Origin of the sequence: Castellaniella denitrificans, from assembly GCF_027214045.1 — a bacterium.
In the GTDB taxonomy this organism is placed as follows: domain Bacteria; phylum Pseudomonadota; class Gammaproteobacteria; order Burkholderiales; family Burkholderiaceae_B; genus Castellaniella; species Castellaniella denitrificans_A.
On the sequence record NZ_JAPWHE010000004.1, the window covers coordinates 1 to 115343 of the forward strand.

Consider the following 115343-nt stretch of genomic DNA (forward strand, 5'->3'; position numbering starts at 1 on the left):
CGTCACCCAGATGGACGACGTCACCCGCCAGAACGCCAGCCTGGTCGAGGAATCGGCCGCCGCGGCCGCCAGCCTGCAGGAACAGGCGGCCACCCTGGCGCAACTGGTCGCCACCTTCACCCTGGACCAGAACGGCGCCGGATCCGGCGCGCACGCTCCTGCGAGCGCGCCAGCGCGGCTTTTGCGCCTGGAACGGGCCGCGATGACCTGAATGCGCCCGCGTTTCGCATGCGCAAGAGCCGGGGTGCGCAGCTTGCCGGCATGGACGGACCTTGGTCGGGCCGATCGGCGCAGCGAACGCAAACACGCTACAATTCAGGGTTACTCTTTGCTGGGGCGGGTCCGTTTTTCCGAAGGAAGAGCGGGGGCGCCGCCATCATCCCGGTTTGACTGGAACGACGACACGAATGAGCCATACTCGCAAGCGCCTCGTCATGGGCAATTGGAAGATGCACGGCAGCCTCGCGGCCAATGCCGCGCTGCTCGCCGGCCTTGCGGCCGGCGCAGCGCGCGCCGGCGATACCCAACTGGCCGTGTGCGTGCCGTTTCCCTACCTGGCGCAGGCGCAGGCCGCGCTGGCGGGTACGCCGGTGTCCTGGGGTGCCCAGGACGTCAGCGTCCATGCGCAGGGCGCCTATACCGGCGAAGTCGCCGCGGCCATGCTGGCCGATTTCGGCTGCGCCTGGGCGCTGTGCGGGCATTCCGAGCGCCGCGCGATGCACGGCGAATCCAGCGCGCTGGTCGCGGCCAAGGCCGCGTCCGCGCTGGCGGCGGGTCTGACCCCGGTCGTCTGCGTCGGCGAGACCCTGGCCGACCGGGACGCGGGGCAGGTCGAGTGCGTCATCGGCGATCAGCTCGATCCTGTCCTGGCGCTGGGTGCCGAGGCCCTGGCGCGCATGGTCATCGCCTATGAGCCCGTCTGGGCCATCGGCACCGGCCGCACCGCCACGCCGGAACAGGCCCAGGCCGTGCATGCCTTCATCCGCGCGGCCCTGACACGGCACGGCGCCGGACAGACCCGTATCCTCTATGGCGGCAGCGTCAAGGCCGCGAACGCGGCATCCCTGTTCGCCCAACCCGACATCGACGGCGCCCTGGTGGGCGGCGCGTCGCTCGTCGCCGACGAATTCCTCGACAGCGCGGCCGCGGCCGCCTGATCCGAGCACACCCATAAGGTCCGGAGTCCTATCATCATGCAATGGCTTTCCTCGATCCTGCTGACCCTGCAGGTCATTTCCTCGCTTCTGGTCATCGTGCTGGTCCTGCTGCAACAGGGCAAGGGCGCCGATATGGGCGCCGCGTTCGGCAGCGGTTCGGCCGGCAGCGTGTTCGGCTCGGCCGGGGCGGCCAATTTCCTGTCGCGCGCCACCAAGTGGGCGGCCATTGTCTTCTTCGCCACCACGGTTGGACTGGCCTGGGTGGCCCACCACCCCGCCGGCTCGCCCATCGAGTCCGGCATCATGCAAGGCTTCACGGCCCCGGCCAAGGAAGCCGCTCCTGCGGGTTCCGCCGTCCCCGATGTGGGGGGGGGCAGCGCCGTTCCGGCCGTACCCGCCGCTCCTCAGGCCAAGGGCGCCGAATCGTCGGCGCCGGCGGCGGCCGTGCCCGCGGCGCCTTCGGCGGGCGACGCCTCGGTGCCGTCCGCGCCGGCCCCGGCCGAGAAGAAATAAGACAGTCTTTGCCGGTCTTGGAGGGGCCTTCGCCCGCCAGGGCCGGTGCGGTTTTTCATGCTAGAATGCCCGTCTTTGCCGCAAGGCAAAACGCCGTCGTGGTGGAATTGGTAGACACGCTATCTTGAGGGGGTAGTGGCGAAAGCTGTGCGAGTTCGAGTCTCGCCGACGGCACCACCGAATATCCGGACTGAGCCAGATCAGTCCGGGAAATCAAAGAAAACCCGCATGAACGTTGGTTCAGCGGGTTTTTTCTTGTCCGGATGCTCCGGGTCGGGTCGACGTCGGCGTCTTCGCACAGACGCGCATCATGAGACTGGGCCGTACGTTGCACCCCACAGTGGAGGTCAGCCAGTAGAATGTCTGATCTCGGCCATCAAGAAATGCGCTGAACGGAAAGCCCTGACGCTGTCAGCCAGGCGCGAGGTCGTCGAGCGGTTGGTGCCGTTGAAGCCGACTAAGGCACCCGCCATAGAACGATAACGAAAGCGCATGACGATATTCGATTACATTCTGATCGCCGCCTCACTGCTGCTCGGCCTGATCTTTTTACATCCCAAACTGCTGCGCTCCCGCGTCTGGCGCGCCACCGTCACACCGCTGGCATCTATTATCGGCTCCGGCTTTCTGGTGGCGGGCCCGATTCTCGGGGCAACGGCAGGGCGCATGGCGTGGCTGGCAATGCTGGCGCTATGTATGCTCGCCTACCTGTTCGGTTCAGCGATTCGACATAATATCCAGCAGATCGAGCCGCTGCTGGAGCAACATCCGCCGCGCCTCGTTGCGCGGTTGGAGCGGGCATCCGAGCTGATGTTGTCCACGGCGTATTTCGTATCGGTTGCCTATTATCTGAATCTGTTCGCGGCATTCGCGCTGCGTCTTGGCAACATCACCGATCCATTCTGGATTCGCGTGCTCGCCAGTGTCGTGATTGCCTATGTCGGCGTATTGGGACTGCGAGGGGGGCTGGCCGCACTGGAGAGACTGGAGGAAAAGGCGGTCGGGCTCAAGCTGTCGCTGATCGGCGGTCTTCTCATCGTGCTCGTCATCGCAAGTGCCATCGCTGTCGGCAATGGCAGTTTCACTTGGTCGACGCTGCCGCACACGGAAGGCACGCGGGAACTGCAAACGCTGCTCGGCCTGGTGGTCCTGGTGCAGGGGTTCGAGACCTCGCGCTACCTGGGCTCCGCCTACGATGCCACCACCAGAATCCACACCATGCGTTACGCGCAGTGGATATCGACGGCAATTTACCTGGCGTTTATTTTGCTGATCACTCGTTATTTCACCGATGGCCTGCCATCGCAGGGGGGTGAGACCGCCATTATCGACATGTTGAAACCGATCGGCAGCGCATTGGCGCCGATGATTATCGTCGCCGCGCTGGCGTCGCAGCTGTCGGCCGCGGTGGCCGACACCAATGGCGCCGGCGGGCTGCTATCGGAAACCTTTTCAAGAAAACTCAGCATCAATTTCGCCAGCGCCGCCACCGCGCTGGTCGCCATCACGATGACGTGGCTGGCCAATATCTATCAGATCATTACTTTCGCATCGCAGATTTTTGTCGGATATTACGCGCTGCAATCGCTGCAGGCCGCACTGTCGGCCTGGCGCCTGCGCCGTTTCGCATGGGTTGCCGTGTATGGCACGGGCACGCTCATCGCGCTGCTGGTGGTCGTGTTCGCGATACCGGTGGCGGCATGAAGCAGTCTTCATCCCCGCATGGCCCCAAGCCATGCGGGGTTTCGTGTGTGCCGCGCGAGGCACTGTCCGGCGGTTACACCCCCCCGTCGCGCAGTTTTTTCAGTTCGGCTTCGGCGATGTCGATGCGCACGGTGCCCAGTTCGACCAGGCGGCGGGCCACCCGGGCGATTTCATCGCCCTGGGCGCCGGCCATCAGGGCGATGTTCTGGGAATGCAGCGACATGTGGCCTTTCTGGATGCCTTCGGTGGCCAGCGCCTTGAGCGCCGAAAAATTCTGCGCCAGGCCGACGGCGGCGATGACCCGGGACAGTTGCTCGGCCGACTGGATGTCCATGATCTGCAGGCAGGCCCGCGCCATGGGGTGCAGCTTGGTCGCTCCGCCGATCAGGCCCACCGCCATGGGCATTTCCAGCGAGCCGGCCAGGTCGCCGTCGCGGGTCACTTCCCATTGCGTGAGGCTGCTGTACCATCCTTTGCGTGCCGCGTAGGCGTGCGCGCCGGCTTCGATGGCGCGCGTGTCGTTGCCTGTGGCCATCACCACGGCGGTCACGCCGTTCATGATGCCCTTGTTGTGCGTGGCGGCGCGGTAGGGGTCCATCAACGCGAATTCGTATGCCTTGATCATGCCGTCGCGGACGGCGGCGCCGCCGATGGCGTCCAGCTTCCAGACGCATCGCGCCCGCGCCAGGCGCCGATCGGCCAGGTTGGACAGAATGCGCAGGTAGACGCGCCCGCCGGTCCAGGACTCGATGTGGGGCGCCAGTTTCTCGGCCATGGTGTTGACGGCGTTGGCGCCCATGGCATCGCGGGTGTCCACGATCAGGTGCGTGACCACCATCGGGCCGCTGGGGGCGTCGACGATCCGGACCTCGAGGTCGCGGAAACCGCCGCCCAGTCGCACCAGCACGGGGTCGCAATCATCGCAGATGGCGCGGATCTCCTCGGCGCGTTCCAGGATGGAAAGACGGGCGTTGCCCGGGTCCGGGACGTCCACCAACTGCACCTGGGCGATCATGCGGGTGCCCGACATCGAGGTCACGAATCCGCCCGAGTCGTAGCACTGGCGCGCCGCGTTGCAGACGGCGGCGACGACCGAGGATTCCTCGGTGGCCATCGGGACGAGATAGTCCTTTCCGTCGATCAGCAGGTTGGTGGCCACGCCGACCGGGATGTTCATGGTGCCGACGGCGTTTTCAATCAGCTGGTCGACCCGTTCGGCCGGCAGGTTGCCCGTATCCAGGAAGAGCGCTTTCAGGTCGCTGTCCGCCAGGCCGGCGAAAGCCAGCGCCTGGTCGATGCGTTCGGAGACGGAAAGTTTGTGGAATCCGGAAATGCGTGAAGTTTTTTGGGTCACGGCGGTTACCTCTCAGGAAAATATTCAGCCGACGTAGCGGGGCAGCCACATCACCAGGGCGGGGAAGGCCGCGCAGATCAGCAGGGCCAGGATCTGCAGGCCCATGAAGGGCACGACCCCGCGGTAGACTTCGGCCATGCCCACGCCCTTGGGCAGGGTGGCTTTCAGATAGAACAGGGAATAGCCGAATGGCGGGCTGATGTATCCGACCTGGATCGAAATGGCATAGAGCACGCCGAACCAGATCTCGTCGAAGCCGAATGCCTTCACGATGGGCAGGAAAACGGGCACGGTGAGCAGGATGATGCCGATCTCGTCCAGGCAGGTCCCCAGAAAGATCAGGATCAGCATCATGAACGCCAGCACGAGGTAGGGCGACACATTCATGTCGCGGATGAGCCCGATCAATGTGTCGGCGCCGCCCAGGCCGGTGAAAATCGCCACGTAGGCCTTGGCGCCGATGGTGATCCAGAGGATCATCGACGTGACCTTCAGGGTATGGATGCCGGCCTCGGCGAGCCCCCGGAAGGTGAATTTCCGGCGCACCAGGCTGGCCAGGATGGCGCCGACGACGCCGACCGCGGCGGCCTCGGTGGGGGTGGCGATGCCCAGGAAAATCGAACCGAGCACCATGGCGATGAGCAGGGCGGGGATGACGATGGCCCGCAGGCTGAGCAGCTTGAGGCGCATCGGCACGGCCCTGGCATCGTCCGAAGGCACCTTGCCGGACTGGAAGTAGGACACATACAGGATGTACAGGATGTAGACCGTGGCCAGCAGGATGCCCGGCACGATGCCCGCGATGAGCATCTTGCCGATGGAAACCTGTGCCGTGACGGCGTACACGATCGTCAGGACCGAGGGCGGGATCAGCACGCCCAGCGTCCCGGCGGCGCAGATGGTGCCGGCCACCAGCGAGGGATCGTACTTGCGGCGCAGCATTTCGGGCATGGCCAGCACACCCATCGACGTGACGGCCGCGCCGACCACGCCCGTCATGGCCGCCATGATGACGCAGATGATGACGGTCCCGATCGCCAGTCCGCCGCGCAGGCGGCCGAACCACAGCCCCATGACACGGTACAGGTCCTCGATGACGCCGGAGCGCTGCAGGATGCCGGCCATGAGGATGTAGAGCGGTACCGCCAGCAGGGGTTCGGAGCGCATGGTGTCGAACACCTGCAGCACCAGGATGATCACGGATTCCGGGTTCCAGAGGGTGACCGTCAGCAGCAGCGACAGGCCGCCCAGCACGAAGGCGATCGGCAGGCCGGTGACCATCAGCAGCGTCAGGCCGCCGAACATCAGGATGAGGATCAGGTTCGGGCTCATGCGGTTTCTTTCCTCGCGTCACCCAGGCAGGTCCGGGCCAGTTCGGCCAGGCTCTGCAGTGCCAGCAGCAGCATGGCCAGCGGCACCGCGATCTTGTAGGGCCACAGTGGCGGATTCCAGGCGGAGAATGTGGTTTCGCGGTATTCGATCGATTGCAATACCAGGGGCGTGGCGTAGTACAGCATGACGGCGCAGAAGAACAGGATGACGATCTGGCTGAAAGCGTCCGCCACGGCGCGGGCCCGCGGGGGCATGCGGTTGCGGAACAGATCCATGTTCACATGACCGCCCAGATGCAGCAGATAGGGGCCGCCCAGCAGAAAATACGGGCCGAACAGCAGCACGGCCAGTTCCATGCCCCAGACTGTGGGGGCATGGAACACGTAGCGGCTGACGACTTCGACCATCATGGCGGGCACGATGATCGCCATCAGGGCGGCGGAGAGCATGAACAAGGCCTTGTTCAGGGCCGTCACGGCGTGAACATAGAGTCGGATGACGCTGGGCATGGTCGGTATCCGGAGAAAGACGGATCGGACCGGCATGGCGCCGCGGGCGCCATGCCGGCGAGGCGGCGGCTGTCGGTGCTCAGGCGATCAGGCCCAGCTTCTCCATGAAGGCGACCTGGCTGTCCAGGATCTGTGTGGCCAGGGCGTCGCCCTTGGTGGCCTTGCGCCAGACTTCGACGACTTTTTTCCGCGCCTGGGCCACATCGGCGGGGTCCAGCGAGCTGACTTCGACGCCCTGCGCCTTGAATGCGTCGATGGCTTTGCCGTCGGCCACCAGGATGTGCTGGCGCAAGCTGCTGGACACTTCGCGCGCGGCCACCGCCAGCGCGGCCTTGTGGGTATCGGGCAATGCCTTGTAGGCCGCCTGGTTGGCCACGTAGCTGGTGGCCGTCGTGGGTTGATGAGGACCGGGCTGGATGATGTATTTCGCCACTTCGCCCAGGCCGGCTTCCAGATTGGCCGTCAGGTCGCCCCGGTCGGCGATGTCGATCACCCCCTTGTCCAGGGCCGAGTAGACGTCCGCCGTGGCCAGCGGCGTGACCGCCACGCCCAGCGCGCCCATCACGGCCGAGGCCAGGCCCACGAACCGTCCCTTTTTGCCATTGAAATCGGCCACGGTCTTGAGGGGCACTTTGGAGTGGATGGGCTCGGCGCCGTACACGGTGGGCGCGATGTAGAACAGACCCGCCGGAGCATAGGCCTTGCGGGCCAGATCGAGTCCGCCCAGTTCATAGAACCAGGCTTCGTACTGGTCGGATTCGGTGAAACCGAACGGGATGGTGCTGGTGAAGGCGAAGCTGGGGATTTTCCCCGCTTCGTAGCCGTCGAAGGTTTTCATCAACTGGAACGCGCCGCCGCGCACGGCGTCGAAGGCCTGATTGGCCGGCACCAGTTGGCCCGCCGAGAACAGTTCGATTTCAAATTGGCCGCCCGTCAGTTCGGCGACGCGCTTGACGAACGCGGCTTCGAATTTTTGCGGCGTGGTCCCGCCGTCCCACAGCGCCTGCATGCGCCATTTGACCTTGCCCTGGGCGGCGGCCGTGCGACCCAGGCCCAGGCCCAGGCCCGCCAGAGAGCCGGCGCCCAGGGTCTTCAGAGCGGAACGTCGATTGAATGCGGTCATTGTCATCTCCATCAAAGCCTCGTCCATCGGGATCGGGGGCTGGAAAGCGGGTTGTCGGCCCGACTGTTCATCGTTATATGCCCGCCGATCATGCGGCGGGATGATCCATCATAGGTGAGTGAAGGGTACAATAAAAGGTACAGTTTGTCGTTTTCCCATTGACTGTCCCCTTTTCTGACCCAATACAATCCGGCCGCCCATGACTCGAATCGAACGCGTGATTCAGCGGATCCATCGCGGGATGGCCGATGGCATCTGGCCGCCCGGGGCGCGGATCTGGTCGATCCGCACGGCTGCGGTGGAATTGGGCCTGTCCAAGAACACGGTGGCCGAAGCCTATGACCGCATGGTGGCCCTGGGGCAACTGGAAGCCCGCGTGGGGTCGGGCTATTACGTGCCCGTGTCGACCCGCCGGGAACGTCTGCCCAAGGCGCTGTCCGTCGCCCAGGCCGTGGATGCGGTGTCGCTGCTCAGGGAACAGTTGGTGCGGCAGTACGAGGTCCGGGTCGGCGAGGGCCGGCCGCCGCATGACTGGGCCGGCACGCCGGAATTCCGTCCGCCATCGGGTTCCCGCCGGCCACGCGAGGACAACGAAGTCCATGGTTACGGCAATCCCTGGGGATTCGCGCCGTTGCGTGAATACCTGGCCCGGCATCTGGCCGATTTGCGCATCCAGGCGGAACCCGAGCAGATACTGACCACCATGGGAGCCAACCATGCGCTGGATCTCATCGCCCGGCAACTGCTCGAGCCCGGGGATACCGTGCTGGTGGACAGTCCCGGCTACTATCCGCTGTTCGCCAAATTGCATCTGATCGGCGTGCAGATCATCGGTGTGCGGCGCCTGATCGATGGTCCCGACATCGAGGATCTGAACGCCAAGGCCGCCCGCTACCGGCCCAAGCTGTTCTTTACGCAGTCGCAGGCCCACAATCCGACCGGTGGCTCGATGTCCTTGCCGACGGGCCATCGCATATTGCTTGCGGCCGCCCAGCATCGCTTCCAGGTGGTCGAAGAGGATCCCTTCGCGGACATCCTGCCCGCCGACGCCCCCCGGCTGGCCAGTCTCGATCAGCTCGAGCGCGTCATTTACGTGGGGACTTTTTCCAAGACGCTGTCGGCCGGACTGCGGGTGGGCTATCTGGCCTGCCATTCGACTCTGGCGCGTTCACTGTGCGACCTGAAAATGCTCACGATCGCCAGTTCGGGCGATATCGCCGAACGGATGCTCTACGATTTCATCGCCTGCGGCCATTATTTGAAGCATCTGCGCAAACTGCGCGCCCAGGTGGCCCAGGCCACCGAACAGTCGCTCCAGATTCTGCGGGATCTGGAGCTGGATGTCTTTTGCGAGCCATCGGGCTGCTTTTATCTCTGGGTGTATCTGCATCCCGGAGACCATGAGGAAAGGCTGGTGCGGGAGGCGTCCGAGCGCAGCATCTTCATTGCGCCAGGCCGGCTTTTCATGCCGGACCGGACCAGCATGCGTCCCGCCATGCGACTGAACATCGCCTATGCCGCGCACCCGAAATTCATCGAGTTCATGCGCCATCGCGGGCGTTGATGAGGATCGATCCCCATCCGGCCCACTGGGCGAGCCACGCCCGCGGCCGCTCAGGCGCGCAGGGTCTTCAGCGCCGTGGCCCAGCGCAGCAGTTCGTCCAGCAGCGTCGTGGCCGAGGCGTCGATCAGTTCGTTGGAGGCGAATTCGCCGTTTTCCCGGATGTGCTTGGCCACCATGGGGATGGCGACGCCTTCGACCATGGGCATCATCTTCAGGGTGGTGACTTGCGGCTTGACCGACTGGACCGCGCGCAGGCCGCCCGATACCCCGCCGTAACCGACGAAGCCGCAGGGCTTTTCGTTCCATTCCTTGTAGACGAAGTCCAGCGCGTTCACCAGGGAGGGCGGCGCGCTGTAGTTGTATTCGGGCGTCACGAAGACATAGGCGTCGGCGCGGGACACGCTGGCGCTCCAGCGCTTGGTGTGGTCGTGCGCGTATTGCTGCATGCGGGGATGCACCGGCTCGTCGTAGAGGGGCAGCTTGAAGTCGGCCAGGTCCACCAGTTCGACGTCGAACTGGCCGTGGGCGCGCGCGAATTCGTGGAACCAGCGGGCGACCGAGGGACCGACCCGACCGGGACGGGTGCTGCAGATGATGACTTGGAGCTTGAGCGGCATCGTGTGTTTCCTTGCTTGTGAGGGGGTGATGGTCAGCCCGCGCCTTCGGGGAGCGGGATGAATTCCCGGTCGTCGCCGACCGGCAGGGCCATGCGTTGGGCGCGCCAGTCCTCGCGGGCCTGTTCGAGCCGGTCCTTGGACGAGGACACGAAATTCCAGTGGATGAATCGTTCGCCGACGGGTTCGCCGCCCAGCAGCATGACGGTGGCGGGCCCGCGGGCCCGGATGTGCGCGGCGCGGCCAGGGTCCAGGACCCGCATTTGCCCTTCGGACAGCGGGTGGCCGTCCAGCTCGACGGCGCCCCGGGCCACGTAGACGGCGCGTTCGGAATAGTCGGTGCCCAGGGTGCGGCGCGCGCCGTCGGCCATTTCCCAGTGCAGGTAGAACAGGGGCGAATGCGTCCGGACGCGGGCGGCGGCGCCGTCGATGGCGCCCGCGATCAGGCGGCCGGCGACGCCGCCCTCGTCGAATTCGGGCAGCTCTTCGGCACCCTGGTGGTGATGGAAGGCCGGCGCCGTTTCCTCGTGTTCGCGCGGCAGGGCGACCCAGGCCTGGATGCCGTGCATGGTGGCGCCGTGGGCGCGGGCATATTCCAGTCTTTCGCTGTGGGTGATGCCGCTGCCGGCGGTCATCCAGTTGACCTCGCCGGGACGGATTTCCTGATTCGATCCCAGGCTGTCGCGGTGGGTGATGGCGCCGCTGTACAGGTAGGTGACGGTGGACAGGCCGATGTGGGGGTGCGGCCTGACGTCCAGTTCGAGCGGGGCGCCGCGCGCCACATCCAGCGGTCCCAGGTGATCGAAGAAGATGAAGGGCCCCACCATGCGGCGCTTGCGGAAAGGCAGCACGCGGCCGACGATGAAGCCTCCGCCCAGGTCGTGCGTGCGGCGGTCGATCAGCAGGGTGGCGGTCGTCATGGCTTGCCTCGCGCGGGCCGGGAGGGAGCGGCCCCGCGATTACGATAATCGGGAATGCGCCCGGAAAACAAGCGAGCCCCCGGACGGGGGGCTCGCGAGTCGCCGAGGGTGACTGATCCGCGGCTACATGTGGCTCGGCAGCCAGGTGGCCAGTGCCGGAAAGTACCAGAGGAGAAAGAGCGTGAGGGCCATCAGGCCGAAATAGGGGGCGCAGATCCGGGCCAGGTAGGTGATTTCCTTGCCGGTCATGCTTTGCAGCACGAACAGGTTGAAGCCCACCGGCGGCGTGATCTGGGCGGTTTCCACGGTGATGACCAGGAAGATCCCGAACCAGATCGGGTCGATGCCGGCCGCCTGGATGATGGGCAGCACCACGCCCATGGTGAGGACGATGGTGGAGATGCCGTCCAGGAAGCAGCCCAGCACGATGTAGAACAGGCTGAGGACGATGATCAGCATGCCGGGCGACAGGTTCAGGCCGCCGACGAATTCCGCCAGTTGGCGGGGCAGTCCGATATAGCCCATGGACAGGGTCATGAAGGCGGCGCCCGACAGGATCAGGGCGATCATGCAGTACAGGCGCGTGGCCCCCAGCAGTGCGTCGCGGAACGATTGCCAGGTCAGGGATTTTTGCCAGGCCGACAGCAGGAAGGCGCCCAGGACGCCAATGGCGGCCGATTCGGTGGCGGTGGCCACGCCGCTGTAGATGCTGGCGATCACCCCCAGGATGAGCAGGACCACGGGGATCAGCTGGCGCGATTCGCGCAGTTTCTCCCGCAGTGGCAGGCGGCCTTCCGCCGATTCCGGGACGCGATCGGGGTGCAGCAGCGCCCAGCCCGCGAGCCAGCCGCTGAACAGCAGCGCCAGCAGCACCCCGGGCACCACCCCGGCGATGAAGAGCTTGGCGATCGAGGTTTCCGCCGCCACGCCATAGACGATCAGGATGATCGATGGCGGAATCAGCAGGCCCAGGGTGGCGGGGCCGCCCAGCGAGCCGATGATCTGCGCGTCGGGGTAGCCGCGCCGCCGCAGTTCGGGCAGATTCATGCGGCCCACGGTGACGCAGGTGGCGGCCGAGGATCCGCAGACCGAGGCGAAGATCGTGCAGCCCAGCACATTGGTGTGCAACAGGCGGCCGGGCAGGCGGTTGACCCAGGGCGCCAGGCCGCGGAACAGGTTTTCGGACAGATTGGTGCGATAGAGGATTTCGCCCATCCAGATGAACAAGGGCAGAGCGGTCAGTGTCCAGCTGCTGGAACTGCCCCAGATGGTCATGGCCATGGCGTCGCCCGCAGGACGGCTGGAAAACAGTTCCATGCCGAACCAGGCCACGCCTGCGAGGGTCAGACCGACCCAGACGCCGCCGCCCAGCAGGGTCAGGAGGACGACGATCAGAATGATGCCGACGGTGATTTCACTCATGATGGGATTCCTCCGCAGACTGGGCCGGAACGCGTTTGCCGAGGAGTTCCAGCCAGAGCTCGTCAAGGAAGGCGATGAAGAAGATCAGGGTGCCGAGCGCCATGGAAATCTGCGGGATCCACAGGGGGGTGGCGTCGATGCCGGTGGAAATATCCTGGTATGCCCAGGATTGCCAGACCAGGCGGGCCGAATACAGGGCCAGAAAGCCGGACAGCGCTGTGGCGATGGACAGGGCGACGAGCTCCAGACCCCGCCGCTTTGCGCCCTTGAGCATGCCCAGGACCAGCGTGACACGGATGTGTTCGCCCTTTTTCAGGGTGCTGGCCAAGGCCAGGAAGCCTGCGCCGGCCATCAGGTAGCCGGCGTAGGCGTCGATGCCGCCCACAGGGAAGCCCGCCAGGCGGCCTACGATGGAATAACTGACCATCAGCAGTACGCCGATCATGCCCAGGCCGGCGAGCCAGCTGCTGCCGGTATACAGGCCATCGAGGAATTTGCGCATGGCGGGCTCCGGGGGATCAGTTGGAGGTCGTGGCTTGCTGGATCATGCGGGCGTTGGCCCCTTGGCCGAGGGCGCGCATCCGGCCCGAGGCATCCAGGACTTCCTTGCCTTCGGCGCCGGCGGTCTTCAGCCATTCGCGGATGACCGTCTGGCCGATTTCCACCAGATCGGACTTGAGCTGGGGCGTGGGCTCGTTGACCTGCATGCCGTTGGCCTTGAGCTTGGCGATGGAGGCTTCGTCGACCTTGCGGGATTCTTCCCAGCCGCGTTTCTCAGCGGCGGCGGCGGCCTTGCGGACGGCTTCCTGGGTGGCCGGGCTCAGCGATTCGAAGGCGCGCTTGTTGGCGACCACGGCGTTCTTGGGAATCCAGGCCTGGACGTTGGTGTAGTACTTCAGGTTTTCATACAGCTTGTTGTCCGCGCCGGTGGCGCTGGAGGTGATCAGGCCGTCGACCACGCCCGTGGCCAGCGCCTGGGACAGTTCGGCTTCCTGGACCGTGACCGGCTGCGCGCCGATCAGTTCGCCGATGCGCGCCGTGGTCGGGCTGTACACGCGCCATTTCAGGCCCTTGAGATCGGCGGCCGACTGGATCGGCTTGTTGGTGTAGATGCCCTGCGGCGGCCAGGCCACGGCATAGAGCAGCACCATGCCTTGCTGATCCAGTTTCTTTTCCAGCAGCGGACGCTGGGCCTGATACAGCTTCCAGGCTTCGTCGTAGTTGCTGACCAGGAAGGGCAGGCCGTCCAGGCCGAACAGCGGCCATTCGTTCTGGAAGCTGACCATGAAGAATTCGCCCGCCTGGGCCTGGTTGCCCTGCACGGCCCGCTTGATTTCGGGCATCTTGAACAGGGATGCGCCCGAGTGGACGGTGATCTTCAGATCGCCCTGGGTCGCCTGATCGACGTCCTTGGAAAACTGGGCGAGGTTTTTCGAATGGAAATTGAAGGCGGGGTAGGCAGAGGCGAGATCCCACTGCGTGGCGGCCTGCGCCTGGAAGGAGAGGCCGAGACCGGCGATCAGGGCGGTGGCAAAGAGAGTGCGACGTTTCATCGAGGACTCCTGGAAAACGATCGTGGAACATTGCCCGGCAGGCCGGCGGCGGTGCGGCCTCGGACCGGCCATTGGCAATGGCGTGCGACAAAGATAGAGCATCCGTGACCGTTCGTCGATCAGGGTTTTCAACAATAATGTTGTTTTTGTAGTTGATGTAGTCTTCAATCGTTCATTTTATATTTTAAATCGTTGAACAATGATAAGGTCGAATCGACAGACATGCCGAGTCACCGGCCTGCAAGGGCGGCGACGGGCGGCGCGGCGCGACGGGCCGTCAGTCGACATGGGCGGAATACACGGACAGCACCATGCGCTCGGACTGGATCAGGTAGCTCTCCAGGTTGCGCGCCGCCGTCGCCGTGTCGCCCTGGTCGAACAATTCCAGCAGACGGCCGTTGAGGTCGACGAAAGGCGCATGCAGATACTCGGGATCGTCCAGCAGGCCGAAGGCCAGCCGCAATTCGGCGGAGATGTCGGCGAACATCGCCGACAGGCGCACGCTGTCGGCCAGCGCCACGATGGCGGCATGGAACATCATGTTGGCCGACCCGACCTCGAGCCAGTCGCCGGCGTCGCGCATGCGGCGGGCCTGTTCCATGGCCTGTTCCATGCGTTTGTGGGCGGGGTGGCGCGGCCAGGCCTGGGCCAGCGCCTGGCATTCGATCAGGCGGCGGACCCGGTAGATGTCGATGATGTCGGCAATCGATGGCACCACCACCGAGACGCCGCGATTGGGCTCGTGGCGCAGCAGCCCTTCTTTGGACAGGATCCGGAAGGCCTCGCGCAAGGTGTTGCGCGAGACTTCCAGTTGTTCGCTCAGTCCCGCCTCGGACAGGCGCTGCCCCGCCCGAAGCTGGCCGTGGATGAGCTGCTGGCGGATGGTTTCAGCCACCGTGTCGGTCAGACTCAGCGCGGCGCTGGGGTTGGGATAATGGCGAGCATGCATGAGGGGTCCCGAAAATTCAGCCAGGATCGTTCAACGATCCGCAGCATATTTTGTCATGATAAGGAACGCACATGGACTTGAACAGCGATCTGGGTGAAAGCTTTGGCGCCTGGCGCATGGGCGATGACGCCGCCATGCTGGACATCGTCACCAGCGCCAATGTGGCGTGCGGCTTTCATGCCGGGGACCCGGCCGGCATGCTGGACACCCTGCGAGCGGCCGCCGAGCGCGGCGTGGCGATCGGTGCGCACGTGGCCTATCCCGACCTGGCGGGCTTCGGCCGGCGCAACATGGACCCGTCCAGCCGCGAACTGGTGGCCGACGTCATCTATCAGATCGGCGCCCTGCAGGGACTGGCCGCGGCGGCGGGCACCCGCGTGACGTACGTGAAGCCTCACGGCGCCTTGTACAACACCATTGCCCGCGACGAGCGCCAGGCGGCGGATGTCATCGCCGCCTTGCTGGCGCTCGACCCCGGCCTGGTCCTGATGGGGCTCGCCGGTTCGCCCTTGCTGGACTGGGCGCGGGCCCGCGGTCTGCGCGTGGTGGCCGAAGCGTTCGCGGATCGAGCCTATGCGCCGGATGGCGCGCTGGTGTCGCGCCGCGAGGCCGGCGCCGTGCTGCACGATCCCGATCAGGTTGCCGAGCGCATGCTCGACCTGGTCCGCACGGGCGAAATCACCGCCATCGATGGCAGCCGCGTGCGCCTGCGGGCCGATTCCATCTGCGTGCATGGCGACAGCCCGGGGGCCGTGGCCATGGCGCGCGCGGTGCGGCAGCGGCTGGAGGCGGCTGGCGTGGCACTGGCGCCGTTCGCCGGGGTGCGGGTTTCATGATCATGCCGCGCTGCCTGCCCGCCGGCGATGGCGCCGTGCTGGCGGAACTCCGTTCCCTTGACGAGACCCTGGCCTTGTTCCAGGCACTCGGCCAGCGGCCGGCCGGTGTGGAGGATGTCGTGCCCGCCGCGCGCACGCTGCTGGTGCTGTTCCGCCCGTCCGCGCTGTCGGCGCGGGATGTGGCCGGCTGGCTGCGGCGGACCGCGGCCGCCTTGGCGGCTGCTCCCGCAGGCGCGGCGGGCGCTTCGCCCGCGGCCTCCGATGCGCGGCTGGTGGAGATTCCCGTGCGCTATGAGGGCGAGGATCTGGACGAGGTCGCCGAACGGCTCGGGCTGACGCGCGCCGAGTTGATCGAGCGCCACACCGGTAGCGACTACCTGGCGGCTTTCGCGGGCTTTGCGCCGGGATTCGTCTACCTGGCGGGCGGCGATCCCTGTTTCCACGGCATTCCCCGTCGGGCCGCGCCGCGTGTTCGCGTTCCTGCGGGATCCGTGGCCGTGGCAGGGGACTTCAGCGCCGTGTATCCCTCCGACAGCCCCGGTGGCTGGCAATTGCTGGGCGTGACGCCCTGGCGGATGTGGGACATGGAGCGGGCCGAACCGGCCTTGGTGCGGCCCGGTTTTCGCGTGCGCTTCCGCGACCTGGAGGCCGCCGGTGTCGCCTATAGCCTGCCCGGCGACAACGGCCGCCCGCCGGCCGCCACGGTCCCATCCATGGGCCTTGCGGCCGTTGCCGCGCCGTCGGCCTGTTTCGACGTGCTGTCCGCCGGACCGCAAACCCTGGTGCAGGATCTGGGCCGCCCCGGCCTGACCGGCATGGGCGTGTCGCTGTCCGGGGCGCTGGACCGGGGCGCACTGCGCGCCGCCAACCGGATCGTCGGCAATCCGGCTGACGCCCCCGTGCTGGAGAATGCTCTGGGCGGACTGCGTCTGGTGTGTCGGGGCCGGGCCGTTGTCGCCATCACCGGCGCTCAGGCGGAGATCCGCCTGACGACGGCGGTGGGCGTCCGTCTTCCTGCCGCTGCGGGCCGGCCGCTGGCGCTCGACGAGGGCGATGAACTGCGGATCGGCACGCCGGGCGCCGGTGTGCGCTGCTACGTGGCCGTGAGGGGGGGCTGGGATGTGGCGCCCGTGCTGGGCAGCTGCGCCACCGACACCCTGGCGGGCATCGGACCGGCGCCGCTGCGTGCGGGTGACCGGCTGCGGGTGGGGACGGCCCCGGGCGGCGCGCGCCCCGGCGCCGTCCTGACCGGTGCCGCTTCGCCGCCGCCTTTGCCCCGCAGAGGAGAACTCGTCGTCCTCGATATCGTTCTGGGGCCGCGCTCCGACTGGTTTTCCCCGGCGGCGCTCGACCTGCTCATCCACCAGGAGTGGACGGTCACGCCCCAATCGGATCGGGTCGGCATGCGCCTGGCCGGGACAGAGCCGCTGACGCGCAGCCGCCAGGGTGAACTGCCCAGCGAGGGCACCGTGGCCGGCGCCATCCAGGTGCCGGCCGGCGGTCAGCCAGTCCTGTTCCTGGCCGACCATCCGCTGACCGGCGGCTATCCGGTGATTGGCGCGGTCGTCGCCCGCGACCTGGACCGCGCCGCCCAGATTCCCGTGGGCGCCCGCCTACGCTTCCGGCCCATCGGGCCTTTCAAGGAAATCCTGCCATGATCCGTAAAGTCCTGATCGCCAACCGGGGCGAGATCGCCGTGCGCATCGCGCGCGCCTGCGCCGATTATGGCGTGCGCTCGATTGCCGTATACGCCGACGACGACGCCGACGCACTGCATGTGCGCCGGGCCGACGAGGCCTGGGCGCTGGAGGGACGCCGGCCCGCTGAAACCTACCTGGACATCGACAAGCTCCTGGGCGTCGCCAAGCGCTCCGGGGCCGACGCCGTTCATCCGGGCTACGGGTTTCTCTCCGAGCGCGCGGAATTTGCGCGCGCCGTGATCGAAGCCGGCCTGGCCTGGATCGGCCCCCCGCCCGAAGCCATCGAGGCGCTCGGCGACAAAGTGGCCGCGCGGCGGATCGCCCAGGCCGTGGGCGCGCCGCTGGTGGCGGGCACGGAGGGTCCGGTTGCCAGCGGTGCCGAAGCCCTGGCCTTCGCCGAGGCGCACGGCCTGCCCATCGCCATCAAGGCGGCTTTCGGCGGCGGCGGACGCGGCCTGAAAGTGGCCTGGCGGCTGGACGAGGTGGCCGAACTGTATGAATCCGCCGTGCGCGAAGCCACGGCCGCCTTCGGCCGGGGAGAGTGCTTCATCGAGCAGTTTCTCGATCGACCGCGCCATATCGAGGCGCAGGTGATCGCCGATACCCATGGGCGGGTGGTGGTGCTGGGCGACCGCGATTGTTCGCTGCAGCGGCGCAACCAGAAGCTCGTCGAAGAAGCCCCCGCCCCCTTTCTTTCCGACGAGCAGCGCGTCCGCATCCACCAGGCGGCGCGCGATATCTGCGCCCGGGCCGGCTACGTCGGCGCGGGGACGGTGGAATTCCTGCTGGCGCGCGACGGCCGCATTTCCTTCCTGGAGGTCAATACCCGCCTGCAGGTCGAGCATCCCGTGACCGAAGAAACCTCCGGCCTGGATCTGGTGGTGGAGCAATTGCGCGTCGCCGACGGCCTGCCGCTGTCGATCGAGTCCACGCCCGCGCCGCGCGGGCACAGCCTGGAGTTCCGCATCAATGCCGAGGATCCGGGGCGCGGTTATCTGCCGACGCCGGGACTCGTCGCGCTTTTCGCGCCGCCTTCGGGGCCGGGCGTCCGGATCGACAGCGGCGTGGAGTCCGGCTCGCGGGTGCCGGGCGTATTCGATTCCCTGTTGGCCAAGCTGATCGTGAGCGGCGCGACCCGGGAACAGGCCCTGGCCCGCGCGCGCCGCGCGCTGCGGGAATTCGAGATCGACGGTGTCGCGTCTGTCCTGCCTTTCCACCGCGCCGTGGTCGATCAGGCCGACTTCATTGGCCAGCAAGGCTTCGGCGTGCATACGCGCTGGATCGAAACGGAATTTTCCGTCGACCTGGCCGACGCGCCCAGGCCCCTGGCGCAGGATGGGGTGCCGATGCGGCGCACCTTCATCGAGATCGACGGTCGCCGCGTATCCCTGGGGCTGCCGGCGGACATGCCGGGCGTGGGTGCGGCACTGGCCGCCGGCCTCGCGACGGGCGGCGAGGTGTCCGATGCCGGAGAGCGCTCCCAGGATGGCACGTCCCAGGCCGATCGCGGCGCGGTGACGGCGCCGATCACCGGCACGCTGCTGTCCTGGCAGGTTCAGGCGGGGGCCACGGTCGAGGAGGGCCAGGTGCTGGCCGTGATGGAAGCGATGAAGATGGAAGCCCAGGTGCTGGCGCCCATCGCGGGCGTGCTGCGCCAGGAAGTGACGGCGGGCGCTTTTGTCGAGGCCGACGTGCCGCTTGGGCGCATCGAAGGGATGCGGCGCCCTTAGGGCGGCTCCGGGCAAGCCGCCGCGCCGCTGCGCATCAGCGGCTGCGGACGGGGGGCTTTGCGCCGGGGCGGGGTAAAGACTTGTGCCGTCCGGCCGTAGATGCCGGTACGGGGCCGTCGGTGCCGCTTTGCCCGACGGGTTCCGTTGCCTGGATGACGCGATGAGCCCTCTCGATGCCTTGACCTTTTCCGTGCCGTCGGCGGCCGGCCTCGCGCATGTCGGCGGCCAGGGAGCCGTGGGGACGCCTTTCCCGGATGCGCCGGCCTCGTCCAGGGCCTCGATTTCCGACCTGGGGCGGGCGATGTCCATGGCCGCCTCGGGTTCGACGGCGACCCGGAGCCGGTATCGGGACATCGACGACAGCGATCTGCCCGAGGCCGTCAAGCACCTGTTGCGGATGATCCGCGATCTGCGCGAACGGCTCGCGGAATTGGCACGGGAACTGGGGGCGGTTCAGGCTGACGAAAGCCTGGATCAGGAAACCAGGCGCGCCCGCTTGTTGCAGCTCAGGGCGCGGATGAGCGCGCTGAATAGCGCGCTGATGTCGGCGACACAGAAGCTGGCCAGCCTGATGCGGGACATGCGACTGGATCAGGCGCGGCAGATGTCCGCCGCTCAACTGGCGCTGTAGCCGCCCGCCCCCCCACGGGGGGCGGGCGCTCTGGATCCGCGGTTCGTTCAGTCCGGGTGCGATGCCGTCGATGCGGCGAGCACCGAGCATATCGTGCCGGTCAACCGCCGCAGGTCTTCCGGCGGCATCACGAAAGCGGGCGTCAAGTAGATGATGTGGCCAAAGGGCCGGATCCACGCGCCCGCTTCCAGGAATGTCCGGCGCAGCGCGGCGTGATCCGGCCTGCGCTCCAGTTCGACCGCGCCGATGGCCCCCATGACGCGGACGTCGCGGACACCAGGGAGGGTCTTGCAGGGCGCCAGGCCTTCGCGCAGCAGGACCTCGATGGCCCGGACCTGCGCCAGCCGGGGTTCCGTCTCGAACAGATCCAGCGAGGCCAGCGCGGCGGCGCAGGCCAGCGCATTGCCCATGTAGGTCGGCCCGTGCATCAGCGCGTGCGCGGGGTCGTCGGACCAGAAGCCTTCGAAGACGCGCCGGCTGGCCACGGTCGCGGCCAAGGGCAGGGTGCCGCCCGTGAGCGCCTTGGACAGGGTGATGATGTCCGGCCGCACGCCCGCCTGCTCGAAGGCGAACATCGATCCGGTGCGCCCGAAGCCGGTGAAGATTTCGTCGAAGATCAGCAGGGTGCCGTGGCGGTCGGCCATTTCGCGCAGGCGCGCGAGCACGGCGGGCGCGTGCATCCGCATGCCGCCCGCGCCCTGCACCAGCGGCTCGACCAGGATGGCGGCGATCCGGTCCGCTTGAGCATGCAGCCGGGCCTCCAGTGCATCGGCACGCGCCTCGTCCGTGGGGAGTTCGCACAGTTCATGGCGCGCGCCGGCGCCGTCGAAGGCGGCGTGCATGCCGATGTCGGGATCGCAGACCGCCATGGTTCCGAAGGTGTCGCCATGATAGCCGCCTCGGAACGCGAGGATGCGACGCCGCTGCGGTTCACCTTGGTTGGACCAATATTGCATGGCCATCTTCATCGCCACCTCGACCGAGACGGATCCGGATTCTGTGAAGAACACGCGATCCAGGCCGGGTCCGAGCAGGGTGCACAGGCGCCGGGCCAGGGTCAGCGCCGGTTCGTGCGCGAGCCCGCCGAACATGATGTGGGGCATGCGCGCCAGCTGGGCCTGGACGGCCTGGGCGATGTGCGGATGGTTGTAGCCGTGGCAGGCCGTCCACCATGAGGCGATGCCGTCGATCAGAACCCGGCCGTCGGCCAGTTCGATCCGGCTGCCTTGCGTGCGGGTCGCGGGCGCCGGCAGGTCGGCGGTTTTCATCTGGGTATAGGGTAGCCAGATGTGGGCGTGGCCGTTCGTCAGCCAGTCGGGAAGAGAAGTATTCATCATTTGTTTCAATTAGAGGGTCGTCACCGGCGGCAGAGAGAATGGCCACTCGATGCCGCATGCTTGGCGGCAGTTGCAGGGAAAATCTCTCAACTCCGTTTTGCTGTCATCTTCTTTCTAAATGTATTTAAAATCTCTTTATTGAGATCATTTTGATATTATCGCCTCGCCATTCATTTTCAACCAGGAGATTTCCGGCGTGGCGGCGGGTTCATTCGATGCCCTTTTCGAGCAGGGCTTGCGCGAAGCGGAGCGGCTTCATCTGCGCCGTTCGGTCCGGGTGTTCGAACGGATCGCGCCGGGCCGCAGCCTGCACGACGGGCGCGAGCTTCTGAATTTCTGCAGCAACGACTATCTCGGGCTGTCCCGGCATCCGGCGCTCGCCGCGATGGCCTGCGAGCGCGTCCGGCGTGACGGGACGGGCGCAACCGCCTCTCGGCTGGTCTGCGGCGCCGATCCCTTCTGTGCCGGTATCGAGACACGTCTCGCCCGCGCCAAGGGCACGCAGGCCGCATTGCTGTTTTCCTCCGGATGGCAAGCCAATGCGGCGGTGCTGCCGGCGCTGTTGCGGGCCTTCGGCCCATCGGTCCAGGTGTACGTCGATCGCCTCGTCCATGCCAGCCTGCACCAGGGTTGCCGCGCGGCGGGCATCCGCGAGATCCGTTTCCGACACAACGATCTGGATCATCTCGAAGCCTTGCTGCGCGCCCGGGCCGGAAGGCCCGGGCGCCGCATCATCGTGACGGAAAGCGTATTCAGCATGGACGGCGACCGGTGCGATGTGGCGGCGCTCGCCGGCCTGGCGCAGCGCCATGAGGCCTTCTTGTATCTGGACGAGGCCCATGCCACGGGCGTGCTGGGTCCGGACGGGATGGGCCTGTCCGGCCTGGGCGGCGGGCGGGTCGATCTGGCGATGGGCACATTCAGCAAGGCGTTGGGCGGCTTTGGCGCCTACGTCGCCGGCTCGCGTGCGCTGTGCGATTACTTGGTCAATGCCTGCTCGGGTTTCATCCATACGACCGCGTTGCCGCCGGCCGTGCTGGGCGCCATCGATGCGGCACTGGATCTGATTCCCGGGATGCGGGCCGAGCGCGAAGCGCTGGCGGCCGGCGCCCACGCCCTGCGCGGCGCGCTGCATTCGCTGGGCCTGGACACGGGCGCGTCGAGCACGCAGATCGTGCCTGTCCTGGTTGGCGACGAGCGTCGGGCGCTGGCCCTGAGCCAGGCGCTGGAGGCGCACGGCGTGCTGGTGACCGCCATCCGTCCGCCCACCGTGCCGCGTGGGACCAGCCGTTTGCGCATCGCGCTCAGCGCCGCGCACACGCGTGCGGATGTCGATCGCTTGCTCGGCGCCCTGTCGCGGGCGCTGGAGACCGGCGCATGAGCGCCGCCCGGCCATGCGCCGCGGCCGCGCCGGCCCGCGAGACGCCCACGCTCGTGTTCGCGCACGGCTGGGGGTTCGATGCCGGGTTCTGGGATGCCGTGCGGGTTCGCCTGCGGGCCTGGCCGCAGCGGGTGCTGGAGCGGGGCTATTTTGCCTCGCGTCCCATGCCCGAAGAGGCCCTGCCTGAGGGGCCGTTGGTGGCGATCGGACATTCCTTCGGCTATTTGCACCTGCTGGAGCGGCTGGCGCGGCGGCGAACCCAGCCCTGCGCCTGGGTATCCATCAACGGTTTCGCCCGTTTCGGCGCCGGCGATGATTTTCCGCACGGCGTGGATCCGCGCCTGATACGGCGCATGTTGTCCCGGTTGTCGGCCTCTCCCGCGGCGGTGGTCGACGAGTTCCGGCGCCGCTGCGGCTCGTCCCCCGCAGCTGGCGCGCCTTGCCTGGCGACATTGGCGCATGATCTGCGGGCGATGCAGGCCCTGGATCTGCGCGATCATGTCCGTGGTCGCGTCGTGCCCATGCTGGCGCTGGGGGGAACGGCGGACCCCGTGGTGCCGGCCCGCATGGCGGCGCAGGCCCTGCCTGCCTGCGGCATCGACTGGTTGCGGGATGGCGGACATTTGCTCCCTCTGGAAGCGCCGGACTGGTGTGCCACGCGTATCGCCGGGTTCCTTGCGCGCCACGGCATGGCGCCCGCCGCGGAGGCGGAGGGCCAGGCATTCCTCGCGTCCCCCGCTACCGAAGCGCCCGCCCGCCGTTCGTGGCGGTCGCGTTCCTGCGATATCGGCACGCGCTTTGGCGCGGCGGCGGGCGGGTATGATCGCCACGCCGGCATACAGCGCCAGGTTGCCTCGCGGCTGGCAGCGCGGATCGCCCGGCTCGACTTGCCGGAACGGCCCCGCATTCTTGAAATCGGCTGCGGCACGGGCCTGCTCACCCGCATGCTGGGTGAGCATTTCCCCGAGGCGGACTGGACGATCACGGATGTGTCTTCCGCCATGCTGGCGCAGGCGCGCCGCCGCCTGCGCCTGGGGGGTGTCACCCGCTACCGGGTGATGGATGGAGAAAACCCCGGCCTGGAAGGCGGCCCGGTGTGCTTCGACTTGATTTGTTCCAGCATGGCCCTGCAGTGGTTCCAGGATCCCGCGCAGGGACTGGCGCGGCTGGCGGCGCTGCTGGCGCCCGCCGGACATCTGGCCGTCGCCCTGCCGGTGGACGGCACATTCTCCGAATGGCGACTGGCGCACGAGACTGCTGGATTGCGCCCGCGCATGATTCCCTTTCCTCGTCCAGAAGACTTGCGCATGGCGTGCGGGCGCATGGCGGCGCGGTTCGATGTGGAGCGCATTGTCGATGAGTGCGGCGGCGCGCTGGCCTTTCTGCGCGGGCTCAAAGGGGTGGGCGCGACAGCGTCCCGGGCGGAGACCCGGCCCCTGTCCCCGGCGGCCCTGCGCCGTGTCTGCGCCGAATTCGATCGTGCCGGCGGACGCTGTTCTTATCTGATCGCCTATGGCCTGTGGCGCCGGCGGGGTGGTCGCACACACAAGGAAACCGCTTCATGACCGCATCGGCCTTCGCCGGGAAAACCTGTTCCGGCGTGTTCGTCACGGGGACCGACACGGACGTGGGCAAGACGCTGGTCTCGGCGATCCTGGCCAAGGCCTGGGGCGCCGACTATTGGAAGCCGTACCAGACCGGCGTCGAGTCCGCGCCCGGTGACACCGAAACCGTGGCGGCGCTGCTTGGCCCGGGTGGCGGCCATGTGCTGCATCCGCCCGCCTGTGTGCTGCGGGCGCCGCTGGCGCCCTGGGCGGCGGCCAGGGCGGAGGGGGTGACGATCGAGATGGCCGGATTGCGGCCGCCCCGGACGGTCGCGCCGCTGGTGGTGGAGGGGGCGGGCGGTCTGTATGTGCCGGTGGACGAGCACGGCATGATGATCGACCTCGTCGTCCGGCTGGCCCTGCCGGTGGTTCTCGTGGCGCGCAGCACGCTCGGGACGATCAATCACACCTTGCTGAGCCTGCGGGCCTTGCGGGCGCGGGAGCTGCCCGTGCTGGGCGTGGTGATGAACGGCCCGCCGTCGGCCGGCAACCGCGAGGCGCTGGAGCGTTTCGGGCAGGTGCCGGTGATTGCGGAGATCCCGCCGCTGGAACGGGTCGATGCGGCCGCTGTGGCCGCGCTGGCCGCCCGCATGCCGGATCTGGCGTCGCTGTCGCGGGCCGCGCGGCCCGGGCGTTGAAGGCGGGTGCGATGTGCCGTGTCAGACGGCCCGGCGCGCCCGGTTGCGTCGCCATTCGATCAAGCCGATGGTGATGCCGCTGGCGCAGACGACGGCGATGCCCAGCCAGGATACCGGATCGGGAAATTGCCCCCAGATCAGCCAGCCCAGCGCCGCGGCGCTGACGATCTGGAAATAGACGAACGGCGCCAGCAGCGAAGCGGGCGCCCGCCGATAGGCCTGGATCTGCAGGAAATGGCCCAGGCAGCCCCAGAACCCTGTGCCCAGCAGGACCAGCCATTGCGTGGCGGAGAGCCGCATGGCCAGCGCCGCGAGATCCCTCCAGTAGAACGGCAAGGCCAGCACCATGACCATGCTGCCCACGGCGCCGCTCCAGATCAGGGTGGTATAGGGGTCATCGACCGCCACCCGGCGCGACGAGAGATATTGCGAGGCCAGTGCGCAGGCCGTCATCAGGCCGAACAGCGTGCCGGTCGGATCCAGCCCGGAACCCGGGCGCACCACCACCAGCACGCCCAGCAGCCCGATTCCCGCAGCGATCCAGCGTGACAGGAAAGGCGGTTCCTTGAGTGCCCAGGGCGCGATCGCCAGCACGATCAGGGGCGCCAGGAAATTGATCGCGGTGGCCTGGCCCAGCGGCAGATAATGCAGCGTGGTGAAGAACAGCATGGTGGCCGCCAGCATGGACAGGCCGCGTGTCACCTGGGCGCGCGGCTGGCTGCAGCGCAGGGCTTTCCAGCCTCGGGCCGGGATGATCGTGAACAGCGTCAGCGCCGTATGCACCCCGTAGCGCAGCAGGCACACCACGAAAAGGGGCGCGCCGATGTCGGCGCCCATCAGGTACTTGCCGCTGGCGTCCAGCCCCGACAGCGCCCACATGGAGACGATCAGCAGCAGGACGCCCGTCAGGGTCTGGCGGGCGGCGGGTCCGGGCGGCGGCGATGTGTTCACGGCTGCGTCCATCAAAGCCACAAAAGGACAGGGGCTTACAGAGTATTCTCTGTAAGCCCCTGATTTGTATGGCGCGGCTGGCAGGATTCGAACCCACGACCCCTTGGTTCGTAGCCAAGTACTCTATCCAACTGAGCTACAGCCGCTAAAGAAGCGAAATTATAACGTGCTTTTCATGGCTTGTCATGTCGCTTCTGGTGGCGCTTTTCAAGGCGCCTTCCCAGTCATCCCAGGCGGATCAACGGGCCGTCATCCGGCGCCATCAGCCATGCCTGAACTGGAAAGCGCGAAATCATACCACGGATCGTATCGGCCGGCATCTGGGCGAAAGCCGTCGACAGCGCGTCCGCGGTCGTCGCATCGGACGCGCGCACGGTGACACTGCGCCAGCGCGGCGTCGCCTGGCCCGTATGCGGGTCGAACAGGTGCGTGAAGCGTCCGGCGGGATCCAGCGGCGTACCGTAGCCGCCCGAGGTGGCAAGCGCCTGGTCGCACAGGTCGATGCTGTCCAGGATCCGGCCGGGATCCCGGGGATCGGCGATGCCGGCGCGCCAGGGGCGGTCGGGCGCGGGCGAGCCCAGGCCGCGGGCCTCGCCCATGTCGACCATGGCGTGCGTCAGACCGTTGGCCCGCAGCAGTTCGGTCACCCGGTCGGTGATGTAGCCCTGGGCGATGCCGTTCAGGGTCAGCGTCATGCCAGGGCGCTCCAGCACGATCGCGTCTTCCTCGACGCGGATGGCGCGGTAGTCCACCTTGGTCAGCGCGGCTTGCAATTCGGCGGGCGTGGGCGGCAGCGGCCGGCCGGCGCGCGACCGGGCGGCGTACAGGTCCCAGAGCGCTTGAACGCTGGGGTCGAACAGGCCCCCGGTCCGTTCTCCGAAGGCGACCGCCTGTGTCAGCAGGCGGCTCAGGTCCGCAGGGGGATCGTCCAGGCGGCCCTGGCGGTTCAGGCGCATCAGCGCGCTGTCCTCGCGGTACAGGCTGAAGACCCGTTCAAGGCGGTGGACTTCGGCGATGGCCATGCGCACCAGCCGTTCGGCGTGGGCGCGGTCGGGGTGCAGCAGCCGCAACTGTGCGTCGGCGCCCAGCGCGATGCCATTCCAGGTGACGGGTTCGGGCCAGGGACCGGCGTCGCGCAAGGCGGCGCGCAAGGGGCCGGGGCCGACCAGGGCGGCGCTGGCGGCCAGGATGCCGAGAAACCGTCGGCGTGGGGCGCGGGATGTGTTCATGAATGGGCTCCGACGGGCTCGCGGTCCGCGCTGGTGGTGAGTTCGGGGGTGCGCAGGACGTAGTCTTCCGGCATGTCCTTGAAACCGACGACGCGCCCGCCGTGGCGCGTGGCGTAGGCCTGGGCGTCCGCCAGCCGGGAGAAGGGCAGGGCGTCGGGGGCGCCCATGCCGCCGACCGCGCCGCTTTCGATCAGATAATGGGCGGTCCTGGCGTCGATCCAGGCGTCGGCCGGCGGGTTGCCGTCCGGGCCCGCGCGGCCCATGTCCTGCACGTAGATGGCGAGGATGGTCTTGGGCTCCTCGGGCAGGATCGTGTAGGCGAAGACTTCGCGGATCGTGGAGAACCAGACCGGGACGTCCCGGTCGCGCAGGAGGATCTGGCCCTTGGGGCCGATGTGTTCGTAGAGATTCATGCCGCAATAGTGGCCGACGGCCTGGTCGGTCATGGCCACGGGAGAGGGTGGGGAAGAGGATGCGCCGCCGCCGTTGCCGCAGCCGGCCAGCAGGGAGGACAGCAGGACCGCGCCGATCAGGCGCGCCGCGCGCGACGTGTTCATAAGGCCCTCCGGTTGAAGACCAGGGCCGCCAGGCCGAGCGGCACGACGATCCACAGAACCTGGGCCAGCACCAGGACGCCGGTGGACAGCGTCGACTGGTCGCTCAGGCCGGCCATGCCGGCGAACATGGCGATGTGCTCGTGGCCGGTCAGGTTCAGCAGGCGGTAGACGTCGGTCGGGTTGAACAGCAGGATGCCGTTGAGCAGCGGGGCGGTGATGAGCCGGCCCTGGTCGGCCACCAGCACGCCCAGCAGCACCATGTCGTAGATCACCACCAGGAACAGCCAGACGCCGATGGCGATGCCGGCGGCGGTGGCGCGTTCCTGGACCAGGGCGCTGATCAGGTAGCCCAGCGAAAGAAAACTGGCGCCCAGCAGGATACTGGCGGCGATGAGCAGGGCGAAGGGTGTCCAGGCCGACAGGTCCAGCCCGCCGTGCGCGAGCTGCAGCGCCAGCCCGGCGATGCCGTAGCCCGCCACCGTGGCCAGCGCCAGGATGGCCAGATGGCCGAGGAATTTGCCCGCCATGACCTGGCGTCGCGCGATGGGGTAGCTGAGCAGCAGGGCCATGGTGCCCCGGTCGATCTCGCCCACGATGGCGTCGTAGGACAGCAGCATGGCGATCAGCGGGATCAGGAAGATCGACAGGCTGGACAGGCTGACGACTGTGACGGTCAGGGGATCGACCTTGACGGTGCCGGTCGGCGCGCTGCCCAGGAAGCCCAGCGACAGGGCCAGCATGGCCAGCAGCGCGGTGATCGCAAGCACCCAGCGGTTGCGCAGGCCGTCGCGGATTTCCTTGCGGATCAGGATCAGGGTCGGATTCATGTGTCCTCCCGGCGCAGGAATTGCGCGTACATTTCGTCGAGTCCGGGGTGTTCCAGTTCGATGTCGTGGATGCCGGGGATGGCCTGGGCGTCGCGCAGCCGGCTCAGTTTGTCGGCCTCGGCGCAGACCAGTTCGATGCGGCCGGCGCCGATGCGCCGCCAGCCTTCCGGGATCCGGATGGGGTCGGCGTCCAGCGTCAGGCGGATGCGCACCGGCAGGTCGGCCTCGCGGCGCAGCTCGCCCAGGCTGCCGTCCGCGATCTTCTGGCCTTTGCACATGACGATGACGCGATCGGCCAGGCCTTCGAGTTCGGCCAGGGCGTGCGTGGACAGCAGGATGGCGGCCCCGGCGTCGCGCAGTTCGCGCACGATGTCGTAGAACAGCAGCCGGGAAGCGGGATCCAGGCCGGTGGTGGGCTCGTCCAGCAGCAGCACCCGGGGCGAGCCGAGCAGTGCCTGGGCGAGGGCCAGGCGCTGGCGCATGCCTTTGGAATAGCCGCCCACCCGGCGCCGGGCTGCCTCGGCGATGCCCACGCGCGAGAGCAGGGCGGCGTTGCCGTCCGTGGACAGGCCTTTCAGATGGGCATAGAAGGCCAGGGTTTCGGTGCCCGTCAGAGACGGGTGCAGGGCCACGGTTTCCGGCAGGTAGCCGATGTGGCGGCGGGCGCGGGCGGCGGCCGGCGTGCCGGCGATCTCGCCCAGCACGCGCACCGAGCCGGTCTCGGGGCGGATCAGGCCCAGGATCAGCTTGATCAGGGTGCTTTTGCCGGCGCCGTTGTGGCCGGCCAGGATCACGCATTCGCCGGGTTCCATGAACAGGCTGACGTTGTCCACGGCACGCATCGCGCCGTAGCGCTTGGTGACGGATCTCAGTTCGATCGGTGGCGCTGTGACGGTCATGGCAGGGCCTCGAATTTTTTCAGGGTCGGCGTGTCCGGAGCCCTCATCAGAGGGGCGCTGTCGATCACGCCGCCGGGCAGGATCGCGGGGAATTGGGACTGGGCCCAGCGGACGATGGAGACGGCCGGGCTGTTGAGCAGAAGCCGCGCGTTGGGCGCGCGCCAGACGACCTGGTCGATGAGGCCGTTGGGACGGTAAGCGGTATCGGCGATGCCATCGCCGTTGAGGTCGAAGGCGGACAGGTCGGACCAGTAGTTGCCGCGTCCGGCCTGCGACCATTCCAGGTAGCGGGTGCCGACGTATTTCACCTGATTCTGGTTGCCGACGAAGGCGTTGCCGTGGATGCGGTTGCCCTCTGAGCCCGTGTAGTGGACGCCGATGCCGCAGTCCTGGAAATGGTTGTCGGCCAGTTCGTTCATGTTGGCGTTGTAGACGAACACGCACTTCTCGGCCCGCACGATCACGTTGCCGTCGATGACGGAGTCGTCCGTGGCGTTGAGCATCAGGCCCTGGTGCGCGCTGTCGACGGCGATGTTGTCGCGCACGGTCAGACGGCGCGAGAACATGATCGCGTAGCCGATCTCGTTGCCGCGCGACACGTTGTGACTGACCTCGCTGTCGTTGGTGTACATATAGTGCACCGCGTAGCGCAGGTCGTGGAAGAGGTTGCCGCTGAAGACGTTTTCACGGCTGTTGTTGGAGAAGATCCCGTCGCGGCCTTCGGAGATGTCATTGTCCAGCACCTTCGAGCCGGGAGCGTTCCAGACGGTCACACCGTTGCCGCGCTCGTTCACGCGCAGTCCGGTGTTGCCGACGATGCGGTTGCGGGCCACCAGGGCGTCGCGCGCGCCCCACAGATAGACGCCGACGGAATTGTCGATGATGTCGTTGTCCTCGACGCGGGCGCGGGCGGCGGCCTTGTCCAGGAAGACGCCCGCGTCCATGTCGGGCAGGCTCAGGCCCGAGTGGCGGACGGTCAGGTGGCGCAGGGCGACGTCCTCGGCCTTGACCCAGATGGTGCGGCCCGTGCGTTCGCCCAGGATGCGGGCGCTGCGGTCGGCCGGCCCCCGCAATGTCAGGGGCTTGTCGATGACGAGGTTGCCGGGATAGTCGCCTGGCGCCAGGTTCAGGACATCGCCCGGCGCCGCCGCCGCGATCGCGGCCCGCAGGTCGGAACCCGCGGGCACGTCGATCGTGGCGGCCGTCGCACTGATGGACGAGGCCATCAGTGCGACCAGGACAATGCCTCCACGCCGCGCCTTCGGCTTGCCGCTCCACAAAGGGGGGCGTTTTGCCTTGGGGCGGCCCGGCGGCACTACCGTCCTGTCGGGGGAGCGAAGCATCACCATCAACCCTTCAATGCACATCAGGCCTTCTTCGGCTTGACGTACATCTGGCCTGACATTTCCATGTGCAGGGCGTGGCAGAACCACTGGCAGTAATACCAATGTACGCCGGGACGCGAGGCCGTGAAGGTGACCGAGGAGGTCGCCTGCGGTCCGATTTCCATGGCGAGGCCATAGCCGGTCAGCGTGAAGCCGTGGGTCAGATCCTCGATGCGCTCCATGTTGGTGACCACGACGGTGACTTCGTCGCCCTCGTTGACCTCGAATTTGGGCAGGCTGAACACTGGCGCCACGGCGACCATGTAGACGCGCACCTTGTTGCCGTCGCGGATGACATTCGAGGCGGATTCCAGGGTGACGCCGTCTTTGGCGGCCATCTGGCGGACATTTTCCCACATGGGGTCGTTGCGGTCCCAGATGTGCTTGGGGCGGACTTTGGAGCGGTGCACCAGCAGCATATCGTGCGGTTCGGCGAAGCTGGGGCCGTCGTGCACCAGCTTCATCTCGTCGCCGGAGATGTCGATCAGCTGGTCGTTCTCCGGTTTCAGCGGGCCGACGTTCAGGAAGCGGTCCTTGGAGAATTTGTTCAACGACACCAGCCACTTGCCGTCGGCTTCCTTGGTCTCGCCCATCGTGGTGTGGTTGTGGCCAGGCTGGTAGTGCACGTCCAGCTTCTGGATGATGGGATCGACCTTTTCACCTTTGTAGGCCCGCTTGGCCTTTTCGATGTCCCACTTGCAGATCTGGCTGTCGATGAACAGCGTGGTGTAGGCGTTGCCGCGGCCGTCGAAGGCCGTGTGCAGGGGTCCCAGGCCCAGTTGCGGCTCGGCCACGACTACGTCGCGCTCCTTGATCTTGCCGGCGAACAGGTCGTCGAGTTTGCGCACGTCGATCACCGTGACGGTGGGCGAGAGCTTGCCGTTGAACACCACATGGATGCCGTCGGGAGCGGCATTGCAGCCGTGCGGGGAGTTTGGCACCGGGATGTAGCGGGTGTACTTTGAGCCGTGGCGGCCGTCGATGACGGGCACGCCGTTCATTTCCTTGTAGTCGCCGTTCTTGACCGCCTCTTCGATGAGCTTGAGGTTGAACACCACCGCCCAGTCCTGCTCATTGGCGGACATTTCGGTGACGGTCAGGCCCTTTTCGGAGTTGTAGCAGGTGGCGAAGGAGTACTTGCCCTGGTAGTCGGCGTCGCCGTTGTCCAGGTTGCCGTCGACCAGCACTTGCCAGGCCACCTTCATGGTCTCGCCGTCCACGGCGGTGTAGATGGCCCAGAAGTTCTTTTTCGGGTCGTCCATCACGGAGCCGTCGTTGGGCAGCGGCACGATGTGCTCGCCATTGCAGAAGACGTAGCCGGTCTTGGGATAGCGTTGCGGGCGCAGGCCGTGGATGCCGTCGGCATTCGGGATTTCGATGATCTTGTCGGTCTTCATCACGTCGCAGCGGATGCGGGCCACGCGGGTGTTGGCCTTGTCGTTGATGAAGATGTAGCGACCGTCGTAGGTGCCGTCCGTGAAGGACATGTGGGGGTGGTGCGCGTCGCCGTTGGGCAGCACCGGCATGTGGTTTTCTTCAAGGAACTTGCGCGTCTCGGGCGTCAGGCTCTCGTTGAGGATCCCGCGGCTTTCGTTGGTGCGGCCCCAGCCCGTGGCGCTGCACATGTTGAAGACCGGGATGCGCATCAGTTCGCGCATGGACGGCAGCCCCAGGATGCGGACCTCGCCCGACTGGCCGCCGGAATTGAAGGCGTAGTATTCGTCCAGCTCACCGGGGGCGACTTCGACGCTCTGATGGCCTTTCTTTTTGTCCTCGTCATCCTTGGCGTTGGCCGTCAGATGGGTGGCGCCGACGGCGGCGGCGCCCGTCAGGGCGGCAGTGCCGAGGAATCCTCGCCGGCTCAGGCCGGATTTGTCGCGGGTGTGGTCGGACATGGTGTTCTCCCTAGGGTTGTGGGCATAGCGTCCAGGCACGATGGCCGGGGTATGGCGCTATGGGTTCGACGAAACGGGTTGCGGGTCGGACGATGGGTCGCGCGGGCGCACGGTCGGCTTGCGGCTTGCGACGACCTCGCCCGGGATGCCGGCGTCCGGCGGCGGCGCCTTGTGGCGCTTGAGTTTGGCGTTCTTCTGGATCAGGTGCGGACAGCGCTTTTCGTTGTGGTAGAGCTGCTGGCAGTTCAGGCACTGGATGCATTCGTTCGGATTGATGTCGCCTTCCGGATTGATGGCCTGCACGGGGCAGTCCACGGCGCACAGTTGACAGGGGTTGCCGCAGGTCTTGTAGCGGCGCAGCCAGTCGAAAATGCGCAGCCGCGCGGGGATCGCCAGGGCGGCGCCCAGCGGGCACAGGTAGCGGCAGTAGAAGCGTTCGATGAACAGCCCCGCCAGCAGCAGCACGGCGGCGAAGATCACGAAGGGCCAGTCGCGCACGAACTTCAGGATGATCGCGGTCTTGAAGGGTTCGACCTCGGCGAATTTTTCCGCCGTGCCCAGTTCATACAGCGAGATGCCGAACAGGATCAGGAAGATGATGTATTTCAGGCCGGCCAGGCGGGTATTCAGGCCGTGCGGCACCTTGATCTGGGGCACGCGCAGCTTTCTGGCGACCTGGTTGGTCAGTTCCTGCAGGGCGCCAAAGGGGCACAGCCAGCCGCAGAATGCGCCCCGGTTCCAGAAGAGCAGGGACATCGCCGTGGCGATCCACAGGATGAACACGATCGGGTCCATCAGGAAGTATTCCCAGCTGAAGTCCGTGCGCAACGATGTGGTGAACGTGAGCACGTTCACGACCGAGAGCTGCGCCTGGGCGTACCAGCCGATCCAGAACAGGGTGAAGATCAGGAACACGGTGCGGAAGCGCTTGTAGAAGACCTCGTGCTTGACGATCTGGTTCTGGAAGAAGAACACCATGATCAGGGTCAGCAGCGCGATGGAGATGATGACGATCTGCACGGTCTTGGCGACCCAGATCTGCTTCCAAAGCGCGGGGGCGGCTTCTTCCGTGTCCGCGATCGGTTGCTGCTCCGTGGCCATTGGCGTTCCGGCCGCGCCGTCCGCCGCCGGCGCGGCCTGTCCGGCCCGGGCCTCGGCCTTGGTGAACGACTTGGGCAGTGCGTAGTTCAGCACGAAGGCGGTGAAGGCTTTTTCCTTGACGCTGATCACGCGCTGCACGGTCAGTTGCAGGCGCCACGGCTCGACCGGATCGAAGACGGCGTCCGCCGGAACAGTGAACAGCGCGATCTCGCGGAAGCTCGGCGATCCGGCGGCCAGCAGGTCCGCCAGCCGCTGGTGGTCCAGATCGGTGAAACGGAAGCTGTTCTCTTCCTGGATGATCTCGATGCGGTCGAACACCCCGCCGCGCACGTAGCCCGATCCCTTGAAGGAGTAGCCGTTGCCGGCGATCAGGATGGCCTGCTGGCCGGGGGCGAGACGGTCGCGCAGGTAGTTGTACTCGGCTTCGCCCAGCAGGCTGCGGCCGATCGTGGGCACGCTGACCAGGGCGGCGTAAAGATCGATGAAGGTGTCTTGCGGCTCGCCGGGTTCGGGGTGCGAGATGGCACCCTGGCGACCGGTGTCCTCGAACGCCTTGTTGACGTCGGCCACGGTCAGGCGCAAATGTCCGATCGCGCCGGACTGCAGGAGCGCGTCCCAGGATTCCGTGCCGGTTCGCGCCATATCGATGGCGCGGTGTTCGACGGGCGCGGCCTGGGGCTGGCCTCCCTGGCCGATGCCGTAGTGGCGGGCCACGGCCAGCACGGACCGCGTCAGGCTGTCGCCGATGACCATCAGGGTGACGGTGGCGCCGCTGATGATGTCCACGGGGGGCGGTGCACCGGGGCGCGGCGGCTCCTTGACGTAGTTCTTGCCGACATAGCCGTCGATGAAGGCCTGCACTTTGGCTTCCGGGATGCCGATCAGCACGATGGGTTCGTGGTGCTCGACCAGCCGGGCGCCGACGATTCCGCCGTCCAGGGACAGTCCCACGACGATGTCGATCGGCTTGCTGGAATAGCCACGGGTGTTGACGATGTCGGTGGTCAGGTAGACGTAGCCGAGCATCTTGTCGCCCGCATAGGCGCGGGCGACCGCGGGTTTGCCTTCCGGCGGGCCGATGCGGTCGGCGCCGGGGAAAATGTCGGCGGGCTGGAGGTTCTTCAGGAACGCGCCCAGCCGGGGGCCGGCGCCGAGCGGGGTGCCGCCCTGGCCGAACTTGAACGCCTGCCGTGCGCCGTCCGTCCGGGACGCCGATGCCGCCCCGGCCGGCGGGGCGATCAGACAGAACCACAACAGGAGCAGGGGGATGATCCAGATCAGGCCAAAGGACCGTGACCGTCGGGATGTGGCGAAGCGGCGCATGAAGGGAGGGGGAGGGGTGACTGGAAGATGCCACCATCCTAGCCGCGGGGGTTAACCCCGGCCTTGCGCCGGATCAAGAAAGTCTTAAACGTGGCTGAACAGGCGGGCCGCGCGGGTGAGGGTCGCCGCTTATCCCTTGGCTTTCGGCTTCGGCGCCCGGCTGACTGCGGGGTGGCCCGGTACGAAGAAGCGCAAGGGTTTCGCGGCCCATTCGCCCGCGTAGTCCACGCCGATGCGCGGGCTCGCGGCGATCTCGGCGGGCGCGGGCGCGTCGTCCCGGGCGAGCCACAGCGTGTCGCCGCACAGATCGATGCCGTAGTGGTCCCGGGTCACGCCCATGGCGCGGCACAACCGGCCCGGACCGCTGGTGGACGCGTCCAGGCCCCGCACGGGCGCCAGCGCCCGCAGCAGCACGGCCGTGCCGCTGCCCTTGGGGCCGGTGACGACGTTCATGCAGTGGTGCATGCCGTAGATCAGATAGACATAGGCATGGCCCGGCGGGCCGAACATGGCCTTGGTGCGCGCCGTGCGCCCGCGCGAGGTGTGGGCCGCCAGATCGCCGGGGCCCAGGTAGGCCTCGACTTCGACGATGCGGCCGATGCGCGTTCCGTCCGGCGCGTCGTGCACCAGCAGGCGGCCCAGCAGGTCGCGGGCCACGGTTTCAGCGGGCCGGTCGTAGAAGGCGCGGTCGAGCCGCCGGCAGTCGCCCTGGATCGGGTCGGCGGGCGTGACGAGCCGGGCGATGCCGGTCATGTCAGCCTTGGCCCGCCGCAGTTGACAGCCGGTCCATCAGCCGGGCCTGCTCGGTCGAGGGCAGGAACGAAGCCTTCAGGCTGTTGGCGGCCAGCGTGACCAGTTCGTCGCGGGACAGGTCCAGGGCTTCGGCGCTGGCGACGTAGTTGTCCAGCATGTAGCCGCCGAAATAGGCCGGATCGTCTGAATTGAGGGTCACGACCGCACCCGCCCGAAGCAACCGGGCCAGGTTGTGGTCGCGCAGGTCGCGGACCACGCCCAGTTTCAGGTTCGACAGGGGACAGACCGTCAGCGGCACGCGGCGCCGGATCAGGTCCCGCAGCAAATCGGGATCCTCGCTGCTGCGGACACCGTGGTCGATGCGGGCGACCTTGAGGGTGTCCAGGGCGCCGCGCACATAGTCGGCCGGGCCTTCCTCGCCCGCGTGGGCCACCAGCCGAAAGCCCAGTTCGGCGCAGCGGGCGTAGACCCGGGCGAATTTCTCCGGCGGATTGCCGCGCTCGGACGAATCCAGGCCGATGCCGATCCACAGGTCGGCATAGGTCTCGCGCAGCGGCAGCGCGGCTTCAAGCGTGGCGAAGGCCTCGTCCTCGGACAGGTGGCGCAGGAAGCTGAGCAGCAGATAGCCGCTGATGCCCAGGGTGTCGCGGGCCTCGCGCAGGGCGCGCGCCAGCCCGGCGAAGACCGTGTCCAGCGCGATGCCGCGCTGTGTGTGCGTCTGCGGATCGAACATGATTTCCGCGTGCACGACGCCGTCGGCGTGGGCGCGGCGCAGGTAGGCCATGGCCAGATCGTGGAAATCCTGTTCTGTGACCAGAACGCCGGCGCCGGCGTAGTACAGGTCCAGGAAGGACTGCAGGTCGGTGAAGCGGTAGGCGTCGCGGACGGCCTGGACGTCCGCGTAAGGCAGGGCGACGCCGTTGCGTTCGGCCAGTTCGAACATCATTTCCGGTTCGAGCGTGCCTTCGATGTGCAGGTGCAGTTCGGCTTTGGGCAGCGTGCGCAGCCAGTCGCGCCATTCGTGATCTTGGGAGGCGGCCATGGGGATTCCAGTCGTGCTAGGCGAGGCTCCCATTATAGGCAGGGGTCCGCGTCGCGCCTTGCAAGGCGCTCGGATTCGTCTGGCATATGACAGTCCTCAACGGACTGTCATATGTCCCGACTCATCCAGGTTGCCCAGGCGAGGGTCAGCCAGGACAGGATCATCAGCAGGCCGCCGACCGGCGTGATGGCGCCCAGGGCGCGCACGCCCGTGAGCACCAGCGCGTACAGGCTGCCGCTGAAAACGAGCAGTCCGGCCAGCATCAGGCCGCCCGCCCAGGCGGCCGGCGCCGGCGCCAGGCGCGGCCACAGGGCGGCCATCAGCAGCAGCCCGGCGCCGTGGATCATCTGGTAGTGAGCGGCCGTGCGCCAGACCTCCAGCAGATCGGGTGCGACCAGCCGCCGCAGACCGTGCGCCCCGAAGGCGCCGGCGGCCACGCCCAGCGCCAGGACCAGGGCGCCGCACAGAATCAGGAAACGGGGAGTCACATCGGGCCTCCGGAATGAGTCATGGGTCGATTGTATCCGTGCGGACCGGGGGCGCCGGTCACGCGTGGCGAGCCCCGGCGCCTTGGGGACACATGGCCTGTCTTCCGCCCGGGATCGCGGGTAGACTGGGGCGGTTGGTCATGGTGGTGGGAGGACATTGGATGCATCTCGAAGACATGGCGCGGGCGTCGCCGGGGACCGACAACCAGGTGCCGGATCTGCCCGACTGCAACCTTTACCTGACGGACCATGCCCTGGTCGAGGGCGTGCGCCGCGAAGGCGCCGGGGGGCGAGAGGCCGAACTGGAGGCATGGGGCGCCCGACTGGGACGCGCGGGTCTGTTCCGGCTGGCATCCGAGGTCAACCGCCATGGACCGGAACTGCGGGCGTTCGACCGCCGGGGCGTGCGCATCGACGTGGTGGAATTCCATCCCGGGTGGTCCGAATTCCTGTCGCTGGCCTTCGCCCAGGGCATGCATGGCGGCGCCTGGACCGAACCGGGACCCGGCGCACAGGTGGCCAGGGCCGCGCATTATCTGATGCACGGCCAGGTCGAGGCCGGTTCCCTGTGTCCGGTGACCATGACCAGCGCCGCCATTCCGCTGCTGGCGCGCGAGCCCTGGTTTGCCGATATCCGGCCGCTGCTGGCCGGCCGCGAGTATGACGGGCGCGACGTCCCCCTGGCGGGCAAGCGCGCCATGATGATCGGCATGGGCATGACCGAGCGGCAGGGCGGCTCCGACCTGCGCGCCAACCTGAGCCGGGCCGAGCCGCAGGGGGGGGACTGGTTCCGCCTGACGGGCCACAAATGGTTCTTCTCTTCGCCCATGTCGGACGCGCATCTGGTGCTGGCGCGGGACGGCGACGGACATTCCTGCTTCTACATGCCTCGTTGGCTGGACGATGGTCGCCGCAACCCGGTGCGCATCCTGCGGCTCAAGGACAAGCTGGGCAACCGTTCCAACGCCAGCGCCGAGGTCGAGTTCGAGGGCGCGATGGCGCGCCGGATCGGCGAGCCGGGCCGCGGCATCGCCACGCTGATCGAAATGGCGTCCTGCACACGCCTGGACTGTGTGCTCGGCAGCGCGGCCCTGATGCGCCAGGCGCTGGTCCAGAGCCTCCACCATGCCCGTCGCCGGCGGGCCTTCGGCCGCCTGTTGATCGATCAGCCCCTGATGCGGCAGGTGCTGGCCGACCTGGCCCTGGAAAGCGAGGCCGCCACCGCCCTGGCGCTGCGTCTGGCGCGTGCCTTCGACCATCCCGAAGAACCCGCCGAACAGGCGCTGCGCCGTCTGCTGACGCCGGCGGCGAAATTCTGGGTCTGCAAGCGGGCCATCGACGTGACGGCCGAATGCATGGAGGTCTGGGGCGGCAACGGCTACGTCGAGGACGGCCCCATGGCCCGCCTGTATCGCGAGGCGCCGGTGAATTCCATCTGGGAAGGCTCGGGCAACGTCATGTGCCTGGACGTGTTGCGGGCGGTCCGTCAGGAACCCCGGTCCGTCTCCCCGATGGTCGATGAGCTGGGCCGGGCCCATCCGGGCGAGCCGGCCTTGCGGGCCGCGGCCGACCGCTTGCTGGCGGCCCTGGCGCTCGATGCGGACGGGCAGCAGGCGATGGCCCGGATGATCGCCCGGGATCTGGTGCTGCTGGTTCAGGCGGACCTGTTGCTGCGCCATGCGCCGGATGCGGTGTCGCGCGCTTTCGTGGACAGCCGCCTGGGCGCCGTCGGCGGGGATGCGTTCGGCGCCCGGCCGACGGCGCTGGCCTCGGACGCGCTGTTGCGGCGGGCCTGGCCGGACTAAGGCCTGTCCGGACGAATCGTGCGATTGCCTTGATTCGTGCAACAGGCCTTCATCGCCGAAGCGCCACTACAATGGGCGCATGAGTTCTGTTTCATCCCCATGCGCCCGACGCACCGCTTCCGTCCTGATCCCGCCGGCAGGGCTCCTCCTGGCGTTCTTCGTGGCCTTCGCCGGTCTGATCCGGCCGGCCCTGGCGGAGGCCGCCTATGCACTGCAGGGCCGGGTCGTGGCGGTGTCCGACGGCGATACCCTGACGCTGCTGGCCGGGCGTGACCGTCACCGGGTCCGGCTGGCCAGCATCGACGCCCCGGAAACCGGACATGGCCGCCAGCGGCCTGGCCAGCCGTTCGCCCAGGCGGCCCGCAAGGCCCTGGCCGACCTGGTGGCCGGCAAGACGCTGACCCTGCGCTGCTTCGAGCGGGACCGCTATGCGCGCGACGTCTGCGACGTGCCGCTGCCCGATGGCCGGACCGCCAACCGCGTCATGGTCGAGAACGGCCTGGCCTGGGCCAACCGGCAGGGCGGCGGCAAATATCTGCGCGACGCGGCCATGGCCGGCCTGGAGCGCCAGGCGCGCGACCGGCGCCTGGGCCTGTGGCGCCAGCCCGGCGCCATTGCGCCCTGGGATTGGCGCTGGCAATGCTGGGATGCGCTTGAAAATGGCCGGCCGACCTCCATCTGTTGATCATGACACTTAAAGTATTCGACCTTTCGTGCGAGCACGACCATGTCTTCGAAGGCTGGTTCTCGTCCCAGGACAGCTATCAGGACCAGTTGTCCCAGGGGCTGGTGCATTGCCCCGTCTGCCACAGCGACCGGATCACGCGCCGGGTCTCGGCCCCGCGCCTGAACGTCAGTCACCTGCGTGCCGAACCGGCCGCTCCGCGTGCCGGGTCCGCGCCTCGGGACCGGGCGGCGGTCGCGGCGCCGTCCGGCGACCAGATGGCCCGCCTGCAGGCCGAAGTCCTGCGCCAGATCCGCCGCATCGTGCGCCAGACCGACGATGTCGGCGCCCGGTTCGCCGACGAGGCCCGCCGCATGCACAGCGGCGAGATCGAGGAACGGCCCATCCGTGGCACGGCCTCGGCCGAGGAATGCCGCGAGCTGGTCGACGAAGGCATTTCCATCATGCCGATTCCCGACATTCTGGACGACGACCGGCTGCAATAGGCGCCTGCCGCGTCCGGACAGGAATCGCCGGCAACGGAAAAGAAAAAACCGGGCCAGGGCCCGGTTTTTCGCATCCGCGGCGCGGCAATCACATCACCCGGCTGCGGTATTCGTTGGTGCGGGTGTCGATCTCGATCTTGTCGCCGATGTTGCAGAACAGCGGCACGGACAACTCGTAGCCGGTGTTGATCTTGGCGGGCTTGAGGACTTTGCCGGACGTGTCGCCCTTGACGGCGGGCTCGGTGTAGGTGATCTCGCGCACGATGATCGTGGGCAGTTCCACGGAGATCGCGCGGCCGTCGTAGAAGACGACTTCGACCTTCATGCCTTCTTCGAGGTAGTTCAGCGCATCGCCCATGCTGTCGGCTTCGACTTCGTGCTGGTTGTATTCCTCGTCCATGAAGACGTACATCGGATCGGCGAAGTAGGAATAGGTGCATTCCTTGTGCTCGAGCATGACCTGCTCGAATTTCTCGTCGGCCTTGTAGACGGATTCGCTGGCGCTGCCGGTCAGCAGGTTCTTGAACTTGAGCTTGACGACGGCGGCGTTGCGACCGGACTTGTTGTACTCGGCCTTCTGGACGACGAGGGGGTCGCTGCCGACCATGACGACGTTGCCAACGCGCAGTTCCTGTGCGATTTTCATGGGGAAAACTCCGGGGATGTGTGCCCCGTGCCAAAACGCATTCCGAGGCAAAGCTGAAAAAAATTAACTGTGCATTCTAGCGCGTTTGATGCATTCGCAGGCAGAAATCCAGCAAATCTTGACCCAGATCGGCCAGGTGCGCCAGTTCGTCGCGCCAGGCCAGGCTGCGTGCGCGCCAGTCGGACCAGACGGGCTCCCGCAAGGCGGCGGCCAGTGATCGGGACACGGCATCGTCGTCCGACCGGTTCCAGTCGCGGGTCAGCTCGGTGGCCGGTGCGGGCCAGCGGGCACGGTCCAGCCAGGCCTCCAGTTTGTCCAGGTGGATGTCCTCGGCCTGGCGGTAGATCTGCCAGACCAGAGGCGCGCCGGCCCAGAGCGCCCGCACCAGGGAATCCTCGCCGCGGATGAAGTTCAGGTCGCAGCACCCCAGCAGTTCGTCGAAACGGGATTGGGGCACGAAGGGGATGGGCCGGATGCGCAGGCTGTCCCGGTCGCGCGGCGCGGCTGCGGGGCGGTCGCCGGGCACGAGCATCCAGACGGGCCTTTCCAGGTCGGCAAGGGCCGCGCACAGCCCGGCCAGCGGGGCATCCGGGTAGCAGAACAGCAGCACGCACAGGGCGTCGGATGGCGGCGCGGCCGGCAGGCCGGTCAGTGCCTGGAGGCGTGCGCCGCGATCCTGTGCCCGTGCGTCGGCGTGCCGCGCCAGCAGGTCCGGCTCGCGCAGCAGCCCGCCGGTGGACGGGGTGAAGCCGGGGAAGAAAAAGAATTTCGACACGCCGTTGGCCTGCGGCGAGGGCAGACCGTGACAGCCTTCCACCCAGGACTCGGCGCTGAGGTATTCCAGGTTGATCCACAGGCAGTCGCGTCCGGCCATGGCGGCCTCGTAGGCTGGAGGCAGGTCGCAGGCAAAGGCTTCGACCACCACGCCGCCGCGAGGCGGCATGGCCTGTTCCGCCCGGTGCCATGGGGCGATCCGCACGCCGTCCAGGACCTGCTCGCCGGCCTGGACGTCCAGCGCCGGCAGCAGCCGCGCCAGCACTTCGGGCCTGTCGATCCACAGGCGCACCGGCTGGCCCAGCGCGGCCAACCGCCGGGCCAGCCGCCAGCACACGCCCGCGTCGCCGAAATTGTCGACGACGCGGCAGAACAGGTCGAAAGGCAGGATGTTCATGACGTCAGGCGCGGCGCGCCGGGGCGATGGCGTCTGTCGGGCAGATGCGCGGCGCCGGCGGCGGACCGGCGGGCCGGGTGGAGTCCTAGTGGAACTGGACGGGTTCCGGATCGATTTCCTCAGGCAATTCAGGATGCTGCATCTCGCCCAGCATGTTGGGGAAATACGGTGTGCCGCAGTCCTCGCAGAATTCCATGGGTTGCAGGCCGGGCAGGCGGCGGATGTCCTGGATGCCGCATTCGCGCAGCAGCGCGGCGATCGCGTCCCAGGTGTCGACCTGGCCTTCGGCGTCCGGATCGGGCTGGGATTCCTCGCGGCTGAGCGCGGGCCAGACGCAGCCGTAGATCACGTCGTTGCTCTGGCGGGTGCAGAAACCGATGCGGTATTCCTCGATGGCCTGGTCGCCGCAGGCGACCAGCGCCGCCCGCAGGTCCGTGCCCGGGATGCGGGCGGCGGTCTGCAGCCAGGTGGCGGCCGCTTTCAGGGTCAGCGGGCGGATGCCCTGGTCGGCCTGGCGGGTGCTGGTGTAATAGGCTTCCGGGCGCAGGTATTCCAGTTGGCAACCGGTGAAGGCGGGTTCCAGGATACGCGCGCAGCCCTCGGCCCATCGACTCGCGATGACGTCCTGGGTCGGGGATTCGGCGGGCAGGGGGGATTGCCATTGGAACACGGCGCCGCCGCGCGGGACCACCACCGCGCCGACCAGAAAGAATACGTCGGCCAGAAGGTCTTCCGGTGCTTCGGCGTCGCGCAGCGTGGGGCCGTCCCGGCGCAGGCCCAGGGCACGCTGCGCCAGCGCCTGGGTCCAGGCACGGGTTTCCTGGAATGATTGGGGCAGGCGGTCGAAGCGGATCAGCGAGGGCAACAGGCAGACCCGGGCGCCGGTTCCCAGGACGGTATCCGCCAGCAGCGTTTCGAGGGCCTGCAGCTGGGGCGCGCTGAGATGGCCGGCCGGCAGCCGATAGCGGGTCCAGGCCAGGACGGGCGCCGAGATCAGCAGTGTGTCGCAGTCCTGGCCGTCCGGTCCCGGCATCAGGGATTCGGAGCGGGTTTCGGCCAGTTCCACCAGCATTTCGTAGGCGGCCGAGCGCTGTTCCAGCAGGACGTCCAGAGCGGATTCCACGGCGCGCCCGTGGCGGGCGCCCAGGGCCTTGTCCAGGGCTTCGCCGAGGCGGTCTTCCCAATAGGCGTCTTCCAGGTGACTGCCCGAGCGCGACAGGGCCTCGGCCAGTGAAATCAGGGTCTGCGACGTGCGCGACAGGGAGGATGAGCGGGAACGGGGGGGCATGGCGGACCGGGAAACGAGATAAGCATTAGTGTACCGCGAGCGGCCCGGGTCCCAGCCGATGGACGGCGCATTGAAAACGCCCCGTGGGCCGGACGGGGTGTCCGGCCCACGGGGCGTGGCCTGTCCGGGTTTCCGGGCCGCCGGGGCGGATCAGGCGTCGACCGTGTTGGCGACCGAGGTGAAGTCCTCGATCTGGTCGAAGTTCATGTAGCGGTAGATGTCCTGGCTGTCCTTGGTCAGCAGGCCCATGGCTTCGAGGTATTCCTCGCGCGTGGGAATGCGGCCCAGGCCCGAGCAGATCGCTGCCATTTCGGCCGAGCCCAGGAACACGTTGGAGTTCTTGCCCAGGCGGTTGGGGAAGTTGCGCGTGCTGGTCGAGAACACCGTGGCGCCTTCGCGCACCTGGGCCTGGTTGCCCATGCACAGCGAGCAGCCCGGCATTTCCATGCGGGCGCCGGCCGTGCCGAACGTGCCGTAGTGGCCTTCCTTGGTCAGCTCGCTGGCGTCCATCTTGGTGGGCGGGGCGACCCAGAGCTTGGAGGGCAGGTCGCGCTTGCCCTTGAGCAGCGTGGCGGCGGCGCGGAAGTGGCCGATGTTGGTCATGCAACTGCCGATGAAGACTTCGTCGATGGCGGTGCCGGCCACGTCCGACAGCGTCTTGACGTCGTCCGGATCGTTCGGGCAGGCGACGATGGGCTCATGGATGTCCGCCAGGTCGATGTCGATCACCGCCGCGTATTCGGCGTCGGCGTCGGGCTCGACCAGTTGCGGGTCCGCCAGCCAGGCTTCCATGTTCTTGATGCGGCGGGCCAGGGTGCGGGCATCCTGGTAGCCGTTGGCGATCATCCATTTCAGCAGCGTGATGTTGCTGTTCAGGTATTCGATGATCGGTTCCTTGTTCAGTCGTACCGTGCAGGCCGCGGCGGAGCGTTCGGCCGAAGCGTCGGACAGCTCGAACGCCTGTTCGATCTTCAGGTTCGGCAGCCCCTCGATTTCCAGGATGCGGCCGGAGAAGATGTTTTTCTTGCCTTTCTTTTCGACCGTCAGCAGTCCCTGCTTGATCGCGTACAGCGGGATCGCGTTGACCAGGTCGCGCAGCGTGACGCCGGGCTGCATTTCGCCCTTGAAGCGCACCAGCACGGATTCGGGCATGTCCAGCGGCATGACGCCGGTGGCGGCGGCGAAGGCGACCAGGCCGGAACCGGCCGGGAAGCTGATGCCGATCGGGAAGCGGGTGTGCGAGTCGCCGCCGGTGCCGACCGTGTCGGGCAGCAGCATGCGGTTCAGCCACGAGTGAATGATGCCGTCGCCCGGACGCAGCGCTACGCCGCCGCGCGTGCTGATGAAGGCGGGCAGTTCATGGTGGGTCTTGACGTCCACGGGTTTGGGATAGGCGGCGGTGTGGCAGAAGGACTGCATCACCAGATCGGCCGAGAAGCCCACGCAGGCCAGGTCTTTCAGTTCGTCGCGGGTCATGGGGCCGGTGGTGTCCTGGCTGCCGACCGAGGTCATGCGCGGTTCGCAGTAGGTGCCGGGGCGTACGCCCTGGCCTTCAGGCAGGCCGCAGGCGCGGCCGACCAGTTTCTGCGCCAGGGAATAGCCCTTGCCCGAGTCGGCGGGGGATTCCGGCAGGCGGAACAGCGTCGTGGGCGGCAAGCCCAGGGACGCGCGGGCCTTGGCGGTCAGGCCGCGGCCGATGATCAGCGGGATGCGGCCGCCGGCGCGGACTTCGTCCAGCAGCACATCGGACTTGAGCTGGAATTCGGAGATCACCTGGCCGTTTTTCAGGGCCTTGCCTTCGTAGGGACGCAGCTCGATGACGTCGCCCATGTTCATGGCGGACACGTCCAGTTCGATGGGCAGGGCGCCGGAATCTTCCATGGTGTTGTAGAAGATCGGGGCGATCTTGCTCCCCAGACAGACGCCGCCGAAGCGCTTGTTGGGCACGAAGGGGATGTCTTCGCCGGTGTGCCAGATGACGGAGTTGGTGGCCGACTTGCGCGAGGAGCCGGTGCCGACCACGTCGCCCACGTAGGCGACCAGGTGGCCCTTGGCCTTGAGTTCGTCGAGCAGCTTGATCGGGCCGACCTGGCCGGGGGCGTCGGGCGTGATGCCGTCGCGCGGATTCTTCAGCATCGCCAGGGCGTGCAGCGGGATGTCCGGGCGGCTCCAGGCGTCGGGGGCGGGAGACAGATCGTCGGTGTTGGTTTCACCGGTGACCTTGAATACGGTCAAAGTCAGGCTTTGCGGGACTTCGGGGCGGCTGGTGAACCATTCCGCGTCCGCCCAGCTTTGCAGCACGGCCTGGGCGTGGGCGTTGCCCGCCTTGGCTTTTTCTTCGATGTCGTGGAAGGCGTCGAAGACCAGCAGGGTCTTCTTCAGGCCTTCGGCGGCGACCGGCGCCAGGTCGGCGTGGTCCAGCAGTTCGATCAGGGCGCTGATGTTGAAACCGCCCAGCATGGTGCCCAGCAGTTCGGTGGCGCGGCGGGCGTCGATCAGGGGGCAGGATTCCTTGCCCAGCGCGACGGCGGCCAGGTAGGAGGCCTTGACCTGGGCGGCGTCGTCCACGCCGGCGGGGACGCGGTGCGTGAACAGGTCCAGCAGGAATTCGGCTTCGCCGGCGGGCGGGTTTTTCAGCAGTTCGATCAGGTCGGCCGTCTGCTTGGCCGTCAGGGGAAGCGGCGGGATGCCGATCGCCTCGCGGGCGGCGGCTTCGGTGCGGTAGGATTCCAGCATGGAGTGATGCCCCAGGAAAGAGGGTTGGTGAACGCGCCTATTTTACCGGCAAGCCCGGCGATCAGGCAATGGTCTTATATAAGATATAAGACCAAAGGCCCTGCCGGTCGTTCTCCGGGCGTTGTTCCCCGCTTGCCTGGGAGCGGAAATCCGGGCGGACCGGGCATTGCCCGGCCCAGGGGGCGGGGATCGTTCAGAAGCGGTAGCCGACCCCGATGGTGGCGACCCAGGGATTGATCTTGGTCTTGCCGATGTCCGCGCCATTCAGGCGGACGTTGGACGAAATGTCAATGTAGCGCAGGTCCGCGTTCAGGAACCAACGGTCGTTGAGCTGGTAGTCCACGCCGATCTGGGCGGCGACGCCCCAGGAGTCATCCAGGCTGAGCGTGCCCAGCTTGCTGTGCGTATCGAAGAAGGTCGTGTAGTTCAGGCCCACGCCCACGTAGGGCTGAAACGTGGCGTCCGGCAGGAAGTGCCATTGCAGGCTGAGGGTGGGCGGCAGGTGCTGGGTCGAGCCGATGTCGCCCAGGCCCTTGGCGTTGATCGTGTGCTTGAAGGGGTAGGCCCCCAGCAGTTCGATGCCGATGTGGCGCGTGGCCATGTAGGTCAGGGTGAAGCTGGGGCGGGTGCTGCCGTCGATGTCCAGCTTGACGGCGCCGTTGGCCACGGTGCCGTTGTCTGACTTGGGTTCGACATGCGTGACACCGACCTTCAGCAGGATGTCGCCTGCTTCGTGGGCCAGCGCCGGCGCGGCGGCGAAGGCGCCTGCGGCCAGCGCGCACGCGAGGAGGGTGTGTCGAAGGCGGAATGCCATGAGGAAATCTCCCTGTTGATGATGTGGTTATAGGAGTCCTCATTTTCGGGAAAACCCTGATCTGGGGATTTAATCTCGATCAATCAAAACGTCATTCATCGTCCCGAATGATGAAAAAACATCCACGCCGCCACGTGGGCGGGCAGCCCCCTGGGAAGGTGTCTTGCCTTGGGCCGGTCGCGGATAAAAAAACGGCGCGAGAAGACTCGCGCCGGGTCGCAGACGATCGGGGGACGTCAATCCACCAGATCCTGATATTCCGGATGGCGTTTCACATAGGCCGCCACGTAGGAGCAGAGCGGCCGGACCCGCCAGCCGCGCGTGCGGGCCGTGTCCAGCCCGGTGCGTACCAGGTCTGCGGCGATGCCGCGCCCGCCCACGGCGGCCGGCACCCCCGTGTGCGTGAACGACGCGACCGCGCCGTCCAGGACATAGTCCAGCACGCACAACTGGCCGTCCTCCGTCCATTCGAAACGGTGGGTGGCCTCGTCGTGGCGGATGGCCCGGGCCGGGGCGGGGGCTTCAGATGACATACAGGTCCACGTATTCGTGCACCGGCATGGCTTCCAGTTTCGCCTGGTCCAGTGACACGTCCAGGATGCGCTGCTGCTGGCGGGTCGGGAACTGGCGGGCCAGGTTCGTGCGGAACTTGGCTTCCAGCAGCGGAATGCCGTCCTTGCGGCGGCGTTTGTGGCCGATCGGGTATTCGCAGACGATTTCATCGAGTTTCGTGCCGTCCGTGAATTCGACCGTCAGCGCATTGGCGATGGAGCGTTTGTCCGGATCGTGGTAATCGGCGGTGAAGGCGGGGTCCTCCACGCAGACCATCTTGTCACGCAGCGCGTCGATGCGCGGGTCGGCGGCCACGCCGTCCTCGTAGTCCGAAGCCGTGAGGCGGCCGAAGAGGATGGGCACGGCCACCATGTACTGGATGCAGTGGTCACGGTCCGCGGGGTTGTTCAGCGGGCCTTTCTTGTCGATGATGCGGATGCAGGCCTCGTGCGTGCGGATCGTGATTTTCTTGATGTCGGCATCCGTCTTGCCCAGGGACTTCAGCTTTTCATGGATCTGCATGGCGCATTCCACTGCGGTTTGCGAGTGGAATTCGGCCGGGAACGAGATCTTGAACAGCACGTTTTCCATCACGTACGTGCCGTAGGGGCGCTGGAACTTGAAGGGCTGACCCTTGAACAGCACATCGTAGAAGCCCCAGACCGGCGCGGTCAGTACGGACGGATAGCCCATTTCGCCGGTGCGGGCCATCAGGGCCAGGCGCACGGCGCGGCTGGTGGCGTCGCCCGCCGCCCAGGACTTGCGGCTGCCGGTGTTGGGCGCGTGGCGGTAGGTGCGCAGGCTCTGGCCGTCCACCCAGGCCAGGGACACGGCGTTGATGGCTTCCTCGCGCGACAGGCCCAGCATCTGGGACACCACGGCGGTGGAGGCGACCTTCACGAGCACCACGTGGTCCAGGCCGACCTTGTTGAAGGAGTTTTCCAGCGCGATGCAGCCCTGGATTTCGTGCGCCTTGATCATGCCTTCCAGCACCGCGCGCATGGTGAGCGGCGCTTTGCCGGCTGCCACGGCGTTGCGCGACAACCAGTCGGCCACGGCCAGGACGCCGCCCAGATTGTCGGACGGATGGCCCCATTCGGCCGCCAGCCAGGTGTCGTTGAAGTCCAGCCAGCGGATCATGCAGCCGATGTTGAACGCGGCCTGCACCGGATCCAGCTGGAACTGCGTGCCGGGAACCTTGGCGCCGTTGGGGACGATGGTGCCGGGCACGATGGGGCCCATGAGCTTGCGGCAGGCCGGGTATTCCAGGCCTTCCAGGCCGCAGCCCAGGGTGTCGATCAGGCAGTTGCGGGCGGTTTCGAGCGCCAGCGCGCTGTCGATCTTGTAGTCGAAGACGTAATCGACGATGTCCACCAGGACCTGGTCGGGCTGGGGACGGACGTTGGAAATGGGTGCGGACATGGGGGTTCCTGAAAGAAGTCGGCTTATTTGCGCTTGGCCAGGGGGACGAACTTGCGGTCTTCCGGACCGACGTAGTTGGCCGTCGGGCGGATGATCTTGTTGTCGATGCGCTGTTCGATGATGTGCGCCGACCAGCCGGCCGTGCGGGCGATGACGAACAGGGGGGTGAACATGGCGGTGGGCACGCCCATCATGTGATAGGACACGGCCGAGAACCAGTCCAGATTGGGGAACATTTTCTTGGCGTCCCACATCACGGACTCCAGGCGCTCGGCGATGTCGAACATCTTCATCGAGCCGGCGGACTTGGACAGGCGGCGGGCGACGGCCTTGATGACCTTGTTGCGCGGATCCGAGACCGTGTAGACGGGATGGCCGAAGCCGATCACGACCTCCTTGGCCTCGACGCGGCGGCGGATGTCGGCCTCGGCCTCGTCGGGCGTGTCGTAGCGTTTCTGGATCTCGAAGGCGACCTCGTTGGCGCCGCCGTGCTTCGGGCCGCGCAGTGCGCCGATGGCGCCGGTGATGGCCGAATACATGTCCGACCCCGTGCCGGCGATCACGCGGCCGGTGAAGGTCGAGGCGTTGAATTCGTGCTCCGCGTACAGGATCAGCGAAGTGTGCATCGCGCGGACCCACTCGTCGGACGGGGTTGCGCCGTGCAGCAGGTGCAGGAAATGGCCGCCGATGCTGTCGTCCTCGGTCTCGACGCTGATGACGCGACCGTTGTGGCTGTAGTGGTACCAGTACAGCAGGGCCGAGCCCAGGCTGGCCATCAGGCGGTCGGCGATGTCGCGCGCGTCCGGCAGGTTGTGGTCGTCTTTTTCCGGCAGCACGCAGCCCAGCACCGAAGCGGCCGTGCGCATCACGTCCATGGGGTGGCTGGCGGCGGGCAGGGCTTCCAGGGCCACCTGGACCTGGGCGGGCAGGCCGCGCAGGCGGCGCAGTTTTTCCTTGTAGGCCTTGAGCTCGGACGGCGTCGGCAGCTTGCCGTGGATCAGCAGGTGGGCGACTTCCTCGAACTCGCAGGTGTCGGCGATGTCCAGGATGTCGTAGCCGCGGTAGTGCAGATCGTTGCCGCTGCGGCCCACCGTGCAGAGCGCGGTGTTGCCGGCGACGATGCCCGACAGGGCCACGGATTTCTTGGGCTTTGGACCCGGGGGCGCGGCGGCGGGGGCCTCGGCCTGGACGGCGGGCGCCTTGGGCGCGGCAGCCTTGCGGACGGGGGTCTTCCGGGCGGAGGAGGTGTTCTTGGTCGCCATCAGCGGTCTCCTTGGATGAGCGGGTTCGGTTCGAAGGCGGGTCCGGTCAGGACGTCTTGTGCTTGCCCTGCTGGAACAGGGCGTCGAGCTGTTCTTCGTAATGGTGGTAGCCGATCCGGTCGTAGAGCTCCTCGCGGGTCTGCATCAGGTCGAGGACCTGGTGCTGGTGGCCGTCGCGGCGGATGGCTTCGTAGACGGCCTCGGCCGCCTTGTTCATGGCGCGGAAGGCCGACAGGGGATAGAGCACGATGCCCACGCCCGCGCCCTTGAGTTCTTCGACCGTGAACAGCGGTGTCTTGCCGAATTCGGTGATGTTCGCCAGCACGGGGACGTTCAGGCTGCTGGAAAATTTCCGGTAAGTGTCCAGGTCGTAGGACGCTTCCGCGAAGATTGCGTCGGCACCCGCCTCGACGCAGGCGTGTGCGCGTTCCAGGGCCGCGTCCACGCCGCTGACGGCAATTGCGTCGGTGCGCGCGATGACGTAGAAATCGCTGTCGGTGCGCGCGTCCACGGCGGCCTTCACGCGGTCGGCCATTTCTTCCGTGCCGACGATTTCCTTGCCGGGCCGGTGGCCGCAGCGCTTGGCGCCGACCTGGTCCTCGATGTGGCAGCCGGCGGCGCCGAACTTGACCAGGGACTTGACGGTGCGGGCGATGTTGAAGGCCGAAGGCCCGAAGCCGGTGTCGATGTCCACCAGCAGCGGCAGGTCGCAGACGTCGGTGATGCGGCGCACGTCGGTCAGGACGTCATCGAGCGTGTTGATGCCCAGGTCGGGCAGGCCGAGCGAGCCTGCGGCCACGCCGCCGCCCGAGAGGTAGATGGCCCGGTAGCCGGCGCGGCGGGCCAGCAGGGCGTGATTGGCGTTGATGGCCCCGATGATCTGCAGGGGGGATTCTTCGTTCAGCGCCTGGCGAAGCAGGGCGCCGGGGGAGGCGGGACGGGTCATGATGGACGCTCCGGTGGGCCGCCGGCGCCCGGCGTGCCCGGATTCGCGGCAGCAATCGCCCCGGATGGGGGCGTGGTTCCAGTCGACGGCAGGGGCATTCTGGCCGCGCGGGGCCGGCGTGTCTGTCATCGGCCGGACATTCGGCGGCGGGCGGCCTCGCGGGCACGCGTCCGCCGCCGTCGGGCTTACTTCAGCAGGTCGGCGACGCCGTCGCGTTCCTCGAGCAGTTCATTCAGGGTGAAGTCCATGCGCTCGCGCGAGAAGGCGTCGATTTCCAGACCGGTGACGCGGGTGTATTCGCCGTTGGCCGTGGTGACCGGCACGCCGTAGACGATGCCCTCGGGGATGCCGTAGGAGCCGTCGGACGGGACGCCCATGGTGACCCACTTGCCGTTGGTGCCCAGCACCCAGTCGTGGATGTGGTCGATGGCGGCGTTGGCGGCCGAGGCGGCCGAGGACAGGCCGCGTGCGGCGATGATGGCCGCGCCGCGCTTGCCCACGGTGGGGATGAAGGTATCGACGATCCAGGCGGGATCATTGATCAGGGCCTGGGCGGGCTGGCCGCCGATGGTGGCGAAGCGCGTGTCCGGGTACATGGTGGGCGAGTGGTTGCCCCACACGACCAGCTTTTCGATGTCGGCCACGGCCTTGCCGGTCTTGGCGGCGAGTTGCGAGAGCGCGCGGTTGTGGTCCAGGCGCAGCATGGCGGTGAAGTTCTTGGCCGGCAGGTCCGGGGCGGACTTCATGGCGATGTAGGCGTTCGTGTTGGCCGGGTTGCCGACCACCAGCACCTTGACGTCGCGGCTGGCGACTTCGTTCAGGGCCTTGCCCTGGGCGGTGAAGATCTGGGCATTGACCTGCAGCAGGTCCTTGCGTTCCATGCCGGGGCCGCGCGGACGGGCGCCGACCAGCAGGGCGATGTCGGCGTCCTTGAAGGCGGTGCGCGGGTCGCTGTGGGCGCTCATGCCGGCCAGCAGCGGGAAGGCGCAGTCGTCCAGTTCCATCATCACGCCCTGCAGGGCTTTCTGGGCCTTCTCGTCGGGGATTTCGAGCAATTGCAGGATGACGGGCTGGTCCTTGCCGAGCATTTCGCCCGAAGCGATGCGGAACAGCAGGGCATAGCCGATCTGGCCGGCGGCGCCGGTGACCGCGACGCGCATGGCGGGTTTGGACATGGTGATTCTCCGATAGTGTGAGAGGATATCCGGGGGTATGCGAAATGCCGAAAAGAGTAGTGTATTTCATCGTCCAGCGTCAAGGGTCTTATATCTTATATAAGACAGAAGAGTATTAGACATCCGGCCCGGGAAGTGCGAAAATGCGGCGTCTCATCCTGTAGCATGGCCGCACGGCAGCATCTCCTGACCGACATGTCCGACTCCCCCCCCATCGATCGACCGCAGACGCCGAGCCGCGCGCCGCACAGCGCCGCGTTCAGCCCCCTGTATCAGCAGATCAAGGGCCTGATCCTGCAGGGCCTGGATCGGGGCGAATGGAAACCGGGCGAATCGATTCCCAGCGAACTCGAACTGGCGGCCCGGTTCCAGGTCAGCCAGGGCACCGTGCGCAAGGCCATCGACGAACTGGCTGCGGAGAACCTGCTGATCCGCCGCCAGGGCAAGGGCACCTTCGTGGCCACGCACAACGAGGCCAGGGTGCGCTACCGGTTCCTGCGCCTGACGCCCGATGACGGCCGCACCGGCGTGTCCAGCAGCCAGATTCTGGACTGCCGCCGCACCAAGGCCTCGGCGGAGATCGCCGCCGCCCTGGATCTGCGCGCCGGAGACGCGGTCGTGAACATGCGGCGCGCGTTGTCCTTCGATGACGTGCCCACCATTCTGGACGACATCTGGTTGCCGGGCAGCGTCTTCAAGGGCCTGACCCTGGAATCGCTGCTGCGCTACCGGGGGCCGGTCTACGCCCTGTTCGAGACCGAGTTCGGCGTCAGCATGGTGCGCGCCGAGGAAAAGATCCGCGCCGTGGCGGCGACCGACGTCCAGGCCGAACTGCTGCGGGTTCAGCCCGGCAGTCCGCTGCTCCAGGTCGAGCGCATCGCCTACACCTATGGCGACCGTCCCATGGAGTTGCGCCGGGGCCATTATGTCACGGAGCGTTACCATTACCGCAACAGTTTGAATTGACTCCCGGATGGGCGAAAATGCCGAGTGAGTCCCGAATTCCTTCCATCTTCCAACTACGAGGCCATCATGTCTGAATCAGCCACAAAGCCGCGCCCGCAGTTCCGTAACCTGGGGTTGAGCGACCTCATGAGTTACCGCCTGCCCCCGGCGGCCAAAGCATCCATCCTGCATCGGGTCAGCGGCGCGCTGCTGTTCCTGGCGCTGCCGCTGGTGATCGTGCCGTTGTTCGCGCAAAGCGTCCAGTCGCCCGATACCTTCGCCGCCATGAAGGAATGGGTCGCCAACCCGGCCTGTAAGATCGTGCTGCTGGTCCTGATGTGGGGCTATTTCCACCATTTCTGCGCGGGCATCCGCTATCTGACGCTGGATATGCATGTGGGCAATGCGCGCGAACCCTCGCAGCGCTCCGGCGCCCTGGTGATCGGCGTGTCCCTGGCCCTGACCGTGGTCTTCGGCCTGAAACTTTTTGGAGCATGGTAATGGCTCAAGAACGCATCGGCCGCAAGCGCCTGGTCGTGGGCGCGCACTACGGCACCCGCGACTTCATCGTCCAGCGCGCCACCGCCGTCATCATGGCGGTCTACACCCTGGTCCTGGTCCTGTACGCGGTCCTGGTCCCCAGCCTGGATTTCGATTCCTGGCGCGCCTTTTTCGCCTTCACCCTCGGCGCGCTGCCGGTCGGGCAACTGCTGGCCACGCTGGCCTTCCTGTCGCTCGCCTGGCACGCCTGGGTCGGGGTGCGCGACATCTGGATGGACTACGCCCATTCCGACGGCCTGCGCCTGTTCCTGCAGGTCCTGACCATCCTGTGGCTGGTGGCCGCGGTGGTCTTCTTCGGTCAAATTCTCTGGAGTCTCTAACGTGGCCGCTGTCAACAAATCCCTTCCGCGCCGCCAGTTCGATGTGGTGGTCGTCGGCGCCGGCGGAGCCGGCCTGCGTTGTTCCCTGCAACTGGCCCAGGCCGGCCTGTCCGTGGCCGTGCTGTCCAAGGTCTTCCCCACGCGCTCGCATACCGTGGCCGCCCAGGGCGGCGTCAGCGCCTCGCTGGGCAACATGAGCGAGGATCACTGGCAATGGCACATGTACGACACCGTCAAGGGCTCCGACTGGCTCGGCGACCAGGACGCGATCGAATTCATGGTCCGCGAAGCGCCCAACGCCGTGTACGAGCTCGAGCACTTCGGCATGCCCTTCGACCGCAACCCGGACGGCACCATCTACCAGCGCCCGTTCGGCGGCCACACGTCCCATTTCGGTGAAAAGCCGGTCCAGCGCGCCTGTGCCGCGGCCGACCGCACCGGCCACGCGATGCTGCACACGCTCTACCAGCGCAATGTCGCCGCCCGCACCCAGTTCTTCGTCGAATGGATGGCGCTCGACCTGCTGCGCAACAACGACGGCGACGTGCTGGGCGTGACCGCGATGGAAATGGAAACCGGCGAAATCTACGTCCTGGAAGCCAAGCACACGGTGCTGGCCACCGGCGGCGCCGGCCGGATCTGGGCTGCGACCACCAATGCCTTCATCAATACCGGCGACGGCCTGGGCATGGCCGCCCGCGCAGGCATCCCCTTGCAGGACATGGAATTCTGGCAGTTCCACCCCACCGGCGTGGCGGGCGCGGGCGTGCTGATCACCGAAGGCGTGCGCGGCGAAGGCGGTTTCCTGCTGAACAAGGACGGCGAGCGCTTCATGGAACGCTACGCGCCCCAACTGAAGGATCTGGCGCCGCGCGATTTCGTGTCGCGTTCGATGGACCAGGAAATCAAGGAAGGCCGCGGCTGCGGCGACGGCAGCTACGTGCTGCTCAAGCTCGATCACCTGGGCGCGGAAACCATCACCAAGCGTCTGCCGTCGATCCGCGAGATCGCCATCAAGTTCGCCAACATCGACCCGATCAAGGACCCGATCCCCGTCGTGCCGACGATCCATTACCAGATGGGCGGCATTCCGGCCAATTACCACGGCCAGGTCGTCACCCGCGTCAACGGCCAGGAAAAGATCGTCAACGGTCTGTACGCGATCGGCGAATGCGCGGCGACCTCGGTGCACGGCGCCAACCGCCTGGGCACCAATTCCCTGCTGGACCTGATCGTGTTCGGGCGCTCGGCGGGCAACTTCATCGTGTCGCAGCATCCGGAACGCGAACACAGCCACAAGCCGCTGCCGGATACCGACATCGACGCCTCGCTGGACCGTGTCAACCGGCTGGAATCCCGCACCTCGGGCGAAAAGGCCCAGGACGTGGCCAACAAGATGCGCGTGGCCATGCAGGCCCACTGCGGTGTGTTCCGCAAGCTGGATCTCCTCAAAGAAGGCGCGCAGGTCGTCGCCGACCTGGTGCCCGAAGTCCAGGACATCTATTTCGCCGACAAGTCCAAGGTCTTCAACACCGCCCGCATCGAGGCCCTCGAAGTCGCCAACATGATCGAGGTCGCCCGCGCCACCACGAAATCGGCGGCCAACCGCCTGGAATCGCGCGGCGCCCATGCCCTGGAAGAATACCCTGAGCGCGACGATGTGAACTGGCTCAAGCACACCCTGTGGTTCTCGGAGGACGACCGCCTCGAATACACCCCGGTGCGCATGCAGCCCCTGACTGTGGACAGCATCCCGCCCAAGCCGCGCACCTTCTAATCTGGATATCGTCATGAGTGAAAAACGCATCGTGAAATTCGAGATCTACCGCTACGATCCGGACAAGGACGAGCGGCCGTACATGCAGAAATTCGAGGTCGAGCTGCAGCCCACCGACAAGATGCTGCTGGACGCGATCCTGCGCATCAAGAACGAGCTCGACGACAGCCTGGCCCTGCGCCGGTCCTGCCGCGAGGGCGTGTGCGGGTCCGACGCCATGAACATCAACGGCAAGAACGGCCTGGCGTGCACGACCAACTTGCGCGAACTGAAGGAACCCATCGTCCTCAAGCCGCTGCCCGGCCTGCCCGTGGTGCGCGACCTGATCGTGGACATGACCTTCTTCTTCGATCAATACCATTCGATCAAGCCCTACCTGATCAACGACACGCCGCCGCCCGAAAAGGAACGCCTCCAGACCCCCGAGGAACGCGAGGAACTGAACGGCCTGTACGAGTGCATCCTGTGCGGCTCCTGCTCGACCGCCTGTCCGTCCTTCTGGTGGAATCCTGACAAATTCGTCGGCCCGGCCGGCCTGCTCCAGGCCTACCGCTTCATCGCCGATTCGCGCGACGAGGCCACCGGCGAACGGCTGGACAACCTGGAAGACCCCTATCGCCTGTTCCGCTGCCACACGATCATGAACTGCACGGACGTCTGCCCCAAGGGGCTGAATCCGTCGGCCGCGATCGGCAAGATCAAGGAAATGCTCGTGCGGCGCACGGTCTAGGGTCAGGGCATGTCTGGCGATCTGTCCGATCTGGACCGCGCCCGCCTGCGCTGGCGGGCGCGGCGCGGTCTGCTCGAGAACGACCTCATCATCACGCGCTTCCTGGACGCCCGCGAAGCGCAGTTGACCGAGACCGACGTCCGGGCATTGACGCAGCTTTTCGAAATGGGCGACAACGAATTGCTCGATGTTCTGCTGGGACGCGCGGACCTGTCGGGGGCGTACGACGACCCCGTCATCCGCCGGCTCGTCGAGCAGATGAAAGCGCTGTAACTTAAAGGAAGATTCACATGCAGCTATCCGATAAAAAAGCCACGCTGTCGTTCTCCGACGGCAGCCCCTCGGTCGAGTTTCCGGTCTACCAGGGCACGGTGGGCCCGGACGTGATCGACATCCGCAAGCTCTACGGCCAGACCGGGATGTTCACCTACGATCCCGGCTTCATGGCGACGGCCTCCTGCGAATCCGCCATCACCTACATCGATGGCGACAAGGGCCAGTTGATGTATCGCGGCTACCCGATCGACCAACTGGCGACGAACTGCGATTTCCTGTCCGTGGCCTACCTGATCATGAACGGCGAACTGCCCGACGACCGGCAGAAACAGGAATTCGACAGCCTGGTCACGCACCACACCCTGGTGCATGAGCAGATGCACACTTTCCTGCAGGGCTTCCGCCGCGACGCGCACCCGATGGCGGTGCTGACGGGGCTGGTGGGGGCGCTGTCGGCCTTCTACCACGACTCCACGGACATCACCAATCCGCACCATCGCGAAGTCTCCGCGATCCGCCTGATCGCCAAGCTGCCGACCCTGGTCGCCATGGCGTACAAGCATTCCCTGGGCCAGCCTTTCATCTATCCGCAGAACGATCTGTCCTACACGGGCAATTTCCTGCGCATGATGTTCGCCACGCCCTGCGACGACTACAAGGTCAACGACGTCGTGGAACGTGCGCTGGACCGCATCTTCATCCTGCACGCCGACCACGAGCAGAACGCCTCCACTTCCACGGTGCGCCTGTGCGGTTCCTCGGGTACCAACCCGTTCGCCGCGATCGCGGCCGGCGTGGCCTGCCTGTGGGGCCCGGCGCACGGCGGCGCCAACGAGGCCTGCCTGAACATGCTGGAAAGCATCCAGGCCCAGGGCGGCGTGGCCAAGGTCGGCGAGTTCATGGAAAAGGTCAAGGACAAGAATTCCGGCGTGCGCCTGATGGGCTTCGGTCACCGGGTCTACAAGAACTACGACCCGCGCGCCAAGCTGATGCAGGAAACCTGCCGCGAAGTCCTGGATTCCCTGGGCCTGCACAATGATCCGCTGTTCAAGCTGGCCATGGAACTTGAGCGCATCGCCCTGGAAGATCCGTACTTCGTGGAACGCAAGCTCTACCCGAACGTGGACTTCTACTCGGGCATCGTCCAGCGCGCCATCGGCATCCCGACCTCGCTGTTTACGGCGATCTTCGCCCTGGCCCGCACGGTGGGCTGGATCGCCCAGTGGAACGAGATGCTGTCCGATCCCAACTACAAGATCGGCCGGCCGCGCCAGTTGTACACCGGCGCCACGGCGCGCGACGTGAAATAACGCCGCTCAGCGGCCGTCAGGGTTTCCTGGCGGCTGTGACGGCGCCTCGAAATGCAAGAGCGGGCCCATGGGCCCGCTCTTGCATTTCGAGATCAGGGGATCATCGCAGCAGTGCGCCCGGGTCCAATTGTGCCAGGGCCAGGCGGGCCTGTTCGATCAGCGCCTGCCCGGCGGCGGCCAGGTGCGCGTCTTCCGCAGGGTCCGGCCGGGGTTGCATCCGGTTCAGGGCACGCAGAATGGTTTGCCAGCTGCGGCGAGCCAGGTCCGGTTCCCAGGCGCCCAGATCGTGCTTCAGGCACTCATCGGCCAGATGCCGGGCCAGCGCCTGAGGCGAGGCCTGGGGCGCTATTTGCGGCAAAGCTTCCAGCATGGCCAGGCGGGCCAGGAACCGGTCACGTCCGGCCCAGGTGGTTTCGATCAGCGTCTGATAGATCTGCAGGGCCTGATCGGTTTGGCCATCCGCCAGCGCGGTGCGTGCCTGTGTCAGGGCCTGGCTGGCCCGGTCGGCGGGCCCGTCGCCCGAGGACTGCCGGGCGGCCCGGCAACTGGCCAGCCATTGCCGGGTGGCCTCGCTGGCAAAGGGAGTGCCGTCCGAAAACGCCAGGTGTTCGATGTCCGGCACCCGTTGGGTGAAGCACAGGACATGATCGATGACGGCTTGCCGCAGGGGGGCGCCGGCGCTGCCCATCAGGCTGAAACCGCGGGCCGATTCGCGGTCCAGATCCAGCCAGTAGGGAAAGGTGGCCAGGCGGGACTCGCAGAACTCGATCAGTCCTTCGGCATTGCCGTTCTGCATGATGGTGGCGAAGGCGTCCTGGATGGCTACCGGCGGTGGCATCAGGGCCGTGATGCCTTGCTGGGACGGGGGGGCGGCCAGGATGACGGCGCGGGCCGTCAGGCGGCACAGATCGATGCTGGCGGGATTGAGCGGGCTCAGGCTCCTGAGCGCGCTGCCAAGCTGGCCAAGGTGATCCAGCGCCGGCTGCATGGCATGCAGCACGGCGTCCTCGCTGTCCAGGGCCATGTGCTGATCTCCGCCTGGGCGGAAGGCGGCCGGCGCGGGAGACGGCGCTGACGAGGCGGCAGCCGGTGCGGCCGCACCCTGCGGTTGGGATGCGGCCGCACCGGTGGGCATTTCGGCCGTGCCGGAAGAAGACGGCGCACGCTCCTCGGATGTGGCGGGCTGAGGCTCGGGTTCGATGCGTGACAGGCGGCGGATACGTTGGATCAGGGGTTGCAGCGGCGGGCATTCTGGATCCAGCTCGCCCAGGCGCGTATCGAGCGACTGGGCGTCATCGAGCATGGCCTGATGAAACGGGGGCTGAAGAGGGGCGATCTCTTCCTGGCCGTCCAGCCAGTCCGAGGCGCGTTCAACCCACCACTGCAGCGCATTGCGGCGTCCGCGCAGGCGCTTGAGCGGCGGCTGGGCGCTGTCCCAGAAACGGGCGATCAATTGTTCATGCAGTCGCAAGCCGGCCGCCAGGCCCTCGATGCCCCGGGATTGCATCCAGGCGGCCGACAGCCAGGCGGCCAGCATGAAATCCTTGCTCTGCTGGGCCAGCAGACGGCTGGCCGTGGTTTCGACTTTCAGCCAATCGATCTGTCCTGTGCTGGACGGACTGGACATCTTGTCGATTTCGGCGGTCAGGCCGTCGTATTCTTCGCCGGACCGGATGTCGGTGCCGCCGGGGTTTGGCCCGGAAATGGGGAGCAGCAGGGATTCTGTATCGAGGGTCATGCGGGTCTTGGTGATGCCGGAGGATCAACCCAGGCGGATCAGGGTGACGTCCTGGAGTTCGCCATCCGGCAGGGTGCCGAGCGCGATGAGATCGGGGTCGCCTTCCAGGCGGACGTAGTAGCGTTCGTCCGGCGCGATCGGGTTGCGCAAGCCCCAGGCCTCGAAGGCGGTACCGGCGGCCGTGAATTGCAGGCCTTTGATTTCGTATTGATTGTCGGTGGTGGAGGGCAGTCCGCCCTTGGGGCCCACCGCATGGAAGTCGATCTTGGCGTCGTGACCCGAAACACCGACCAGCGCGCCGTCCGTGGCCCCCCCCGCGTGCGGATGGGTTTCCAGCCAGACGCCAAGGCGTTCGTGGGCATGCAGGCCCAGGTGAACCGGCCAGGCGGGGGCGATCGGTGCGTGGGCGCGCGCCACGAGCTTGGCGGGCCAGTTGCCGGACAGTGGTTCCCAATCGTCCAGCACGGACAGTTCCGTCTTGCGCCCGGCGGCGGAGGGCGGTTCGCCGCTCAGGAGAGTGAACCCGTTGAGCGGACGGCCTGCCCGGCTGTGCAGCATCAGACGAAACAGCGCCAGGTCGCGCCGCAGTCCGGGATCGGCAAACCGCTGGGCGTCGCCGATGAGCACGATGACGGCCGCGTCAGCGGCGGCAGCCTCTTGCGCGGCGGCCAGCCAGGACAGGCCCTGCGGCCAGCGCTGGCCCTTGACGGGCAGGCCATAGGGCTGCAGTTGCCGGGCGGCGGCCTGGGCCGTCCCCTCGTCGTCGGACAGATTGATGAACCATGCGCATGTGTTGGCCATGTCGGGTCCGCTCAGTGGAAGCTTGCTGTGAACTGGCCTTGATCGTCGACTTCCAGGCGAGCCTGGCTGATGTCGCGCGCCTCGGCCATGTGCGTCAGCAAGGTATTGGACAGCATGGGCAGCAGCGTGCCGCGCAGAATGAAGTCGATGTTGCGCGCCCCCGTGTCGACCTCGGTGCACCGCTGTGTGATGGCGTCGATGACGGCCTCGTCGATTTCCAGGCGGATCTTGTTGTTCTGCTGCATGCGGCGCGCCAGCTTGCCCAGTTTGAGGCGGACGATGCCCTTGAGTGCATCGGCCTTCAGGGTGAGGAAGGGGACGACGGTCATGCGGGCCAGCAAGGCGGGCTTGAAGTGCTGCGACAGGATGGGCCGGATGGCCGCCTGGATGGCTTCCAGCGGCGGCATGGTATCGCCCGCACACAGTTCCGTGATGACGTCGAGCGCCAGATTGGAGGTCAGGAACACCACGGTATTGCGGAAATTGATCTCGCGGCCTTCTCCATCGGAGAGCACGCCCTTGTCGAACACCTGATAGAACAGGTTGACGACGTCCAGGTGGGCTTTTTCGACCTCGTCGAGCAGTACCACGGAATAGGGCCGCTGGCGCACGGCCTCGGTCAGTACGCCGCCTTCGCCATACCCCACATAGCCCGGGGGCGAGCCCACCAGCCGGCTGACGGTGTGCTTTTCCTGGAATTCGCTCATGTTGATGGTGACGATGGACTGCTCGCCGCCGAACATGGCGTCCGCGATGGAGAGTGCGGTTTCGGTCTTGCCGGTGCCCGAGGGGCCGACCAGCAGGAATACGCCCATGGGCTGGTCCGGATCGCGCAGGCCGGAACGGGCGGACTTGAGCACTTCGGCCAGGGTGTGCAAGGCATGGTCCTGGCCCTGGATGCGGGCCTTGAGCGTGGCCTCGAGGGTCAGGGCGGCGGAGGCCTGATCCCGCATCATCTTGCCCAGCGGGATGCCGGTGCGGTCGGAGACGACCTTGGCGATCGTGTCGCCGGAGACATCGATGTGGATGAGCTTTTCTTGGGCCTGCAGGGCTTCCAGCGCCTGTTCCGCACGGATCAGCTCGATCTCGATGGCGGCCTTGTCGCGGGGCGGGGCGGTTTCGGCGTCGGATGGCGGCGCATCGGCGTCCGCCTCGTCTGCGCGGGCCGGGGCGTCTTGAGGTGCGGCCGCCTGGCTGCGTTCGGCGCGCAGAGAGAGCACGCGGTGCGCCGCTTCGAACTGCGCCTGGTAGCGTTGGCGGGCTGCGTCGAGCGCGGCCTGCGTTTGCGTCAATGACTGCTCGATTTCTTCCAGGCGGGCCGGCTCGGCGGGCGCGTGGTTTTCGATGTCGCGCAGCAGACCGCGTTTTTCTCGTTCCAGCATCTGCAGCTGACGTTCGAGATCTTCAATGAAGTCGGGCTTGGATGAAAGATTGATCTTGATGCGTGCGCAGGCCGTGTCCAGCAGGTCGATGGCCTTGTCCGGCAACTGGCGGCCGGTGATATAGCGGTTGGACAGGCTGGCTGCCGATGCCAGGGCTTCTTCGCGAATGATGACCTGGTGGACCTGCTCGTAGCGTTCCTTGAGGCCGCGCAGGATCTGCACTGCCATCTCGACGCTGGGCTCATCGAGCTTGACGAGTTCGAAGCGGCGCGCCAGGGCCGCATCCTTTTCGAAGTATTTCTTGTATTCGCTCCAGGTGGTGGCCGCGATGGTGCGCAGTTCGCCCCGCGCCAAAGCGGGCTTCAGAAGATTTGCGGCATCGCTGGAGCCGGTTGCACCGCCGGCGCCGATCAGGGTGTGGGCTTCGTCGATGAACAGGATGATGGGGGTGGGCGAGGCCTTGATTTCAGTGATGACGCCACGCAGGCGGTTTTCAAATTCGCCCTTGACGCCCGCGCCCGCCTCGAGAGCGCCCATGTCCAGCCCCAGGATCGTGACGTTTTGCAGAAGATCGGGGACGTCGCCTTCGGCGATGCGCACGGCGAGGCCTTCGATGACGGCGGTCTTGCCGACGCCGGGGTCACCCACGCAGATGGGGTTGTTTTTGCGCCGGCGGGCCAGGATGTCGACCATCTGACGGATTTCGGGGTCGCGTCCGAACACGGGGTCGATCTTGCCGGCACGGGCCTTGGCGGTGAAATCCTCGCAGAATCGTTGCAGGAACGAGCCGTGGCTGTCGCCCCCGCGCACGGCGGGTGCGGCGGCGTTGGCAGGCCCTGCGCCGGCGAGCGCGGTTTCGCGGGATTGCGGGGCGATTGTGCCCAGCAGCTGGATGACGCGCTCCTTGTCGAGCTTGTCGAGCAGGGCGGCGTAGCTGGTGTTGGCGTAGAACGAGGCGCGCGCGGCAAAGGCGGCCAGCAGGGCGCCGGAACGGATGGACGATTCGAAGAGATCGACTGAGGCGACCATCCAGGCATCGGAGAACAGATCGGGCAGGAGTGGCGAAAACTGTGGCCGGGCCCCGTTGCCGGTCTTGAAGGATTCGAGGGATTGCTCCAGCGCGCGTTGCAAGCGGCCGGGATCGATTTCGGCCTGGCGCAGGATGAGCTGGATATCCCCGTTGGGGTCATCGAGCAGCCTTACCAGCAGGTGTTCGAGGGTGATCTCGTAGTGCGTGCGGTTCAGGCAGAGGCCAGCGGCATTTTCCAGTGCGTCCCGGCAGGCGGGATTGAGACGTTCGACCAGGGCTCTGAACTCGACGATTTGCATGGATGACGATCCGTGGAAAGGAAAAGGGAAAAGGAAATGCGGTGCGTGAAAAAACGGCAACCAGGCTGGAGCCTGGTTGCCGGGGTGATGCGATCAGGACTTGGGTGCGTTCCAGGAGTCCTGAGCCTCGATGCCATCAGGCGAGAAGGTCTCGATGATGGTCTCGTAGGTGAACGACACGGCTTCCATGTGACCCATGGACTTGTTGGCGGGGTCCAGGCAAATGGGCACGAACTTGTGCATGGAAGTGATGATGGCGTTCTTGATTTCCACCGTGTAGTACAGCTCTTCCTTGCCTTGCGGAGAAATGCGGTAGTACTCGAGCTTGGCGTCGGTCAGTTGCTCTCCGGAGGTCAGGGCCTGGAAGAGCTTGGGGGACGCCTTGTCGATTTCCTTGGTGATCGTCAGCGGGCCGTGGATGCGCTTGCCCGTGGGCAGGCCGGTCTGGATCGACTTGGGAATTTCGATGGTGTGATCGACCGCCTGGACCAGGATCGTGTTTTCATGGCCTTGAATGGTGCAGCTGCCGTCGATCTTGCCTTGAGTTTGGCCGGTCAGGGTCAGGTAGCCGGGCATGGGCATGGTGAAGCTCCTAGAAGATGATGGTTGCCGTTTTCTGTTGGCAAGGTCAGTGGTTTACTTTCGGTCGAGCTTTCCGACCAGGGACAGCGTGAACGAAGCGCCCATGTATTTGAAGTGCGGACGCACGAGCATGGACACACGATACCAGCCGGGATCGCCTTCCACGTCTTCGACATTGATCTGGGCCGTGCGCAAAGGGCGGCGGCTGCGGACTTCCGGTCCCGGAGCGTCCATGTCGGCGACGTATTGGCGTATCCAGTTGTTAAGTTCACCTTCGAGGTCCGCGCGTTCCTTCCAGGTACCAATATTTTCACGCTGCAACACTTTGATATAATGTGCCAGTCGGCTGACCACAAAAATATAAGGCAGCTGAGTCCCCAGTTTGTAGTTGGTCTCGGCTTCCTTGCCTTCCTTGGTGTTGCCGAAGAACTTGGGCTTCTGGCAGGAATTCGCCGAGAAGAACGCCGCATTGTCGCTGTTCTTGCGCATGGCCAGGCCGATGAATCCCTGTTCGGCCAGTTCGAATTCGCGTCGTTCGGAAATCAGGACTTCGGTGGGGATCTTGGTCTGGATCTCGCCCATGGCCTGGAAGTTGTAGATGGGCAGATCGCCGACCGTCCCCCCGCCTTGAGGGCCGATGATGTTGGCGCACCAGCGGTAGTCCGCAAAGCTGGCCGTCAGGCGCGAGGCAAAGGCGAATGCGGCGTTACCCCACAGGAAGGCGTGATTGCCGGCCGACACATCTTCTTCGTAGTTGAATTTTTTGGACGGCGTGGTGTCGTTCCCGTACGGGGTGCGCAGCAGGAAATGGGGCACCACCAGCCCGACGTTGCGTGCGTCCTCGCTTTCGCGGAAGCCGTTCCATTTGGTGTACTGCGGCATCTCGAAGATCGAGGACAGGTCCTTCAGGTCGGGCAGTTTGGAGAAGTCGTCCAGGCCGAAGAACTGCGAACCGGCGGCGGCGATGAAGGGCGCATGCGACATGGAGGCCACCGCCGCGCAATATTGCAGCAGCTTGACGTCGGAGGAGCCCGGGCCGAATTCGTAGTTGGCGATGATGGCGCCGAAGGGCTGTCCGCCGAACTGGCCGAATTCACTGGTATAGCAGTTCTTGTACAAGCCGGATTTGGTGACTTCGGGCGAGTCTTCAAAATCGCTGAGCAGATCGTCCTTGCTGACGTTCATGATCTGGATCTTGATGTTTTCACGGAAGTTCGTGCGATCGACCAGGAACTTCAGCGAGCGCCAGGAAGATTCCAGGCGCTGGAAATCCGGGTGATGGAGAATCTCGTCGACCTGCCGGCAGAGCTTTTTGTCGAGCTCGGAGATCATGTCGTCGGCCAGCGAGGCCGTGATGCGATCCGTGGCGCGTGCCGGGTCCAGCAGAGAAGAGATGAAGGTTTGAATGCCCTGGCGCGTGATGGCGTAGGATTCATCGCCGGGACGGACCCGCGTGGTCTCCAGGAGTTGATCGATCAGCGAGCCGCCGGCCTCCGGGGCTGCGCCTGCTTGTTCCTGTTTTGCTGCTTCTTCGCTCATGCTTGCATCCTGCGTATGTTCGGGTGAGGTTCCGTCGAGGGAGCCAGAAGGTTGTTTATTTGTCTTTGATGTCGAGTTCTTGCAGCAGCCGGTCGCGGGCGCCTTCGTCCTGAACGAGTTCCTGGAGTTTCTTGCGGAAATCGGGGATGTTGCCCAGCGGACCCTTGAGCGCCTTGAGCGCATCGCGCAACTGCACGATGGAGCGCAGTTCAGGCACCTTTTCGACGATGTTGTCGGGCTGAAAATCCGCCAGCGATTCGAAATTGATGTTGACCGGAATGTTGCCGTCCGAATCGGGTTCGAGACGATTGGGGACGGAGAGGTCCAGCGACAGGTTCTGCGCCTTGAGGACGTCGTTGTAGTTGTCCTTGTCGACATTGATGGGCGCGCGTTCTTCGACGCTGCGGTCATCGGCGCGCTGGGTGAAATCCCCGAGGATCAAGAGTTTGAGCGGCAACTCGACTTCTGCGTGGGCGTCGCCCGTCGCTGGCTTGTAAGTGATGTTGACACGTTCCTTGGGTGCGACGGAACCTTCTGTAGCCATGTGAGTCTCCTGTGATGGCAGGCCGGGGTAAGGCCGGGCTTGAAAAGTGTGGCTTGAGTTACTTTATCTGTCAATTATGAAAGGAGATGTCATCACGGCGCCGGAGGGATTTTGAGGACCCGGTTGGTGACGATCAAATTGTCGTTCTTGATGTGATTGAGTTCCCGCAGCACCTCGACGGTGGTGCCGTAGCTGCGAGCGATGGAGTACAGGGTGTCGCCTTCGCGCACACGGTGCGTGCGGTCCGGCGCGGGCTTGGCGGCCGGAGGGGGCGGAGGCTCGGGGACCGGTTCGGGCTCGGGCGCCGGCGGCGGGTTGAGCAGTTGTTCGGCCCGCTGGCGGATATAGAGCGGCAGGGCGCCGTCCGGCTGGCGCGGCGTGCCGGCCGTCCAGCATTGGCCGACCCGTTCCGGGACCTTCAGGGCGACGCGGGCCGGCACGGCGCCGATCGCGGGGGTCTCGGTTTCGGCCAGGTAATCCAGCCGATCGGCCATGGTCAGCAACTGCTCGGCGCCGGTAAAGGCATAGCGTACGTGAATGGTGCGCACATCCAGGGCCTCGAGACGTTCCTGGGACTGGGGAAAGTCGGCCGGCGTGAAGATATGCTCGCCGTCCGGGAAATCCGCCAGGAAACGCGCCATGCCCATGGGGCCCGGATAACGCTGGGTCAGGGTCAGGTCGTCGATGTCCACGCGCAGTGTCACGTCGCCGCATTGCTCCGGCGACCAGTCGAAGCTGTTGGTGACATCCATATTGAAATTGTCCAGCGTAATGTCCTGCTGCGCGCACTGGATGGAGAGGGTCGCGGCATAGGGTTGTGCATGGGCGCCTGGATTGACGCCCAGCGGCCGGGCTGCAATCAGGATCGTGGCGCTTTTGCCCTTGGCGGCCTCCGCCTGCTTGGATTTGACGACCGACTCGACCCGCGTGTCGACCGAACGATTGAGGAAAGGCAGGAAGTCGGGATTCAGCGGGACGCTGTAGTTGTCCTTCTTGGCGGAGGTGAAGCCTTCCGCACGGCGCTGGACGAAAGGCTTGAGCGGACCGTCAGCGAAAGCCCAGACTGAGCCCTGGTCGCCGAACAGCTGATCATTCGCCTCGCGCGGACTGACGGCCAATTGGGTTTTCCAGAGGACATCGTGTTCCCAGTCCTGCTGGATCTGGCAAGAGGCCTGTTCCAGCGCATACAGCGTCAGGACGCGTAGCGGACCGCCGACCAGTTTCCAGATCAGTTGATCGTCCGGCAGATCGAAGCCCGAGGCCTGGCGAAAGGCGTTCAGGCTGTCTTGCGTGGCCTGCAGGGCGGAGCTGGCCGCCTTGGGGTCGGAGCCTTGGCCGAAGTAGCTGCTCATCAGCTGATAGGACTGGCTCGTGCCTTCCAGGGCCTGGGCGGCCGCGACGTCGAATTGTCTGGTGTAGTCGGCGAAGGCCTGCACACCATGGATCGAGCGGCCCACGTTGAGCGGGTTCGCGTTGTCGACGAGATCCCTGGTCGTTGGGTGCAGCAGCCGCGTGCCGATGGTGTTGATGGTCTCGATGATGGCCGAGGCCCGATCCAGCGAAATATTGTCCTGCACCGCCCGCCTCTGGGAACTGAATTCGCGCGCGAACAGCAGCCAGCCGGGCAGCGTGGCGCGCGGCATGGTGCTGAACTCGGTGTTCAGGCGATCGAGGAGCAGGTAATACGGGCTGGTGATGGTGTCTACCCGGGTGACCAGGTCGCGCCAGGCAGGCTCGTTGGTAATGAGCCTTTCCCCTTGGTCGAACGACCAGACGAAGCTGCGCCAGGCGTTCATGCGCTCGCTGGCGTACCAGGCTTCGAAGGCGCCCCTTCGGGTCTGGAACTCGGGTGACTGATTCAAGGCCTCGCTGATTTCGTCCAGCAGGGCTTCGATGCGCTGGTAGCCGGCCCAGGTCATGGCGGGCGGGATTTCGCCCTGATTGGGACCTTGCGAACCGGGTAGCCAGAAATCGCGGAGGGTGACCGGGGTCAGGCCGGGCTGGCGGTTGGCCCAATCCAGCAGCCAGGGCAGATGGTCGATCTGCCCCATGGCCTGTTGCAGCAAGGCGCGGTCCGAGTCCAGGTTGTCCTTCAGCCAGGAGGCTTGACTGGGGCTCCAGGCCTTGAAGGCCGCTGCCATCTGAGCCGAGGCGTCGTCCAGCGATGAGGGCAGATCCATGCCCAGTGTCGTGTTGATCTGGGCAGGGGCCTGCGGCATCCGCAGCAGTTGCCTGTAGTCGGCGCCGTCGATGCGCGCCTGGGTCTGGTTGATGCTGCGCACCAGCGTGAGGATGGCATTGGCATAAGCCTGCTCGTCCTGCGCACCGTCATGCTGCAGGGCCGGGATGATGACATCGTGCCGGTTGCGCTGCAGAAGGCTGCGATAGCCCCCCACATATCTGGCCTTGATGTCGTCCTCGAGATCCAGCAGATCCGGGCTGAAGGCCAGCCAGCGGCTGGTCCATTGTCGTTCGTGATCGCCGATCAGGTCGATGATGCGCAGGATATCCTGCAGCGCCTGGACACGCTGCGCGATCGGTTGATCCCGCTGGTCCAGGGCGATCCTGGGGTAGGCGTTCTGGATCTCGCGCAGGCTGGTTCGAGTCTGGTAGTAGGACACCAGCAGGAAGCCCAGGGCGGCCAGGCACAGGCAGAACCAGGCGACCATGGCCAGGTTGCGGGTGGCCAGGCGCCAGCGGTCGATGATGACAGTGGGTTGCCAGGCATTCCTGTCGGCGGGCAGGACGTATTCGAAGACGTCGTGCAGGAACAGGCCTTTGCGCGGCGGGGCTGGGCGGGGTGCGCCCGCCTGGTCCCTCAGGATGTCGGGCCAGTGCTGGCCATCCTGGCTGGCACTGGTGAGGTGCACGCCGCGCAGCAAGGGCTGCTCCAGATAGGGACTGCTGCCCATGCAGGCGGCCAGGAATTGCTTCAGTCCGGCGCGAAGTCGTTCGACCTCGTCGGGAAACAGCAGGAATTCCGGGCTGAGGTCCTTTCCCTGGATGGCCCGGTCCAGGCGCAACTGACGCAAGCGGGCGGTGATGGCGTCGATCGCCTGGTCGGCGAAATGGGCTTCGGCCCCGTCGCCGTCCGCCAGCACGCCCGTAAAGCCCATGGCCTGGCCCAACTGGTCGGCCAGCAGGATTTCGGACCAGGCTTCGAAGCCGGGGATGTGATCGCACTGGGTGATCAGCAGATGAATGGGAAAGCGCCGGTCGAACAGGCGGATCAACTGGTTGATGCGTTCACGCAGGGCCTGGCCCTGGCGGGCCAGGACGTCTTCGGGTGTGTGGCGCACCTGGTCGGCCGTGACGCACAGGACCAGGCCGTTGATGCCTTCTCGGACGCGATATTTCGATAGCAGTTCGAGGATGCGGAGCCATTCGGCCTGGTCGGTGTCCGTGTTGCCGGCGGCCACGTAGCGGCCCGCCGTATCCAGGATGACGGCACGATTGAGGAACCACCATTCGCAATTCTCGGTCGGACCCGTGGCGTCCTGTGCGGCTGTGCCTCGGATCAGGCTGCCCGGTTGGGACTGGGTGATGGCTGTGGTCTTGCCGCTGCCCGGTTGGCCGATGACCATGAACCAGGGCAGGGCATAGACGGGATTGCCGTGGCGGCGCAGGCTGGAATGACGCAGCAGGCTGATGGCCTGCTTCCATTTCTGGTTGAGGCGGGTCAGGCTGGTGGTTGTGTCGGATCGCGTGCGTCCGTGCGCCTCGGAGGCTGCCAGCTTGGCGCGCGACCGGGCCACCCGCCACAGTCGCCGCAGCAGCTTGTAGCTGAGCCAGCCGCCGATCAGGCCGAAAAAGATCGCGGGCGCCCCCCAGCCGGGCCACATCAGATACATGGCCAGGATCCAGCTGAACAGGGCCAGGGCGATCAGCAGCAGAAACCGGAGCAAAAAGGTTTTCATAGGTTGATGGTCTGGCGGAATTCCAGCACGGCCTGCGTTAATCGGGTGTGCATGATCAGCGCCAGCGCCAGGACGATGAAGGGCGGCGCCAGGATCAGCAGCAGGCGCTGCAGGCTAAGGCGCCGGAATCGGCCGCGTCGCGCCGTCGCGGTGCCTTGCCCCGGGTAGGCCGCCGGGAACAGATGCGCGTCGGCCTGAGATGGATGCATGTCGGCCTGAGGCAGCAAGCGGTAGTGTTTCATGCGGATGTTCGCCAGCTCGGACAGGTTGCCGGCGGCGCTGTAGCGGCCCTGGAAACCCAGGCAGAGGCACAGCAGATAGACTTCGCGCAGGGTGTGGTCTTGGGCGCCCAGCTGTTCCAGGCGCTCGAAGAACTCGCGCCCGGCCAGGCCGGTATGGAAATAGCGGCGCTGCAACAGAAAGGGCTGCCAGGCGTGTTCGTCGGGCCAGCGGTGGCTGCGGGAGACGGTTTCGTCGGCCCAGGCCAGCACGGGATAGAGGGCGGCTTGGAACGTCTCCGTGTCGATGTGATGCCGGAGTGCCCGGGACTGGGCCTGATCGATCAACTGGTCGAGGTTGCGGGAGAGATCTTCGGGCGAGGCATTCTCGGGTTGGCGCTGGAAATCCTGAATGCGGGCCATCAGCAGCGTGAAGCAGTCGACGAGTGTCATGGCTCAGCCTCGCAGGACGATGATTTGCGCCCGCAGGTCGTCCGGAGCGTCAGGCCAGAACAGCCCGATTTCCGCCGCCTGGACGATCTGCTCCCATTCGGCGCTCATTTGTTCGATGCGGAAATAGCGCGCATTGGCCCGCTTGGGCATGCCTTGGGGCGGCGTGTTGATTTCGATGAGGTCGGTGCCGGGCAGGGCATGGTCGATGAGAGCCGGCAGGGCATGGGGCGCCGCCAGCCGGGCCAGGCGCAGAAAATCCTGGGTGGTCGCGTCCCATTTTTTGGAAGATTGCAACATCAGATAGAAGCGGTTGCGTGCCGCAAAATGGTCGCGGGCAATCGTGGCGACGCGATAGCCGTCGATGGGCTCCAGCGTGACGCGGAATTCCGGGCCGGCGGATATGTCGTTGAGGAGCCGGCTGATCAGTTGCCGGGCCGCCTGGAAGCAGGCATAGGGCTGCAGATGGTCGTAGGCCGGCAGGCCCTCGTCGGCGGGCAGATCGCGACGTCGGCCCATGGCATCGTATTGTTCGCTGAACGTGCTCAGTTCGCCCACGCAGCAGCGCAAGGCGCCATAAATCGTCCAGGGATGGACCTGGGGTGTTTCCGCCAGATGGGTCAGGGTCGGCACCTGGCGGTTCAGGGCCTGCAGCGCCTGCATCAGCATGAAATAGCCGGGGTCGAGTTCCTGCCGTTGCAGATCCTGCGAAACCTTGTATTCGGCCAGCTGGCGCATGCGCCCCGAGAGCTCGTCGCGGATGTCGCGCAGCAGGTTGGCCAGGAGAGCGGAGCCCGACAGGCGGTAGCAGGGCGGCATCTCGGTGGCGCTGAACTGGATCACGTCGTTGACGCGCTGCAACTGGCCGATGGGGATCAGGTCGTAGTCATCCAGCGAATCGAGTTCGGTGCCGAAAAACACCCGCACGATGTGCATGAGGATGGGAACCTGTGCGACCGGGCCGTCGCCATACAGATCGGGGGTTTCCTGGCCGTCGGCCTGCGAAGCATAGCGGGTGGCCGCATTGGTGGCGTCCTCGAAGGCATCGACGACGGTGACGTTGGGATGGGCGACAGCCAGTTTGCGCAGGCCCAGGTAGACGTCCAGGGGCTGATCGGTGTCGGTCCAGACCGTGCTGAAGTCCCTCGGCGCGATGAGTGCATTGCCGGGGAATTCGACGTAGGTATTGGGGCGGAAAATAAGCTGGGCTTCGCGGATGTCGATGTGCTGGGCCGCCAGGCCGTCTGGCGCGAATTCCAGCTTGCCGACCCCCCAGGCGTGCGGTGCCCCCAGGTCGTAGAGCGGCTTTTGCAGAAACTGCTGGTGCAGATCCTGGCGCTGCAGGTGCTGGGGTTGCAGGAATAATCCCTGGTGCCAGTATGTGGCCGTGCGAAAGTCCATGTGCAAGGTCCTTAGTTTCTCAGCTTTCGGGCGGCGGATGTCGATGCCTGCGCCGCGTCCCGGGCCTGCTGGTCGATATCGATTTCCAGTTTGTCGTTATTCAGCGGTACGGTTTCGATATTGGGCTTGCTGTCGGCATCGAAGGTCAGGCTGCGGGCATTGGTGATGCGCTGCCGTCCCAGACGCAGTTTCAGGGCCAGATGGGCGGGTTGCGCAGCATAAGTGGTGCTGATGATTCCACTGCTGTCCATATTGAGCGGAATGCGGAAAAGACGGGCCGCGTTGTCGACCTGAAAATAATAATAGCCTGCGATCAGCCCCACATAACGGGCATCCTGGACCCGGTCGAGCGTCAGGATGACGTGTTTGTCGGGGCTGACGACGAAACGGTCCAGTTGCAGCACGTCGGAGCCGGCATTGCCGCTGGCCAGGATCTGCTTGATCTTGTCGGCGTCTTTCAGGAGTGCGGCGAAGGTCTTGGTGTCGGCTGTCTGGAACACGCCCAGGACCACCGTGTGGGGCTGGCTGAAGAAGTCGTTCAGGTCGGGGCTGCTGTCGAGCTCGATCTGGATGGCATCCCGGGCATAATCCCACTGGACCTCCGCCTTGGCTTCGGTGGCCGTATTGCCGCCGAGGGCGGAATTCACACTGGAGCATCCCGCCGTCAGCGACAGCAGGCAGGCCGGCATCCACAGCAAAAACAGGCGCAGAAGGGGCATGCAAAATGAAACCTTGTGCAAGGATGGGCAAAAAAATACACTGCCCCTGGATGGGCAGACCCTTTTCCAGAACGAGGGAGTATATCTTATGTTGATTTCCCGGCCGCGCCGCGCGGGGGCCGCCTGGCAAGGAAAATCAGGCGTTTGCACGCTGTTCTCCTTGTGGGTTCTGATGGCTGGGGTCGGCAGCCCCGCATGGGCGGGTCAGCGTGTGCCCGTACTGACTGTTACGCATGATACCGTCACCCGGACCAGCCGTCCGCAGGTCTGCTGGGACGTCATCGTCAGCGACCGCGAGCGGGCGCGGCGCCAGTACGAGCAGCAGTCCTGGGTGGTCAAATACTGGAAGCCGGTCCTGGGCGGTATTCTGGGGGGCGCGCTGGGCTATCACTTCACGGCCAATTATGGCCCGACGCATCGGAAATGGGTGTATCCCACGGCGGCGGGGGGCATGGCGGTGGGCGCATTGGCAGGTCCCGGCGCAGTGATGGGCGGCTATGGCCTGGGGAAGCTGGCCTATGAATATTTCCCGACCAAGCTGCCGGTGGTGGCTGGCGTCTCTCTGGTGGGCGCCATTCTGGGCAATGTGGTGTTCAATTTCCTGTTTCCGGACGCGGTTTCCTCGGACCTGCTGGCTCCCACGACGCCGGGCGTCTATTTGCCGGAACAGCAGTTCTACATCGAGACCAGTTGCCTGCCCAGGACCCAGGTGCAGTACACCGAAAGCGCCTATCGCGTGGTGTACATGTATCAGGGCGAACGCCGGACCGCCATGTTGCCGCATTTTCCCGGCAACACCATTGAACTGGATGCCGAGGGCCGGCCGGTACAGGCGCCGCCGTCCCCTGCCTCTCTCGTGCGGATGCGCGAAGTGTCTCAATGACCGGTCCTAGTTGCAGTTGACCTTGACCTGGCTGGGCTGCAACAGGGCGCCGATGGCATTGCCTTTGTTTGATTTGACGCTGTCGCCCTGACGCACGACCGGCTTGCCTTCGAATTTGACCTTGAAGCTGGCGGTGATGAATTCGCACTCGCTCATGAATGTTCCCGAGACGACGCCGCCCAGTGTGCCGCCGGTGTCGCCGTTGCTGAGCGGAATTTTGGACGACTTGGTCACCGCCGGCGCACCGCCCACCAGTACCTTGGTGGTCGGCGGCGTAGCCAGCGTCGTCATGGCGAAGTTCGGATAGGGGATCGGGATGGGCGGCCCCGGCGGAGCCGGGGTCTTGCAGACGTCCGGGGTGCTGTTGGTCTGGCCGGCTTGGATGGTGGCGACAAAGGGCATGGCGGTTCCTGGCGGGATCAACCCAGGTCGATCTTCTGACCGTCGATTTTCACGAAGCCTTCGGCGCGGGTGGTGATGTGGCCGGCCCGGAGCTGATGGTGATCCTGGACGATGGTGCTGCTGCGGCCCACACGGGTCTCGTCCAGGCCCTGCACGGAGCGGAAACTTTCGATCGAGCGCGACAGCAGCCTGCCCAGCGTGGCCGACAGCGTCTTGGCGCCATACTGGATGGAGACGGCATGGGCTTGCAGGGTGTCGAACCAGCCCTGCCAGTGGGTGATGGTGGTCTGGGCGTGGACCGCGCGGATGTCCATCCGGGTGCCGTGCAGATCCAGTGATTGCGTGCCGTCCAGGTGCAGATGCCCGGCCTGCAGGCGCAGTTGGTCGTCACCCGCCTGCAGGCGGGCGCCGCCCGGCAACGTCAGGCTGGCCTGCTGTGCTCCCGGGCGCGTCAGGATGGCCAGGATATGGCCTGACGCTGCGCCCGTGGGGGAAGCCAGCAGCACCAGATCGCCTTCCTGGGGTTCCATCAGGCAGCTGAAAGCCGGGCGGGCCGTCGGGCAGTCCGGATGGCTGGTGCGGTAGTCGGAGCCGTCCCGGCCTGTGACGTAGGCCTGCAACAACAGGTCGGCGTGATCGGGGACGGGTTGGATCAGGGGCAGGACATTGGGCATGGCTTCGCATCTCCGGGGTTACAGGGGGGGGGCCCAGGTTTCGGCGGCAGCGCGGGCTGGATTGGTGCGTGCGCTGTTATTGAAAGTGGCGCCATCCCACAAGGTGCCCTCTTCCTGCAGTTCATGCAGATTGCAGATGTCCAGCGTGGCGCGGCGGGCGCTGGCCTGGTTCAGCACGGCATGCGACAGGTCGCACAGCCGCAGTGAGGCCTGGTCCCAAATGCTGGATGCAGCTTGCAGTTTGAGCATGACGCAGGTGGCGAAGCGGCTGTTCTGGCAACGGGCGCTGTTCAGGATCGCCGCCGAGAAATCGCAGAATTCGAACTGGGCCTCGGACAGGTCGGCCCCCGTGAGGTCGGCCAGTGTCAGACTGACGTTGGCGAGCCGGGCGCCCTTGAAACTGGCGCCCGTCAATTTGGCCTGTGCAAACTGCGTGTCCTTGAATTGGGAGCCGGAGAAATCCGCGCCCTGCAGATCGGCCTCGATGAAGAGGGTGAGATCCAGCGTGCAGCCCGGAAAGCGCTGGCCTGTCAGCTTGGTCTTCATGAGCATGGCGCTGACCATGGAGTTGTCGCGGAACAGGGCGTGGCTCAGGTCCGTGTCGAGTGCCATGAGGCGTTCGAGATTGGCGCCGCCCAGATCGGTATTGTCCAGGGAGCACGCCTTCAACCGTGCCAGGGACAGATCCGCCCCGGTGAGTGTGGCCTCGCTGAGCGAGCACTGGTCCAGCAGGGAGGCGGACAGATCCGCCTGGCCGCCCTGGATCCCGTCGAGGCTGACCTGCGTCAGCGTGGCCGTGGACAGATTGGCGTTGGCCAGGCCGGCCTGGTCCAGCACGCATTCCTTGAACGAGGCGCCCAGCAGCAGGCTGCCGTTCAGTTGCGCGCTGGTGAAATTGCAGCCTTGGAAATCGGCCTGGGTGAAGTTGGTCTCTGTCAGATCGGCCTGGCTGAAATCCACTTGGCGGAACTGGATGCCGGCAAAATCCGTGCCGGCCAGTTTGGCTTGGCGAAGATTGGCGTTTTCGAGGACACCGTCGATGATTTGCGGAGCGGTCATGGTCAGGGGCTCAGGTGGGGACGCCGAAGCGCACGGGCAGGATGGTGGCGTCGATCTGGCTGCCTTTCAGGGCGGTGTGCGTCAGATCGGTGTCGATGAAGCTGGCGGCGTACAGATTGGCGTCCTGGATCTGGCAGTGGCCGAGATCGGCATGGTTGAACGAGGCTTCCATCAGATTGCTGCGGTTCAGCACGGCATGGCACAGGATGGCGCGGTCAAAGCGGGCCTGGCGCAGATCGGCCTGCGACAGGCGGGCATGGCCCAGTTGCGTGTCGGAGAAATCGGCTCCCTGGGCGAGGACGCCATCCATTCGCACGCTCTCCAGGCAGGCGCCGACCCAGCTGGCGCCGCTCAGTACGGCTTGTTGCAGGTTGGCTCCCTGCCATTGGGATCCGGCAGTGCTCTGGCTGTCGCTGAGGGTGCAGCGTTCCAGACTGGCCTGGCTGAGATCGGCCAGGGTGAAATTGGCCCCGCTGCAGTCGGCGTCATCCAGCTGGATGCGGGCCAGCCGGGCGCCGGTGAAATTGGCCTGCTGGAGCCGGGCCCGTGACAGATTGCAGCCTTCCAGGTTGGCGTGCGAGAAATTGGCCTCGTCCGCCTGGATCTGCGGCGCCTGTACCTGCTGCAGCCAGGCCTGGGTCAGGGTGGTACGGTTCAGACTGACGCCGGTCAGTTCGGCGCCGGCAAAATTGGCGCCATAGCAGTTGCTGTCATCCAGTATGGCGCCTTTCAGGCTGGCGCCCGCCAACGTCGCCTGGTCCAGGGTGGCCTGGATAATCTGGCAGCCGGCCAGATTGGCCGCATCCAGTCGGGCGCCTTGCAGAATGGCCTGATTCAGCACCGCGCCCGGCAGTTGGGCGCCGGCCAGATTGGCCCCTGCCAGCACGGCGCCGGTAAAGTCCATGCCGGCCAGATCCAGTCCGGCCAGATTGGCCTGGCTGAGGTCCATGCCGGCGCAGGACTGACCTTGCGCCTGGCGCCGCTGGACGGCCAGTCGATGGCGTGTCGCCAGTGCCTGATCCTGCAGCGCCGGGCCTTGGCGGGAGGCCGGGGGCGCCACAGGGGCCTGGGCGGCCGTGACCAGCGGCGGGGGCTGGACGGATTCCAGCGTGGGGCCGGAGGTGGCCTGCGGCGCGTCGATGTCTTCGATCTCGCGCAGCAAGGACTCGATCTCGGTAAAAAACCCGCTGAGCGTGCCGCTGCGCTGGGCGATGGCCTGTGCGAACTGGCGGGTCTGGGGCATGGCCAGCATCTGCCGCATCAGGGTCTCGTCATCTGTGCCGTGCTGCTGCAGCATTTCCTTGAAGAGCGTTTTCTGCTCGGTGATTTTTTCCAGGAGTTCGGTGCTGGACAGTTGCGCGTATTCCTGTTGCCGCTGCGCCTGCAGTGCCTGTTGTTGTGCCGCCAGATCCGGCGCCGCCAGGGCCAGGTATTGCTGGAGATAGTGCTCCAGGGGTTGCTTCGGGCTGTCCGGATCCTCGAAAGTCCCCAGGAAGGCGTTCAGATCACGGCCGTCCGGCGTATGGACAGGCACCAGGCCGCGGTAGATCATGAGGCCGAGCCGGGCTTCGGGCAGCAGCCAGAGCGTGTCCGCATGCACCTGCAGTTCAGCGAAATCAGGGGCCCCGTCGGGCGGTGCCTGGTGGATGAAGAAACGAGGACGCTTTGCGGGCGTGCGGCCATGCAGGTCCGGGTGCTGCGGATGCATATTGCGCACCAGAATGGCTTCGCCGCCCTGCCAATAGCCATCCAGTCGCTGATCCGGCGGCGCCAACTGGAAAAAGGCGGGGTCGGTATCGACGGGATGGTGCGGCCAGCGTTTGGCCAGCCAGGCGTCGTCGTGCCGGCCCTGATGCCGTTGGCGTTCGGGATGGTCGGGTGTGAGTGGCGCAAAGCCCCGTACCGCGGGCTGGTCCTGCGCGATCGCCAGCTGTTTGTCCAGCGACCCGGCCGTGATGCGGGCGGATACTGGCCATTCGGTATAGCCGGCCGGTGGGTGGCACTGGCCGAATGCCAGCCATTCGCCGCAGGCTTTGGGCCAGCCTTCGTCGATCTCGCCATTTTTCCCGAGGATCCGGCTGACGGTGTCCCAGAGATTTTCGGTCGGATCGTCGTTGGCTTCCGGACCGGGCGGGTGCAGGGCAAAAGGCTGGATCACGCCCAGCGCCATGGCGTAGCGGCCGTCATCCAGTTTCAGGCTGCGTTGCAGAAGCTCGGTGCCGGGAGGCAAAAAAACCTGGAGGGAGGGAAGCCTTGGGTTCATTTGGTGGGTGGCGCGGTGTTGTCTGTCACTGAATCGGTCAGTGCCCGTGTCTGGAGCAGCGTTTGCGCATACAGTGCGTTCGCATTGGCTTCGACGGCCAGGCGGGCGATATTGGCTGTGATCTTTGCCTGCTTGGCTGCTTGAGCGGCAATTTCTTGCGCGATCTGGGCTTTGAGAGCCGTCAGGTCGGGGCCTGTGGGCAAGGGTCCGCCCGGCGCCAGAATGGTCAGCGCCCCGCCGATGGAGATGCCGGTGCTGTCAAGCGTCAGGGTGGTGGAGGGACCGAATTTGAGCTGGACGTTGCTGGCTGTTGCGCCCAGGGTGTTGCCGCCCTGTCCAAGGGAAGCGGCGTCCGAAGTCAGCCGCATGAAAGCGGTCGTGGCGACCGCGCTGACGCCGTTTGCCGTCGCGCTGACGGTATTGTTAGGATCGGCGGTCAGGGCGACACCGTTCGAGTCGGCCGTCAGGTTTGTGGTGGTGTTGATTCCTTGGGCGTCCGTGACCTGGAGCAGATGGCTGGGCGCCGACTGTCGATTTTCGCCACTCATGGTGGCCAGCCAGTTGCCGCCCCAGGACTGGATGTCTCCACCCGCATTGAGCCGGACTCGCGCGCCGGGGATCAGGGCGGCATCCGGCGCCTGCGCCGGGTTGAAATCGACGATGGTGGTGAGTGTCGGGTTTTTGGTGTAAGCGCGTTGTGCGGAGGTGGCTGAGATTTCGAGGGCTGCGGTGCTGACCGAGAGTCCCGCGGCCCCGCCGTTGACGGGGAGGGGACTGCGGACACCGAGAAATGCGGCGGGCAGTTTGTCCAGGGACAGGACGGACGGAGGATTGTCGGATAGCTGGTTGCTGGAAACTTTGGAGATGATGATTCCGACGATCAGGCCGATTGCACTGAGGATGTTCATGCCCCCGTTGATCAGGGAGAACACATAGCCTGGAACCGGATTTTCCAGGGTCATGGTATTCGTGGGGTCGTCGTCCGGCACGGCCGCATTGGCCTCTTTGACTTTTTCCTCGTCCTTGGTTTTGTCCAGGGCGATGGCAATGCCCGTCGCAGCCAGCAGGGAGATGACTTGTGCGCCGACGAGCACCCCCAGGATGGTCCGGAGGACCGCGATTTTTGCCGCGCCGGGGATGTCGTTGCCTGCGGACAGGACATTGTTGTTCAGGCCGTGGCTGGAGGCATCCTGGGCTTCTTGGACCGCGTGGCTTTTCTTGAATTCGACGCCGGCAGACAGGTTGGCGGACAGGTTGCCGCCAACGAACACGTCGGTTTTCATGGCAATCGTCAGATCGGTGAAAAGACCGATCGTGACGCTGTTCTTGACGCCGTACGTCAGATCGAAACTGGAGGCCGACGTGATGGTGGTGGCGCCGTTGCCGTACCAGGCGAAGTACTTTCCCTGGGTGTACAGGACCAGCCCGTTTTTGTCGCTGTCGTCTGCCATGATTTTCCGGAAAAATGGGGGGTTAGATCGAGCTCAGGGCCGCCATGGGGTCATTCGGTGGCGAGGGGGCCTGACTGTCGGACTGCCCCTGGGGGATCGTGCCGATGTAGACCATGGAGCTTTTGACGGGCGAATACATTCCGAAGAACTCCTTGCCGGGCCGATCGGACATGTTCAGGTAGTTGCCGCTGACCGAACGGATCGCGTTGCTGGTCTGATTGACCCGGTTCACGATGCTCGGGTGTTCGGAGTTGGGCACGGCGGAGAGAATGACGGGCTGGTCCGGATCCCCCTGGTTGAAGGCCAGCAGCACCTCGGAGCCGCGTCGCAGTGGAAAGTGCATGCCTTCGCTGCTGCCGGCATAGGGGGAAGCCATGCGCAACCATGAAGAGCCCTTGTTCAGCGGTTTGTCGGACAGATCATAGGGCAACTGGACCTTGTACTGGCCGAACTCGTTGATTTCGGCCAGTTTGCCGCTGCCCTCGGCATCAACCCAGGCGCTGAGGATGCCGCTGATGACCGGACGGGGCGTAACCCGGGGCGACCGGTATTGTAGGCCCGCAGGGATTGCCTGGAATTCCGCCGCATAGGTGGAGCCTTGTTCGCTGCGGTTGTAGGCGGTGTTTTTGCCTGCAAGCACCACGCCGGCCTGGGATCCGCGGTGCTGGACGCTGGTGATCAGGTAGCGGGTGTTGCAACTGTCCCGGAAATGATGGGTGACTTCCAGGAAGTAGCCGCTGCGCAGGCCCGTTGCCGGGGAACTGCCATGGTAGACGGTGCCTTGGGCATCGATTGCCTGGGCGCAGATGTCGGCCAGTTGTCGGGCGTGTTCCGGCGTGCGCAGGTTTTGCCCGTAGAGCATGTATGTGCCCTGGGTGCCCTGGGGGATGCGGCTCTGGTGCCGGACGTCGTCGGCCAGGCTGGCCTTGCGGTAATTGAAGTCCTGTACCAGGGTGGCGCCCGGCAGTTGCTTCTTGCGGCAGGTAAAAGCGGTGACGCAGCTGTCCTGGCGGTCGGTCTGGACGTTTTCGGGCGGGGTGTAGCGCAGTGTGGTGACGGCGGCCGGCTGTGCTTCCCGGTGATCGAGGATCGTCAGCACTTCACCCGAGGGGCTGCTGTCGTGGTCGAAGTAATAGTACAGACCTTCCTGTTCCATCCAGCGCGAGAGGAAATTGAAGTCGCTCTCCTGGAACTGGCAGATGAAGCTGCGTTCGCGGTAGGCCTGCGGGTTTTTCAGCAGCAGGCGCACATCCGGACCGCGTAGATTGTTGCGTTGCAGGATTTGCGGGATCAGCTGCGGCACGGTCTGTTCGTTCAGATAGACTTCGTTGAGCTGATTGAGGCTGGCTTTCCAGAGCCGGGGTACCAGGGTGACCTGGTAGAAGTAGGCCTGGTCGACGCAGCCCAGCTGTTCGATGCTGGCCAGCATGCCATGGTAGGGCGTGGTCCGCGCGGCGTCCCGGGATCGGATGGTCAGGGTGGCGGTGGCCTGCAGCGCGGCATCCAGATCGATGTCGCCTTGGTCGCTGACCAGGGTCAATTGAAACTCGAAGGGCTGGGAGATGGCCTCGTGGCCTTCCAGGCGGATGACCTGGAACAAGGCGGGCGACGGGGTGAGCGCGAAGGTGAAGATCAGTTCTTTGTCGGCGATGGCCATGGCGATCCTTCGTGAGGCTGGCTTCGGGCGGTGGAAAAAACCTGTATGGCTGTCGTCCCGGTGGTCTTTACGCCATGGTTCATAGCGTGAAAGTCAGCGACTGGTAGGCGCGCGTGTCACCGGCCGGCAACCAGCTGGTTCTGCCCAGCGATCCCCAGGCCTTCGTGCCCAGATGCAGCAGGCCCACGACGCCGGGAGCCGGTTGCAGCACCAGGCGGATGTGCAAAGGGGTCATGAGATAGTAACGAACCAGGAACTTTAGTTCCTCGAAGGCATCACCGCCCGGCAGCAGGCGGGGAAACAGGTCGGCATCGATCTGGCTGATGCGCACGGTGAGGTTGCTGGTACGGCAGCGGATTTCGCTGCCCAGGTGGGCGTCGTCGCCCAGGGTGCAATTCTGCAGGCCGAGGGTCAGCCGCTGCGGCTGCGGGATGGGTTGTTTGCGGATGTCTTGCTGGATGACTTCGATGTCGGTGTCCGGATGCAGCGCGGCAATGATGGTCTGCAGGCCCATGGCCGAACGCGGATGCTGGCTGAACAGGCCGGCGAAGCGCAGCAGGTGCGAAACCCCGGGGCGATTCAGGTAGCGCAGGGGGCGGCAGATGCCTACGAAGGTGTGGAAGATCTCCAGCAGCCGGTCGTCGCCGAATTCCTTGATGCGGATGTGGGCGCGGGATTTCAGCCAGGCCCGGAAAAACAGCGGGTACAGCGTCTGGCCGACAATGTCGAGGAAATCCCGATTGCTGTGGCGGCCATCGTGACGCTCGTCCAGCAGGTCTTCGGTGTAGAAATTGGGCAGCGGGGATGTGACCCCGTACAGGCCCAGGAAATTGGCGGTCAAGCGGTACTGGCCAGGGGCGGTTTCCTCGATGCCACTGAGGTCCATGCCTGGAAAGTCCAGACTGAGGTGGGGCCGTGTCCGGATGTCGGGTTCGCTGTCCGGGGTCGGGCGCGGCAGCAGCCGCAGCAGCCGGTAGGCCTGCGAAAATGCGAACCGCCCGCCCTGCGAGAGCAGCCGAGTCTTTAAAGGACTGTCTTGAGTCCCATGCGCATCGGCCATGTGAATCGGGTTCCTGTGTTTTTGTCGTGGATTTCGAAACGGGTGTAGGTGTTGATGCTGATGTAGCTGGCGAGGAATCGGTCCAGTACGCAGCCCCAAAGATAGAGGGTGCCCGTTCCCGGCCAGTTTTTCTCGTCGCAGCTGAGCACGATATGTTGGCCCTGCAACAGGCTGCCGCGCACCAGGCGGGACTCGGGCGTGATGGAGAGGTCCAGCAGGCCTTCGATTTGTCTTTCATTGGCGCTGCGCACGCTGTTGTCGTGGGAGCAGGTGGAGTTGTACAGGTGCAGGATGGCACGCAGATTGTCGATGCTGGCCAGCGACAGCAGATTCAGCGTGGTATGGCTGATCACGTCCCACAGCAGCTTTTCGCCGTGCGGCGGGTCGATGGCCGCCGTGACGGGTGTGATGTTCCGGAATGTGAAGCGTTCGGGCGAGGAACTGGTGGGCCGGGAAATGTCGCCCAGCTTCAGTCGCTCGGGCAGTGTCCGGTTGGTGCAGGTCAGGGTGAGCGAGAGCGTTTCGTTGGCTGGCACGTTCTGCTGATCGTAGACCACCGACAGGTAGGTGTTGATGGTGTTGCCCACGATGGCCGGCCGGATTGAAGTGCGGTAGCTGGCCTGGGCCGAATGGCGTGCGTGGGACAGCAAGGAAAACGGGACATAGGACCGGGGAGGCGCGCCGCCTTGCTGGTAACCGCTGACCGAGTCGATGGAGTAGATCTGGTGATGGGCGCGTTGCGTGCCGTGGGGCAGGACCGGATACTCCGACAGCTCGTGGTCGAGCTTGATGGGCTCGGCTTCGGTGGCGAACAGGTTGACCACCGGCGTGACATGCAGGGCGAAGTTGCGAGTGCTCAGGGACGGGAGGTCCTGGTTGTTCCTGGACAGAAAGAACTCGATCCGGAAGCGGCTGCCCTGGAGGATGCCATTGCCCTTGTCCAGGCCGGTCAGTTCGATGAACAGGAATTTCTGCGGCATGAACAGCAGTTCCTGCATCCAGCTGAAGGCGGGAAATGCATTGTCGGGATAGGGCAACAGGGGTTCGTCGAAGCCGGGGGTGCCGAGTTTCGGGGGCAGTGACACGGTGTGGCCGGCTTGGTCGCGCAGGCGCAGGGACTGGACCTGGTTGTTGAGCAGCATGAAAAGATTGGCCGCATCGACGGGGTCGCCCGTCAGGAACAGCCGCAGGCGGTCCGGCAGGGCGGGCGCGTCCGAGGCGCCGGGCGCGTGGAATTGCAGTTGCAGGACGTGGTTGCCGTCCTGGGTTTTTTCCGTGTTGACGGATTCCAGTGTGAGGGGCGCGATGTGCAACCTGGCTGTGGTGCGGAAGAGGCAGGAAATGCCTTCCAGGGGCGTGGCGGCGATCTCGGTGCCGGCCTCGATCACGGTCGTTTCATTGAGTGGGGCCTTGGGTGCGAAGGCCACCATCGAGGTCGCGGGCAGTGGTCGCAGGAACTGAGGCACCAGGACGCTGGCAAGTTCCTGGACGATTTCGGGAAATTCGTCGTCCAGTTTTTGACGCGTCAGGCCGTTCAGGAAGGCCACGCCCTCTAGCAGGCGTTCGACATCCGGGTCGGTCGATACCGATCCCAGCATCGGGGCAACCGCGGGGTTGGCCTGGGCAAATTCCAACGAGTGGGTGCGCAGGTGGGCGAGCTCGGTAGCGTAGAACCGGTTGAAGCGGGTGGCCATGGGTAAGATTAGAGGCAATCGAGCCGTCGATGGTGCCGGATGCCACGGATGGGTGTCAAGGGAGTAGGATACGTGTTTCCCCCCGATTCAGGGGGTTTGTGTGAGAGAACCCGGCATGAGCCAGATCCGCTTGTTGGAACGCCTGACCCATTTCGAAGACCCCGGTTTGTCCGATGGCGTTTCTCCAGATCGCCAGCTTTCGGAATCCATCGGGCTGCATCTCACGCGGCTGCTCAATACGCGGGCGGGTTCGGTGCCCATCGATGCCCAGTATGGATTGGCCGACATGAGCAATATTGCGGGCTCTTTCGCCGTCGGGACATCCGAGGCCCTGTCCGAGGCGATCTTGCGCCAGATCAGCCTGTACGAGCCGCGATTGCGGCAATGCCGGATTTCTGTCTCGTCCGAGCGCCGGGACGTGATCGCCTTGCGTTTCGAACTGAGCGGCCTGCTGGCGGCCAGCCGCGCGAATGCGCCAGACCTGCCGTTCTCGGTCAGTTTGCGGATCAATTCGGCCGGCCGGATCTTCGTCGACCGGCTGGCGCGGCATTGAAGGCCGCGCCAGCCGGTCGGTCCCGCGGTCCTGCGGGTTGATCAGACCGTTTCGCCCGCCTCCTGCTGGGCATCCACCACCGCCAGGGCCGTCATGTTGACGATCCGGCGCACCGTGGAACTGGTGGTCAGGATGTGCACCGGGCGCGCGGCGCCCAGCAGCACCGGACCCATCGCCACCCCGTGGCTGCCGGTCATCTTCAGCATGTTGTAGGTGATGTTGCCGGCGTCCAGGTTGGGCATGATCAGCAGGTTGGCCGGCCCTTTCAGCGCGGTGTCGGGGTAGGCCTTGACGCGGATGGTCTCGGACAGGGCCGAGTCCGCGTGCATTTCGCCGTCGACCTCCAGTTCGGGGGCGCGCTCGGCGATCAGGCGCCGGGCCTCAGCCATCTTGCGGGAGGACGCCGAGGGGCGGCTGCCGAAGTTGGAATGCGAGAGCAGGGCGACCTTGGGCACGATGCCGAAGCGGCGGACCTCCTCGGCGGCCTGGATCGTCATGTCGGCGACCTGCTCGGCGGTGGGGTCTTCATTGACGTGCGTGTCGCAGATGAACAGGGTCTGCGTGGGCAGCATCAAGACGTTCATGGCCGCATAAGTGCGCGCCGTGGGCTTCAGGCCGATGACTTCCTCGACGTACTTCAACTGGTTGTCGAAGCGGCTGGCCACGCCGCAGATCATCGCGTCGGCGTCGCCGCGCTGCAGCAGCATCACCCCGATCAGGGAGTTGTGCTTGCGGACCATGGCCTTGGCGATGTCGGGCGTGACGCCGTCGCGGCCGCGCAGCTTGTAGTAGGCGCTCCAGGTCTCGTTGAAGCGCGAGTCGTCCTCGGGATTGACGATTTCCACATTCTGGCCCGGCGTCAGTCGCAGGCCGAACTTCTGGATGCGCATGTCGATCACGGCAGGGCGGCCGATCAGGATCGGTCGCGCGAAGCCCTCGTCCAGCACCGTCTGGGCGGCGCGCAGGACGCGTTCGTCCTCGCCGTCGGCGTAGATCACGCGCTTGGGCGCGGACTTCGCCTGGCGGAACAGGGGGCGCATCAGTTGGCCGGAGTGGTAGACGATGCTCATCAGGGACTGCCGGTAGGCGTCCATGTCCTCGATGGGGCGACGGGCCACGCCGGAGGCCGCCGCAGCCTCGGCGATGGCCGGGGCGATCTTGACGATCAGGCGCGGATCGAAGGGCTTGGGGATGATGTATTCCGGACCGAAGGACAGATCCTGGTCGGCATAGGCGCCCGCGACCTCGGCGCTGCTCTCGGCCTGGGCCAGATCGGCGATGGCCTTGACGCAGGCCAGCTTCATTTCTTCGTTGATGACGGTGGCGCCGCAATCCATCGCGCCCCGGAAGATGAAGGGGAAGCACAGCACGTTGTTGACCTGGTTCGGGTAGTCCGAACGGCCGGTGGCGATGATGCAGTCGGGCCGGGCGGCCTTGGCGTCCTCGGGGCGGATCTCGGGGTCGGGGTTGGCCAGTGCCAGGATCAGCGGACGGTCGGCCATGGTGCGCACCATGTCCTGGGTCAGCACGCCGGGGGCCGAGCAGCCCAGGAACACGTCGGCGCCCCGGCAGACGTCGGCCAGGGTGCGGGCGTCGGTCTTCTGGGCGTAGCGGGCCTTGTTGGGCTCCATCTTCTCGTCGCGGCCTTCCCAGATCACGCCGCGCGAATCGACCACGAAGACGTTCTCCTGCGAGACGCCGAGCTTGACCATGAGATCCAGGCAGGCGATGGCGGCGGCGCCCGCGCCCGAGCACACCAGCTTGACCTGGCCGATGTCCTTGCCCACGACCTTCAGGCCGTTCAGGACGGCGGCCGAGGAGATGATGGCGGTGCCATGCTGGTCGTCGTGGAAGACGGGGATCTTCATGCGCTCGCGCAGCTTCTTCTCGATGTAGAAGCATTCAGGCGCCTTGATGTCCTCCAGGTTGATCCCGCCCAGCGTCGGTTCCAGGGCGGCGATGATGTCGACCAGCTTGTCCGGGTCGTGCTCGTCCAGTTCGATATCGAAGACGTCGATGCCGGCGAACTTCTTGAACAGGCAGCCCTTGCCCTCCATGACGGGCTTGGCCGCCAGCGGGCCGATGTTGCCCAGGCCGAGCACGGCGGTGCCGTTGGTGACCACGCCGACCAGGTTGGCGCGCGAGGTGTACTTGGCGGCGGCGGCCTCGCCTTCGGCGTGGATGGTCATGCTGGCGGTCGCCACGCCCGGGGAATAGGCCAGGGTCAGGTCGTCCTGATTGGCCAGGGGCTTGGTCGGCACCACGGAGATCTTCCCGGGGGTGGGGAAGGCGTGGTAATCGAGCGCCATCTTGGCGCGATCGTCTTTCAGGTCCATGACTGCCTGTGCTCCTGCTGGTGTCGTTTCATTCATGTCGCCGCGAGGGAAGGGTTCCAGTCGACCCGCTTCCGCCCGGTTGTTTGTTGAAGTGTTTGTTAATTCCAACGCCAACCGGACGAAAAACGGCCTGGAACGGGCGTTTTCGGCCGATCAGTTTAAACCCATGCCATCGGACGGGTATACTTTTGCCTTAATACGGCTTATGCAAGGCGTCGTACCGTTGCCTTCTGCCCCTGCTATCCGCCCATCGGTCTGGCCGAGTCGCGGAAGGTTGATCAATCTGCATCGTTCGGGTGAAGCACCCGTCAGGTGAAGCACACAATGCCCACGGAACAAGAACTCCAGTCCAATTCCTATTTGTTCGGCGCCAACGCGCCCTACGTAGAAGACCTCTACGAAGCCTATCTAGACAACCCGGGTTCCATTCCGGATCAGTGGCGCTCCTACTTCGATCAGTTGCAGCATCAGCCCGCCGCCGACGGCCGTGAGGCCACCCGCGACCAGGCCCACGCCCCGATCGTCGCCTCCTTCGCGCAGCGCGCCCGCGAGAACGCCTTCCAGATCCGCCCCGCGCAGGCCTCCGACCAGGCCCTGGCCATCGCCGGCAAGCAGGTCTACGTCCAGTCCATCATCGCCGCCTATCGCTCGCTGGGCTCGCGCATCGCCCAGCTCGATCCCCTGAAGCGCCGCGACCGTCCGGAAATTCCGGAACTGGACCCCGCTTTCTACGGCCTCTCCGAGGCGGACCTGGATCAGATCTATTCGGCCACGAACACGTATTTCACCAAGGCCGATACGATGACCATGCGGGACATCCTCAAGGCCCTGCGCGATACGTATTGCCACAACATCGGCGCCGAGTTCATGCACATTGCGGATCCGGCGGTCAAGCGCTGGATCCAGGAACGACTCGAATCCACGCTGGGCATCCCCGAATTCACCGTCGAGGAAAAGCGCCACATCCTGCGCCAGGTGACCGAAGCCGAAGGCCTGGAACGCTTTCTGCACACCAAATACGTCGGCCAGAAGCGCTTTTCCCTGGAAGGCGGCGAAAGCTTCATCGCCGCCATGGACGAAGTCGTGAACCACGCCGGCGCGAACGGCGTCCAGGAGATCGTCGTGGGCATGGCCCACCGCGGCCGCCTGAACATGCTGGTCAACATCATGGGCAAGATGCCCGGCGACCTGTTCGCCGAGTTCGAGGGCAAGCACGCCCAGGGGCTCAGCGACGGCGACGTCAAATACCACAATGGGTTTTCCAGCGACCTGTCCACGCGCGGCGGCCCGGTCCACCTGTCGCTGGCGTTCAACCCCTCGCACCTGGAAATCGTCAACCCCGTGGTCGAAGGCAGCGTGCGCGCCCGCCAGGACCGTCGTGACGACGAGGCCGGCGACCAGGTCTTGCCGGTGCTGGTGCACGGCGATGCGGCCTTCGCCGGCCAGGGCGTGGTGATGGAAACCCTGAACCTGGCCCAGACGCGCGGCTACGGCACGGGCGGGACGCTGCACATCGTCATCAACAACCAGATCGGCTTCACGACTTCCGATCCGCGCGACACGCGTTCCACGCTGTACTGCACGGACGTGGTCAAGATGATCGAAGCGCCGGTCTTCCACGTCAACGGCGACGATCCCGAGGCCGTGGTCTTCGTCACCCGGCTGGCCCTGGACTATCGCCAGCAGTTCAAGCACGACGTGGTCGTGGACATCGTCTGCTTCCGCAAGCTGGGCCACAATGAACAGGACACGCCGTCTCTGACCCAGCCGCTGATGTACAAGAGCATCGGCACGCACCCGGGCACGCGCAAACTCTACGGGGACCGCCTGGTGGCCCAGGGCGTGCTGGCCGCGGACGAACCCGACCAACTGGTCAAGGACTACCGCCAGTTGATGGAAGACGGCCAGCGCACGGTCGAGCCCGTACTGACCGATTACAAGAACAAGTACTCCACCGACTGGTCGCCGTTCCTGGGCGCCAAATGGACGGACCACGCCGACACCGGCGTGCCCCTGGCGGAACTCACCCGCATCGGCGAACGGCTCACCCAGGTGCCGGACGGCTTCACCGTGCACCCGCTCGTCAAGAAGCTGCTGGGCGACCGCCTGGCCATGGCGCGCGGCGAGCACCCCGTGGACTGGGGCATGGGCGAGCACCTGGCCTTCGCCACCCTGGTGGCCAATGGCTACGCCATCCGCATCACCGGACAGGATTCCGGCCGCGGCACCTTCACCCACCGCCACGCCGTGCTGCATGATCAAAAGCGCGAGCGCTGGGACGACGGCACCTACGTGCCCCTGCAGAACGTGGCCGAAGGCCAGGCGCCGTTCACCGTGATCGATTCCGTGCTGTCCGAAGCCGCCGTGCTGGGCTTCGAATACGGTTACGCCACGGCCGAGCCCAACGTGCTGACCATCTGGGAAGCCCAGTTCGGCGATTTCGCCAACGGCGCCCAGGTCGTGATCGACCAGTTCATCTCGTCGGGCGAGGCCAAGTGGGGCCGCCAGTGCGGCCTGACCCTGATGCTGCCGCACGGCTACGAAGGCCAGGGTCCCGAGCACTCCTCGGCGCGCATCGAGCGCTTCCTGCAGCTGTGCGCGGACAACAACATGCAGGTCGTGCAGCCCACCAACGGCGCGCAGATCTTCCATGTGCTGCGCCGCCAGATGATTCGTCCCTTCCGCAAGCCGCTGGTCATCTTCACGCCCAAGTCGCTGCTGCGCAACAAGAACGCGACCTCGTCCCTGGAAGACCTGGCCGCCGGCAGCAGCTTCCAGCCCGTGATCGGCGAAGTCGATGCGAACATCGCGCCCGACGGCGTCAAGCGCGTGCTGCTGTGTTCCGGCAAGGTCTACTACGATCTGGCGCATGCCCGCGCCGAGCAGGACCGCAAGGACGTCGCCATCCTGCGCATCGAGCAGCTCTATCCCTTTGCCCACAAGTCCTTCCAGGCCGAACTGCAGAAATACCCCAACGCCAAGGAACTGGTCTGGGTCCAGGACGAACCGCAGAACCAGGGGCCCTGGTTCTACGTGCAGCATCATTTGTACGAGAACATGAGCGATGGCCAGAAGCTCGGCTACGCCGGCCGTCCGGCTTCGGCTTCGCCCGCCGTCGGCTACCTGGCCAAGCACCAGGAACAGCAGCGCGCCCTGATCGAGCAGGCCTTTGCGCCCAAGCTCAAGAGCTTCTCGCTGATCAAGTAATCCGACCTCCCTCAAATACAGACAACACGGAAAAACATCATGGCCATTACCGAAGTCCTCGTTCCGCAGCTTTCCGAATCGATATCGGAAGCCACCCTGCTCAACTGGAAGAAGCAGCCCGGCGAAGCCGTGCAGGCCGACGAGATCCTGATCGAGGTCGAAACCGACAAGGTCGTGCTTGAAGTCCCGGCCCCGGCCTCGGGCGTGCTTGCCGAGATCGTCAAGGGCGACGGCAGCACCGTCACTTCCGGCGAAGTCCTGGCGCGCATCGATACCGCCGCCAAGGCCGCCGCCGCCCCGGCGGCGACCCCCTCGGCGCCCGCGCCCGCCGCCGTCGCCGAGGCCGCCAAGCCGGCGGCCAAGTCCTCGGTGGCCTCCCCGGCCGCCGGCAAGATCCTGTCCGAAAAAGGCATCGACCCCGCCACGGTCGAAGGCACGGGCCGCTCCGGCCGCGTGACCAAGGGCGATGCCCTGAACGCCGCGCAGTCGTCGGCGGCCCCGGCCGCCCCGGCCGCTCCGGCGCCGGTCGGCCTGGATGGCCGCCCCGAGCAGCGCGTGCCCATGAGCCGCCTGCGCGCCCGGGTGGCTGAGCGTCTGATCCAGTCCCAGACGGAAAATGCCATCCTGACGACCTTCAACGAGGTCAATATGCAGGCGGTGATCGACCTGCGCAAGAAATACAAGGATTCCTTCGAAAAGGAACACGGGGTCAAACTCGGCTTCATGTCCTTCTTCGTCAAGGCCGCCGTGGCCGCGCTCAAGCGCTACCCCGTCGTCAACGCCTCGGTGGACGGCAAGGACATCATCTACCACGGCTACTTCGACATCGGCATCGCCGTGGGCAGCCCCCGCGGCCTGGTGGTGCCCATCCTGCGCAACGCCGACCAGCTCAGCATCGCGGAAATCGAAAAGCAGATCGCCGATTTCGGCCAGCGCGCCCAGGCGGGTAAACTGGGCCTGGAAGAACTGACCGGCGGCACTTTTTCGATCTCCAACGGCGGCGTGTTCGGTTCGATGCTCTCGACCCCGATCATCAACCCGCCTCAATCGGCGATCCTCGGCATCCACGCCACCAAGGAACGTCCGGTCGTGGAAAACGGCCAGATCGTGATCCGTCCGATCAACTACCTGGCGCTGTCCTACGATCACCGGATCATCGACGGCCGCGAAGCCGTCCTGGCCCTGGTGGCCATGAAGGAAGCCCTGGAAGATCCCCAGCGCCTGCTCCTGGGCGTCTGATTCCGGACAGTCTTCACTGCGCGCGCGCCCGTCCGGGGCGCGCCCGGCGGGCCCGCGCATGACGCGCGGCCCGCGCATTCATTCGAGAACTCATCATGGCAAAACAATTCGATGTGATCGTGATCGGCGCCGGCCCCGGCGGCTATATCGCCGCCATCCGCGCCGCCCAGCTGGGACTGGCCGTAGCCTGCGTGGACGCCTGGACCAGCCCGGCGGGCAAGCCCGCCCCCGGCGGCACCTGCACCAACGTCGGCTGCATCCCGTCCAAGGCCCTGCTGCAATCGTCCGAGCACTACGAGCAGGTCAACCACCACTTCGCCGACCACGGCATCACGGCCAAGGGCGTCAGCCTGGACCTGGCCAAGCTGATCGGCCGCAAGGACACGGTGGTCAAGCAGAACAACGACGGCATCCTGTTCCTGTTCAAGAAAAACAAGGTGTCCTTCTTCCACGGCACCGGCTCGCTGGCGGCCAAGACGGACTTCGGCTGGTCGGTGAAGGTCTCCGGCAAGACCGACGAGGACCTGGAAGGCCGTCACGTGATCGTCGCCACCGGCTCCAGCGCGCGCGCGCTGCCCGGCGTGCCCTTCGACGAGGAACTGGTCCTGTCGAACGACGGCGCCTTGCGGATCCCCTCCGTGCCGAAAAAGCTCGGCATCATCGGCGCGGGCGTCATCGGCCTGGAAATGGGCAGCGTCTGGCGCCGCCTGGGCGCCGAGGTCACCATCCTGGAAGCCATGCCCGATTTCCTGGGCGCGGTGGACCGCGACGTGGCCAAGGAAGCCCAGAAGGCCCTGGTCAAGCAGGGCCTGGACATCCAGACCGGCGTGCGCATCGGCGAGGTCAAGACCTCGGCCAAGGGCGTCAACGTGCAGTACACGGACGCGGCCGGCGCCGAACAGAAGCTGTCGGTCAACCAGTTGATCGTCTCCATCGGCCGTGTCCCCAACACGCAGGGCCTGGGCGCCGACGTGGTGGGCCTCAAACTGGATGAACGCGGTTTCGTGGTCGTCGACGAGGACTGCCGCAGCAACCTGACCAACGTCTGGGCGGTGGGCGATGTGGTGCGCGGCCCGATGCTGGCGCACAAGGCCGAGGAAGAGGGCGTGGCGGTGGCCGAGCGCATCGCCGGCCAGCACGGTCACGTCAACTTCGACACCATCCCCTGGGTCATCTACACCTCGCCCGAGGTCGCCTGGGTCGGCAAGACCGAACAGGCGCTGAAGGCCGAGGGCCGCGACTACAAGGCCGGCAGCTTCCCCTTCATGGCCAACGGCCGCGCCCGCGCGCTGGGCGATACCACCGGCTTCGTCAAGATCCTGGCCGACGCCAAGACCGACGAGGTCCTGGGGGTGCACATCGTCGGTCCGATGGCCTCCGAGCTGATCGCCGAAGCCGTGACCATCATGGAATTCCGCGGCGCCGCCGAGGATATCGCGCGCATCTGCCATGCGCACCCGACCCTCTCCGAAGCCGTCAAGGAAGCCGCCCTGGCCGTCGACAAGCGCACGCTGAATCTGTAGCGCCCCGATGGATGTCAGCGCGTATTACGCGCAGGCCCTGAGCGAGCGGGGCTTCGTCGCCGACGAAGCCCAGCGCGCCGCGGTCGAGCGCTTGCAGCGGTACTATGACGACTGGATCGAGTTCAAGCGCCAGCGCTCGAACGGCCTGAAAAAGCTGTTCCTGCGCCCGGCCGTGCCGCGTGGGGTCTACCTGTGGGGCGGTGTCGGGCGCGGCAAGAGCTTCCTGATGGACGCGTTCTATCTGACGGTGCCCGTCAAGCGCAAAGTGCGCCTGCATTTCCACGAGTTCATGCGCGGAGTCCATCGGGAGATCCGCGCCGTCAGCGGCGAGACCGATCCGCTGGACCACGTGGCGCGCAAGATCGCCGCGCGCTATCGCCTGATCTGCTTCGATGAATTCCACGTCTCCGATGTGGCCGACGCCATGATCCTGTACCGGCTGCTGCTCGGCCTGTTCGAGCACGGCACGTCTTTCGTCATGACCTCGAACTACGAGCCGTCCACGCTCTACCCGGATGGCCTGCATCGTGATCGCATTCTGCCGGCCATCGCCCTGATCCAGGAAAGGATGGACGTCGTGAACGTCGATGCCGGCGTGGATTACCGGCGTCGCACCCTGTCGCAGTTGCGCACCTACATCACGCCCATCGTGGCCGCGACCCACGATGAGTTGCGTTCCGCCTTCGACCGTCTGGCCGACACCGCCGAACAGAAGCCCGTGCTGAACGTCGAGAACCGCGAAATCCAGGCGGTGGCGCTGGCCGGCACCGTGGTCTGGTTCGATTTCCACGCCCTGTGCGGCACGCCGCGCTCGCAGAACGACTACCTGGACCTGGCCGACCGCTTCCAGACCGTGATCGTGTCCGACGTGCCGCGCATGAGCCCGCGCCAGGCGTCTGAGGCGCGTCGCTTCACCTGGCTGGTGGACGTACTGTACGACCACAAGGTCAAGCTGATCCTGTCGGCCCAGTGCCCGGCCGATGAGCTATATACTCAAGGCCCGATGTCGAACGAATTCTCCCGCACCGTGTCGCGCCTGATGGAAATGCAATCGCGCGAATACCTGGCCGAAACGCGCCGGGCCTCGGTGGTCCTGTAGGGACACGCCCCGGCCGCCCGGCTCATCCCTCCGGAATCCTCATGAGCACATCCGTCACCCGCGTCCTGACCGGCATCACCACGTCGGGCACTCCCCACCTGGGCAATTACGCCGGCGCCATCCGCCCCGCGATCCAGGCCAGCGCCGAGCCGGGCGTGGACGCCTTCTTCTTCCTGGCCGATTACCACGCGTTGATCAAGTGCGACGATCCCGCGCGCATCGCGCGCTCGCGGCTGGAGATCGCCGCGACCTGGGTCGCGGCCGGCCTGGACACCGACCGGACGACTTTCTATCGCCAGTCGGACGTTCCGGAGATCCCGGAACTGTGCTGGATGTTGAACTGCGTCACGGCCAAGGGCCTGATGAACCGCGCGCACGCCTACAAGGCCTCGGTGGACGCCAACACCGCCAAGGGCGTGGAACCCGACGACGGCGTCACCATGGGGCTGTTTTCCTACCCGGTACTGATGGCTGCGGATATCCTGATGTTCAATGCCCACCGGGTGCCCGTGGGACGCGACCAGATCCAGCACCTGGAAATGGCGCGCGACATCGCCCAGCGGTTCAACCATCTGTATGGCCAGGGCGAGGATCTGTTCGTGCTGCCGGAGGTCCAGATCGACGAAGCCGTCGCCACGCTGCCCGGTCTGGATGGGCGCAAGATGTCCAAGAGCTATGACAACACCATTCCGCTTTTCGAGGGCGGTGCGAAGGCCCTGAAATCGGCTGTGGCGCGGATCGTCACGGATTCCCGCCTGCCGGGCGAACCCAAGGATGCCGAAGGGTCGCACCTGTTCACGCTGTATCAGGCCTTCGCCACGCCGGCGCAGGCTGCGGATTTCCGCGGCGCCCTGGCGGCCGGTCTGGGCTGGGGAGAGGCCAAGCAGGCGCTGTGCGAGCGGATCGAAGATCAGATCGGTCCGATGCGTGCGCGCTATGCGGAACTGATGGCTCACCCGGAACGGATCGAGGATATCCTGCAGGCCGGCGCCGCCAAGGCCAGGCGCATCGCCACCCCCATGATGGCCCGCCTGCGCGAGGCCGTGGGGCTGCGCATGTCCGCCGGCACGGGCGTCGCGCGTGCCGACCGCGCGCCCGGCGCCTCCCGCGCCGGCCGTGCCAGGGTCGTCTCGTTCCGGGACGAGGACGGCCGTTTCCGCCAGCGCCTGTTCGGCGCCGATGGCGCCGAGCTGCTGCTGTCGGAACCCTTCGCCGATCCCAAGGCCTTGAACCGCCTGGGCCGCGCCTTCGCCGGCCGCGACCTGTCGGGCCTGGCAGCGGCCGCGGATGACCTGGTCGCCCTGGAAGCCGAGGGCATGTGCTGGGCCCGCGTCCCGGCCGACCGGCTGACAGCGGTCCAGGAGGCGCTCGCGCAGCTCTGATCGGCTGCGTGTGTCGCACGGGTCGAAGTTCTTCTGGTTGATCGATAGGATGTGCTTCAAATGAATACGCGCGTGTTGCTTGCCGCCGCATTGGCGGCTTCGGTGCTGGCCGCTCCCTTGCCTTCCTTCGCGGGGTCGGCGGACTTCAATCTGGGGGCCGTGTCCCTGTACAAGGACCGGGGCGTCGATCAGGACGGGCGCAACGATTCGCTGCGGCCGGCCATCCAGGGCGGGGTGGATTACGCCTTCGACAGCGGTTTCTACGTCGGCAACTGGAATTCGACGGGTCGCTTCGGCAACGCCGACCTGGAGGTGGACGCCAAGGGCGGCTACCGGACGCAGTTGACCGGTAATCTGGGCCTCGACGCCGGTTACATCCATTATTTCTATCCCGGCGAGGGGTCGCGCAATGCCGGCGAGGTCTACGCGGGCCTGCAATACCAGCGGCTCGGCCTCAAGGTCTATCGCGGGATGCGCGAGGACGTCAACAAGAACGACATGTATTACCGCGCCGACTACGCTCATCCGCTGATGGACAGGCTGGACCTCACCCTGGGCGCCGGATACCAGACCTATGATGCGTCCGGCTTGCGCAACAAGCTCGATTACAGCGTCGGCCTGGGCTATGCGCTGGGCAAGCATCTGACGTTGTCGGGCGCGGTCGTGGGGGCCAACCGCCGGCACGACGTGGACGACGGTTCGCGCGATCCGCGCCTCGTCGTGGGGGCGGGCGCCCGCTTCTAGCGGCCTGCAACCCGGGCCGCCCGGGCGCGGCGCCCGCCGGGCCGTTCAACTGTCCAGCCGGACGGTCTTGGCTTCGACGCGCCCGCGCAGCCATTCCAGGGCCAGCAGCAGGGCAGTGGAAAACAGGATCAGGATGGTCGCCACGGCGGCGATCACCGGGCTGATGTTTTCCCGGATGCCGGTGAACATCTGGCGCGGCAGCGTGACCTGTTCGGGGCCGGCCAGGAACAGCGTGATCACGATTTCGTCGAAGGCGGTGGCGAAGGCGAACAGGGCGCCCGCGATGACGCCGGGCGCGATGATGGGCAGCGTCACGCGAAAGAACGTCTGGAGCGGCCCCGCGCCCAGACTGTAGCTGGCGCGCAGCAGGTTGGGGTCGAAGCCCTGCAGCGTCGCCGATACGGTGGTCACTACGAAGGGCGCGCCGATCGCGGCCAGGGCCAGGATCAGGCCGCCGTAGCTGTTGACCAGTCCGTAAGGGGCGAAGAACAGGTAGATGCCCAGGCCGGTCACCACCAGCGGCACGATCATCGGCGAGATCAGGACGGCCATCAGCAGGCCTTTGCCGCGGAACTCGACGCGGTGCAGCCCCGCGGCGGCGAGGGTGCCCAGCACGGTGGCCAGCAGGGTGGCGGCGGGCGCGACGATGAAGCTGTTGGCGGTCGCCCGGGCCCATTCGTCCGAGTGGAACAGGGTTTCGTACCAGCGCAGCGAAAACGACTGGATCGGGTAGAGCAGCATCGAGCTCTGGTTGAACGACAGCGGGACGATCACCAGGATCGGCAGCAGCAGGAACACCAGAATCAGTGCGCACAGGATGCGCAGCGCGTAATGCCAGGTGCGCTCGGTCAGGGACAGGTAGGGCGGGAATTCGGTCTTGAACATGCTCGATCCTTTCAGTTCAGGGCCAGTTCCTTGCCGGAGATCCGGCGGTACAGGGCGTAGAGCAGCAGGGTGGCCGCCAACAGGATCAGACCCAGCGCGCTGGCCATGCCCCAGTTGATGGTCTGGTTGGTGAAGTACGCGACGTAGTAGCTGATCATCTGGTCGCCGGCGCCGCCGAGCAGGGCCGGGGTGATGTAGTAGCCGATAGCGATGATGAACACCAGCAGCGATCCGGCCGCGATGCCCGGATAGGTCTGCGGCACATACACGCGCCAGAACGCGGCGAAGGGATGACTGCCCAGGGAAATGGCGGCCCGCTGGTAGCTGGGCGGCACGGCACGCATGACGCTGTACAGGGGCAGGACCATGAAGGGCAGCAGGATGTGGACCATGGCGATGTAGACGCCCAGGCGGTTGAACAGCAGGGGCAGGGGCTCTGAGATCAGGCCCAGATTGCCCAGGGCGCTGTTGATCAGGCCTTCGCGCTGCAGCAGCACCACCCAGGCGGCGATGCGCACCAGCACCGAGGTCCAGAAGGGGATCAGGATGCAGATCAGGACCAGGTTGGCCCGCCGCTTGGGCAGGCTCGTGATCCAGTAGGCCAGGGGATAGCCCAGCGCGAGGGTGATCAGGGTGACCACCAGGCTGATCACGAAGGTGCGCGAAAAGATTTCCTGGAAGGCCGATGTGTTGGGCGGGACGGCCGTGATGCCCCCGTTCGCGTCGAGCTTCAGGTCCAGCGAGGCCAGCAGGTAGTAGGGTGTCCAGGATTTGTTGTTGTCGGCGATGACCGACCAGTAGGCGGATTCGTCCCAGCGCTTGTCCAGGCCGATCAGCTGCGCGCGGGCGTCGGCGGCGTCCGCCGCCTCGATCGGCATGTGCCGCAGTGTCTTGAAAATCAGCGAGCGGTAGCCGGAAATTTCATAATTCAGACGGCGGGCGAGTTCGCCCGCGGCGGGCGTGCTCTTGGCATGCGCCAGGTCTTCGGCCAGTGCCTGGAAGGCGGCGTCGGGCGGCGTGGCGCGGCCGTCCCAATGGGACAGTACCCGCAGCGTCCGGGGCAGGGTCTCGATGACCTCGGGGTTGTCGACGGCGCGGGTCAGCAGAGAGGCGATCGGGATCACGAAGATCGCCAGCAGGAACAGGGCCAGCGGCCCGACCAGCAGGAGGCCGCGCCAGGTCCGGCGCCGCTGCGCGGCGCGCATCGAGCGCCGGATGGCGCCGGGGTCGTCGAAGGTCGTGTCCATGGCGGGAGTGTCTCCAGGTCCTGTTCATCACAAGGCGAAAGGGGCCGGCGCCCGGCCGGCCCCCGGGCGGATATCAGCGGGCGGCCCAGGCCGTGAAGCGCTGTTCGAGTTCTTCGCCATGGTCGGTCCAGAACTCCAGGTCGTTGAACAGGGCGTTGCGGGCGTTGGCCGGCGAGTTGGGCACCTTGGCCAGAACGTCGGGCTTGAGCATGCCGATGGCTTTCTTGCTGACCGGCCCGTAGGCGATGTGCTGGGAGTAGGCCGCCTGCGCCTTGGGCGAGCTGGCGTAGCGGATGAATTCGATCGCCTGCTCCTTGTTCGGCGAGCCGGTCGGGATGACCCAGTAGTCGAAATCGTAGACGCTCTGATTCCAGACGACCTTCAGGGGACGGCCCTCGCGCTGCGCCGCATCGATGCGGCCGTTATAGGCGGCGGACATGACGACGTCGCCGGCGCTCAGCATCTGCGGCGGTTGGGCGCCCGCTTCCCACCACTGGACGTAGGGTTTGATTTCGTCGAGCTTTTTGAAGGCGCGGTCCACCCCTTCGGGGGTCGCCAGCACCTTGTAGACGTCCTGCGTGGGCACGCCGTCGGCCATCAGGGCGAACTCGAGGTTGTAGTGCGCGCCCTTGCGCAGGCCGCGTTTGCCGGGGAATTTCTTCACGTCCCAGAAATCGGCCCAGCCGGTCGGCGCCGTCTTCAGGACTTCGGCGTTATAGGCCAGGGCGGTGGACCAGACGAAGGTGCCCACGCCACAGTATTTCAGGGCGCCGCGCACCATGTCGCCCTTGTCAAGGATCGAGCCCCAATCGACGTTCTCGTACAGGCCTTCGTCGCAGCCCCGGCCCAGATCGCCGGTTTCGACCTCGACGGCGTCCCAGACCACGTTCTTGGATTGGACCATGGCCTTGACCTTGGCCTGTTCGCCGTTATAGGCGACCGGAATGACCTGCTTGCCGGTTTCCTTTTCATAGGGCTGGATGAAGGCGGCGTTCTGTGCGTCGCCATTGGCGCCGCCGAAATTCACGACCGTCAGGTCGCGGGCCTGGGCGGATGCCTGGGCCAGGGCCAGGGGCGCCGCGAGCGCCAGGGCCGTCATCAGAGCTTTGTTTTTCATGGAATGTCTCCTGTGTTTTGGTGGGGAATCAGGGTAGGAAAACGCGGACGTGTCCGGGATCGATCCGCAAGGGAATGCGGGTTCCGGGGGCATGCGCCCCGGCGTCCGCGGCCAGGGGCATCTTGACAAAGAAAGTGTCGCCGCCGTCCAGGCGGCAGCGCAGGCGGACGTGGTCGCCGAAATAGACCTCGTCGACCGCGGTGGCCTGGAACAGGTTGGCGCCGCCGCCGTTGCCGGGCAGGACGCGTTCCGGGCGCATGGCCACGACGCAGGGGGCGCCGGCCGCCAGGCCCTGGACGTTGAGCCCGCGCAACTGGATGCCGCCGGACAGTTCGACCAGGCACAAATCCCCTTCGATCGCGCGCACGGTGCCCGGGAACTGGTTGCTGTCGCCCACGAAACCCGCCACGAAGCGGTTGCACGGGGTTTCGTACAGTGTATCGGCGGCGCAGACTTGCTGGATGACACCCTGATCGAACACCGCGATGCGGTTGCTCATGGTCAGGGCCTCGCTCTGGTCGTGGGTGACGTAGACGAAGGTGATGCCCAGCTGCCGGTGCAGCGCCTTGAGTTCGAGTTGCATGTGTTCGCGCAACTGCTTGTCCAGGGCGCCCAGCGGCTCGTCCATGAGGACGATCTGCGGCTGGAAGACCAGGGCGCGGGCCAGGGCGATGCGCTGCTGCTGGCCGCCCGAGAGCTGGGCGGGGTAGCGCTTGGCGAAGTCCTGCATCTGCACCATGGACAGGGCCTCGTGGATGCGCCGCGCGCGCTGCGCGGCGGGCATTTTACGGACCTTCAGGGGGTATTCCAGGTTGCGCTCGACCGTCATGTGCGGAAACAGCGCGTAGTTCTGGAACACCATGCCCAGATTGCGGTGGTGTGGCGGAACGTCGTTCAGGCGGCGACCTTCCAGGAAAATGTCGCCCCGGGTCGGCGATTCGAAGCCGGCGAGCATCATCAGGCAGGTGGTCTTGCCCGACCCCGAGGGGCCGAGCAGGGACAGGAATTCGCCGGGGTGGATGTCGAGATTGAGATCCCTGACGACGAGATGGCTGCCGTCGTAGGATTTCTGTACGCCTTGGAATCGGACCAGGGGCTCGGAAGCGGGAACTGCGGACATCGGGGACAACCTCCGGGTGCGGATGGACGGGATACGGCCGGCGTGCGCCTCAGGCGGCCATGGCTTCCTGGAGGATAGCCAGTCCTTCCTCCAACAGGCCATCGGGGATTGTCAGGGGAAAGAGGAAACGGATGACGTGACCGTGGGTGCCGCAGGTCAGCAGCACCAGCCCGCGCTCCAGGGCGCGACGCTGGATGCGGGCGGCGGTGTCGGCGTCGGGCCGGCCGTCGGGATGACGGAATTCCGCGGCCACCATGGCGCCCAGGCCGCGGATTTCCGCGATGCGCGGATGAGCGAATCCGGCCAGTGTCCGGCGCAGTCTTTGGCCCAGGGCATCGGCGCGCGCGATCAGGTTTTCATCTTCGATCACGTCCAGAACGGCCAGGGCGGCGGCGATGGCCAGCGGGTTGCCCGCGTAGGTGCCGCCCAGCGAGCCGCGAGGCGCGGCGTCCATGAGTTCGGCCCGGCCGCAGACGCCGGACAGCGGCATGCCGCCGGCCAGGCTCTTGGCCATGGTGATCAGGTCGGGTGTCACGCCCGAATGCTCGATGGCGAACATTTTCCCCGTGCGGGCGAAGCCGGACTGGACTTCGTCGACGATCAGCAGGATGCCGTGGGTATCGCAGCGTTCGCGCAGGGCGCGCAGGAGCTCCGGCGGCGCGACGTTGAACCCGCCTTCGCCCTGGACCGGCTCGATGACGATGGCCGCCACCCGGTTCGGGGCGATGTCGGCCTTGAACAGCAGATCCAGCGCCCGCAGGGAATCCTGCGTCGTGACGCCTTCCAGCGGGTTGGGGAAGGGAATGTGATAGACCTCGGCCGGCAGCGGGCCGAAATCCTGCTTGTAGGGAGAGACCTTGCCGGTCAGGGCCATGCCCATGAAGGTGCGGCCGTGGAATGCGCCGGAAAAGGCCACGACCCCGGTGCGTCCGGTGGCGGCGCGCGCGATCTTGACGGCGTTTTCAAGCGCCTCGGCGCCGGTCGTGAAGAAGGCGGTCTTTTTGGGGTGATCGCCGGGCGTCAGGCGGTTGATGTGTTCGGCCAGCTCCACGTAGGAACCGTAGGGCGCGACCTGGAAGGCGGTGTGGGTGAAGGCGTCGAGCTGCGCGCGGATGGCTTCCACGACGCGGGGATGGCGGTGGCCGGTGTTGGCCACGGCGATGCCGGCCGCGAAGTCGATGTAGCGCCGGCCCTCCACGTCCCACAGTTCGGCGTTCAGGGCGCGATCCGCGTAGAAGTCGCAGGTGATGCCGATGCCGTCGGGAATGGCCGCGTTCTTGCGGACCTGCCAGTCCTGGTTGTGTTGCGTCATGCTTGTCTCCTGTGGGGACGGGGTGTTCCCGCCCTGCTTTTTTTTCACTATACTGATCTTTTGGTTTGTCAAATAGATCCATTTAAGCAAATTTAATGGAGCCAATTTGGACGCGTTCATTCTCTCTGAATGGTTGCAACAGCACTTCGCTCCCAGCGACGATAGTCCTGCATATCATCGTCTGTATAGACTGATCTGTAGAGCCATTCTGGAGGGGCATCTGGGCGCAGGCGCCCGTCTGCCGTCGACACGCGACCTGGCGGCCGATCTGGGCATCGCCCGCAATACGGTCCTGCAGGTCTACGACCAGTTGGCCGAGGAAGGCTACGTGCATGCGGGTGTCGGTCGCGGCACCTACGTCGAGGACATCCGTCAGGATCTGCTCGATCCGGTCGACGGCGGCGGGGACGCCCCGGCCGCCGGATACGCCGCGCCCGCGCACGATCTCTCGCAGCGTGGGCGTCGGCTCGTGTCGAGCCTGGGGTTTTCCAACCGCCAGGCGGGCGCCTTCATGCCCGGTATCCCGGATGTGCGGGAATTTCCGCTGAAGACCTGGTCGCGCATCCAGAACCGGCAATGGCGCGCCGGCCCCTGGGACCTGATGCGCTACGCGCCGGCCGGAGGCTACGGCCCGCTGCGGCAGGCGATCTCCGACTACCTGGGCAGCGCGCGGTCGGTGCGCAGCACGGCCCAGCAGGTCGTGATGACGACCGGCATCCATCAGGGCATCGACGTGGCGGCGCGGCTGCTGTGCGATCCCGGCGATACGGTCTGGGTCGAGGAACCCGCCTATTGGGGGGTACGCAATCTGCTGACGTCTTCCGGTTTGCGTCTGGTGCCGATCCGCGTGGACGACGAGGGGATCTGGCCGGGCGAGGCCGAACGGGCCCGCCCGCCCCGTCTGATCGTCGTCGCGCCTTCGCATCAGTATCCGCTCGGCATGGTGATGAGTCTGGCGCGGCGGCACATGCTGCTGGATTATGCGCGCCAGGTGTCGTGCTGGATCCTGGAAGACGACTACGACAGCGAGTTCCGCTACGACACGCGCCCGCTGTCATCCTTGCAGGGCATGGACGAGGCCGGCCGGGTCCTTTACGCCGGCAGCTTCAGCAAGACGCTGTGCCCGGGCCTGCGGGTCGGCTTCCTGGTCGTGCCCCGGGCGCTGGCGGGCGCTTTCGCCGATTCGGTGGCGGAACTCTACCGCGAGGGCAACATGATGACCCACGCGGTCCTGGCGGATTTCATCCGCGAGGGGCACCTGAGCTCGCACATCCGCCGCGTGCGCAGACGCTACGCGGAGCGGCGCGCCTGCCTGATAGATGAAATCCGGCGGCATTTCGGCGATGCGCTGGACGTCGTCGGGGGCGAGGCCGGCCTGCACCTGATCCTGGCGCTGCCGGACGGGGTCGACGACACCCTGGTCGTGCGCGACGCCTTGCGGCAGGGCGTGGTCACGCGCGCGCTGAGCACGTATTACACGGAACGGGAGAACGCCCGCTCCGGATTGTTGCTGGGTTACGCCGGGGCGACACCCGAGGAAATCCGGCCCGCCTTCGACACGCTCGCGCGTGTGATCGGCGCCTATCTCTGATCCTGACTTTCGAAAAAGGAATCCCGTCATGACGACCTCCGACCCTCTGGCGCGCAGCGATGTCGCGTATCAGTTGCACGCCTACACCAATGCCCAGCGTCACCGAGAGGAGGGGCCCTGCATCATGGATCGCGGCGAAGGGATCCACGTGTATGACACCGAGGGCAAGGCATACATCGAAGGCATGGCGGGGCTGTGGAGCGTGGCGGTGGGCTTCAGCGAGCCCCGGCTGGCCCGGGTGGCGCACGAGCAGATGCAGCGCCTGCCCTTCTATCACACCTTCAGCCACAAATCGAATGTGCCCTCGATCCAGTTGGCGGAAAAACTGATCGGCCTGACGGACGGACGCATGGCCCAGGCCTTCTTCACCAATTCCGGATCGGAGGCCAACGACACCATCGTCAAGATGGTCTGGTACTACAACAATGCCCTGGGGCGCCCGGAAAAGAAAAAGATCATCGCGCGCCAGCGCGGCTACCATGGTGTGACGGTGGCCTCGGCCAGTCTGACGGGACTGGCGGGCAATCATCGCGGTTTCGACCTGCCCCTGCCGCGCATCCTGCACACGCGTTGTCCGCACTGGTACCGCGAGGGCCTGCCGGACGAGACCGAAATCGCGTTCGCCGACCGGCTGGCGGCCGAACTGGAGGCGCTGATCCTGGCGGAAGGCCCCGAGACGGTCGCGGCCTTCATCGGCGAACCCGTCATGGGCGCGGGTGGGGTTATCGTGCCGCCCGAGACCTACTGGCCGAAGATGCAGGCGGTTTGCCGCAAATACGATATTCTGGTGATCGCCGACGAGGTCATCACGGGTTTCGGGCGCACGGGACGCATGTTCGCCTCGGACCTGTTCGGCATCGAGCCGGATTTCATGACCCTGTCCAAGCAGTTGACGTCTTCCTACCAGCCCCTGGCCGCGGTGCTGATGAACGAGCGAGTGGCTGCCGTGATCGCCCGCCACAGCGGCGAGCTGGGCACATTCGGCCATGGCTACACGGCCAGCGGTCATCCGGTGGCGACTGCGGTGGCGCTGGAGAACATCCGCATCATCGAGGAACGCGGCCTGGTCGACAATGCCGCTGCGGCTGGCGCCGTGCTGCAGCGCCGGCTGCGGGAACTGGCGGATCATCCGCTGGTGGGCGAGGTGCGGGGGATCGGGCTGATCGCGGCGGTGGAACTGGTGGCCGACAAGGCGTCGCGCGCGCCCTTCGACCCGGCGGGCATGGCCGGCGCCCGGGTCGTGCGCCAGTCCCAGGAGAACGGCCTGATCCTGCGCGGCATCCAGGACAGCGTGGCCTTTTGCCCGCCGCTGATCATCACCGAAGCCCAGGTCGGAACGCTGGCCGACCGCTTCGCGCAGTCCCTGGAAGAGGCGGCGAAGACGTTGTAAGCCTCATCCCTCCACGTCGCCGCTTGCAAGCGGCTCCGATTCGTTCGGCATCGGGGCCAGTTTTTAATTGTGGCATCCCTCCACGTCGCCGCTTGCAAGCGGCTCCGATTCGTTCGGCATGAAATGGTCCGCAGGGACCATTTCATGTCCGATCTCATCCTGGCCGACCAGCCAGTCGCGGAAATGCGCCAGGGCGGGCAAGGTGGCCTTGCGCTCGGGTACGATCAGGTGAAAGGCCCGCTGGCCGGGCCCGCTGTGCGGATTGAGCACCGCCAGGGTGCCCTGGTCCAGCTCCCGTTGAATCAGAAAGGGCGGGATCAGCGCCACGCCCAGCCCGTCGCCGGCCGCCTGGGACAGCATGGAAAACAATTCCAGACGCATGCCGGCCATGGGGGCGGGCGCGGCGACGCCGGCCGAGGCGAACCATTCGCGCCAGGCCGTCGGCCGGGTGCTCTGCTGCAGCAGCGGCAGGGCGGCGATGTCGGCCGCGTCCAGCGGGCCGGCGGCCAGGCGGGGACTGCAGACCGGCACGGGATTCTCCCGCATCAGGAAATGGGCCTGGGTGCCCGGCCAGCGCGGATCGCCCGAATAGATGGCGGCGTCGAACTCCGTGTCTTCGAACAGGAACGGATGGGTGCGGGTGGCCATGTTGACCTGCAGGCCCGGCCGTTCGGCGCGCAGCGCCGCCAGGCGCGGCAGCAGCCAGCGGGTGGCGAAGGTCGGCACCACGGCCAGTTCCAGGACGCCGCCGCCCTGGTGGGCCATGACCGCCTGGGTGTCCCGTTCGAGCGCATCCAGTTGCCGGCGCACCAGCCGGCTGTAGCGTTCCCCCGCGTCGGTCAGGCGCACGCCCCGACGCGCGCGCTGGAACAGCGGCACGCCGACCAGGGTTTCCAGCGACGCGACCTGCCGGCAGATCGCGCCCTGGGTCAGGGACAGTTCCTGGGCGGCGCGGGTGAAGCTTTCGTGCCGCGCGGCGGCCTCGAAGGCCTGCAGGGCCTGGGTGCTGGGCAATCGTTTGCGCATGTACGGAGTGATAAAAATTCACTGATAACGCAGTTTATATCGTTTGTGTGGGAAGGAATATCCCGTTAGGATGCGTGAATATCACTGATTCAGTTTTTTCGGAGACCTTTCATGTCCGCTTCCCGTCCCCAGTTCGAATGGCTCGATCCCCTGTTGCTGGACCAGCAACTGAGCGACACCGAGCGCATGGTGCGCGACGCGGCCCGCGCTTATGCCCAGGACCGCCTGCTGCCGCGCGCGCAGGAAGCCTTTCGCCATGAAAAGACCGATCCGGCGATCTTCCGCGAAATGGGGGAGCTCGGGCTGCTGGGCGCCACGATTTCCGAGCAGTACGGCGGCGCGGGGATGAATTACGTCTGCTATGGCCTGATCGCGCGCGAGGTCGAACGGGTGGATTCAGGCTACCGCTCGATGATGAGTGTGCAAAGCTCTCTGGTGATGGTGCCCATCGACGCCTTTGGCACGGCGGGTCAAAAAGAGAAATACCTGCCCAAGCTGGCGTCGGGCGAATGGATCGGTTGCTTCGGTCTGACCGAGCCCGACCACGGTTCGGATCCGGGTTCCATGTCCACGCGGGCAAAGAAAGTGCCCGGTGGCTACAGCCTGACGGGCGCCAAGACCTGGATCACCAACAGTCCGATCGCCGATGTGTTCGTGGTCTGGGCTAAGGACGAGGCGGGCGACATCCGCGGTTTCATCCTCGAAAAGGGCTGGAAGGGGCTGTCCGCGCCCGCAATCCATGGCAAGGTCGGCCTGCGCGCTTCGATTACGGGTGAAATCGTGCTGGACGAGGTCTTCGTGCCGGACGAAAACGCCTTCCCGGATGTGCGCGGCCTGAAGGGCCCCTTCACGTGCCTGAATTCGGCGCGCTACGGCATCGCCTGGGGCGCGCTGGGCGCGGCCGAGGCCTGTTACGAAACCGCGCGCCAATACGTGCTGGATCGCAAGCAGTTCGGCCGCCCGCTGGCCGCCAACCAGTTGATCCAGAAAAAGCTGGCCGACATGCTGACCGAGATCACGCTGGGCCTGCAGTCGGTGCTGCGCGTCGGCCGACTGAAGGACGAGGGCCTGGCGCCGGTGGAAATCACCTCCATCATCAAGCGCAATTCCTGCGGCAAGGCCCTGGACATCGCCCGCACGGCGCGCGACATGCTGGGCGGCAACGGCATCTCCGACGAGTTCTGCATCGCCCGCCACCTGGTCAACCTGGAGGTCGTCAACACCTACGAGGGTACACACGACGTGCACGCCCTGATTCTGGGGCGGGCCATCACCGGCATCGCCGCCTTCGCCAACTGAGGGGCCGGTCATGGCGCAAGCAACCGCCGGAACCGGGGCCGCGCCGCGGGGGGCGCTGTCGCACATCCGCGTCCTGGATCTGTCGCGCATTCTCGCGGGGCCCTGGGCCACGCAGATCCTGGGGGACCTGGGCGCGGACGTGATCAAGATCGAACGACCCGGCGAAGGCGACGACACGCGCGGCTGGGGGCCGCCGTGGATGCCGGACGCCCAGGGCGGGGAATCCCGCGTCGCGGCCTATTATCTGTGCGCCAATCGCAACAAGCGTTCGGTGACGGTGGACATGGCCACCCCGGAGGGCCAGGATCTGATCCGCCGGCTCGTGCGCCGGTCCGACGTGCTGGTGGAAAATTTCAAGGCGGGCGGGCTGGCGCGCTACGGCCTGGACTACGACAGCCTGCACGCGCTCAACCCGCGTCTGGTGTATTGCTCTATCACCGGGTTCGGTCAGACGGGACCCTACGCGGCGCGCGCGGGCTACGATTTCCTGGTGCAGGGCCTGGGCGGTCTGATGAGCGTCACCGGCCGGCCCGACGGCGAACCGGGCGGCGGGCCGATGAAAGCCGGGGTGGCGCTGACCGACATCCTGACCGGCCTGTACGCGGCCAACGCCATCCAGGCCGCGCTGGCGGCGCGCGAGCACACCGGCGTCGGCCAGCACGTGGACATGGCGCTGCTGGACGTGCAGGTCGCCTGCCTGGCGAACCAGGCCATGAATTACCTCGCCACCGGCCGCAGTCCCGGACGGCTGGGCAATGCGCATCCCAGCATCGTGCCCTATCAGGATTTCCCCACGGCCGATGGCCACATGATCCTGGCCATCGGCAACGATGGCCAGTTCGCCCGTTTCTGCGAGGAAGCCGGCCGGCCCGACTTGGCGCGGGATGCCCGGTTCGCCACCAACCGGGCGCGGGTGGAGCACCGCGCCGCGTTGATTCCCATCTTGCGGCACCTGACGACCGCCCGCACCACGGCCGCCTGGGTCGCGGCGCTGGAATCACGCGCCGTGCCCTGCGGTCCGATCAATGCGATCGAACAGGTGTTCGACGATGCCCAGGTGCGCGCGCGCGGCCTGCGCATCGAGATGCCGCATCCTGAAACCGGCGCGGTGCCGTTGGTGGCCAGCCCGATCCGTCTGTCGGACACGCCGGTGGACTACCGCCTGCCGCCGCCTTCCCTGGGGGCGCATACGGCCGATGTGCTGGCCGAGATCCTGGAACTTGCGCCGGAGGAGATCCGGGCGCTGCGGGCGCGCGGCGTGGTCTGAGCGGTCCCGGCCTTGCGCCGCGCGCGGGCGCGCCGGACGAGGCCGACGCGGCGGGAGCGCCACAAACGAGTTGACCGGCGTCAACCTTTCCGGACAGAGGCGCGCCACCGGCGCTTCCGTTCATCTGGCGTCAATGTTTTCGTCTCTATGATGGTGTCATGAAGGGTCGCCGCCCGGCGGCCGGATGACTGGGGATCCATCATGAAGAAATCCTGGAACACGTTCGGTGCCTGCCTGCTGGCGGTTTCTCTGGCCGGGACCGTCGCGCCGGCCCTGGCCGATGATGATTGCGACGTGCCCGTCGAGCGCTGGCAGACCCGCGATGCCGTATCCCAGATGGCTCGTCAGAAAGGCTGGGACCTGAAGCGCATCAAGATCGACGATGGTTGTTACGAGGTCCGTGGCCAGGACGCCGGGGGCCGCGCTTTCAAGGCCAAACTCGACCCGGAAACGCTGGAGGTCGTGGAGATCAAATACCGCGATCACAAGGATCGCGAACGCCGCCGCGACCGCGACCCCGATCGCAGCGAGCTCCGCGACACCGCTCCCGCCGCCTCTACGCCCGCCGCCCCCGCAGCCGCCCCGGCGGGCAAGCCGTCCGCGGGGATATCCGTCGGCGGCGCCCGGATCGAATGATGCGCCCCGGGTTTGCGGGCACCGTGCGGTGACCGCTGTCTTGCACGCCGGCCGCGTCCCTCCGGGCAAGGCCGGACGAAATTTCCACAGGAGCCTGTTCCATGAAGACCTTTTCGATCGCGGCCCTGCTGGCCGCCACCACCCTGGCCGTCCCCGCCCTGGCGCAGAGCCGCACGGTGACCCTGTCCACCACGTTGAAGAACTATGGCGGCGATGGCGCCTACCTGGCGGTCTACCTGACGGATGCCAAAGGTGCCTATGCGGGCACCCTCTGGGTGGCGGGCGGCAAGGCCAAATACTACAAGCACCTGAGCGAGTGGAACCGGCTGTCGTCGGGCGACGCCGCGCGGCTCGACGGCGTGACCGGCGCCAGCGTGGGGGAAGGCCGGACGCTGAAAGTGACGGCTGATCTGGCCGACGCCCTGTTCGACGCCGGTTACGAGATCCATGTCGATGCCGCCGTGGAAGACATGCGCGACAGCCCGTCCGAAATCCGCGTTCCGCTGACCCTGGCCGGTGCCGGCAAGCCGGTCGGCGGAAAGCGTTTCATCCATTCCTTCACCTACCAGGCGCAGTAATCATCATGCAATGGCGGCCGATTCATCGCTGGCTGGGCCTGTTGGCCGGCGCCCTGGCCCTGGTCATCGGAGTCACCGGGCTGATCCTGGCTTTCTTCCCGGTGCGCGACACCTGGCGCGCCGTACCGGCCGAGCCCGGCTTGCCGGTGGCGGTCCTGGCGCAGCGGGCGACGGAACGGATTGCCGGGATCGAAGAAATCCGCCGTCTGCCTTCGGGCGAGATCGTCGTCTATTCGTTCGATGGCGGCCAGGCCCGCGCCAGCCGGATCGACCCGGCCAACGGGCAGGTGCTGGGCGACTACCAGGCGTCCGCAGTCGAACGCTGGGTGCGCAACCTGCACCGCTCCTTCATGCTGGACGATCCGGGCCGCCTGGTCGCGGCCGGGGTCGCGCTGGCCATGCTGTTGCTGACCTTCTCGGGCATTCTGATGCTGGCCCGCCGCCTGGGCGGATGGCGCCATCTCGCCTCGGGACGGATCCGCGGGACTCCGGCCCAGCGCATCCATGGGATCAGCGGCCGGATCCTGGCCCTGGTCCTGGCCCTGTCCTCGCTGACCGCGCTCTACATGAGCGCGACCACCTTCAGCCTGATCCAGGCCGATTCGGCCACGGATCCGGACGTCATGTCCGTTCCGGGCGACCAGCCGGACCGGACGGTGGGAAGCTTGCCGCTGCTGCGGGCTCTTTCGACCGACGGATTGCGCAAGTTGAGTTTCCCCGCGGCCGACGATCCCGAGGATGTCTGGCATGTCGTCACCGATGCAGGCGACGGCTGGATCGACCGTCGCAGCGGTCATGTCCTTTCCTGGCAGCCGGCTTCCACCGCCCGTGCGTTCTATGACTGGGTCTACGCTTTGCATACCGGCCAGGGGCTGTGGGCCTGGGCGCTGGTCCTTGGGCTGGCCGGCCTGTGCCTGCCGGTTTTCTGGGTCTCCGGATTCCTGATCTGGCGCCAGGGACGTGCTCGTGTGCCGAGGCTGGCGGACAACAGCCCCGCGCGGCGGGCCGACACGCTGATTTTCGTGGCGAGCGAGGGCGGTACGACCTGGGGCTTCGCGAAAGCCCTGCATGATGCCTTGGCGCGCAACGGCCATCGGGTCCATACCGCGCCGCTGGAGCAGTTCCAGGTGACGGAATCCGTCCGTCAGGTGTTCATCCTGGCGGCGACCTATGGGGATGGTCAGGCGCCGGCGCATGCCGCTCGGGCGCTGGACCGGATCGTCGGACAGAAGGCGGGCGGGGTGCCGGTGTCCGTGCTCGGCTTTGGCGATCGTCAGTTCCCGGCGTTCTGCGGCTATGCCGAAGCGCTGGACCGTGCTTTGCGGACCGCCGGCTGGCCGCTGACCATGCCGCTGGAGTGTATCCACCAGCAGTCGGCGCAGCAGTTCGCCCGCTGGGGCGCGGCCCTGTCCGAAGCGCTGGGCGAAACCTTGACCCTGGAATATGTCCCGCGCGTTCCGGAAACCTTCACTTTGGAACTGGCGGAACGCCAGGACTATGCGGGCGGTCCGGCCGGCCCGGCCGCGATCCTGCGCCTGCGCTGGCGGGACAGCGGCCTGTTGGCGCGCTTGCTGGGCCGGGGCATGCCGCGCTTCAGGGCGGGCGATCTGGTCGGCATTGTGCCGCCCGGCAGCCCGGTGCCCCGCTATTATTCCCTGGCCTCCGGATTTCGCGACGGCTTCCTGGAAATCTGCGTGCGGCGGATGCCCGACGGCGTCTGCTCGGGCTTTCTGCATGGCCTGAAGCCCGGCGACCGCATCCAGGCCTTCATCAAGCCCAATCCGGGTTTCACTCTGGAGACCTCGCGCCGTCCCGTCGTGCTGATCGGCGCGGGCACCGGCGTGGCCCCCCTGGCGGGTTTCATCCGCGGCAATGTCCGCAAGGCGCCCATGTTTCTGTATTTTGGCGCGCGCAACCCGGACGAGGATTTCTATTTCGGCGCCGTCATCCGCCGCTGGCTGGAGGAGGGCCGGCTGACCGCGCTGCGCACGGCGTTTTCCAGAATCAAGGACGGCGGAGGCTATGTGCAGGACGCTTTGCGTCGCGATGCGGATCGCCTGCGGACGCTGGTCTCCAAGGGCGCCGTGCTGCGGATCTGCGGCAGCCGGCCGATGGCGACCGGTGTCGCCGAGGCGCTGAACGAAATCCTGGGGCCGCTCGGCCTGGATGTGCGCCGGTTGCGCGAAAGGGGGCGCTATGCCGAGGACATATTCTGATCCGTCAACTGAGTCGCGCCTGAGCGGGCCTGTCATGGGCACGCGCTGGGCGGCCCGGTACCAGGCGCCGCCGGCGTTCGATCACGCGGCGCTGTCGAGCGACCTGGCCCGGGCTGTGGGTCTGGTGGACACGCAGATGTCGCCCTGGAAGCCGGACAGCGACCTGATGCGGCTGAACCGGGCCGGGCCGGGGCGGTGGGTGGCGCTGCCCGAGGCGATGCTCGACGTGCTGGCACGTGCGCAGGAGATCGGCGCCCTGAGCGGCGGCGCCTTTGATGCGGCCGTCGGCGGCCTGGTCAATGCCTGGGGATTCGGCGCGATGGCGGACACGCCCGATCCGGACGCCATCCGGCGTGCCGCCGCCGACCATCGCCCGGCCCACCTCTGGCTGGACGTCGATCGGGAACAGTGCAGGGCGCGCAAGCGGGCGCCCATGACGCTGGACCTGTGCGGAATCGCCAAAGGTTATGCGGTGGACCGGATGGCCCGGGTGATGGCGGACCATGGCGTCGGTCATGCCTTGGTCAGCCTGGATGGGGAATTGAGGGCCTGCGGCGCCCGGATCGACGGCCGGCCCTGGGCCGTGGCCCTGGAAAGCCCGCAGGAAGGACGTCGCGCCGTACATGGAGTGATCGAACTGGCCGATCTTTCGGTGGCCACTTCGGGGGATTATCGCCGCTGGATCGGCGTGGGCGGCGAGCGTCTGGCGCATACCATGGATGGCCGCCGGGCCGGGCCGGTGCGCAATCCGGTGGCCTCCGTCACGGTGCTGTCGGGCACCTGCGTCGATGCCGATGCATGGGCGACGGCGTTGCTGGTGGCGGGGCCTGACGAAGGTCCGGCGCTGGCCCGGCGCATGGGCCTGGATGCCTTGTTCCTGTTCAGGCGCGAGGGCCGGCTGGTGGAGTTCGGGCTGGGGCGTTTCGCGTTCGCCGCCGAGGGGGCGGATGCGTGACGGCCGCGCGGGGTGCTGGCCGTGGCCGTCACCCGGGGCCGAAGACGTCGATCGCTTTGCGGATGGCCACGAACAGAGTGATCAGGAAGCCGATGCCCAGCAAAATGATGCCGGGGTTGCGGTCTCGGAATCCGAGTCCGATGAAAATCGCGATGACGCCCGCGATGAAAAGGGCCAGTAGCAGGTTGCTGTGAAAGAACATGGCGGCGCGCTCGGTAAGGGCTGATGCGGAAATCATAGGTATTCCGGGGCGTGCCGTCGTTGAGCCAGGACAATGATTGCGCGCCTGGGCGCGGCGTGCGCGATGCCCGGCCCCGGCCCCGGGGCTTATTCGAAGGGCCGGCCTTCGCCCGCCTCTTCGTGCGTGGCACCGTCGCGAATACGATAAATCCGTTTGAAGGTCGGAATGATTTTTTCATCGTGTGTGACCACGATGATGGCCGTCCGGTACTGTTGCGCCATGTGGTGCAGGATGCGCACGACCGACAGGGCGCGTTCGCTGTCCAGCGGCGCGGTCGGTTCGTCGGCCAGGATCACCGGCGGGCGGTTGACGAGACCCCGCGCAATGGCGACACGCTGCTGTTCGCCGCCGGAAAGCTGCGGGGGCATGGCATGCGCGCGGTGCACGACTTCCAGCGAGGCCAGCACATCCAGCGCCCGGGATCGTGCTTCGCGCGTGCCTGCGCCCGCCAGCATCGGCAGCAAAGCCACATTGTCCGTGACGTCGAGGAACGGAATGAGATAGGGCGCCTGGAAAATGAATCCGATCCGGTCGCGTCGCAGCGTCCGCAGGTCCTTTACCCGCCAGCCGTTGTCGTAGATGACTTCCCCGCCCAGGGTCATGCGTCCGCTTGTCGGGTCGATCACGGCGCCCAGGCATTTCAGCAGTGTGCTCTTGCCCGAGCCCGAGGGGCCGATCAGTCCCACGACCTCGCCGGGCGCGACCGACAGATTGACATCGCGCAGCGCCAGCACGGCCGTGTCGCCCTGGCCGTAGCGTTTGCTGAGGCCCTCGATCAGGATGCCGGCGGGATCGGTCATGGCTTCACCCGATCGCGGTGGCCGGATCGACCCGCAGGGCGATGCGGATGGCCACCAGGCTGGCCAGGGCGCAGATCAGCAGGATGGCGGCCAGTCCCGCGATGGAGTCGGCGGGCATCAGCAGCACATACTTGGGAAAGAGGGGCGCGGAGAATGTCGCCGCGATCCTGCCGGTCATGAATCCGATCAGCCCCAGGGACAGCGCCTGCTGCAGGATCATGCCGGCGATGGTGCGGTCGCGTGTGCCGATCAGCTTGAGCACGGCGATTTCCCGGATTTTGTCCATGGTCAGGGTGTAAATGATGAAGGCCACGATCGCCGCGCTGACCAGAGCCAGAATGACCAGGAACATGCCGATCTGCCGCGCCGAGGAGGCCACCAGCTTGTCCACCAGGATGGTTTCCATCTGCGCCCGCGTGTGGACGGACAGCCGCTGCCAGCGCCGGATGCGGGTGGCGACCTCGTCGGCGTCTGCGCCGGGCGCCAGTGTCACCAGGACGGCGTTGACGTAGGGGTTGGACGTCTGGCTGTCGAGCACGGCGCGGAGGGCCGAATCGTTGCCGGGCCGGTTCAGGCCGGGATTGGCGGCGGCGCGTCGGCGGTTCTGCAGGATGGCGTCATTGTCCTTCTGGAATTGCGCCTGCTGCGCGTCTTTCAGGGGAATGAAGACCATCGGGTCGCCGCTGGAGGACACTGTGCGCCGGGTCTGGCCGACGATGGTGTATTCATGACGGCGGATGGTGATCCGGTCGCCCAGAGCGAAGCCGGTCGCCACATCCGCCACGGCCTCATAGTGGCCCAGGACGATCTGACGGCCGGCCACCAGGCTGGGCGGCCAGCCCGGTGTCGCGCCCGGAACGCCCGGGGCCACGCCCACCACCATGATGCGGACGTCGCGGTCGCGATGGTGCGCCTGCATGGTCAGGTAGGTGACGTTGGCCGCCTGGTCCACGCCCTCCAGGCCCAGGATGCCGCGGTAAGCGTCGTCGGGCAGGCTGGAGCTTTCGGCATAGGGCCCCTGGGTGTCTTTCTGCACGACCCACAGGTCGGCGCCGCTGTTGTCCAGCAAGGCCCGCGCGTCGGCCACGAGACCCCGGTAGACCCCCGCCATGATCAGCGTCACACCGATCAGCAGCCCCAGGCCGATGCCGGTGAACAGGAATTTTCCCCAGGCATGCAGGATGTCTCTCCCGGCCAGACTGATCATGTCGCCGGCTCCGGTAGCGCCGGTCCGGTGTTCCGTACCCGGCTGCGCGCTGTCAGCGGACTGGCGCTGTGGACGATGACCAGGTCGCCGGCATGCAGCCCGTCCAGCACCTGGATCATGCCCCGGGCGTCGGTGGCCCCGACGCGGATGGGGGCGAAGACCGGCCGGCCGTCCTGGATGCGCCAGACGCCTGGCTGCCCGTGCTGCTGATGGATGGCGGCGTTGGGCACCACGGGTCCTTGCGGGGTGGCAGGCAGCTCCACCGTGGTTTCCGCCAGTTCGCCCAGGGCGGGGGCTGGGTCGGGCGGGGAGTCGAAGGCGATCTTGGCCAGCAGTTCCTCGGTGATGGCGTCGGCGACCGGTTCGACGCGGGCGATCCGGCCCGCAACCGGTTCGGGTCCGCGGGATCGCAGCGCGATCCTGACTGCCAGTCCCGCCGACAGGCCTGCGGAGCCGGCCTGATCGAAGCGCGCGTCGATCCACAGCGAACCGGGGGCGATCACCTGGACGACGGCTTGCCCGGCCATCAGCGTCGTGCCCGGGTCCGCGTCGCGCGTGAGAACGACACCGTCGATGGGCGAGATCAGTGCCAGGTTGCGTCGCTGTGCCCGCAGCGCGGCCAGTTCGGCCCGCAGCCGCTCGACGTCCTGCTGTGTGGCCAGCAGGGTGGTTTGCGCCAGTTT

98 protein-coding genes, 2 tRNA genes and 1 pseudogene (1 of these 101 running past the window's edge) are annotated in these 115343 nt (G+C 66.2%); 39 read left to right on the forward strand and 62 right to left on the reverse strand.

What is annotated here, in order from left to right:
- The 5 genes and pseudogenes from O4H32_RS07280 to O4H32_RS07300 form a co-directional block, all read left to right on the forward strand.
- Positions 1–211 (forward strand): annotated as a pseudogene (locus tag O4H32_RS07280) (methyl-accepting chemotaxis protein); the annotation flags it as partial.
- Between the two features lie 196 nt (positions 212–407).
- Positions 408–1157 (forward strand): triose-phosphate isomerase, encoded by a 750-nt coding sequence (tpiA, locus tag O4H32_RS07285; protein WP_269357929.1) that lies wholly within the window; start codon positions 408–410, stop codon positions 1155–1157.
- Between the two features lie 36 nt (positions 1158–1193).
- Complete coding sequence (gene secG / locus O4H32_RS07290) at positions 1194–1670, forward strand: preprotein translocase subunit SecG (protein ID WP_269357930.1); 477 nt, start codon at positions 1194–1196, stop codon at positions 1668–1670.
- A 92-nt stretch (positions 1671–1762) separates the two neighbouring features.
- Positions 1763–1847, forward strand: a tRNA-Leu gene (locus O4H32_RS07295).
- Between the two features lie 315 nt (positions 1848–2162).
- Positions 2163–3374 carry a hypothetical protein gene (locus tag O4H32_RS07300; RefSeq protein ID WP_269357931.1) on the forward strand — a complete coding sequence of 404 codons (1212 nt, stop codon included), beginning with the start codon at positions 2163–2165 and terminating at the stop codon, positions 3372–3374.
- 73 nt (positions 3375–3447) lie between these two features.
- Here O4H32_RS07300 and O4H32_RS07305 read toward each other — a convergent pair whose 3' ends face one another.
- From O4H32_RS07305 to dctP, 4 genes are all read right to left on the reverse strand, one after another.
- Positions 3448–4728 carry a hydroxymethylglutaryl-CoA reductase, degradative gene (locus tag O4H32_RS07305; RefSeq protein ID WP_269357932.1) on the reverse strand — a complete coding sequence of 427 codons (1281 nt, stop codon included), beginning with the start codon at positions 4726–4728 and terminating at the stop codon, positions 3448–3450.
- Between the two features lie 24 nt (positions 4729–4752).
- On the reverse strand, positions 4753–6060 hold the full coding sequence (locus O4H32_RS07310) for a TRAP transporter large permease (protein WP_269357933.1): 1308 nt from the start codon (positions 6058–6060) through the stop codon (positions 4753–4755).
- Entirely contained in the window at positions 6057–6569 is a 513-nt protein-coding gene (locus O4H32_RS07315) for a TRAP transporter small permease subunit (protein ID WP_269357934.1), read from the reverse strand. Before O4H32_RS07315 ends, O4H32_RS07310 begins: the two co-directional genes overlap by 4 nt.
- Before the next feature lie 79 nt (positions 6570–6648).
- A complete protein-coding gene (gene dctP, locus O4H32_RS07320; RefSeq protein ID WP_269357935.1) occupies positions 6649–7692 on the reverse strand; it encodes a TRAP transporter substrate-binding protein DctP in 1044 nt (347 codons plus the stop codon).
- A 199-nt stretch (positions 7693–7891) separates the two neighbouring features.
- On the opposite strand from dctP, the gene O4H32_RS07325 reads away from it, so the two are divergent.
- The gene (locus O4H32_RS07325) at positions 7892–9256 is read left to right on the forward strand and encodes an aminotransferase-like domain-containing protein (protein WP_269357936.1); all 1365 of its coding nucleotides are present in this window, start codon (positions 7892–7894) and stop codon (positions 9254–9256) included.
- Positions 9257–9306: 50 nt separating this feature from the next.
- On the opposite strand, the gene O4H32_RS07330 is transcribed toward O4H32_RS07325, so the two are convergent.
- The 6 genes from O4H32_RS07330 to O4H32_RS07355 form a co-directional block, all read right to left on the reverse strand.
- Entirely contained in the window at positions 9307–9873 is a 567-nt protein-coding gene (locus O4H32_RS07330) for an NADPH-dependent FMN reductase (RefSeq protein ID WP_269357937.1), read from the reverse strand.
- Between the two features lie 32 nt (positions 9874–9905).
- Positions 9906–10790: a pirin family protein gene (locus O4H32_RS07335; RefSeq protein WP_269357938.1), complete on the reverse strand. Its 885-nt coding sequence runs from the start codon at positions 10788–10790 to the stop codon at positions 9906–9908.
- Positions 10791–10913: 123 nt separating this feature from the next.
- On the reverse strand, positions 10914–12212 hold the full coding sequence (locus O4H32_RS07340) for a TRAP transporter large permease (protein WP_269357939.1): 1299 nt from the start codon (positions 12210–12212) through the stop codon (positions 10914–10916).
- On the reverse strand, positions 12205–12714 hold the full coding sequence (locus tag O4H32_RS07345) for a TRAP transporter small permease (protein ID WP_269357940.1): 510 nt from the start codon (positions 12712–12714) through the stop codon (positions 12205–12207). Before O4H32_RS07345 ends, O4H32_RS07340 begins: the two co-directional genes overlap by 8 nt.
- A 16-nt stretch (positions 12715–12730) precedes the next feature.
- Complete coding sequence (locus O4H32_RS07350) at positions 12731–13765, reverse strand: TRAP transporter substrate-binding protein (RefSeq protein ID WP_269357941.1); 1035 nt, start codon at positions 13763–13765, stop codon at positions 12731–12733.
- A 277-nt stretch (positions 13766–14042) separates the two neighbouring features.
- Positions 14043–14714: a GntR family transcriptional regulator gene (locus O4H32_RS07355; RefSeq protein WP_269357942.1), complete on the reverse strand. Its 672-nt coding sequence runs from the start codon at positions 14712–14714 to the stop codon at positions 14043–14045.
- 71 nt (positions 14715–14785) lie between these two features.
- On the opposite strand from O4H32_RS07355, the gene O4H32_RS07360 reads away from it, so the two are divergent.
- The 4 genes from O4H32_RS07360 to O4H32_RS07375 all read left to right on the forward strand — a co-directional run bounded on the left by O4H32_RS07360 (position 14786) and on the right by O4H32_RS07375 (position 19611).
- Positions 14786–15550 (forward strand): LamB/YcsF family protein, encoded by a 765-nt coding sequence (locus tag O4H32_RS07360; RefSeq protein ID WP_269357943.1) that lies wholly within the window; start codon positions 14786–14788, stop codon positions 15548–15550.
- Positions 15547–17208, forward strand: a complete 1662-nt coding sequence (locus O4H32_RS07365; protein ID WP_407932630.1) for a 5-oxoprolinase subunit B/C family protein — start codon at positions 15547–15549, stop codon at positions 17206–17208. Before O4H32_RS07360 ends, O4H32_RS07365 begins: the two co-directional genes overlap by 4 nt.
- The gene (locus O4H32_RS07370) at positions 17208–18980 is read left to right on the forward strand and encodes an acetyl/propionyl/methylcrotonyl-CoA carboxylase subunit alpha (protein WP_269358170.1); all 1773 of its coding nucleotides are present in this window, start codon (positions 17208–17210) and stop codon (positions 18978–18980) included. Before O4H32_RS07365 ends, O4H32_RS07370 begins: the two co-directional genes overlap by 1 nt.
- Before the next feature lie 160 nt (positions 18981–19140).
- Positions 19141–19611 carry a THO complex subunit 5 gene (locus O4H32_RS07375; protein WP_269357944.1) on the forward strand — a complete coding sequence of 157 codons (471 nt, stop codon included), beginning with the start codon at positions 19141–19143 and terminating at the stop codon, positions 19609–19611.
- 47 nt (positions 19612–19658) lie between these two features.
- Here O4H32_RS07375 and O4H32_RS07380 read toward each other — a convergent pair whose 3' ends face one another.
- Complete coding sequence (locus O4H32_RS07380) at positions 19659–20945, reverse strand: adenosylmethionine--8-amino-7-oxononanoate transaminase (RefSeq protein ID WP_269357945.1); 1287 nt, start codon at positions 20943–20945, stop codon at positions 19659–19661.
- A gap of 199 nt (positions 20946–21144) precedes the next feature.
- Here O4H32_RS07380 and O4H32_RS07385 point away from each other — a divergent pair, with 199 nt between their 5' ends.
- From O4H32_RS07385 to bioD, 3 genes are read left to right on the forward strand one after another with little or no spacing between them, the layout of a single operon-like run.
- Complete coding sequence (locus O4H32_RS07385) at positions 21145–22329, forward strand: aminotransferase class I/II-fold pyridoxal phosphate-dependent enzyme (RefSeq protein WP_269357946.1); 1185 nt, start codon at positions 21145–21147, stop codon at positions 22327–22329.
- A complete protein-coding gene (locus O4H32_RS07390; RefSeq protein WP_269357947.1) occupies positions 22326–23894 on the forward strand; it encodes a methyltransferase in 1569 nt (522 codons plus the stop codon). Before O4H32_RS07385 ends, O4H32_RS07390 begins: the two co-directional genes overlap by 4 nt.
- Before the next feature lie 35 nt (positions 23895–23929).
- Positions 23930–24571 (forward strand): dethiobiotin synthase, encoded by a 642-nt coding sequence (bioD, locus tag O4H32_RS07395; protein ID WP_269357948.1) that lies wholly within the window; start codon positions 23930–23932, stop codon positions 24569–24571.
- Positions 24572–24592: 21 nt separating this feature from the next.
- Here bioD and O4H32_RS07400 read toward each other — a convergent pair whose 3' ends face one another.
- The 12 genes from O4H32_RS07400 to O4H32_RS07455 all read right to left on the reverse strand — a co-directional run bounded on the left by O4H32_RS07400 (position 24593) and on the right by O4H32_RS07455 (position 37021).
- A complete protein-coding gene (locus tag O4H32_RS07400) occupies positions 24593–25534 on the reverse strand; it encodes a DMT family transporter (protein WP_407932631.1) in 942 nt (313 codons plus the stop codon).
- 57 nt (positions 25535–25591) lie between these two features.
- A tRNA-Arg gene (locus O4H32_RS07405) sits at positions 25592–25668 on the reverse strand.
- Between the two features lie 78 nt (positions 25669–25746).
- Positions 25747–26751, reverse strand: a complete 1005-nt coding sequence (locus tag O4H32_RS07410) for an FAD:protein FMN transferase (RefSeq protein ID WP_269357950.1) — start codon at positions 26749–26751, stop codon at positions 25747–25749.
- A complete protein-coding gene (locus O4H32_RS07415) occupies positions 26748–27308 on the reverse strand; it encodes a nitrous oxide reductase accessory protein NosL (RefSeq protein WP_269357951.1) in 561 nt (186 codons plus the stop codon). The genes O4H32_RS07410 and O4H32_RS07415 overlap by 4 nt, the downstream gene beginning before the upstream one ends.
- Positions 27305–28135 (reverse strand): ABC transporter permease, encoded by an 831-nt coding sequence (locus tag O4H32_RS07420; RefSeq protein ID WP_269357952.1) that lies wholly within the window; start codon positions 28133–28135, stop codon positions 27305–27307. The genes O4H32_RS07415 and O4H32_RS07420 overlap by 4 nt, the downstream gene beginning before the upstream one ends.
- Entirely contained in the window at positions 28132–29034 is a 903-nt protein-coding gene (locus O4H32_RS07425; RefSeq protein ID WP_269357953.1) for an ABC transporter ATP-binding protein, read from the reverse strand. The genes O4H32_RS07420 and O4H32_RS07425 overlap by 4 nt, the downstream gene beginning before the upstream one ends.
- Positions 29031–30377 (reverse strand): nitrous oxide reductase family maturation protein NosD, encoded by a 1347-nt coding sequence (locus tag O4H32_RS07430; RefSeq protein ID WP_269357954.1) that lies wholly within the window; start codon positions 30375–30377, stop codon positions 29031–29033. Before O4H32_RS07430 ends, O4H32_RS07425 begins: the two co-directional genes overlap by 4 nt.
- Positions 30378–30400: 23 nt before the next feature.
- Complete coding sequence (gene nosZ, locus O4H32_RS07435) at positions 30401–32314, reverse strand: TAT-dependent nitrous-oxide reductase (protein ID WP_269357955.1); 1914 nt, start codon at positions 32312–32314, stop codon at positions 30401–30403.
- Between the two features lie 57 nt (positions 32315–32371).
- Positions 32372–34738: a NosR/NirI family protein gene (locus O4H32_RS07440; protein WP_269357956.1), complete on the reverse strand. Its 2367-nt coding sequence runs from the start codon at positions 34736–34738 to the stop codon at positions 32372–32374.
- 129 nt (positions 34739–34867) lie between these two features.
- Positions 34868–35491, reverse strand: a complete 624-nt coding sequence (locus O4H32_RS07445; RefSeq protein WP_269357957.1) for a DNA-3-methyladenine glycosylase — start codon at positions 35489–35491, stop codon at positions 34868–34870.
- Between the two features lies 1 nt (position 35492).
- A complete protein-coding gene (locus O4H32_RS07450) occupies positions 35493–36533 on the reverse strand; it encodes an adenosine deaminase (RefSeq protein WP_269357958.1) in 1041 nt (346 codons plus the stop codon).
- Between the two features lie 107 nt (positions 36534–36640).
- Positions 36641–37021, reverse strand: coding sequence for a DUF423 domain-containing protein (locus tag O4H32_RS07455; RefSeq protein ID WP_269357959.1), 381 nt, complete (start codon positions 37019–37021; stop codon positions 36641–36643).
- A 161-nt stretch (positions 37022–37182) separates the two neighbouring features.
- Here O4H32_RS07455 and O4H32_RS07460 point away from each other — a divergent pair, with 161 nt between their 5' ends.
- From O4H32_RS07460 to O4H32_RS07470, 3 genes are all read left to right on the forward strand, one after another.
- Positions 37183–38826, forward strand: a complete 1644-nt coding sequence (locus O4H32_RS07460) for an acyl-CoA dehydrogenase family protein (protein WP_269357960.1) — start codon at positions 37183–37185, stop codon at positions 38824–38826.
- A 79-nt stretch (positions 38827–38905) separates the two neighbouring features.
- On the forward strand, positions 38906–39511 hold the full coding sequence (locus O4H32_RS07465) for a thermonuclease family protein (protein ID WP_269357961.1): 606 nt from the start codon (positions 38906–38908) through the stop codon (positions 39509–39511).
- A 2-nt stretch (positions 39512–39513) separates the two neighbouring features.
- The gene (locus O4H32_RS07470) at positions 39514–39996 is read left to right on the forward strand and encodes a DUF1178 family protein (RefSeq protein WP_269357962.1); all 483 of its coding nucleotides are present in this window, start codon (positions 39514–39516) and stop codon (positions 39994–39996) included.
- Between the two features lie 88 nt (positions 39997–40084).
- On the opposite strand, the gene efp is transcribed toward O4H32_RS07470, so the two are convergent.
- The 10 genes from efp to O4H32_RS07520 form a co-directional block, all read right to left on the reverse strand.
- A complete protein-coding gene (gene efp / locus O4H32_RS07475; protein ID WP_269357963.1) occupies positions 40085–40642 on the reverse strand; it encodes an elongation factor P in 558 nt (185 codons plus the stop codon).
- A gap of 76 nt (positions 40643–40718) precedes the next feature.
- Positions 40719–41813, reverse strand: a complete 1095-nt coding sequence (gene earP, locus O4H32_RS07480; protein ID WP_269357964.1) for an elongation factor P maturation arginine rhamnosyltransferase EarP — start codon at positions 41811–41813, stop codon at positions 40719–40721.
- An 85-nt stretch (positions 41814–41898) separates the two neighbouring features.
- Positions 41899–43101, reverse strand: a complete 1203-nt coding sequence (locus O4H32_RS07485) for a DUF2863 family protein (RefSeq protein ID WP_269357965.1) — start codon at positions 43099–43101, stop codon at positions 41899–41901.
- Between the two features lie 150 nt (positions 43102–43251).
- Positions 43252–45837, reverse strand: coding sequence for a bifunctional aconitate hydratase 2/2-methylisocitrate dehydratase (gene acnB, locus O4H32_RS07490; RefSeq protein WP_269357966.1), 2586 nt, complete (start codon positions 45835–45837; stop codon positions 43252–43254).
- 193 nt (positions 45838–46030) lie between these two features.
- A complete protein-coding gene (locus O4H32_RS07495; RefSeq protein ID WP_269357967.1) occupies positions 46031–46651 on the reverse strand; it encodes an OmpW/AlkL family protein in 621 nt (206 codons plus the stop codon).
- Positions 46652–46887: 236 nt separating this feature from the next.
- Positions 46888–47184 carry a GNAT family N-acetyltransferase gene (locus tag O4H32_RS07500; protein ID WP_269357968.1) on the reverse strand — a complete coding sequence of 99 codons (297 nt, stop codon included), beginning with the start codon at positions 47182–47184 and terminating at the stop codon, positions 46888–46890.
- Positions 47174–48625, reverse strand: a complete 1452-nt coding sequence (locus O4H32_RS07505; RefSeq protein ID WP_269357969.1) for a bifunctional 2-methylcitrate dehydratase/aconitate hydratase — start codon at positions 48623–48625, stop codon at positions 47174–47176. Before O4H32_RS07505 ends, O4H32_RS07500 begins: the two co-directional genes overlap by 11 nt.
- 23 nt (positions 48626–48648) lie before the next feature.
- Entirely contained in the window at positions 48649–49887 is a 1239-nt protein-coding gene (gene prpC / locus O4H32_RS07510) for a bifunctional 2-methylcitrate synthase/citrate synthase (protein ID WP_269357970.1), read from the reverse strand.
- Between the two features lie 46 nt (positions 49888–49933).
- Entirely contained in the window at positions 49934–50833 is a 900-nt protein-coding gene (gene prpB, locus O4H32_RS07515; protein ID WP_269357971.1) for a methylisocitrate lyase, read from the reverse strand.
- 185 nt (positions 50834–51018) lie between these two features.
- Positions 51019–52008, reverse strand: coding sequence for a malate dehydrogenase (locus tag O4H32_RS07520; RefSeq protein ID WP_269357972.1), 990 nt, complete (start codon positions 52006–52008; stop codon positions 51019–51021).
- 195 nt (positions 52009–52203) lie between these two features.
- Between O4H32_RS07520 and O4H32_RS07525 the strand changes: the two genes are divergently transcribed.
- The 7 genes from O4H32_RS07525 to gltA all read left to right on the forward strand — a co-directional run bounded on the left by O4H32_RS07525 (position 52204) and on the right by gltA (position 57927).
- Positions 52204–52974 (forward strand): GntR family transcriptional regulator, encoded by a 771-nt coding sequence (locus O4H32_RS07525; RefSeq protein WP_269357973.1) that lies wholly within the window; start codon positions 52204–52206, stop codon positions 52972–52974.
- A gap of 66 nt (positions 52975–53040) precedes the next feature.
- The gene (gene sdhC / locus O4H32_RS07530) at positions 53041–53454 is read left to right on the forward strand and encodes a succinate dehydrogenase, cytochrome b556 subunit (protein WP_269357974.1); all 414 of its coding nucleotides are present in this window, start codon (positions 53041–53043) and stop codon (positions 53452–53454) included.
- A complete protein-coding gene (gene sdhD / locus O4H32_RS07535; RefSeq protein WP_269357975.1) occupies positions 53454–53834 on the forward strand; it encodes a succinate dehydrogenase, hydrophobic membrane anchor protein in 381 nt (126 codons plus the stop codon). Before sdhC ends, sdhD begins: the two co-directional genes overlap by 1 nt.
- Before the next feature lies 1 nt (position 53835).
- The gene (gene sdhA / locus O4H32_RS07540) at positions 53836–55611 is read left to right on the forward strand and encodes a succinate dehydrogenase flavoprotein subunit (RefSeq protein ID WP_269357976.1); all 1776 of its coding nucleotides are present in this window, start codon (positions 53836–53838) and stop codon (positions 55609–55611) included.
- 13 nt (positions 55612–55624) lie between these two features.
- Positions 55625–56341, forward strand: coding sequence for a succinate dehydrogenase iron-sulfur subunit (locus O4H32_RS07545; protein ID WP_269357977.1), 717 nt, complete (start codon positions 55625–55627; stop codon positions 56339–56341).
- 9 nt (positions 56342–56350) lie between these two features.
- A complete protein-coding gene (locus O4H32_RS07550; protein WP_269357978.1) occupies positions 56351–56614 on the forward strand; it encodes an FAD assembly factor SdhE in 264 nt (87 codons plus the stop codon).
- Between the two features lie 17 nt (positions 56615–56631).
- Positions 56632–57927 carry a citrate synthase gene (gene gltA, locus O4H32_RS07555; protein ID WP_269357979.1) on the forward strand — a complete coding sequence of 432 codons (1296 nt, stop codon included), beginning with the start codon at positions 56632–56634 and terminating at the stop codon, positions 57925–57927.
- Positions 57928–58027: 100 nt separating this feature from the next.
- Here gltA and tssA read toward each other — a convergent pair whose 3' ends face one another.
- The 10 genes from tssA to tssJ all read right to left on the reverse strand — a co-directional run bounded on the left by tssA (position 58028) and on the right by tssJ (position 72547).
- On the reverse strand, positions 58028–59665 hold the full coding sequence (gene tssA / locus O4H32_RS07560) for a type VI secretion system protein TssA (protein ID WP_269357980.1): 1638 nt from the start codon (positions 59663–59665) through the stop codon (positions 58028–58030).
- A 24-nt stretch (positions 59666–59689) separates the two neighbouring features.
- Entirely contained in the window at positions 59690–60466 is a 777-nt protein-coding gene (locus tag O4H32_RS07565) for a hypothetical protein (protein ID WP_269357981.1), read from the reverse strand.
- Between the two features lie 11 nt (positions 60467–60477).
- Positions 60478–63177: a type VI secretion system ATPase TssH gene (gene tssH, locus O4H32_RS07570; protein ID WP_269357982.1), complete on the reverse strand. Its 2700-nt coding sequence runs from the start codon at positions 63175–63177 to the stop codon at positions 60478–60480.
- A gap of 93 nt (positions 63178–63270) precedes the next feature.
- On the reverse strand, positions 63271–63759 hold the full coding sequence (locus O4H32_RS07575; RefSeq protein ID WP_269357983.1) for an Hcp family type VI secretion system effector: 489 nt from the start codon (positions 63757–63759) through the stop codon (positions 63271–63273).
- Between the two features lie 54 nt (positions 63760–63813).
- A complete protein-coding gene (gene tssC, locus O4H32_RS07580; RefSeq protein WP_269357984.1) occupies positions 63814–65298 on the reverse strand; it encodes a type VI secretion system contractile sheath large subunit in 1485 nt (494 codons plus the stop codon).
- Between the two features lie 55 nt (positions 65299–65353).
- On the reverse strand, positions 65354–65842 hold the full coding sequence (gene tssB / locus O4H32_RS07585) for a type VI secretion system contractile sheath small subunit (protein WP_269357985.1): 489 nt from the start codon (positions 65840–65842) through the stop codon (positions 65354–65356).
- Between the two features lie 92 nt (positions 65843–65934).
- Positions 65935–69759, reverse strand: a complete 3825-nt coding sequence (locus O4H32_RS07590; protein ID WP_269357986.1) for a type VI secretion protein IcmF/TssM N-terminal domain-containing protein — start codon at positions 69757–69759, stop codon at positions 65935–65937.
- Positions 69756–70430, reverse strand: a complete 675-nt coding sequence (locus tag O4H32_RS07595; RefSeq protein ID WP_269357987.1) for a DotU family type IV/VI secretion system protein — start codon at positions 70428–70430, stop codon at positions 69756–69758. The genes O4H32_RS07590 and O4H32_RS07595 overlap by 4 nt, the downstream gene beginning before the upstream one ends.
- 3 nt (positions 70431–70433) lie before the next feature.
- A complete protein-coding gene (gene tssK, locus O4H32_RS07600; protein WP_269357988.1) occupies positions 70434–71828 on the reverse strand; it encodes a type VI secretion system baseplate subunit TssK in 1395 nt (464 codons plus the stop codon).
- 11 nt (positions 71829–71839) lie between these two features.
- Positions 71840–72547 (reverse strand): type VI secretion system lipoprotein TssJ, encoded by a 708-nt coding sequence (gene tssJ / locus O4H32_RS07605; RefSeq protein WP_269357989.1) that lies wholly within the window; start codon positions 72545–72547, stop codon positions 71840–71842.
- A gap of 211 nt (positions 72548–72758) precedes the next feature.
- Between tssJ and O4H32_RS07610 the strand changes: the two genes are divergently transcribed.
- Positions 72759–73430 carry a hypothetical protein gene (locus O4H32_RS07610; protein WP_269357990.1) on the forward strand — a complete coding sequence of 224 codons (672 nt, stop codon included), beginning with the start codon at positions 72759–72761 and terminating at the stop codon, positions 73428–73430.
- A 6-nt stretch (positions 73431–73436) separates the two neighbouring features.
- Here the strand turns inward: O4H32_RS07610 and O4H32_RS07615 are convergent, their stop codons facing one another.
- From O4H32_RS07615 to tssF, 8 genes are all read right to left on the reverse strand, one after another.
- Positions 73437–73832, reverse strand: a complete 396-nt coding sequence (locus tag O4H32_RS07615; protein ID WP_269357991.1) for a DUF4150 domain-containing protein — start codon at positions 73830–73832, stop codon at positions 73437–73439.
- 17 nt (positions 73833–73849) lie between these two features.
- Complete coding sequence (locus O4H32_RS07620; RefSeq protein ID WP_269357992.1) at positions 73850–74506, reverse strand: DUF3540 domain-containing protein; 657 nt, start codon at positions 74504–74506, stop codon at positions 73850–73852.
- Positions 74507–74524: 18 nt separating this feature from the next.
- Entirely contained in the window at positions 74525–75565 is a 1041-nt protein-coding gene (locus tag O4H32_RS07625) for a pentapeptide repeat-containing protein (protein ID WP_269357993.1), read from the reverse strand.
- 10 nt (positions 75566–75575) lie between these two features.
- Positions 75576–77795 (reverse strand): DUF2169 family type VI secretion system accessory protein, encoded by a 2220-nt coding sequence (locus O4H32_RS07630; RefSeq protein WP_269357994.1) that lies wholly within the window; start codon positions 77793–77795, stop codon positions 75576–75578.
- Positions 77796–77824: 29 nt separating this feature from the next.
- Positions 77825–79279, reverse strand: coding sequence for a hypothetical protein (locus O4H32_RS07635; protein WP_269357995.1), 1455 nt, complete (start codon positions 79277–79279; stop codon positions 77825–77827).
- A gap of 22 nt (positions 79280–79301) precedes the next feature.
- A complete protein-coding gene (locus O4H32_RS07640; protein WP_269357996.1) occupies positions 79302–80936 on the reverse strand; it encodes a type VI secretion system Vgr family protein in 1635 nt (544 codons plus the stop codon).
- Positions 80937–81015: 79 nt separating this feature from the next.
- Complete coding sequence (gene tssG / locus O4H32_RS07645) at positions 81016–81996, reverse strand: type VI secretion system baseplate subunit TssG (protein WP_269357997.1); 981 nt, start codon at positions 81994–81996, stop codon at positions 81016–81018.
- Complete coding sequence (gene tssF / locus O4H32_RS07650) at positions 81960–83690, reverse strand: type VI secretion system baseplate subunit TssF (RefSeq protein ID WP_269357998.1); 1731 nt, start codon at positions 83688–83690, stop codon at positions 81960–81962. Before tssF ends, tssG begins: the two co-directional genes overlap by 37 nt.
- A 115-nt stretch (positions 83691–83805) precedes the next feature.
- Here tssF and tssE point away from each other — a divergent pair, with 115 nt between their 5' ends.
- Positions 83806–84243: a type VI secretion system baseplate subunit TssE gene (gene tssE, locus O4H32_RS07655; RefSeq protein WP_269357999.1), complete on the forward strand. Its 438-nt coding sequence runs from the start codon at positions 83806–83808 to the stop codon at positions 84241–84243.
- Between the two features lie 41 nt (positions 84244–84284).
- On the opposite strand, the gene O4H32_RS07660 is transcribed toward tssE, so the two are convergent.
- Positions 84285–86579 (reverse strand): NADP-dependent malic enzyme, encoded by a 2295-nt coding sequence (locus tag O4H32_RS07660; RefSeq protein WP_269358000.1) that lies wholly within the window; start codon positions 86577–86579, stop codon positions 84285–84287.
- Between the two features lie 324 nt (positions 86580–86903).
- Here O4H32_RS07660 and O4H32_RS07665 point away from each other — a divergent pair, with 324 nt between their 5' ends.
- From O4H32_RS07665 to O4H32_RS07690, 6 genes are all read left to right on the forward strand, one after another.
- Positions 86904–89786 carry a 2-oxoglutarate dehydrogenase E1 component gene (locus tag O4H32_RS07665; protein WP_269358001.1) on the forward strand — a complete coding sequence of 961 codons (2883 nt, stop codon included), beginning with the start codon at positions 86904–86906 and terminating at the stop codon, positions 89784–89786.
- A gap of 39 nt (positions 89787–89825) precedes the next feature.
- Positions 89826–91025, forward strand: coding sequence for a 2-oxoglutarate dehydrogenase complex dihydrolipoyllysine-residue succinyltransferase (odhB, locus tag O4H32_RS07670; protein ID WP_269358002.1), 1200 nt, complete (start codon positions 89826–89828; stop codon positions 91023–91025).
- 95 nt (positions 91026–91120) lie between these two features.
- Entirely contained in the window at positions 91121–92548 is a 1428-nt protein-coding gene (gene lpdA / locus O4H32_RS07675; RefSeq protein ID WP_269358003.1) for a dihydrolipoyl dehydrogenase, read from the forward strand.
- Positions 92549–92555: 7 nt separating this feature from the next.
- Entirely contained in the window at positions 92556–93647 is a 1092-nt protein-coding gene (zapE, locus tag O4H32_RS07680) for a cell division protein ZapE (RefSeq protein ID WP_269358004.1), read from the forward strand.
- A gap of 41 nt (positions 93648–93688) precedes the next feature.
- Entirely contained in the window at positions 93689–95029 is a 1341-nt protein-coding gene (locus O4H32_RS07685; RefSeq protein ID WP_269358005.1) for a tryptophan--tRNA ligase, read from the forward strand.
- Between the two features lie 60 nt (positions 95030–95089).
- Entirely contained in the window at positions 95090–95773 is a 684-nt protein-coding gene (locus O4H32_RS07690; protein ID WP_269358006.1) for a TorF family putative porin, read from the forward strand.
- Positions 95774–95818: 45 nt separating this feature from the next.
- Here the strand turns inward: O4H32_RS07690 and O4H32_RS07695 are convergent, their stop codons facing one another.
- From O4H32_RS07695 to gabT, 5 genes are all read right to left on the reverse strand, one after another.
- Positions 95819–96658 carry an ABC transporter permease gene (locus O4H32_RS07695; protein WP_269358007.1) on the reverse strand — a complete coding sequence of 280 codons (840 nt, stop codon included), beginning with the start codon at positions 96656–96658 and terminating at the stop codon, positions 95819–95821.
- Positions 96659–96669: 11 nt separating this feature from the next.
- Positions 96670–97905, reverse strand: coding sequence for an ABC transporter permease (locus O4H32_RS07700; RefSeq protein WP_269358008.1), 1236 nt, complete (start codon positions 97903–97905; stop codon positions 96670–96672).
- A 73-nt stretch (positions 97906–97978) separates the two neighbouring features.
- Positions 97979–99022 carry an ABC transporter substrate-binding protein gene (locus O4H32_RS07705; protein ID WP_269358009.1) on the reverse strand — a complete coding sequence of 348 codons (1044 nt, stop codon included), beginning with the start codon at positions 99020–99022 and terminating at the stop codon, positions 97979–97981.
- A gap of 28 nt (positions 99023–99050) precedes the next feature.
- Positions 99051–100142, reverse strand: coding sequence for an ABC transporter ATP-binding protein (locus tag O4H32_RS07710; protein WP_269358010.1), 1092 nt, complete (start codon positions 100140–100142; stop codon positions 99051–99053).
- 49 nt (positions 100143–100191) lie between these two features.
- Entirely contained in the window at positions 100192–101454 is a 1263-nt protein-coding gene (gabT, locus tag O4H32_RS07715) for a 4-aminobutyrate--2-oxoglutarate transaminase (protein ID WP_269358011.1), read from the reverse strand.
- A 106-nt stretch (positions 101455–101560) separates the two neighbouring features.
- Between gabT and pdxR the strand changes: the two genes are divergently transcribed.
- Together pdxR and O4H32_RS07725 are read left to right on the forward strand one after the other, a co-directional pair.
- Positions 101561–103045: a MocR-like pyridoxine biosynthesis transcription factor PdxR gene (pdxR, locus tag O4H32_RS07720; RefSeq protein ID WP_269358012.1), complete on the forward strand. Its 1485-nt coding sequence runs from the start codon at positions 101561–101563 to the stop codon at positions 103043–103045.
- Positions 103046–103073: 28 nt separating this feature from the next.
- Complete coding sequence (locus O4H32_RS07725; protein ID WP_269358013.1) at positions 103074–104435, forward strand: aspartate aminotransferase family protein; 1362 nt, start codon at positions 103074–103076, stop codon at positions 104433–104435.
- A gap of 63 nt (positions 104436–104498) precedes the next feature.
- On the opposite strand, the gene O4H32_RS07730 is transcribed toward O4H32_RS07725, so the two are convergent.
- Positions 104499–105461: a LysR family transcriptional regulator gene (locus O4H32_RS07730; protein ID WP_269358014.1), complete on the reverse strand. Its 963-nt coding sequence runs from the start codon at positions 105459–105461 to the stop codon at positions 104499–104501.
- A 111-nt stretch (positions 105462–105572) separates the two neighbouring features.
- Between O4H32_RS07730 and O4H32_RS07735 the strand changes: the two genes are divergently transcribed.
- The 6 genes from O4H32_RS07735 to O4H32_RS07760 all read left to right on the forward strand — a co-directional run bounded on the left by O4H32_RS07735 (position 105573) and on the right by O4H32_RS07760 (position 112412).
- Entirely contained in the window at positions 105573–106760 is a 1188-nt protein-coding gene (locus O4H32_RS07735) for an acyl-CoA dehydrogenase (RefSeq protein WP_269358015.1), read from the forward strand.
- A gap of 10 nt (positions 106761–106770) precedes the next feature.
- Complete coding sequence (locus O4H32_RS07740; protein WP_269358016.1) at positions 106771–108027, forward strand: CaiB/BaiF CoA transferase family protein; 1257 nt, start codon at positions 106771–106773, stop codon at positions 108025–108027.
- 201 nt (positions 108028–108228) lie between these two features.
- Entirely contained in the window at positions 108229–108663 is a 435-nt protein-coding gene (locus tag O4H32_RS07745; protein WP_269358017.1) for a PepSY domain-containing protein, read from the forward strand.
- A gap of 101 nt (positions 108664–108764) precedes the next feature.
- Positions 108765–109241 carry a DUF2271 domain-containing protein gene (locus O4H32_RS07750; protein ID WP_269358018.1) on the forward strand — a complete coding sequence of 159 codons (477 nt, stop codon included), beginning with the start codon at positions 108765–108767 and terminating at the stop codon, positions 109239–109241.
- Positions 109242–109246: 5 nt separating this feature from the next.
- The gene (locus O4H32_RS07755) at positions 109247–111457 is read left to right on the forward strand and encodes a PepSY domain-containing protein (RefSeq protein WP_269358019.1); all 2211 of its coding nucleotides are present in this window, start codon (positions 109247–109249) and stop codon (positions 111455–111457) included.
- Positions 111438–112412 (forward strand): FAD:protein FMN transferase, encoded by a 975-nt coding sequence (locus O4H32_RS07760; RefSeq protein WP_269358020.1) that lies wholly within the window; start codon positions 111438–111440, stop codon positions 112410–112412. The genes O4H32_RS07755 and O4H32_RS07760 overlap by 20 nt, the downstream gene beginning before the upstream one ends.
- Before the next feature lie 28 nt (positions 112413–112440).
- Here O4H32_RS07760 and O4H32_RS07765 read toward each other — a convergent pair whose 3' ends face one another.
- The 4 genes from O4H32_RS07765 to O4H32_RS07780 form a co-directional block, all read right to left on the reverse strand.
- Positions 112441–112650: a hypothetical protein gene (locus O4H32_RS07765; RefSeq protein WP_269358021.1), complete on the reverse strand. Its 210-nt coding sequence runs from the start codon at positions 112648–112650 to the stop codon at positions 112441–112443.
- An 89-nt stretch (positions 112651–112739) separates the two neighbouring features.
- Positions 112740–113453: an ABC transporter ATP-binding protein gene (locus O4H32_RS07770; RefSeq protein ID WP_269358022.1), complete on the reverse strand. Its 714-nt coding sequence runs from the start codon at positions 113451–113453 to the stop codon at positions 112740–112742.
- Positions 113454–113457: 4 nt separating this feature from the next.
- Positions 113458–114660, reverse strand: a complete 1203-nt coding sequence (locus O4H32_RS07775) for an ABC transporter permease (protein WP_269358023.1) — start codon at positions 114658–114660, stop codon at positions 113458–113460.
- Positions 114657–115343 carry the 3' portion of an efflux RND transporter periplasmic adaptor subunit gene (locus tag O4H32_RS07780; RefSeq protein ID WP_269358024.1) on the reverse strand. 468 nt of this gene lie beyond the right edge of the window, so only the last 687 of its 1155 coding nucleotides appear in the window; its start codon lies off the right edge, out of view; the stop codon is at positions 114657–114659. Before O4H32_RS07780 ends, O4H32_RS07775 begins: the two co-directional genes overlap by 4 nt.

Bases quoted from the DNA above. Each gene is read 5' to 3' on its own strand.
- O4H32_RS07595 (WP_269357987.1), bottom strand. From the start codon at position 70,430: ATGACACTCGTCGACTGCTTCACGCTGCTGATGGCCCGCATTCAGGAT.
- tssB (WP_269357985.1), bottom strand. From the start codon at position 65,842: ATGGCTACAGAAGGTTCCGTCGCACCCAAGGAACGTGTCAACATCACT.
- O4H32_RS07575 (WP_269357983.1), bottom strand. From the start codon at position 63,759: ATGCCCATGCCCGGCTACCTGACCCTGACCGGCCAAACTCAAGGCAAG.
- lpdA (WP_269358003.1), top strand. From the start codon at position 91,121: ATGGCAAAACAATTCGATGTGATCGTGATCGGCGCCGGCCCCGGCGGC.
- tssA (WP_269357980.1), bottom strand. From the start codon at position 59,665: ATGACCCTCGATACAGAATCCCTGCTGCTCCCCATTTCCGGGCCAAAC.
- O4H32_RS07615 (WP_269357991.1), bottom strand. From the start codon at position 73,832: ATGCCCTTTGTCGCCACCATCCAAGCCGGCCAGACCAACAGCACCCCG.
- O4H32_RS07740 (WP_269358016.1), top strand. From the start codon at position 106,771: ATGGCGCAAGCAACCGCCGGAACCGGGGCCGCGCCGCGGGGGGCGCTG.
- efp (WP_269357963.1), bottom strand. From the start codon at position 40,642: ATGAAAATCGCACAGGAACTGCGCGTTGGCAACGTCGTCATGGTCGGC.
- O4H32_RS07425 (WP_269357953.1), bottom strand. From the start codon at position 29,034: ATGACCGTCACAGCGCCACCGATCGAACTGAGATCCGTCACCAAGCGC.
- acnB (WP_269357966.1), bottom strand. From the start codon at position 45,837: ATGCTGGAATCCTACCGCACCGAAGCCGCCGCCCGCGAGGCGATCGGC.
- O4H32_RS07755 (WP_269358019.1), top strand. From the start codon at position 109,247: ATGCAATGGCGGCCGATTCATCGCTGGCTGGGCCTGTTGGCCGGCGCC.
- secG (WP_269357930.1), top strand. From the start codon at position 1,194: ATGCAATGGCTTTCCTCGATCCTGCTGACCCTGCAGGTCATTTCCTCG.
- prpB (WP_269357971.1), bottom strand. From the start codon at position 50,833: ATGACCCGTCCCGCCTCCCCCGGCGCCCTGCTTCGCCAGGCGCTGAAC.
- tpiA (WP_269357929.1), top strand. From the start codon at position 408: ATGAGCCATACTCGCAAGCGCCTCGTCATGGGCAATTGGAAGATGCAC.
- tssE (WP_269357999.1), top strand. From the start codon at position 83,806: ATGAGCCAGATCCGCTTGTTGGAACGCCTGACCCATTTCGAAGACCCC.
- O4H32_RS07390 (WP_269357947.1), top strand. From the start codon at position 22,326: ATGAGCGCCGCCCGGCCATGCGCCGCGGCCGCGCCGGCCCGCGAGACG.
- O4H32_RS07695 (WP_269358007.1), bottom strand. From the start codon at position 96,658: ATGTTCAAGACCGAATTCCCGCCCTACCTGTCCCTGACCGAGCGCACC.
- gabT (WP_269358011.1), bottom strand. From the start codon at position 101,454: ATGACGCAACACAACCAGGACTGGCAGGTCCGCAAGAACGCGGCCATT.
- O4H32_RS07420 (WP_269357952.1), bottom strand. From the start codon at position 28,135: ATGAATCCGACCCTGATCCTGATCCGCAAGGAAATCCGCGACGGCCTG.
- O4H32_RS07685 (WP_269358005.1), top strand. From the start codon at position 93,689: ATGAGCACATCCGTCACCCGCGTCCTGACCGGCATCACCACGTCGGGC.
- O4H32_RS07725 (WP_269358013.1), top strand. From the start codon at position 103,074: ATGACGACCTCCGACCCTCTGGCGCGCAGCGATGTCGCGTATCAGTTG.
- O4H32_RS07345 (WP_269357940.1), bottom strand. From the start codon at position 12,714: ATGCGCAAATTCCTCGATGGCCTGTATACCGGCAGCAGCTGGCTCGCC.
- O4H32_RS07465 (WP_269357961.1), top strand. From the start codon at position 38,906: ATGAGTTCTGTTTCATCCCCATGCGCCCGACGCACCGCTTCCGTCCTG.
- O4H32_RS07520 (WP_269357972.1), bottom strand. From the start codon at position 52,008: ATGTCCAAACCCGCCATGCGCGTCGCGGTCACCGGCGCCGCCGGCCAG.
- O4H32_RS07525 (WP_269357973.1), top strand. From the start codon at position 52,204: ATGTCCGACTCCCCCCCCATCGATCGACCGCAGACGCCGAGCCGCGCG.
- O4H32_RS07495 (WP_269357967.1), bottom strand. From the start codon at position 46,651: ATGGCATTCCGCCTTCGACACACCCTCCTCGCGTGCGCGCTGGCCGCA.
- O4H32_RS07325 (WP_269357936.1), top strand. From the start codon at position 7,892: ATGACTCGAATCGAACGCGTGATTCAGCGGATCCATCGCGGGATGGCC.
- O4H32_RS07765 (WP_269358021.1), bottom strand. From the start codon at position 112,650: ATGATTTCCGCATCAGCCCTTACCGAGCGCGCCGCCATGTTCTTTCAC.
- O4H32_RS07565 (WP_269357981.1), bottom strand. From the start codon at position 60,466: ATGGCCAACACATGCGCATGGTTCATCAATCTGTCCGACGACGAGGGG.
- O4H32_RS07415 (WP_269357951.1), bottom strand. From the start codon at position 27,308: ATGAACACGTCGCGCGCGGCGCGCCTGATCGGCGCGGTCCTGCTGTCC.
- O4H32_RS07460 (WP_269357960.1), top strand. From the start codon at position 37,183: ATGCATCTCGAAGACATGGCGCGGGCGTCGCCGGGGACCGACAACCAG.
- earP (WP_269357964.1), bottom strand. From the start codon at position 41,813: ATGAACATCCTGCCTTTCGACCTGTTCTGCCGCGTCGTCGACAATTTC.
- O4H32_RS07590 (WP_269357986.1), bottom strand. From the start codon at position 69,759: ATGAAAACCTTTTTGCTCCGGTTTCTGCTGCTGATCGCCCTGGCCCTG.
- O4H32_RS07350 (WP_269357941.1), bottom strand. From the start codon at position 13,765: ATGAAACGTCGCACTCTCTTTGCCACCGCCCTGATCGCCGGTCTCGGC.
- O4H32_RS07550 (WP_269357978.1), top strand. From the start codon at position 56,351: ATGTCTGGCGATCTGTCCGATCTGGACCGCGCCCGCCTGCGCTGGCGG.
- O4H32_RS07635 (WP_269357995.1), bottom strand. From the start codon at position 79,279: ATGGCAGACGACAGCGACAAAAACGGGCTGGTCCTGTACACCCAGGGA.
- O4H32_RS07430 (WP_269357954.1), bottom strand. From the start codon at position 30,377: ATGCTTCGCTCCCCCGACAGGACGGTAGTGCCGCCGGGCCGCCCCAAG.
- O4H32_RS07335 (WP_269357938.1), bottom strand. From the start codon at position 10,790: ATGACGACCGCCACCCTGCTGATCGACCGCCGCACGCACGACCTGGGC.
- O4H32_RS07400 (WP_407932631.1), bottom strand. From the start codon at position 25,534: ATGGACGCAGCCGTGAACACATCGCCGCCGCCCGGACCCGCCGCCCGC.
- O4H32_RS07360 (WP_269357943.1), top strand. From the start codon at position 14,786: ATGGACTTGAACAGCGATCTGGGTGAAAGCTTTGGCGCCTGGCGCATG.
- O4H32_RS07340 (WP_269357939.1), bottom strand. From the start codon at position 12,212: ATGAGTGAAATCACCGTCGGCATCATTCTGATCGTCGTCCTCCTGACC.
- O4H32_RS07545 (WP_269357977.1), top strand. From the start codon at position 55,625: ATGAGTGAAAAACGCATCGTGAAATTCGAGATCTACCGCTACGATCCG.
- O4H32_RS07620 (WP_269357992.1), bottom strand. From the start codon at position 74,506: ATGCCCAATGTCCTGCCCCTGATCCAACCCGTCCCCGATCACGCCGAC.
- tssC (WP_269357984.1), bottom strand. From the start codon at position 65,298: ATGAGCGAAGAAGCAGCAAAACAGGAACAAGCAGGCGCAGCCCCGGAG.
- tssJ (WP_269357989.1), bottom strand. From the start codon at position 72,547: ATGCCCCTTCTGCGCCTGTTTTTGCTGTGGATGCCGGCCTGCCTGCTG.
- O4H32_RS07365 (WP_407932630.1), top strand. From the start codon at position 15,547: ATGATCATGCCGCGCTGCCTGCCCGCCGGCGATGGCGCCGTGCTGGCG.
- O4H32_RS07770 (WP_269358022.1), bottom strand. From the start codon at position 113,453: ATGACCGATCCCGCCGGCATCCTGATCGAGGGCCTCAGCAAACGCTAC.
- prpC (WP_269357970.1), bottom strand. From the start codon at position 49,887: ATGGCGACCAAGAACACCTCCTCCGCCCGGAAGACCCCCGTCCGCAAG.
- tssK (WP_269357988.1), bottom strand. From the start codon at position 71,828: ATGGACTTTCGCACGGCCACATACTGGCACCAGGGATTATTCCTGCAA.
- O4H32_RS07640 (WP_269357996.1), bottom strand. From the start codon at position 80,936: ATGGCCATCGCCGACAAAGAACTGATCTTCACCTTCGCGCTCACCCCG.
- O4H32_RS07440 (WP_269357956.1), bottom strand. From the start codon at position 34,738: ATGCGCCGCTTCGCCACATCCCGACGGTCACGGTCCTTTGGCCTGATC.
- O4H32_RS07735 (WP_269358015.1), top strand. From the start codon at position 105,573: ATGTCCGCTTCCCGTCCCCAGTTCGAATGGCTCGATCCCCTGTTGCTG.
- O4H32_RS07690 (WP_269358006.1), top strand. From the start codon at position 95,090: ATGAATACGCGCGTGTTGCTTGCCGCCGCATTGGCGGCTTCGGTGCTG.
- O4H32_RS07470 (WP_269357962.1), top strand. From the start codon at position 39,514: ATGACACTTAAAGTATTCGACCTTTCGTGCGAGCACGACCATGTCTTC.
- O4H32_RS07355 (WP_269357942.1), bottom strand. From the start codon at position 14,714: ATGCATGCTCGCCATTATCCCAACCCCAGCGCCGCGCTGAGTCTGACC.
- O4H32_RS07505 (WP_269357969.1), bottom strand. From the start codon at position 48,625: ATGTCCGCACCCATTTCCAACGTCCGTCCCCAGCCCGACCAGGTCCTG.
- O4H32_RS07705 (WP_269358009.1), bottom strand. From the start codon at position 99,022: ATGAAAAACAAAGCTCTGATGACGGCCCTGGCGCTCGCGGCGCCCCTG.
- O4H32_RS07500 (WP_269357968.1), bottom strand. From the start codon at position 47,184: ATGTCATCTGAAGCCCCCGCCCCGGCCCGGGCCATCCGCCACGACGAG.
- sdhC (WP_269357974.1), top strand. From the start codon at position 53,041: ATGTCTGAATCAGCCACAAAGCCGCGCCCGCAGTTCCGTAACCTGGGG.
- O4H32_RS07710 (WP_269358010.1), bottom strand. From the start codon at position 100,142: ATGTCCGCAGTTCCCGCTTCCGAGCCCCTGGTCCGATTCCAAGGCGTA.
- O4H32_RS07750 (WP_269358018.1), top strand. From the start codon at position 108,765: ATGAAGACCTTTTCGATCGCGGCCCTGCTGGCCGCCACCACCCTGGCC.
- O4H32_RS07745 (WP_269358017.1), top strand. From the start codon at position 108,229: ATGAAGAAATCCTGGAACACGTTCGGTGCCTGCCTGCTGGCGGTTTCT.
- sdhD (WP_269357975.1), top strand. From the start codon at position 53,454: ATGGCTCAAGAACGCATCGGCCGCAAGCGCCTGGTCGTGGGCGCGCAC.
- O4H32_RS07700 (WP_269358008.1), bottom strand. From the start codon at position 97,905: ATGGACACGACCTTCGACGACCCCGGCGCCATCCGGCGCTCGATGCGC.
- zapE (WP_269358004.1), top strand. From the start codon at position 92,556: ATGGATGTCAGCGCGTATTACGCGCAGGCCCTGAGCGAGCGGGGCTTC.
- O4H32_RS07410 (WP_269357950.1), bottom strand. From the start codon at position 26,751: ATGAACACATCCCGCGCCCCACGCCGACGGTTTCTCGGCATCCTGGCC.
- tssG (WP_269357997.1), bottom strand. From the start codon at position 81,996: ATGGCCGATGCGCATGGGACTCAAGACAGTCCTTTAAAGACTCGGCTG.
- O4H32_RS07315 (WP_269357934.1), bottom strand. From the start codon at position 6,569: ATGCCCAGCGTCATCCGACTCTATGTTCACGCCGTGACGGCCCTGAAC.
- O4H32_RS07730 (WP_269358014.1), bottom strand. From the start codon at position 105,461: ATGCGCAAACGATTGCCCAGCACCCAGGCCCTGCAGGCCTTCGAGGCC.
- O4H32_RS07380 (WP_269357945.1), bottom strand. From the start codon at position 20,945: ATGAATACTTCTCTTCCCGACTGGCTGACGAACGGCCACGCCCACATC.
- O4H32_RS07625 (WP_269357993.1), bottom strand. From the start codon at position 75,565: ATGACCGCTCCGCAAATCATCGACGGTGTCCTCGAAAACGCCAATCTT.
- tssF (WP_269357998.1), bottom strand. From the start codon at position 83,690: ATGGCCACCCGCTTCAACCGGTTCTACGCTACCGAGCTCGCCCACCTG.
- O4H32_RS07485 (WP_269357965.1), bottom strand. From the start codon at position 43,101: ATGCCCCCCCGTTCCCGCTCATCCTCCCTGTCGCGCACGTCGCAGACC.
- O4H32_RS07760 (WP_269358020.1), top strand. From the start codon at position 111,438: ATGCCGAGGACATATTCTGATCCGTCAACTGAGTCGCGCCTGAGCGGG.
- O4H32_RS07445 (WP_269357957.1), bottom strand. From the start codon at position 35,491: ATGACCGGCATCGCCCGGCTCGTCACGCCCGCCGACCCGATCCAGGGC.
- O4H32_RS07375 (WP_269357944.1), top strand. From the start codon at position 19,141: ATGAGCCCTCTCGATGCCTTGACCTTTTCCGTGCCGTCGGCGGCCGGC.
- O4H32_RS07330 (WP_269357937.1), bottom strand. From the start codon at position 9,873: ATGCCGCTCAAGCTCCAAGTCATCATCTGCAGCACCCGTCCCGGTCGG.
- O4H32_RS07450 (WP_269357958.1), bottom strand. From the start codon at position 36,533: ATGGCCGCCTCCCAAGATCACGAATGGCGCGACTGGCTGCGCACGCTG.
- dctP (WP_269357935.1), bottom strand. From the start codon at position 7,692: ATGACCGCATTCAATCGACGTTCCGCTCTGAAGACCCTGGGCGCCGGC.
- O4H32_RS07300 (WP_269357931.1), top strand. From the start codon at position 2,163: ATGACGATATTCGATTACATTCTGATCGCCGCCTCACTGCTGCTCGGC.
- O4H32_RS07310 (WP_269357933.1), bottom strand. From the start codon at position 6,060: ATGAGCCCGAACCTGATCCTCATCCTGATGTTCGGCGGCCTGACGCTG.
- tssH (WP_269357982.1), bottom strand. From the start codon at position 63,177: ATGCAAATCGTCGAGTTCAGAGCCCTGGTCGAACGTCTCAATCCCGCC.
- nosZ (WP_269357955.1), bottom strand. From the start codon at position 32,314: ATGTCCGACCACACCCGCGACAAATCCGGCCTGAGCCGGCGAGGATTC.
- gltA (WP_269357979.1), top strand. From the start codon at position 56,632: ATGCAGCTATCCGATAAAAAAGCCACGCTGTCGTTCTCCGACGGCAGC.
- O4H32_RS07660 (WP_269358000.1), bottom strand. From the start codon at position 86,579: ATGGACCTGAAAGACGATCGCGCCAAGATGGCGCTCGATTACCACGCC.
- O4H32_RS07665 (WP_269358001.1), top strand. From the start codon at position 86,904: ATGCCCACGGAACAAGAACTCCAGTCCAATTCCTATTTGTTCGGCGCC.
- O4H32_RS07775 (WP_269358023.1), bottom strand. From the start codon at position 114,660: ATGATCAGTCTGGCCGGGAGAGACATCCTGCATGCCTGGGGAAAATTC.
- odhB (WP_269358002.1), top strand. From the start codon at position 89,826: ATGGCCATTACCGAAGTCCTCGTTCCGCAGCTTTCCGAATCGATATCG.